The 115,343-nt window shown below is 42.1% G+C and carries 108 protein-coding genes, 1 pseudogene and 1 other annotated feature (2 of these 110 running past the window's edge); of the genes and pseudogenes, 45 read left to right on the forward strand and 64 right to left on the reverse strand.

What is annotated here, in order from left to right; genetic code table 11:
• The 4 genes in view from mukB to cmoM are tightly spaced (each overlapping or abutting the next) and all read right to left on the reverse strand, a layout consistent with a single transcriptional unit that may run on beyond the window.
• Nucleotides 1–791: the 5' end (the start) of a chromosome partition protein MukB gene (gene mukB, locus HGO23_RS12310; protein ID WP_209026789.1), read on the reverse strand. The gene continues 3,667 nt to the left of window position 1, outside the view; only the first 791 of its 4,458 coding nucleotides appear in the window; its start codon is at nucleotides 789–791; its stop codon lies beyond the left edge, outside the window.
• Entirely contained in the window at nucleotides 788–1,510 is a 723-nt protein-coding gene (gene mukE / locus HGO23_RS12315) for a chromosome partition protein MukE (protein WP_099136741.1), read from the reverse strand. The genes mukB and mukE overlap by 4 nt, the downstream gene beginning before the upstream one ends.
• Nucleotides 1,491–2,813 carry a chromosome partition protein MukF gene (gene mukF, locus HGO23_RS12320; protein ID WP_099136740.1) on the reverse strand — a complete coding sequence of 441 codons (1,323 nt, stop codon included), beginning with the start codon at nucleotides 2,811–2,813 and terminating at the stop codon, nucleotides 1,491–1,493. The genes mukE and mukF overlap by 20 nt, the downstream gene beginning before the upstream one ends.
• Nucleotides 2,810–3,595, reverse strand: a complete 786-nt coding sequence (cmoM, locus tag HGO23_RS12325; RefSeq protein WP_209026790.1) for a tRNA uridine 5-oxyacetic acid(34) methyltransferase CmoM — start codon at nucleotides 3,593–3,595, stop codon at nucleotides 2,810–2,812. The genes mukF and cmoM overlap by 4 nt, the downstream gene beginning before the upstream one ends.
• A 170-nt stretch (nucleotides 3,596–3,765) precedes the next feature.
• On the opposite strand from cmoM, the gene elyC reads away from it, so the two are divergent.
• Nucleotides 3,766–4,572, forward strand: a complete 807-nt coding sequence (elyC, locus tag HGO23_RS12330; protein ID WP_209026791.1) for an envelope biogenesis factor ElyC — start codon at nucleotides 3,766–3,768, stop codon at nucleotides 4,570–4,572.
• Between the two features lie 217 nt (nucleotides 4,573–4,789).
• Here the strand turns inward: elyC and kdsB are convergent, their stop codons facing one another.
• From kdsB to serC, 10 genes are all read right to left on the reverse strand, one after another.
• On the reverse strand, nucleotides 4,790–5,539 hold the full coding sequence (gene kdsB, locus HGO23_RS12335; RefSeq protein ID WP_099136737.1) for a 3-deoxy-manno-octulosonate cytidylyltransferase: 750 nt from the start codon (nucleotides 5,537–5,539) through the stop codon (nucleotides 4,790–4,792).
• Nucleotides 5,540–5,542: 3 nt separating this feature from the next.
• Nucleotides 5,543–5,722, reverse strand: a complete 180-nt coding sequence (locus HGO23_RS12340) for a Trm112 family protein (protein ID WP_038269284.1) — start codon at nucleotides 5,720–5,722, stop codon at nucleotides 5,543–5,545.
• A 79-nt stretch (nucleotides 5,723–5,801) separates the two neighbouring features.
• Nucleotides 5,802–6,782 carry a tetraacyldisaccharide 4'-kinase gene (lpxK, locus tag HGO23_RS12345; protein ID WP_099136736.1) on the reverse strand — a complete coding sequence of 327 codons (981 nt, stop codon included), beginning with the start codon at nucleotides 6,780–6,782 and terminating at the stop codon, nucleotides 5,802–5,804.
• Nucleotides 6,779–8,527 carry a lipid A ABC transporter ATP-binding protein/permease MsbA gene (gene msbA, locus HGO23_RS12350; RefSeq protein ID WP_209028781.1) on the reverse strand — a complete coding sequence of 583 codons (1,749 nt, stop codon included), beginning with the start codon at nucleotides 8,525–8,527 and terminating at the stop codon, nucleotides 6,779–6,781. Before msbA ends, lpxK begins: the two co-directional genes overlap by 4 nt.
• A gap of 35 nt (nucleotides 8,528–8,562) precedes the next feature.
• A complete protein-coding gene (locus tag HGO23_RS12355; protein ID WP_244967800.1) occupies nucleotides 8,563–10,905 on the reverse strand; it encodes a ComEC family protein in 2,343 nt (780 codons plus the stop codon).
• A 295-nt stretch (nucleotides 10,906–11,200) separates the two neighbouring features.
• Nucleotides 11,201–11,491 carry an integration host factor subunit beta gene (ihfB, locus tag HGO23_RS12360; protein WP_086953639.1) on the reverse strand — a complete coding sequence of 97 codons (291 nt, stop codon included), beginning with the start codon at nucleotides 11,489–11,491 and terminating at the stop codon, nucleotides 11,201–11,203.
• Between the two features lie 74 nt (nucleotides 11,492–11,565).
• Entirely contained in the window at nucleotides 11,566–13,239 is a 1,674-nt protein-coding gene (rpsA, locus tag HGO23_RS12365; RefSeq protein ID WP_099136733.1) for a 30S ribosomal protein S1, read from the reverse strand.
• A gap of 194 nt (nucleotides 13,240–13,433) precedes the next feature.
• Complete coding sequence (cmk, locus tag HGO23_RS12370) at nucleotides 13,434–14,120, reverse strand: (d)CMP kinase (RefSeq protein ID WP_209026793.1); 687 nt, start codon at nucleotides 14,118–14,120, stop codon at nucleotides 13,434–13,436.
• A 223-nt stretch (nucleotides 14,121–14,343) separates the two neighbouring features.
• Complete coding sequence (aroA, locus tag HGO23_RS12375) at nucleotides 14,344–15,627, reverse strand: 3-phosphoshikimate 1-carboxyvinyltransferase (RefSeq protein ID WP_209026794.1); 1,284 nt, start codon at nucleotides 15,625–15,627, stop codon at nucleotides 14,344–14,346.
• Between the two features lie 94 nt (nucleotides 15,628–15,721).
• Nucleotides 15,722–16,810 carry a 3-phosphoserine/phosphohydroxythreonine transaminase gene (gene serC, locus HGO23_RS12380; protein ID WP_209026795.1) on the reverse strand — a complete coding sequence of 363 codons (1,089 nt, stop codon included), beginning with the start codon at nucleotides 16,808–16,810 and terminating at the stop codon, nucleotides 15,722–15,724.
• A gap of 355 nt (nucleotides 16,811–17,165) precedes the next feature.
• Here serC and HGO23_RS19700 point away from each other — a divergent pair, with 355 nt between their 5' ends.
• On the forward strand, nucleotides 17,166–18,572 hold the full coding sequence (locus tag HGO23_RS19700; protein ID WP_244967801.1) for an amino acid adenylation domain-containing protein: 1,407 nt from the start codon (nucleotides 17,166–17,168) through the stop codon (nucleotides 18,570–18,572).
• Nucleotides 18,562–20,223, forward strand: coding sequence for an SDR family oxidoreductase (locus HGO23_RS19705; RefSeq protein WP_244967961.1), 1,662 nt, complete (start codon nucleotides 18,562–18,564; stop codon nucleotides 20,221–20,223). The genes HGO23_RS19700 and HGO23_RS19705 overlap by 11 nt, the downstream gene beginning before the upstream one ends.
• Before the next feature lie 70 nt (nucleotides 20,224–20,293).
• Here the strand turns inward: HGO23_RS19705 and ansB are convergent, their stop codons facing one another.
• Nucleotides 20,294–21,337 (reverse strand): L-asparaginase 2, encoded by a 1,044-nt coding sequence (ansB, locus tag HGO23_RS12390; protein WP_099136728.1) that lies wholly within the window; start codon nucleotides 21,335–21,337, stop codon nucleotides 20,294–20,296.
• A gap of 148 nt (nucleotides 21,338–21,485) precedes the next feature.
• Here ansB and ycaO point away from each other — a divergent pair, with 148 nt between their 5' ends.
• The 4 genes and pseudogenes from ycaO (at nucleotide 21,486) to pflA (ending at nucleotide 27,468) form a co-directional block, all read left to right on the forward strand.
• On the forward strand, nucleotides 21,486–23,255 hold the full coding sequence (gene ycaO / locus HGO23_RS12395) for a 30S ribosomal protein S12 methylthiotransferase accessory factor YcaO (protein ID WP_209026796.1): 1,770 nt from the start codon (nucleotides 21,486–21,488) through the stop codon (nucleotides 23,253–23,255).
• 327 nt (nucleotides 23,256–23,582) lie between these two features.
• Nucleotides 23,583–24,249: pseudogene (locus HGO23_RS12400) on the forward strand (formate/nitrite transporter family protein).
• A 57-nt stretch (nucleotides 24,250–24,306) separates the two neighbouring features.
• Nucleotides 24,307–26,589, forward strand: a complete 2,283-nt coding sequence (gene pflB / locus HGO23_RS12405; RefSeq protein ID WP_209026797.1) for a formate C-acetyltransferase — start codon at nucleotides 24,307–24,309, stop codon at nucleotides 26,587–26,589.
• Nucleotides 26,590–26,727: 138 nt separating this feature from the next.
• A complete protein-coding gene (gene pflA, locus HGO23_RS12410; RefSeq protein WP_209026798.1) occupies nucleotides 26,728–27,468 on the forward strand; it encodes a pyruvate formate lyase 1-activating protein in 741 nt (246 codons plus the stop codon).
• Nucleotides 27,469–28,164: 696 nt separating this feature from the next.
• Here pflA and serS read toward each other — a convergent pair.
• From serS to lrp, 5 genes are all read right to left on the reverse strand, one after another.
• Entirely contained in the window at nucleotides 28,165–29,454 is a 1,290-nt protein-coding gene (gene serS / locus HGO23_RS12415) for a serine--tRNA ligase (protein ID WP_099136724.1), read from the reverse strand.
• 162 nt (nucleotides 29,455–29,616) lie between these two features.
• Complete coding sequence (locus tag HGO23_RS12420; RefSeq protein WP_209026799.1) at nucleotides 29,617–30,960, reverse strand: replication-associated recombination protein A; 1,344 nt, start codon at nucleotides 30,958–30,960, stop codon at nucleotides 29,617–29,619.
• A gap of 7 nt (nucleotides 30,961–30,967) precedes the next feature.
• On the reverse strand, nucleotides 30,968–31,579 hold the full coding sequence (lolA, locus tag HGO23_RS12425) for an outer membrane lipoprotein periplasmic chaperone LolA (RefSeq protein WP_209026800.1): 612 nt from the start codon (nucleotides 31,577–31,579) through the stop codon (nucleotides 30,968–30,970).
• A 66-nt stretch (nucleotides 31,580–31,645) separates the two neighbouring features.
• Nucleotides 31,646–35,116 (reverse strand): DNA translocase FtsK 4TM domain-containing protein, encoded by a 3,471-nt coding sequence (locus HGO23_RS12430; RefSeq protein ID WP_209026801.1) that lies wholly within the window; start codon nucleotides 35,114–35,116, stop codon nucleotides 31,646–31,648.
• Nucleotides 35,117–35,255: 139 nt separating this feature from the next.
• Nucleotides 35,256–35,750, reverse strand: coding sequence for a leucine-responsive transcriptional regulator Lrp (gene lrp, locus HGO23_RS12435; RefSeq protein ID WP_004256338.1), 495 nt, complete (start codon nucleotides 35,748–35,750; stop codon nucleotides 35,256–35,258).
• A gap of 638 nt (nucleotides 35,751–36,388) precedes the next feature.
• Here lrp and trxB point away from each other — a divergent pair.
• The 5 genes from trxB (at nucleotide 36,389) to infA (ending at nucleotide 42,082) form a co-directional block, all read left to right on the forward strand.
• On the forward strand, nucleotides 36,389–37,348 hold the full coding sequence (trxB, locus tag HGO23_RS12440; protein WP_209026802.1) for a thioredoxin-disulfide reductase: 960 nt from the start codon (nucleotides 36,389–36,391) through the stop codon (nucleotides 37,346–37,348).
• A gap of 148 nt (nucleotides 37,349–37,496) precedes the next feature.
• Entirely contained in the window at nucleotides 37,497–39,266 is a 1,770-nt protein-coding gene (cydD, locus tag HGO23_RS12445; protein WP_209026803.1) for a heme ABC transporter permease/ATP-binding protein CydD, read from the forward strand.
• A gap of 2 nt (nucleotides 39,267–39,268) precedes the next feature.
• Nucleotides 39,269–41,005 (forward strand): heme ABC transporter ATP-binding protein/permease CydC, encoded by a 1,737-nt coding sequence (cydC, locus tag HGO23_RS12450; protein ID WP_209026810.1) that lies wholly within the window; start codon nucleotides 39,269–39,271, stop codon nucleotides 41,003–41,005.
• Between the two features lie 14 nt (nucleotides 41,006–41,019).
• Nucleotides 41,020–41,709 carry a leucyl/phenylalanyl-tRNA--protein transferase gene (gene aat / locus HGO23_RS12455; RefSeq protein ID WP_099136717.1) on the forward strand — a complete coding sequence of 230 codons (690 nt, stop codon included), beginning with the start codon at nucleotides 41,020–41,022 and terminating at the stop codon, nucleotides 41,707–41,709.
• A gap of 154 nt (nucleotides 41,710–41,863) precedes the next feature.
• Nucleotides 41,864–42,082 carry a translation initiation factor IF-1 gene (infA, locus tag HGO23_RS12460; protein WP_002211347.1) on the forward strand — a complete coding sequence of 73 codons (219 nt, stop codon included), beginning with the start codon at nucleotides 41,864–41,866 and terminating at the stop codon, nucleotides 42,080–42,082.
• 118 nt (nucleotides 42,083–42,200) lie between these two features.
• Here infA and clpA read toward each other — a convergent pair whose 3' ends face one another.
• Nucleotides 42,201–44,486, reverse strand: a complete 2,286-nt coding sequence (gene clpA, locus HGO23_RS12465) for an ATP-dependent Clp protease ATP-binding subunit ClpA (RefSeq protein ID WP_209026812.1) — start codon at nucleotides 44,484–44,486, stop codon at nucleotides 42,201–42,203.
• A gap of 31 nt (nucleotides 44,487–44,517) precedes the next feature.
• Nucleotides 44,518–44,838: an ATP-dependent Clp protease adapter ClpS gene (clpS, locus tag HGO23_RS12470; RefSeq protein WP_099136715.1), complete on the reverse strand. Its 321-nt coding sequence runs from the start codon at nucleotides 44,836–44,838 to the stop codon at nucleotides 44,518–44,520.
• Between the two features lie 324 nt (nucleotides 44,839–45,162).
• On the opposite strand from clpS, the gene cspD reads away from it, so the two are divergent.
• The 6 genes from cspD (at nucleotide 45,163) to artM (ending at nucleotide 50,093) form a co-directional block, all read left to right on the forward strand.
• Complete coding sequence (gene cspD / locus HGO23_RS12475; RefSeq protein ID WP_099136714.1) at nucleotides 45,163–45,408, forward strand: cold shock-like protein CspD; 246 nt, start codon at nucleotides 45,163–45,165, stop codon at nucleotides 45,406–45,408.
• Nucleotides 45,409–45,993: 585 nt separating this feature from the next.
• The gene (locus HGO23_RS12480; RefSeq protein WP_209026814.1) at nucleotides 45,994–46,896 is read left to right on the forward strand and encodes a LysO family transporter; all 903 of its coding nucleotides are present in this window, start codon (nucleotides 45,994–45,996) and stop codon (nucleotides 46,894–46,896) included.
• Nucleotides 46,897–47,123: 227 nt separating this feature from the next.
• A complete protein-coding gene (artP, locus tag HGO23_RS12485) occupies nucleotides 47,124–47,852 on the forward strand; it encodes an arginine ABC transporter ATP-binding protein ArtP (RefSeq protein ID WP_209026816.1) in 729 nt (242 codons plus the stop codon).
• A 105-nt stretch (nucleotides 47,853–47,957) separates the two neighbouring features.
• Nucleotides 47,958–48,695, forward strand: coding sequence for an arginine ABC transporter substrate-binding protein (artJ, locus tag HGO23_RS12490; protein WP_099136711.1), 738 nt, complete (start codon nucleotides 47,958–47,960; stop codon nucleotides 48,693–48,695).
• Between the two features lie 14 nt (nucleotides 48,696–48,709).
• Nucleotides 48,710–49,432, forward strand: coding sequence for an arginine ABC transporter permease ArtQ (artQ, locus tag HGO23_RS12495; RefSeq protein WP_209026818.1), 723 nt, complete (start codon nucleotides 48,710–48,712; stop codon nucleotides 49,430–49,432).
• Nucleotides 49,425–50,093, forward strand: coding sequence for an arginine ABC transporter permease ArtM (artM, locus tag HGO23_RS12500; protein WP_099136709.1), 669 nt, complete (start codon nucleotides 49,425–49,427; stop codon nucleotides 50,091–50,093). The genes artQ and artM overlap by 8 nt, the downstream gene beginning before the upstream one ends.
• 108 nt (nucleotides 50,094–50,201) lie before the next feature.
• Here the strand turns inward: artM and rlmC are convergent, their stop codons facing one another.
• The 3 genes from rlmC to HGO23_RS12515 form a co-directional block, all read right to left on the reverse strand.
• On the reverse strand, nucleotides 50,202–51,335 hold the full coding sequence (rlmC, locus tag HGO23_RS12505; RefSeq protein WP_209026819.1) for a 23S rRNA (uracil(747)-C(5))-methyltransferase RlmC: 1,134 nt from the start codon (nucleotides 51,333–51,335) through the stop codon (nucleotides 50,202–50,204).
• A 24-nt stretch (nucleotides 51,336–51,359) separates the two neighbouring features.
• On the reverse strand, nucleotides 51,360–51,857 hold the full coding sequence (locus HGO23_RS12510) for a type III secretion system chaperone family protein (protein WP_099136707.1): 498 nt from the start codon (nucleotides 51,855–51,857) through the stop codon (nucleotides 51,360–51,362).
• A gap of 80 nt (nucleotides 51,858–51,937) precedes the next feature.
• The gene (locus HGO23_RS12515; RefSeq protein ID WP_099136706.1) at nucleotides 51,938–52,249 is read right to left on the reverse strand and encodes a YbjC family protein; all 312 of its coding nucleotides are present in this window, start codon (nucleotides 52,247–52,249) and stop codon (nucleotides 51,938–51,940) included.
• 260 nt (nucleotides 52,250–52,509) lie between these two features.
• On the opposite strand from HGO23_RS12515, the gene HGO23_RS12520 reads away from it, so the two are divergent.
• The 3 genes from HGO23_RS12520 (at nucleotide 52,510) to HGO23_RS12530 (ending at nucleotide 56,100) form a co-directional block, all read left to right on the forward strand.
• Nucleotides 52,510–52,773: a GrxA family glutaredoxin gene (locus HGO23_RS12520; protein ID WP_099136705.1), complete on the forward strand. Its 264-nt coding sequence runs from the start codon at nucleotides 52,510–52,512 to the stop codon at nucleotides 52,771–52,773.
• 450 nt (nucleotides 52,774–53,223) lie between these two features.
• Nucleotides 53,224–53,853, forward strand: a complete 630-nt coding sequence (gene ybjG, locus HGO23_RS12525; protein WP_209026820.1) for an undecaprenyl-diphosphate phosphatase — start codon at nucleotides 53,224–53,226, stop codon at nucleotides 53,851–53,853.
• Between the two features lie 942 nt (nucleotides 53,854–54,795).
• Nucleotides 54,796–56,100, forward strand: coding sequence for an HAAAP family serine/threonine permease (locus HGO23_RS12530; RefSeq protein ID WP_209026821.1), 1,305 nt, complete (start codon nucleotides 54,796–54,798; stop codon nucleotides 56,098–56,100).
• Nucleotides 56,101–56,224: 124 nt separating this feature from the next.
• Here the strand turns inward: HGO23_RS12530 and HGO23_RS12535 are convergent, their stop codons facing one another.
• Nucleotides 56,225–57,430, reverse strand: coding sequence for a serine hydrolase (locus HGO23_RS12535; protein WP_425330516.1), 1,206 nt, complete (start codon nucleotides 57,428–57,430; stop codon nucleotides 56,225–56,227).
• A 167-nt stretch (nucleotides 57,431–57,597) separates the two neighbouring features.
• Here HGO23_RS12535 and HGO23_RS12540 point away from each other — a divergent pair, with 167 nt between their 5' ends.
• Nucleotides 57,598–58,218 (forward strand): glutathione S-transferase family protein, encoded by a 621-nt coding sequence (locus HGO23_RS12540; RefSeq protein WP_209026823.1) that lies wholly within the window; start codon nucleotides 57,598–57,600, stop codon nucleotides 58,216–58,218.
• Here the strand turns inward: HGO23_RS12540 and HGO23_RS12545 are convergent, their stop codons facing one another.
• A complete protein-coding gene (locus HGO23_RS12545) occupies nucleotides 58,219–59,070 on the reverse strand; it encodes an SDR family oxidoreductase (RefSeq protein ID WP_099136700.1) in 852 nt (283 codons plus the stop codon).
• Between the two features lie 407 nt (nucleotides 59,071–59,477).
• Nucleotides 59,478–59,600 (forward strand) — a sequence feature (His leader region).
• Between the two features lie 62 nt (nucleotides 59,601–59,662).
• On the opposite strand from HGO23_RS12545, the gene hisG reads away from it, so the two are divergent.
• The 8 genes from hisG to hisIE are packed head-to-tail and all read left to right on the forward strand — an operon-like array spanning nucleotide 59,663 to nucleotide 66,852.
• Complete coding sequence (gene hisG / locus HGO23_RS12550; RefSeq protein WP_099136699.1) at nucleotides 59,663–60,562, forward strand: ATP phosphoribosyltransferase; 900 nt, start codon at nucleotides 59,663–59,665, stop codon at nucleotides 60,560–60,562.
• A gap of 5 nt (nucleotides 60,563–60,567) precedes the next feature.
• Nucleotides 60,568–61,950 carry a histidinol dehydrogenase gene (gene hisD, locus HGO23_RS12555; protein WP_209026824.1) on the forward strand — a complete coding sequence of 461 codons (1,383 nt, stop codon included), beginning with the start codon at nucleotides 60,568–60,570 and terminating at the stop codon, nucleotides 61,948–61,950.
• Entirely contained in the window at nucleotides 61,950–63,056 is a 1,107-nt protein-coding gene (gene hisC, locus HGO23_RS12560) for a histidinol-phosphate transaminase (RefSeq protein WP_209026826.1), read from the forward strand. The genes hisD and hisC overlap by 1 nt, the downstream gene beginning before the upstream one ends.
• Nucleotides 63,053–64,120 carry a bifunctional histidinol-phosphatase/imidazoleglycerol-phosphate dehydratase HisB gene (hisB, locus tag HGO23_RS12565; protein ID WP_209026829.1) on the forward strand — a complete coding sequence of 356 codons (1,068 nt, stop codon included), beginning with the start codon at nucleotides 63,053–63,055 and terminating at the stop codon, nucleotides 64,118–64,120. Before hisC ends, hisB begins: the two co-directional genes overlap by 4 nt.
• A gap of 12 nt (nucleotides 64,121–64,132) precedes the next feature.
• Complete coding sequence (hisH, locus tag HGO23_RS12570; RefSeq protein WP_209028782.1) at nucleotides 64,133–64,723, forward strand: imidazole glycerol phosphate synthase subunit HisH; 591 nt, start codon at nucleotides 64,133–64,135, stop codon at nucleotides 64,721–64,723.
• 4 nt (nucleotides 64,724–64,727) lie between these two features.
• Nucleotides 64,728–65,465 carry a 1-(5-phosphoribosyl)-5-[(5-phosphoribosylamino)methylideneamino]imidazole-4-carboxamide isomerase gene (gene hisA / locus HGO23_RS12575; protein ID WP_209026833.1) on the forward strand — a complete coding sequence of 246 codons (738 nt, stop codon included), beginning with the start codon at nucleotides 64,728–64,730 and terminating at the stop codon, nucleotides 65,463–65,465.
• A complete protein-coding gene (hisF, locus tag HGO23_RS12580; RefSeq protein ID WP_209026837.1) occupies nucleotides 65,447–66,223 on the forward strand; it encodes an imidazole glycerol phosphate synthase subunit HisF in 777 nt (258 codons plus the stop codon). The genes hisA and hisF overlap by 19 nt, the downstream gene beginning before the upstream one ends.
• A complete protein-coding gene (gene hisIE / locus HGO23_RS12585; protein WP_209026839.1) occupies nucleotides 66,217–66,852 on the forward strand; it encodes a bifunctional phosphoribosyl-AMP cyclohydrolase/phosphoribosyl-ATP diphosphatase HisIE in 636 nt (211 codons plus the stop codon). The genes hisF and hisIE overlap by 7 nt, the downstream gene beginning before the upstream one ends.
• Nucleotides 66,853–67,015: 163 nt before the next feature.
• Here the strand turns inward: hisIE and yiaY are convergent, their stop codons facing one another.
• Nucleotides 67,016–68,167: an L-threonine dehydrogenase gene (gene yiaY / locus HGO23_RS12590; RefSeq protein WP_209026840.1), complete on the reverse strand. Its 1,152-nt coding sequence runs from the start codon at nucleotides 68,165–68,167 to the stop codon at nucleotides 67,016–67,018.
• A 337-nt stretch (nucleotides 68,168–68,504) separates the two neighbouring features.
• On the opposite strand from yiaY, the gene HGO23_RS19950 reads away from it, so the two are divergent.
• Nucleotides 68,505–68,630 carry a hypothetical protein gene (locus tag HGO23_RS19950; RefSeq protein ID WP_280176113.1) on the forward strand — a complete coding sequence of 42 codons (126 nt, stop codon included), beginning with the start codon at nucleotides 68,505–68,507 and terminating at the stop codon, nucleotides 68,628–68,630.
• A 110-nt stretch (nucleotides 68,631–68,740) separates the two neighbouring features.
• Here HGO23_RS19950 and gndA read toward each other — a convergent pair whose 3' ends face one another.
• A complete protein-coding gene (gene gndA / locus HGO23_RS12595) occupies nucleotides 68,741–70,147 on the reverse strand; it encodes an NADP-dependent phosphogluconate dehydrogenase (RefSeq protein WP_099136691.1) in 1,407 nt (468 codons plus the stop codon).
• A gap of 280 nt (nucleotides 70,148–70,427) precedes the next feature.
• Between gndA and HGO23_RS12600 the strand changes: the two genes are divergently transcribed.
• Nucleotides 70,428–72,008 carry a TerC family protein gene (locus HGO23_RS12600; RefSeq protein ID WP_099136690.1) on the forward strand — a complete coding sequence of 527 codons (1,581 nt, stop codon included), beginning with the start codon at nucleotides 70,428–70,430 and terminating at the stop codon, nucleotides 72,006–72,008.
• Between the two features lie 312 nt (nucleotides 72,009–72,320).
• Nucleotides 72,321–78,749, forward strand: coding sequence for a phage tail protein (locus HGO23_RS12605; protein ID WP_209026841.1), 6,429 nt, complete (start codon nucleotides 72,321–72,323; stop codon nucleotides 78,747–78,749).
• 148 nt (nucleotides 78,750–78,897) lie between these two features.
• On the opposite strand, the gene asmA is transcribed toward HGO23_RS12605, so the two are convergent.
• From asmA to apbC, 4 genes are all read right to left on the reverse strand, one after another.
• Nucleotides 78,898–80,760, reverse strand: coding sequence for an outer membrane assembly protein AsmA (gene asmA / locus HGO23_RS12610; protein WP_209026843.1), 1,863 nt, complete (start codon nucleotides 80,758–80,760; stop codon nucleotides 78,898–78,900).
• A 78-nt stretch (nucleotides 80,761–80,838) separates the two neighbouring features.
• On the reverse strand, nucleotides 80,839–81,420 hold the full coding sequence (gene dcd / locus HGO23_RS12615) for a dCTP deaminase (RefSeq protein WP_099134594.1): 582 nt from the start codon (nucleotides 81,418–81,420) through the stop codon (nucleotides 80,839–80,841).
• A gap of 48 nt (nucleotides 81,421–81,468) precedes the next feature.
• Nucleotides 81,469–82,110, reverse strand: coding sequence for a uridine kinase (udk, locus tag HGO23_RS12620; protein ID WP_099134593.1), 642 nt, complete (start codon nucleotides 82,108–82,110; stop codon nucleotides 81,469–81,471).
• Between the two features lie 580 nt (nucleotides 82,111–82,690).
• Nucleotides 82,691–83,803: an iron-sulfur cluster carrier protein ApbC gene (gene apbC, locus HGO23_RS12625; RefSeq protein ID WP_099134592.1), complete on the reverse strand. Its 1,113-nt coding sequence runs from the start codon at nucleotides 83,801–83,803 to the stop codon at nucleotides 82,691–82,693.
• Between the two features lie 180 nt (nucleotides 83,804–83,983).
• Here apbC and metG point away from each other — a divergent pair, with 180 nt between their 5' ends.
• From metG to sanA, 6 genes are all read left to right on the forward strand, one after another.
• Complete coding sequence (metG, locus tag HGO23_RS12630) at nucleotides 83,984–86,011, forward strand: methionine--tRNA ligase (RefSeq protein WP_209026848.1); 2,028 nt, start codon at nucleotides 83,984–83,986, stop codon at nucleotides 86,009–86,011.
• Nucleotides 86,012–86,145: 134 nt separating this feature from the next.
• On the forward strand, nucleotides 86,146–86,586 hold the full coding sequence (locus HGO23_RS12635; RefSeq protein ID WP_209026849.1) for a CidA/LrgA family protein: 441 nt from the start codon (nucleotides 86,146–86,148) through the stop codon (nucleotides 86,584–86,586).
• Between the two features lie 2 nt (nucleotides 86,587–86,588).
• On the forward strand, nucleotides 86,589–87,284 hold the full coding sequence (locus tag HGO23_RS12640) for a CidB/LrgB family autolysis modulator (RefSeq protein ID WP_099134589.1): 696 nt from the start codon (nucleotides 86,589–86,591) through the stop codon (nucleotides 87,282–87,284).
• Nucleotides 87,285–87,446: 162 nt separating this feature from the next.
• Entirely contained in the window at nucleotides 87,447–88,331 is an 885-nt protein-coding gene (gene cdd / locus HGO23_RS12645; RefSeq protein ID WP_209026851.1) for a cytidine deaminase, read from the forward strand.
• A gap of 214 nt (nucleotides 88,332–88,545) precedes the next feature.
• Nucleotides 88,546–90,243 carry an NAD-dependent malic enzyme gene (locus HGO23_RS12650; protein WP_209026852.1) on the forward strand — a complete coding sequence of 566 codons (1,698 nt, stop codon included), beginning with the start codon at nucleotides 88,546–88,548 and terminating at the stop codon, nucleotides 90,241–90,243.
• A 205-nt stretch (nucleotides 90,244–90,448) separates the two neighbouring features.
• The gene (sanA, locus tag HGO23_RS12655; protein ID WP_209026854.1) at nucleotides 90,449–91,171 is read left to right on the forward strand and encodes an outer membrane permeability protein SanA; all 723 of its coding nucleotides are present in this window, start codon (nucleotides 90,449–90,451) and stop codon (nucleotides 91,169–91,171) included.
• A 34-nt stretch (nucleotides 91,172–91,205) separates the two neighbouring features.
• Here sanA and yeiB read toward each other — a convergent pair whose 3' ends face one another.
• The 3 genes from yeiB to HGO23_RS12670 all read right to left on the reverse strand — a co-directional run bounded on the left by yeiB (nucleotide 91,206) and on the right by HGO23_RS12670 (nucleotide 94,469).
• Nucleotides 91,206–92,369, reverse strand: coding sequence for a DUF418 domain-containing protein YeiB (yeiB, locus tag HGO23_RS12660; RefSeq protein ID WP_099134585.1), 1,164 nt, complete (start codon nucleotides 92,367–92,369; stop codon nucleotides 91,206–91,208).
• A 15-nt stretch (nucleotides 92,370–92,384) separates the two neighbouring features.
• Nucleotides 92,385–93,053: a GTP cyclohydrolase I FolE gene (folE, locus tag HGO23_RS12665; RefSeq protein ID WP_038264398.1), complete on the reverse strand. Its 669-nt coding sequence runs from the start codon at nucleotides 93,051–93,053 to the stop codon at nucleotides 92,385–92,387.
• 237 nt (nucleotides 93,054–93,290) lie between these two features.
• A complete protein-coding gene (locus tag HGO23_RS12670) occupies nucleotides 93,291–94,469 on the reverse strand; it encodes a YbfB/YjiJ family MFS transporter (protein ID WP_099134584.1) in 1,179 nt (392 codons plus the stop codon).
• A 398-nt stretch (nucleotides 94,470–94,867) separates the two neighbouring features.
• Between HGO23_RS12670 and HGO23_RS12675 the strand changes: the two genes are divergently transcribed.
• The 3 genes from HGO23_RS12675 to moeB all read left to right on the forward strand — a co-directional run bounded on the left by HGO23_RS12675 (nucleotide 94,868) and on the right by moeB (nucleotide 97,422).
• Nucleotides 94,868–95,242, forward strand: a complete 375-nt coding sequence (locus HGO23_RS12675; RefSeq protein WP_099134583.1) for a type II toxin-antitoxin system PemK/MazF family toxin — start codon at nucleotides 94,868–94,870, stop codon at nucleotides 95,240–95,242.
• A gap of 152 nt (nucleotides 95,243–95,394) precedes the next feature.
• On the forward strand, nucleotides 95,395–96,636 hold the full coding sequence (moeA, locus tag HGO23_RS12680) for a molybdopterin molybdotransferase MoeA (RefSeq protein ID WP_209026855.1): 1,242 nt from the start codon (nucleotides 95,395–95,397) through the stop codon (nucleotides 96,634–96,636).
• A 30-nt stretch (nucleotides 96,637–96,666) separates the two neighbouring features.
• The gene (gene moeB, locus HGO23_RS12685) at nucleotides 96,667–97,422 is read left to right on the forward strand and encodes a molybdopterin-synthase adenylyltransferase MoeB (protein WP_099134582.1); all 756 of its coding nucleotides are present in this window, start codon (nucleotides 96,667–96,669) and stop codon (nucleotides 97,420–97,422) included.
• A 45-nt stretch (nucleotides 97,423–97,467) separates the two neighbouring features.
• On the opposite strand, the gene HGO23_RS12690 is transcribed toward moeB, so the two are convergent.
• Nucleotides 97,468–99,063: an ABC-F family ATPase gene (locus HGO23_RS12690; protein ID WP_099134581.1), complete on the reverse strand. Its 1,596-nt coding sequence runs from the start codon at nucleotides 99,061–99,063 to the stop codon at nucleotides 97,468–97,470.
• 305 nt (nucleotides 99,064–99,368) lie between these two features.
• On the opposite strand from HGO23_RS12690, the gene HGO23_RS12695 reads away from it, so the two are divergent.
• Both HGO23_RS12695 and HGO23_RS12700 read left to right on the forward strand, forming a co-directional pair.
• A complete protein-coding gene (locus tag HGO23_RS12695) occupies nucleotides 99,369–100,373 on the forward strand; it encodes a Gfo/Idh/MocA family protein (protein WP_209026857.1) in 1,005 nt (334 codons plus the stop codon).
• A 41-nt stretch (nucleotides 100,374–100,414) separates the two neighbouring features.
• Nucleotides 100,415–101,032, forward strand: coding sequence for a short chain dehydrogenase (locus HGO23_RS12700; RefSeq protein ID WP_209026859.1), 618 nt, complete (start codon nucleotides 100,415–100,417; stop codon nucleotides 101,030–101,032).
• A gap of 111 nt (nucleotides 101,033–101,143) precedes the next feature.
• On the opposite strand, the gene HGO23_RS12705 is transcribed toward HGO23_RS12700, so the two are convergent.
• From HGO23_RS12705 to HGO23_RS19715, 4 genes are all read right to left on the reverse strand, one after another.
• Complete coding sequence (locus HGO23_RS12705) at nucleotides 101,144–102,361, reverse strand: MFS transporter (RefSeq protein ID WP_099134578.1); 1,218 nt, start codon at nucleotides 102,359–102,361, stop codon at nucleotides 101,144–101,146.
• Between the two features lie 224 nt (nucleotides 102,362–102,585).
• The gene (locus HGO23_RS12710) at nucleotides 102,586–102,741 is read right to left on the reverse strand and encodes an N-acetyltransferase (protein ID WP_209026861.1); all 156 of its coding nucleotides are present in this window, start codon (nucleotides 102,739–102,741) and stop codon (nucleotides 102,586–102,588) included.
• Nucleotides 102,742–102,807: 66 nt separating this feature from the next.
• On the reverse strand, nucleotides 102,808–102,942 hold the full coding sequence (locus HGO23_RS19710) for a GNAT family protein (RefSeq protein WP_244967802.1): 135 nt from the start codon (nucleotides 102,940–102,942) through the stop codon (nucleotides 102,808–102,810).
• A gap of 5 nt (nucleotides 102,943–102,947) precedes the next feature.
• Nucleotides 102,948–103,148 (reverse strand): hypothetical protein, encoded by a 201-nt coding sequence (locus tag HGO23_RS19715; protein ID WP_244967803.1) that lies wholly within the window; start codon nucleotides 103,146–103,148, stop codon nucleotides 102,948–102,950.
• Between the two features lie 197 nt (nucleotides 103,149–103,345).
• Between HGO23_RS19715 and HGO23_RS12720 the strand changes: the two genes are divergently transcribed.
• Complete coding sequence (locus tag HGO23_RS12720) at nucleotides 103,346–104,605, forward strand: tyrosine-type recombinase/integrase (protein ID WP_099134630.1); 1,260 nt, start codon at nucleotides 103,346–103,348, stop codon at nucleotides 104,603–104,605.
• A gap of 138 nt (nucleotides 104,606–104,743) precedes the next feature.
• Here the strand turns inward: HGO23_RS12720 and HGO23_RS12725 are convergent, their stop codons facing one another.
• The 23 genes from HGO23_RS12725 to HGO23_RS12830 form a co-directional block, all read right to left on the reverse strand.
• Nucleotides 104,744–105,061 carry a hypothetical protein gene (locus HGO23_RS12725; protein ID WP_209026863.1) on the reverse strand — a complete coding sequence of 106 codons (318 nt, stop codon included), beginning with the start codon at nucleotides 105,059–105,061 and terminating at the stop codon, nucleotides 104,744–104,746.
• Nucleotides 105,051–105,341 carry a hypothetical protein gene (locus tag HGO23_RS12730; protein WP_099134627.1) on the reverse strand — a complete coding sequence of 97 codons (291 nt, stop codon included), beginning with the start codon at nucleotides 105,339–105,341 and terminating at the stop codon, nucleotides 105,051–105,053. Before HGO23_RS12730 ends, HGO23_RS12725 begins: the two co-directional genes overlap by 11 nt.
• 183 nt (nucleotides 105,342–105,524) lie before the next feature.
• Entirely contained in the window at nucleotides 105,525–105,701 is a 177-nt protein-coding gene (locus HGO23_RS12735; RefSeq protein WP_209026864.1) for a hypothetical protein, read from the reverse strand.
• Complete coding sequence (locus HGO23_RS12740) at nucleotides 105,698–106,237, reverse strand: phage N-6-adenine-methyltransferase (protein WP_209026866.1); 540 nt, start codon at nucleotides 106,235–106,237, stop codon at nucleotides 105,698–105,700. Before HGO23_RS12740 ends, HGO23_RS12735 begins: the two co-directional genes overlap by 4 nt.
• A complete protein-coding gene (locus HGO23_RS12745) occupies nucleotides 106,227–106,454 on the reverse strand; it encodes a hypothetical protein (protein ID WP_209026867.1) in 228 nt (75 codons plus the stop codon). The genes HGO23_RS12740 and HGO23_RS12745 overlap by 11 nt, the downstream gene beginning before the upstream one ends.
• A gap of 13 nt (nucleotides 106,455–106,467) precedes the next feature.
• Nucleotides 106,468–106,713 (reverse strand): hypothetical protein, encoded by a 246-nt coding sequence (locus HGO23_RS12750; protein WP_209026869.1) that lies wholly within the window; start codon nucleotides 106,711–106,713, stop codon nucleotides 106,468–106,470.
• Nucleotides 106,706–106,927, reverse strand: coding sequence for a hypothetical protein (locus tag HGO23_RS12755; RefSeq protein WP_209026870.1), 222 nt, complete (start codon nucleotides 106,925–106,927; stop codon nucleotides 106,706–106,708). The genes HGO23_RS12750 and HGO23_RS12755 overlap by 8 nt, the downstream gene beginning before the upstream one ends.
• On the reverse strand, nucleotides 106,924–107,355 hold the full coding sequence (locus HGO23_RS12760) for a zinc-finger-containing protein (RefSeq protein WP_209026871.1): 432 nt from the start codon (nucleotides 107,353–107,355) through the stop codon (nucleotides 106,924–106,926). The genes HGO23_RS12755 and HGO23_RS12760 overlap by 4 nt, the downstream gene beginning before the upstream one ends.
• 95 nt (nucleotides 107,356–107,450) lie before the next feature.
• Entirely contained in the window at nucleotides 107,451–107,627 is a 177-nt protein-coding gene (locus HGO23_RS12765; RefSeq protein ID WP_209028841.1) for a DUF7167 family protein, read from the reverse strand.
• A 9-nt stretch (nucleotides 107,628–107,636) separates the two neighbouring features.
• A complete protein-coding gene (locus tag HGO23_RS12770) occupies nucleotides 107,637–107,810 on the reverse strand; it encodes a hypothetical protein (protein WP_209026872.1) in 174 nt (57 codons plus the stop codon).
• A gap of 40 nt (nucleotides 107,811–107,850) precedes the next feature.
• Complete coding sequence (locus HGO23_RS12775) at nucleotides 107,851–108,693, reverse strand: hypothetical protein (RefSeq protein WP_209026873.1); 843 nt, start codon at nucleotides 108,691–108,693, stop codon at nucleotides 107,851–107,853.
• Nucleotides 108,686–109,504: a PD-(D/E)XK nuclease-like domain-containing protein gene (locus HGO23_RS12780; RefSeq protein WP_209026874.1), complete on the reverse strand. Its 819-nt coding sequence runs from the start codon at nucleotides 109,502–109,504 to the stop codon at nucleotides 108,686–108,688. Before HGO23_RS12780 ends, HGO23_RS12775 begins: the two co-directional genes overlap by 8 nt.
• Nucleotides 109,501–109,764 (reverse strand): hypothetical protein, encoded by a 264-nt coding sequence (locus HGO23_RS12785; RefSeq protein WP_209026875.1) that lies wholly within the window; start codon nucleotides 109,762–109,764, stop codon nucleotides 109,501–109,503. The genes HGO23_RS12780 and HGO23_RS12785 overlap by 4 nt, the downstream gene beginning before the upstream one ends.
• Complete coding sequence (locus tag HGO23_RS12790) at nucleotides 109,761–109,979, reverse strand: hypothetical protein (RefSeq protein WP_209026876.1); 219 nt, start codon at nucleotides 109,977–109,979, stop codon at nucleotides 109,761–109,763. The genes HGO23_RS12785 and HGO23_RS12790 overlap by 4 nt, the downstream gene beginning before the upstream one ends.
• A gap of 2 nt (nucleotides 109,980–109,981) precedes the next feature.
• Entirely contained in the window at nucleotides 109,982–110,104 is a 123-nt protein-coding gene (locus HGO23_RS19955) for a hypothetical protein (RefSeq protein WP_280529520.1), read from the reverse strand.
• Nucleotides 110,105–110,181: 77 nt separating this feature from the next.
• A complete protein-coding gene (locus HGO23_RS12795; protein WP_209026877.1) occupies nucleotides 110,182–110,580 on the reverse strand; it encodes a hypothetical protein in 399 nt (132 codons plus the stop codon).
• Between the two features lie 2 nt (nucleotides 110,581–110,582).
• On the reverse strand, nucleotides 110,583–110,810 hold the full coding sequence (locus HGO23_RS12800; protein ID WP_209026879.1) for a DUF551 domain-containing protein: 228 nt from the start codon (nucleotides 110,808–110,810) through the stop codon (nucleotides 110,583–110,585).
• Between the two features lie 55 nt (nucleotides 110,811–110,865).
• Entirely contained in the window at nucleotides 110,866–111,840 is a 975-nt protein-coding gene (locus HGO23_RS12805) for a hypothetical protein (protein WP_209026881.1), read from the reverse strand.
• A gap of 2 nt (nucleotides 111,841–111,842) precedes the next feature.
• Nucleotides 111,843–112,079 carry a DUF551 domain-containing protein gene (locus tag HGO23_RS12810; RefSeq protein WP_209026882.1) on the reverse strand — a complete coding sequence of 79 codons (237 nt, stop codon included), beginning with the start codon at nucleotides 112,077–112,079 and terminating at the stop codon, nucleotides 111,843–111,845.
• Nucleotides 112,080–112,343: 264 nt separating this feature from the next.
• On the reverse strand, nucleotides 112,344–113,144 hold the full coding sequence (locus HGO23_RS12815) for a sce7726 family protein (RefSeq protein WP_244967804.1): 801 nt from the start codon (nucleotides 113,142–113,144) through the stop codon (nucleotides 112,344–112,346).
• 182 nt (nucleotides 113,145–113,326) lie between these two features.
• Nucleotides 113,327–113,875 (reverse strand): hypothetical protein, encoded by a 549-nt coding sequence (locus tag HGO23_RS12820; RefSeq protein WP_209026886.1) that lies wholly within the window; start codon nucleotides 113,873–113,875, stop codon nucleotides 113,327–113,329.
• Between the two features lie 2 nt (nucleotides 113,876–113,877).
• Nucleotides 113,878–114,156: a hypothetical protein gene (locus HGO23_RS12825; RefSeq protein WP_209026887.1), complete on the reverse strand. Its 279-nt coding sequence runs from the start codon at nucleotides 114,154–114,156 to the stop codon at nucleotides 113,878–113,880.
• Nucleotides 114,157–114,848: 692 nt separating this feature from the next.
• A protein-coding gene (locus HGO23_RS12830) for an XRE family transcriptional regulator (RefSeq protein WP_342355486.1) crosses the window boundary here: on the reverse strand, nucleotides 114,849–115,343 show its 3' portion. Its footprint extends 243 nt past the window's final position; 495 of the gene's 738 nt are visible here — the last part of the coding sequence; the start codon falls outside the window, past its right edge; it ends in the stop codon at nucleotides 114,849–114,851.

A 115,343-nucleotide genomic window follows, 5' to 3' on the forward strand; every position in this document is an offset into this window, starting at 1 on the left:
GTGATAAGATGCTTAAACAAATCACGGTCAGATTGAGTGACACGAATTGCTTCCAGCGTAATACGGTTTTCACGCAGAGCGGCTTCCATATCCTGAAATGCTTTTCTGACACCACTATTTTCTGGCAATAAGTAATCACGCAATGAACGGGTAATGGCACTGGAAATCCCGCCATACAGCGATGCTTCAATCAGGCGGTAAAACTTGCTGCGATCACTGGCAGAGCGTAAACGTTTCGGGACCACACCTAAATCAAACATCAAGGCATGGTAGTCAGTGATGGAGTTGAACTGTTTGAACTGGACACCATCCATCTGATCAAGACGCTCTTTCAGTTCACTTAATGGCAGAACCCGTGCCTGACGTTCGCTGATGTTTTCGGTTAATAACTGTGTCGGCTGTATTGATGCAGGGACGCCCTGGATCATAAAGGGCTTGATATCAACTTTTCGATCTCGTCCAGCAACCTGCTGCAAACGTACACCGGCAATAATCCGTTGATGACGGGAATTAACAACATCCAGTGTAGAATAACAAACTCCTGCACGCAGTTTTCCGTGCAAACCTTTATCACGAGAACCACTGGTTGCGCCTGCCTCCGTGGTATTACGGAAATGCAGTAGCGTCAGGTCAGGGATCAGAGCCGTGACAAATGCTGCCATCGTCGTGGATTTACCCGCACCATTACCACCAGATAACGTGGTTACCAGTTCGTCAAGATCAAACGTTCTGGCAAAAAAGCCGTTCCAGTTAATAAGTGTCAGTGAGCGAAATTTACCGCGTTCAATCATAACTGCTCATCCTCCGCACCTTCTGCTAAATGCACCGATGCTTCTTCGTGTTCATTGCCTTCTCGCGATAAACTGCTTTCCACCGACATCGCTTCTCCATCACGGATCATCCGTAACTGGGCTTCACGTGGATCATCACCGCTACGCACATCTGCACCGAAACGAAATACAGTTTCGGTGATCGTAAATTTATTACTGTCATTTTGCAGGAAATAAACCATTCCCAAACGACGCAAACGGTTTAAGGAAGTACGTACTTTTTCCTGTAGTTTTTGTTTATCCAAATCAGAGCCAGTTGAACGTTGGTTAACCAATTTCATCAGTTTGTTTTCATCTGCCAATGACAACAGCTCTTCATAAAGCTCCTGATAAGTAAATATACCCTGATTGGATAAGCGCTCCGGGCTGAGATAGAGATAGCACAGGATCTTACCCACCATCATATCCAACTCAGACAAAACAGAACGGGAAATCAGCGTATTTGAACGCGGACGTAAGTAGAAAAAACCTTCTGGTGCGCGAATTAACTCGACGTTATAACGTGAGTAAAATGTTTCCAACTCCTGCTGAAAATCCATCAAAAAAGCATGATTATCAAGATTATCTATTCCAATATGACGACCCGAACGAAGCTGGCTGTCTAATTCTGGAAAAAGTGTGTTGGATAATGCCTGAGCCAGTTTAACTGGCATAAATTGTTCAATATGTGTCGATAACATGTGCCTGCACCTTGGCTCCGTAATCATTAATCGCTAACCATTCCGCTGGCAACCCAGAGAAATCCGCTTCTGCAACGCCCAACCGTACTGCCTGATCCACCAGAATACGTGCCACATCAAAATGACGCTTGCGGGGATGTTGAGCAAGGTAATCACGCAATACCGCACCTAAATCCAATGGAAGTTTAGCCTGTTGGTAAATTGCCAGTGCCTGTTCCACCATCTCCGCCAGTTGCTCGTTGATTTCACTAAACTCTTCGTATTCCATTTCTGGTGGCAATTCACCCATGACTGCTTCATTGCGCAATGTCAGCTCTTCATCACGCATGTCCAGCAAACGCTCTGCATTTGCGACAGTCAGCACCCACGGGTTATCAAAATAGTGTTGGATAGATTGGCGAAGACGCTGGGCAAAAATGCGGTTTTTATCCATATCAATGGCAGTTCGGATAAATTTGTGAACATGGCGGTCGTAACCGATCCAAAGGTCAATAGCCTGTTGCCCCCAGCTAATAATACGATCGAGTTTGTTTTGCAGATCAAAAACCAGTTTATCCACCAGTTCAGAGCCAACATTTATCATATTGGCATCCTGGATCCGCAGCAGATTAGCCTGTAGTTTATCACCAGCCGCCTCCAGTGTGTCCTGAAGTTCTCTCAAGGTTCCAGAGGTTTCAGACAGTAGCTGCTCACAGTTGGCGATAGCTACCTGCCAATCCTGATTAAGCAACGCCGCAATATCTGCTTTTACGCTGTTTTGTTGCTCATCCATGATGCGCTGTGACATATCAATACTGTCAAATATTTCAGCTACCGAATACTTAAGTGGCACAAACACATTGCGATGCCAATGAAATTCATCACCACCTTCTTCAGCAGCCTCAGCGGCACGATGCAGTTCATTGGCAACGATGGAAAGCTGCATGGAAAGACGCAACGTAGAGAATTCACGCTGACGAATATAATAATCACTAATGCCAATCCCTAATGGAGTCAGGCGATAGATCGCACTACCCTCTGCTAATTCACTGGTAAAACGGCTAAGCAGCTTTTGGCGTACCATATCGTTAATGGCGTTGTTCGCCCTAACCGCAACAGCTTCCGCAGTTTGTTCAAAACCTTTACAAACCTCCCGGAAAGCATCAACCAGCTCTCCTTCACTCATTTCGCCATCAAGACGTTCACTATTCAATACAGCAATTGCCATCAAAAAAGCCAACCGCTCTGGTGGCAACGAAATGGAAAAATCATTCTTTCTGGCCCAGGACACAAGTTCAGGAACAGTCTGGGAATATTCACTCATAATTCGCTCTTTAAGGTAGGCTTGCGTGCCATCACATGAATGTAGCGCCCAAAGCTGATATAGGGCTCTTGTCTGCAATAACGTTGTTCAAGTTCTAGCAGCGCTGGAAAATCTGTATCTTGCAATTGGCGATTTTGCAGGTAGTCGTGAAAAACCCTGACTCCTGTTTTTCCGGTTATTTCCATATTGAGTTCAACGAGCCATTGATATACCTGTTCGGGCACTAATGGATTCTGTGGCGATAGAGAACGCTTACGACGACGCTGAATATTTGGCGTTGCCAAATGAAAATTACCCAAAATGGCATTGCGCATAACTAACCCATTAGCATTATAAAACATTAACGAGAGGGCACCACCGGGCGTTATTATATCTCCCAATATTTCTATCGCATCTTTTTGATCGGTGATCCATTCCAATACCGCATGGAACAGAATTAAATCAACGGGCTGTTCAATATGTCGGTGAATTTCCTGTACCGGACTTTGGATAAATTGAATCTGATGAAGAACGCCACATTTTTCTGCATTACTTTTTGCCCGTTGGATCATTTCTTCAGATAGGTCACATAATATTACCTGATGACCTAATTCAGCTAATTGGCAAGCCATATTCCCTTCACCACCGCCTGCATCCAAAATACGCAGTGGTCGTTGAGGTAAATGCTTCAGCAATTCTTTGATATCCTGCCAGACGACGGCCTGTCTGATTTTACCTTTGGTTGTGCCGTAAATATTACGTGAAAATTTGTCTGCAATATCATCAAAATTGCGATCCCGCATGAAAAACTGCCTTACTTATCAACTAAGTCTGATGTATCTATTGAGTATTTATGTTGTCTATTGCTATTTTTTACTATTGTTATTTTGGCACAGTAATCAGTGAATTGACTACTTTTAGCCCTGAATCTACCTCTGTGCGGTAATAGTTCAATCAAACCATAGGTCAATTGATGTTATTCCTGCTTAAAAAATACGTTGGTGCGCTATTAATGCCGCTACCTTTAATCATTCTTATCTCTCTGGCTGCTTTGCTCTTGTTGTGGTTTACCCGCTGGCAAAAAACGGGGACAGTTATTCTGTCACTGAGCTGGCTTGCGCTACTTTTATTGGGCGTACAACCCGTTGCTGACAGGTTGTTACTTCCTGTTGAAGGGAAATATATCCAACGCTACGAACCTGATACCAAGCATACGCCACCGGTAAAATACATTGTTGTTCTTGGTGGTGGCTTCACTTATAACCCGGAATGGGCACCCAGTGCCAATCTTATCAGTAATAGCCTGCCCCGAGTGACCGAAGGTATTCGGCTATATCGTCTTAATCCTAACGCAAAAATGATTTTTACCGGGGGTAAGGGTGTTAATTCAATCAGCAATGCAGAAATCGCTGCTATGGTAGCACAATCTTTGGGAGTTCCTGCAGAAGACACGATAGCATTAAAAAAACCACTGGATACAGAGGAAGAAGCGACTGAGGTTGAAAAAATCGTTGAACAACAACCTTTTATTCTTGTCACTTCCGCAAACCATATGAAACGTTCGCTGAAATTCTTCGAACAGCATGGTATGCACCCCATTCCCGGACCGGCAAATCAATTGGCAGTCACAACTCCATTGTATGGTTGGGAAAAATACATTCCATCTTCCTATTATTTTTCCCATACGGAGCGTGCCTGGTATGAAACGCTGGGGAAAATTTGGCAGGCAATCAAGCCTTCCAGTACAGATAAAGAGAGCGAAAAATTAGAAAACCACTAAATATCACTATACTGCCGAATTTATCAATGACGATACAAAGCGGTAGTCACACCAGAGATGACAGTAAAGCTATCGAAGGTGCTTAGTAGCACCCCTCAGATGTGGAAATCCAATTAGGCGATTCAAAGTCGCCTAATTGTGTTTCTTGTGCTCCGAATTCCGCTGGTTTTCAAAAGATCTACTATTCAAAAACCATCACATTCAAAATTTCTTATACTCAAAGTACTACAAAAGCTTTCCTGGCTACATCCAGATCTTCCGGTGTATCTACACCAGCGCCCGGTGCTTGCAGCGCTTTCGCCACGTGAATTTTTTCCCCGTACCAAAGTACCCGTAACTGCTCGAGCATTTCGATCTTTTCCAGTGGACTTGGCACCCATTGTACATAACGACGAATAAATCCGGCTCTGTAGGCATAGATCCCGATATGGCGCAGGAAATTATCTCCGATAGTCTCTTTGGAGTGCATAAAACGATCGCGTTCCCACGGGATCGTGGCACGTGAAAAATAGAGCGCATAACCTTGCGCATCCATGACGACTTTTACCACATTAGGATTGAATGCTTCTTCTGCATCCTGGATTTGTACAGCAAGTGTTGCCATGCCAGCATCACTTCCTGCTAGGTTATCAGCAACTTGTTTGATGATTTGTTCAGGAATAAGTGGTTCATCACCCTGAACATTCACGATAATTTCATCATCGGCAAATTGGTATTTGTCGATAACTTCCGCCAAACGTTCTGTACCTGAATGATGATTTTCACTTGTCATGCAGACTTCACCACCTTCAGCAGCAACTGCATCAAAAATGGCCTGATTATCTGTGGCTACAATTACGCGATGAGCACCAGAACGGATAACTCGTTCCATAACCCGCACAATCATCGGCTTGCCATGGATATCGGCCAATGGTTTTCCGGGTAAACGAGATGAAGCAAAACGTGCTGGAATAATGACAGTAAACATGAATTATCTTTTTTCCTCTGTTGGCAGAACACGTGCTTCATGTTCCAGCAGCACAGGAATACCATCACGGAAAGGAAAAGCGAGGCGGTCAATCTTGCAAATCAGTTCAAAATTTTCTTTATCGTAACTGAGCTTACCGTGACATACTGGGCAAGCAATGATTTCGAGTAAACGGTGATCCATACATCCCCCAAATGACGGGCTTGAAGTTTAATGCGGCTCAGAATACCACAAGCGATGCCTCACCGTTAACTCTGTTGTTTTATTCAGGGATCAAGGCACAAATATCACCCAGCATTTTTTGCCTTTGTTCCTCCGGCAAATAGGCAGAAACCGGTAAATACCACCAATTAGGCTGTGCAAACTGAGAACACTTGACGGCATCTTTTTCTGTCATCAATAAATTCTGTTCATTATTGGCTAAAGCCAATAATTGCGCTTTCTCATAGAACTGATGATCAGCAAACGCATGAGTTGCTTGCAAATTTACACCCAGTTGCTGCAATGTAGCGAAAAAACGCGGTGGATGACCAATTCCTGCCATCGCCACACCATTGGGAATATCACTGACTTTTCGGGGTTCTCCCGTCAGCAAATTGACTGCAACTTCACCTTTTAATGTCATGGGCAGCTCACCTGTTTCAGACGTCCCTCCATTAACAATAATGGTATTGACAGTATTTAAGCGGCCTGAAAGCTCCCGCATCGGCCCTGCCGGCAGCCAGCAACCGTTACCAAAACGGCGAATTCCATCAATAACAACGATTTCATAATCACGCTGCAAAGCATAATGTTGGAGGCCATCGTCAGTGATAACAATATCAACGGGGAAATGCGCCAATAATTCTTTGACAGCATCGGCGCGTTTTGGAGCAACTACCACTGGCACACCGGTACGGCGCTGAATTAAAACCGACTCATCTCCCGCTTGTGCGGTAGTCACTTCATCCGTTACCAGCAACGGGTAATGTCCAGATTTTCCGCCATAACCACGAGAGACAACACCAACCCTATAACCTTTCTGTTGTAATTGCTCAACTAACCAGATAACCATAGGTGTTTTACCATTGCCTCCGACGGTTAAGTTACCTACCACAACAACAGGAACAGGGGCTTTCCAGGAACGAAGCAATCCCGATTTGTAACCTAACTTGCGCAAACCGCTTATCAGCCCATAAAGGGCTGATAGTGGCAATAATAGGATGTAAAGCCATGAACGGCCAGACCAGATGCGTTCAATCATTGACCAAATTGCATCCGATATAATTGAGCATATGCCCCCTCTTTCTCCAACAAAGCTGTATGGCTACCCCTTTCGATAATGTTACCATCCTCAATGACAATAATTTCATCAGCATTTTCAATAGTAGAAAGACGGTGAGCAATTACCAGTGACGTTCTGTTCTTCTGCAATTCATCCAGTGCAGCCTGAATCGCGCGTTCAGATTCCGTATCCAGTGCCGAAGTGGCTTCGTCCAGAATCAAAATCGGAGAATCACGCAGCAAAGCACGGGCAATGGCAATACGTTGACGTTGTCCACCAGAAAGCAAGACACCATTTTCACCAATCATGGTATCAAGGCCATTATCCAATTTCTCGATAAAGTCCATTGCATAAGCCATTTCTGCCGCACGTTCAATTTCTGCACGACTGAATTGCCCTTCACTGGCATAAGCAATATTGTTAGCCACGGTATCATTGAACAAATGGACATTTTGCGACACCAACGCTATCTGGTTACGTAAAGAAGACAGTGTGTACTCACGCAGATCATGACCATCAAGCGAAATACCACCTCCGCTTACATCATAAAAACGGGTAAAAAGATTGGCAATCGTTGATTTTCCTGAGCCGGAGCGCCCAACCAAAGCAATAGTTTTGCCTGCCGGGATTGTCATGGAAATATTTTTCAGAGCAGGATAATCTTTGGTTGGATAGCAGAAAGTAACATCACGAAATTCGATATCGCCTTTCGCTTTTTTAATTTCCAGCTTTCCTTCATCTTTTTCCTGCTCCATATCCAGAATCGCAAACAAAGTCTGACAAGCAGCCATACCACGCTGGAATTGTGCGTTAACATTGGTCAGAGATTTCAGTGGACGCATTAGAGCAATCATAGATGAGAATACCACTGTAATCTTACCCGCTGTCAGTGCGCCCATAATTTCAGGGAAGCTGGCAGCATACAGGATAAATGCCAATGCAAATGAAGCGATAAGCTGGATAATTGGATCTGAGATGGAATCAGCGGAAACCATTTTCATTCCCTGCTGACGCATATGATTACTGACTTTATTAAAACGTTCTGTTTCAACTTTCTGGCCACCGAAGATCAAAACTTCTTTGTGCCCTTTTAGCATTTGCTCCGCACTTGTTGTCACCATTCCCATACTATTTTGCATGTTTTTACTAATACGGCGAAAACGTACAGACACAAGGCGGATAACACCCGCAACAATTGGAGCAATGACAATCAGGATTAAGGACAGTTCCCAACTGTAATAGAACATCAGGACAAACAGCCCGATGATTGATGCCCCTTCCCTGACAACTGTAACTAAGGCACCGGAAGAAGAAGAAGCAACCTGTTCTGAATCATAGGTAATACGAGAAAGTAATGTCCCCGTAGATTGTTGGTCAAAAAAAGAGACTGGCATGCCCATCATATGATTGAACAAACGACGGCGCATCTGCATGACGACTTTGCCGGATACCCAAGATATACAATAACTTGATACAAACCCAGATATACCACGTAAAAGCATCAACCCAATGACCACTAATGGCATCCACTTCAATACACTCATGTCTGCCTTGCCAAACCCCTCGTCCAGCAAAGGCTTTAACAAGGAAAGCATCAATGTATCGCCGGCAGCATTTATAACTAGCGCAACTGCCGCAACTAACAACCCAACCTTAAATGGTGTGATGATCGGCCACAGGCGGCGAAAGGTCTGCCAGGTAGAAAGGTCTTTATCATTCATTATTGAGTTACCAAAACCAAAAGAAATAGCGGCTTATTCTACTCATGATCACCGCGAATACCAAACCACTGATGATACCACCGTGATATTAACTGTTGTCTATATCCCTCAAGTTTAATGTGATCGTGATAAATATAACCGGTAATCTGGCCTGAAAAATCGGTACTATACCATTGAATTTTGGCATTTTTATAACGCTGTCTGACTTTCCTTGAAGGGAGCTTCCAGGGGCTATAACGCGCAACCGAAACCAAAGCATATTCTGGCCTGACTCTGTGTATAAACGCAGTGGTAGATGAGGTATTACTCCCATGATGAGGGACCTGCAAGAATGTCGCATTAAGGTTTTCCCTTTCGAGACCCAGTAAACGATATTCTCCTTGTTTCTCTAAATCACCTGTTAACAATAAGCTATATTTACCATCATCAATACGGATGACACAAGATTGATTATTACCCACATTTTCTGCTTTTTCCAAAGGCCAGATAACCTCAAAAGTTAATTCCTGCCATATCCATTTTTCACCACGAATACAAGGTAAGTGCGTATGACCAATAGAAGAACTTCTGATTTGAATATTTGGATGTTTTTCACGCAGATATTCCACTCCTCCAGTGTGATCCAAATGATCATGGCTCAGAATAATCTGTTCAGGAGTTAACCGATGCCAACGCAAATAAGGCTGGATCACTTTTTCTGCCATACTTCCTGTTTCCCAACGGTTTCCTGTATCGAATAGAATAGCTTTTCCTCCTTTATCAATGACAACAGACAGACCATGCCCAACATCCAGCATTGAAAAACGCCATTGGAATTCATCATCATGTTTAAAATAACAGAGAGCGACTCCAACAGAAGTACATAACAACCCTGCATAGAATTTCCACCAACCAAGTCGCCAGGCAATAACGAAAAACCAACAGGCAAAGGTAATGAAAAAAGGAATGTGCCCCGTCTCAATCCATGAGTGGGTAAGAACAGGCAGAGGTATTAATGCGAATGAGATAGTGTAATCAACTAATTGCCATAAAAATGGTTGAATAAGCTGGTGCAAAGGTAATAAGGCGCTCAGCAATGCCAACATGATTAATGGAACTGTCAGAAAAGAGATTATCGGGACAGCCCATAAATTCGCAATCAATGAAGCAATATTAATTCCTTGAAATAGCAAAAGCTGCAACGGTAATAACATTAACATTATTCCCGATTGCATATGCAATCCACGTAGCCAACTCCACCGCCAACCATAACGAATTTTTTCAGGCAACGGCATCCAGTGAAACCAAAACAGCAATGCCATTACTGCAAAAAACGAAAGCCAAAAGCTATCAGAAAGGATCGCCAGTGGATCAAAAAGTAAAATCAGTGCAGCGCTCCATAAAGCCCACTGCCATGAAAAATAACAATAATTTCTGCATCGTAAATATATCCAAAGTGTCAATCCTAGCATTGCCCGAATTGCCGGGATCCCCCATCCAGAAAGCCAGCCATACAACATTGCAGTCAACCATCCCATTAGGAGCGGAAAACGGAACCCAATCCATTTTGCAGGGAAACAAAGCTGGATACCTCTGGCAAAACCCCAGCCAAATAAGCTGGCTATTGTAATATGTAGCCCTGAAATCGCCATTAAATGCGCAATTCCTGTTTGTTGTAACAACAACCGGGTTTGTTTATCTAACCATGCTCTTTCACCAAACAATAATGCCAAAGCAATACCAGCCTGTTTTAAAGATTGTATTTCAGGCGCTAGTTCATTGATTAGTTTTTGTCTGAAACTACAATTACCATTTAATAAATTCGCCTTGATGATTTTGCCATTAAGAGGCTGACGGATTGATAAGGCATATCGTTGGCTATCATAACTCCCTTGATTCAATTGGGCATGAATAGGCCTGAGTTTCATTGTGACCTGCCATTTTTGACCCGCACATAATGGTGTTGAAGAATTCCATAATACTGATGCATAAAGGCCGGGAAAAATATATTTCCCATCACTTTCAATCAATCTGATTCTATAACGTGTTTTCTCTTCTCTATCTGCTTCATTCAACGATGCACTATCAACTATAACGGTTGCTGATCGTACTGTTTCACTAAAATATATTATTTGAGCCAAGATTTTGTGGCCATGCCAGCTCCCCCAAATCAATACCCATAATATCAGTGAAATAAGACGACTTGTTTTATAGGGAATAAACCATAAAATCATCGCCACACCCGCTAAAGCTAAGAGTTCTGCCCATTGAGGTAATTCACCGAATAATAAAAGAGGAACTGTTCCCAGGATAATAACCGCAGCAACTTGGTTTAAATTGATAATCGGTAAAGGTTTTTGCCAAAAAGATTCCCGACAAAATAACTTTCGAAATATCTTCAAGAATAATTTTCGCAAAATAGTTAAAAAAGCAGTGGAGAGAAATAAAATAGTCTGCTGCATCCATTTATGCCTCTGTATTGAGATTCCATTTACACAGAGAAGACTATTTGATGACGTGTACAACCGCCAGTCAGATGAAATTTTTTCTGAAAGTGTTTCGCAAGTTAATTTCAGAAGAAGAGATAGTTAGCAACAAAATGTGAAATTCATCGCAATAAGAAATAAATTTAATCAAAAAATGGTAAAAAAGAACGGCACCCGAAGGTGCCGTAGCAATTAAGTAATAACTTCTATCTTAGCTGTCGCTATAGATATTCACGCGGTCACGTAATTCTTTACCGGGTTTAAAGTGAGGAACGTATTTACCATCCAGTTCAACTTTATCACCCGTTTTTGGATTACGACCCACACGCGGAGCTCGGTAGTGAAGAGAAAAGCTGCCGAACCCGCGAACTTCAATACGTTCACCGGAGGCCAGTGTTTCTGCCATATGATCAAGCATTTCTTTCACTGCATCTTCAACGGCTTTAGCCGGCATATGAGATTGTTGCTCAGCAAGTCTTTCAATTAACTCAGACTTGGTCATGGTACCTCCCTAAACTACCGTATTCGGGTAATATTATCGTATTCGAAAATATTACCCGCCGTTATTGACTTAGATTATTCGCCTTTAGCTGCTTTGAAAGCTTCAGCCATTGCATTGTTAGCAAAGTTCACATCTTCTTGCTTGTTCACAGAAGCGATAGCGTCTTTTTCATCAGCTTCGTCTTTCGCACGAACAGACAGGTTGATTACGCGGTTTTTGCGGTCAACACCAACATATTTGGCTTCGATTTCATCGCCAACGTTCAGAACTTGAGTTGCATCTTCAACGCGGTCACGAGAAGCTTCTGATGCACGCAGGTAACCTTCAACGCCGTTAGCTAATTCAACTGTAGCACCTTTTGCGTCAACAGCAGTTACTTTACCATTAACAATAGCACCTTTCTTGTTTACAGACAGGTAGTTATTGAATGGATCTTCTGCCAATTGCTTAATGCCCAGAGAGATACGCTCACGCTCTGCATCTACTTGCAGAACTACAGCAGCAATTTCGTCGCCTTTTTTGTATTCACGAACTGCTTCTTCGCCTGCAACGTTCCAGGAGATGTCAGACAGGTGAACCAAGCCGTCGATACCGCCGTCCAGACCGATGAAGATACCGAAGTCAGTGATTGACTTGATTTTACCTTCAACACGGTCATTTTTGTTGTGAGTTTCAGCAAATTGCTGCCAAGGGTTAGCTTTACACTGTTTCAGACCCAGAGAGATACGACGACGTTCTTCATCGATATCCAGAACCATAACTTCCACAACATCACCAACGTTAACAACTTTGGATGGGTGGATGTTTTTGTTAGTCCAATCCATTTCTGAAACGTGTACCAGACCTTCAACGCCTTCTTCGATTTCAACGAAACAGCCGTAGTCAGTCAAGTTAGTTACGCGACCAGTCAATTTAGTACTTTCTGGATAACGTTTAGCAATTGCTACCCATGGATCTTCACCCAATTGTTTCAGACCCAGAGATACGCGAGTACGCTCACGGTCGAACTTCAGTACTTTAACTGTGATTTCATCGCCCACATTGACGATTTCGCTTGGGTGTTTAACACGTTTCCAAGCCATATCAGTAATGTGCAGCAGGCCATCAACGCCGCCCAGATCAACGAATGCACCGTAGTCAGTCAGGTTCTTAACGATCCCTTTAACTTCCATGCCTTCTTGCAGGTTTTCCAGCAGCTGATCACGTTCTGCGCTGTTTTCAGATTCGATAACCGCACGACGGGAAACAACTACGTTGTTGCGTTTTTGATCCAGCTTGATGACTTTGAACTCAAGCTCTTTGCCTTCAAGGTGAGCAGTATCACGAACTGGACGAACATCAACCAGTGAACCTGGCAGGAACGCACGGATACCGTTCAGCTCTACAGTGAAGCCGCCTTTTACTTTACCGTTGATAATACCAGTAACAGTTTCAGCTTCTTCGTATGCTTTTTCCAGCATCAGCCATGCTTCGTGACGTTTCGCTTTTTCACGGGACAGGATAGTTTCACCGAAACCATCTTCTACCGCATCCAGAGCTACGTCGATTTCATCGCCAACTTGGATTTCCAGCTCGCCCTGAGCGTTTTTGAATTGCTCTACAGGAATAGCAGATTCTGATTTCAGACCAGCATCAACCAATACAACGTCTTTATCGATAGCAACGACAACACCACGTACGATTGCACCTGGACGAGTTTCGATAGTCTGTAGGGATTCTTCAAAGAGTTGAGCAAAAGATTCTGTCATTTTAATGATCTTCAAGGTTTTAAATTAACGTCCATCTAGCATCCAGCCGAATGGGGTTGTTTTACATACCCCGCAACATTCCTTGTTACAAGGTGTTTTGGTATGCGAGCATATTTCACTACCCACATACCAGAATTCTATATACATCGTCTTGATGTGCAGTTGCAATAGTATTGCATGCGAAAAGAGGCAATTTAAACAGGTAATGTTAACGTATTTTTCGCATAACTCAGTGTTTTATCGATCACTTCTTCGATAGACATGCTGGTCGAATCTAAGATCAATGCATCCTGTGCAGGCACTAATGGCGCAACTGCCCGATTGCGGTCGCGGAAATCTCGCTCTTGTATCTCGGACAAAAGGTTTTCAAAATTAACACTAAAACCTTTTTCCTGCAACTGCAACATACGCCTGCGGGCACGTTCTTCCGCACTAGCATCAAGAAAAATCTTCACTGGTGCATCAGGAAAGACGACAGTTCCCATATCACGACCATCAGCAATCAAGCCCGGAGCAACACGAAAAGCCCGTTGCCGACGTAGCAATGCTTCACGGACACGCGGGAATGTTGCCGCCTGAGAAGCAGTATTGCCCACAACTTCTGTACGGATTTCATTACTGACATCTTCACCTTCAAGAATAACTCTGAGCTTGCCATTTGCAGGGACAAAACGAACATCCAGATTTGCAGCCAGAGGAACCAGTGAGTCTTCAGACCGGATATCCACTTGATGGTGGATTGAAGCCAGTGCCAGCACACGATAAATGGCCCCTGAATCAAGCAATTGCCAATCCAATGCTTCAGCTAGTGCCTGACATACTGTTCCCTTGCCTGCACCACTTGGCCCGTCAACGGTAATTACAGGGGCTATTGCTGTCATTCATTTTCCTCCTTTTTGGCTTTGCATAGCGCTTTCAGCATTGCTTTCCGACATAACAAACGGAACAACCACGAATGCAAAAAATTGCTCAATTAGCAAGCAGTAAAATATGCCTTATTATACCTACTCGGAAGATGAGTGGAATAAATACATCATAATTAATCAACAAATTTCGCTATGAATATATACTCTTCCTTTCGGCCACCACGATACGGCTTGAAATCTATTGGGAACAGCTGATGGATTCAAGTTGTTTGAAATAATCAGGGAATGTTTTCGCTGTACAGCCAGGATCAAGGATAGTCACTGGAGTATCCGAAAAAGCAACTAATGAAAAACACATCGCAACGCGATGATCGTTATAGGTTTTAATTTCAGCAAACTTCAGTTTTTCCGGTGGAACAATGCGTATGTAATCATGCCCTTCTTCTACTTCAGCACCAACTTTACGCAGCTCAGTCGCCATGGCATTAAGGCGATCAGTTTCTTTTACCCGCCAGTTATAAATATTACGTATAGTGGTTTCACCTTTGGCAAACAGTGCAGTTGTCGCAATGGTCATAGCAGCATCAGGAATCGCATTCATGTCCATATCGATGCCAAACAATACGCCACGCTCGCATTCTACAAAATCATTCCCCCAACGTATGGTAGCGCCCATTTTCTCCAACACATTTGCGAACTTCGTATCACCCTGCAAGCTGTTTTTGCCAATACCTGTAACACGAACTGTGCCACCTTTGATCGCAGCGGCAGCAAGAAAATAAGATGCAGATGAAGCATCACCTTCAACCAGATAATGCCCCGGTGATTGGTACTGCTGTTGTCCCTTAACACGAAAAACTTGATATTGATCGTTTTCCACTGCCACACCAAAACTGTTCATCAATGCCAGTGTAATATTGATGTAAGGCTTAGAAACCAAATCTCCTTGAATATGAATTTCAGTGTCATTCAATGCCAAAGGTGCAGCCATCAATAAAGCGGTCAGAAATTGACTGGAAACACTGCCATCTACAACAACTTTTCCACCAGAAAAACTTCCTTTGATACGCAACGGAGGGTAATTTTCTTGTTCAAGATAATCTATTTGAGCCCCACCTTGACGTAAGGAATCCACTAAATGACCGATGGGACGTTCTTTCATCCGTGGTTCACCAGTCAGAATAATATCGTTATGCCCCAGACATAATGCAGCAGCCAGTGGGCGCATTGCTGTTCCTGCATTCCCCAAGAATAGCTCCAGTCCATTTTTACCGGTTATAATCCCGCCAATACCATCCACTTCACAGGCAGTTCTATCATCTGACAAACGATAGGAAATACCCAATTTTGTCAACGCATTAAGCATATAGCGAATATCATCACTATCTAATAAATTAGTCAGATAAGTTGTCCCTTTAGCTAACGCAGCAAGTAACAATGCACGGTTGGAAACACTTTTGGAGCCGGGTAAATTAATAGTTCCATTAATGCGAGATATAGGTTGTAACGTCAGGGATTGCATAAACAGCGGGATCTCCGGTTGGTGACACGTTGTATTTTTAATTGATGAGATAGGTTTATATCGGGAAGTTTTATCCCTCCCGATAATAAAATGATTATGCGTTGCGGCGCTCAAAATCAGCCATAAACTCGACCAATGCCTGAACACCTTCATAAGGCATCGCGTTATAGATTGAGGCTCTGGCTCCTCCCGCGACTTTATGCCCTTTCAAAGCATGTAATCCTTGTGCATAAGCTTCTTCCAGAAATTTGCCATCCAAAGCCGGATTTGCCAACTGGAATGGCACATTCATGATAGAGCGGTTTTGCGATGCAACACGGTTGATATACAGGTTACTATTATCGATAGCCTGATACAGGCTTTCAGCTTTTGCATAATTACGTTTTTTGATTTCCTGCAAACCACCTTGTTCTTTCAACCACTTGAACACCATACCAGAGAGATACCATGCAAATGTCGGTGGCGTATTATACATAGAGTCATAATTAGCCTGTACGGTATAGTCCAGAATGGACGGGGTGTGCTGATGCGCTTTACCCAACAAATCTTCACGGATAATCACAGCCGTAATCCCTGCCGGCCCGATGTTTTTCTGAGCGCCCGCATAAATAACACCATAACGGCTTACATCAATTGGTGCAGAAAGAATGGTTGAAGAATAATCGGCAACTACAATCTTATCATCGCCAAAATCCGGCTCTTCAAAAATTGCAATGCCATCAATAGTTTCATTTGGGCAATAATGAACATAAGCAGCATCCCTACTTAAAGCCCATTCACTCATTGGCTTCACACTTTTAATGCCATCTGTTTCGGTCAGGATGTTAATGACATTAGGTGTACAATATTTTTCTGCGTCTTTAGCCGCACTTTCAGCCCAATAACCACCAACGATATAATCTGCTGACGTTTTATTACCAAGTAAATTCAATGGCAATGCTGAAAACTGGCCTCGGGCACCACCATGACAAAATAGCACCTTATAATTATCAGGTATCGATAATAAATCCCGGAGATCTTTTTCTGCTTCAGTTGCAACAGCGATAAACTCTTTACTGCGATGACTGATCTCCATAACCGACGTTCCCAATCCATACCAGTTGCAAAGCTCTTGTTCCGCACGACGTAATACTTCTGCTGGCAACATGGCTGGGCCAGCACTGAAATTATATATCTGACTCATTAACTCACCCTATCATTATGGATACAATAAAAATCGGACGTATTGGTTTTATCATTCCCGCTCTGCCTCTGCAATGGTTATTACCAGATTATTGTTAACTTGCGGTTAGGTCATTCTGCTTGTAGTCAAAATATTAATCTGCCCAATAAAAAACTAATTATTTCAGATTAAAAATTCTGTTTTCGTTATTTGAATTCATATAATTTAATAGAGACATGAATATCAAATTATGTGTAATACCCGCCAAAGCCATTCAGCGTAAAATATTTATCGATAAGTGATACAGTAAAAAAAATAATAAACCTCTTGCTATATAAATGAAGACAATTATTAATTATTTGTGAAAGGAATAATCATGATTAACTCAATGATAAATACCACTCTCCATAATTTCAAAAGTAAATCAATACCTCCTACTGACTGTGATTTAATTAATATTCTTATACAAAAAACTTCAGAAAATCCTGACCACCATGCAATAATTACAGAAGAACGTACAATCAGTTATCGAGAATTAGTCCATCAAGCACAATCATTGGCATTGCATTTATATAATTTGGGTGTGAAATATGAAACTCCCGTCGCTATTTTACTGGAACCCGGAATCGAACAAGTCATTAGTCAAGTTGCCATTCTAATGGCAGGTGGAAGTTGTGTTCCTCTCGATCCTGCCATGCCTGATAACAGGCTATGTTTTATGTTACAAGATTTGCAAATAAATCTGACATTAACAACTCACCAATATCAAGATCGCACCTTACCAACAAATTTCGTTATTATTAATCAAAATATACTGGAAATTTCAAAGACTGAAGATCTTCCTAATATTCATAGAGGAAAAAACCATCGCTCCCATATTTTATTCACTTCTGGAACTACTGGAACCCCCAAAGCAGTTGAAATTGAAGCTCGCGGTATTCTCCGCTTCGTTATTAATCCAACTGATATCAATTTAACTGCTACGGATATAATGGCCTCTATTTGCAATCCTACATTTGATGTTTATCTGTTCGAGATCTGGATAACATTATTAAATGGAGCCTCAATAGTTGTTATTCCAAGAAAAATAATTATTGATCCTTATAGATTTAAAGCCACATTGGAAAAGTTTTCCGTGAATTGCCTGATTATGACGGCCACTTTATTCCACTTAACTGCTCAAACATGTCCTGAAGCATTTCGTCAATTACGTTATCTTCTCGTAGGTGGTGAAACACTAAATCCACATGTTTTACGCCAAGTTTTACAATTCACACCTCCCCAACATTTCATAAACTGCTATGGCCCCACTGAAAGTACCATCATGACCCTAACCTATGAAGCCACGTTAAACGAATTAACAGAAGACAGTGTACCAATAGGAAAGTCAATTGCTAATGCTGATATCTATATTTTGGACGACCAACAACAACCTGTTGTACCAAATCAAATAGGTGAGATATATCTTGCAGGCGAGGGGTTAGCCCGTGGTTATTGGAATCGTCCAGAAATTAACGCTCAACGTTTCATTATGATTGACGTTGGGAAAAATAACCAATTAAAAAGAATATACAAAACCGGTGATTTAGGCTGGCAACGTTCTGATGGTGCTTATATGTATGCAGGACGGATAGATAATCAGATAAAAATACGCGGACATCGTATCGAAATTGAAGAGATAGAAACTCAACTATTGAAAAGCCAACTACTACAATCAGCGGCTGTATGCGTAGTAAAAAAAAGAGAATACAGAACCCTACTTAATTGCTTTTATCGTTCCTAAAGAATCGGAGACTTTCTCCAAAAAAACACTCTCCCAATGGGTGAGTCATCATTTACCTGATTATATGTACCCCCGGCTTGTCGTTGTTGAACATATTCCTCTTACCCTAAATGGTAAAATGGATAGAGATTGTTTACTAGCGGAATATTCGAAGAATCAAAAACAACAATTGCTGTCTCAACTAAATACTGAAATGAGCGAAGAGAAATTGATCGTTTTGAATATTTGGAGTCAAATTTTAGATAATTACGATATTACGTTAGATAGCGATTTCTTCCAGTTAGGCGGTAGTTCATTACAAGCAGCCAGACTTATTATTGAACTCGGGAATAAGATGCAGCGAGCTTTACCCGTTCAACTCTTATATGAATCACCCACACCAAGAAAATTAGTAACAAGCCTACAACAAAACAAGAACAATCTCGCTGATTTATGCGCTATTATGCTTCAAGATGGTATACTCCCTTCAGATATTCAGCCATTATCTCAATCACCCCAACCATGGCTCAATTCAGACTCAGGACGAGTATTATTAACCGGAGCAACCGGATTTCTAGGCGCGTTTTTCTTGCGTGACCTGTTGTTACAAACAGAAATTAATAAGGTCATTTGTCTAGTACGTGCAGACAATGATGAAGCTGCCCTGATGCGAGTTAAGAAAAATCTGAATCAATATGGTCTATGGAAAGAAGAATTTCTCTCACGATTGCAAGTTATTGCAAGTGATATTGCAAAACCACAATTTGCCCTGAGCCAACAAATTTATGAAAATCTATCTACAGAATGTGATGTTATTTTCCATTTAGCCGCACATGTAAATTATATTCAGCCTTATTCTGCGCATTACTCTAGCAATATTTTGGGAACACTAAATGTATTACGCTTTGCTGTCAGTAAGAAAATAAAACCTCTACACTATGTATCCACTGTTGCTGTTTTTGGCCCCGTAGGGCTTTTCTCTCCTGTACCCAGAATATATGAAGATGACGACATAACATCTTGCTTGCCCAACTTAAAATATGATTCAGGATATACACAAAGTCAGTGGGTTGTTGAGCAGATAATATGGCAGGCCAGAGACAGAGGAATACCTCTTGCGGTATATCGCCCTGGTTTTATCATGGGAGATAGTTTGACTGGAGCAAGTAATCCCAATGATTTTGTCTCCAGATTAATCAAAGGCTGTATAAGGATAAACTCTTATCCACTACTAGCTAATCAACGAAAAGAGTTCGTTCCAGTTAATTATATCAGCCAACTCTTACTTGATATCTCTCGCAATAACCGTAATTTGGGAAAAGCCTATCACCTAGTTTCACCTGACAATAAGCAATCTGTCGATTTAAATCCATTCTTTGAATTAATTAATCAGTGTGGTTATCACCTCAAAGGCATGCATTATTCTGAGTGGCTAAAAAAATTAGAAACAGATCAAAAGCTGACAGATAACCCGCTGCTACCATTACTGCCCATGTTATCCGAAAAAGTTTACGGAGAACTCACACGATGGGAAGTTTACGAAAATATGCCAGCATATGACGCAAAAAATACAAAATCAGCACTAGAGACACCCGTTATATACACACCAATAGATAGTGATCTCCTAAGACGTTATCTTGCTTACTGGAAACAAATAGGTTTTTTGTCATAGCGTAGAGTTTATATTTTACACAATACAGAAAGACGTTTTTAACCGTCTTTCTGTATGCTTGGATCAGGAATTAATATTTAGAAAACATTGCCTGAACTTTTGCTGGATCAGAAGTTTCAGTCAGAGCCAGTTGCAGAAGAACACGTGCTTTCTGCGGGTTCAAACGTTCTGATGCTACAAAACCATATTTGCTGTCATTAACTTCAGCATTCTGAGTAGTGTAACCGAAAGGAATACGGCTGGAGCGAACAACTACAACGCCATCTTTAGCTGCTTGAACCAGTGTGTCCAAAATGGATTTATAGATATTACCGTTACCTACACCCGCACTGATAATCCCTTTATAACCATTTTCTACAAATGCTTTTGCTGGCAGATCAGAAGCATTCGAGTAGTTATAAACGATACCGACTTTTGGCAATTCGTTCAGTTTGCTGATATCAAAAACAGCTTTATCAGCTCTTACTGGTGCAACAGAGTAGTAGTTAACTTTACCGTTATGAATAAAACCCTGTGAACCCGCATTTACTGCCTGGAATGCCTGAACTTCCGTAGTGCTCAATTTGCTGATGTCACGACCATGAATAACAGAGTTATTCATAGCTAGCAAAACACCACGGTTTGAGGAATTTTTATCTGCTGCTACAACTACTGCATTATAGAGGTTCAATGGGCCATCAGCCCCCAGAGCAGTTGATGGACGCATCGCACCAACCATTACGATTGGTTTACGGCACTGAGTAGTCAAGTCAAGGAAATAAGCGGTCTCTTCCATAGTGTCAGTACCGTGAGTGATTACAAAACCGTCGGTTTTATCACAATCGGCATTGATCTTTTTCGCCAGAGTCAACCAAACCTGATCGTTCATATCCTGTGAACCAATGCTAACAACTTGCTCCCCTTTCAAATCAGCAATGTTTTTAATAGCAGGAACAGCATTCAGCAATGAATCAACACCTACTTTACCCGCAGTATAACTAGACTGAGTTGCAGATTCACCACCCCCAGCGATTGTGCCCCCCGTTGCCAACACAGTAATGTTTGGTAAAGCAAACGCAGAACCACTGACTAAAGCCAAAAAACTGGCTATTGCTGTTTTTTTGATCTTTTTCATTATTCAACCTCTTGTAAAAAAAGCTATTCTAGTATGTATAAGAGAAATAAATAAACTCCAATTAACAATAATTTTTGGAATTAAATAGAGGAGACAAAAAAAACTTCGTATGATATGCAATTCTTAACAGAAATCGAAGTGAATAACGATGACGCAAACCTATATCCCAGGCAAAGATGCCGCACTAGAAGATTCAATTAATAAATTCCAGCATAAACTGAACTCTCTTGGCTTTAATATTGAAGAAGCCTCATGGCTAAATCCTGTTCCGAATGTTTGGTCAGTGCACATCCGCGATCGCGATTGTCCATTGTGTTTTACTAACGGCAAGGGAGCCAGTAAAAAAGCAGCGTTAGCCTCTGCGTTAGGTGAATACTTTGAGCGTCTATCAACAAATTATTTTTTCGCTGATTTTTATCTTGGGAATACGATTGCCAAAAGCGAATTCGTTCATTATCCAAACGAAAAGTGGTTCCCTCTGCCAGAAGATGATTCCTTGCCAGAAGGTATTCTGGACGAACGTTTACACCGTTTTTACAATCCTGCCAACGAACTTTGTGGCAGTCAGTTGATTGATTTGCAATCCGGTAATAAAGAGCGTGGTATCTGCACACTACCATTCACTCGTCAATCCGATAATGAAACCGTTTATATTCCAATGAATATCGTTGGGAATTTGTATGTTTCAAACGGTATGTCAGCGGGTAATACTGTAAATGAAGCTCGTGTTCAGGGGCTATCCGAAGTATTCGAGCGCTATGTGAAAAACCGCATTATTGCAGAATGCATTAGTTTGCCTGAAATTCCACAAGCTGTGATGGAGCGCTACCCTGGTGTTGTTACATCAGTCAATAAATTGCAGGAAGAAGGTTTCCCACTCTATTGCTATGATGCTTCTCTGGGCGGTCAATTCCCGGTGATCTGCGTTGTACTATTCAACCCCAACAACGGCACATGTTTTGCCTCTTTCGGCGCTCACCCTGATTTCGGTGTTGCGTTAGAACGTACCGTGACAGAACTTTTACAAGGCCGCAGTCTGAAAGATCTTGATGTCTTTACACCACCAAGTTTCGATGATGAAGAGGTTTCTGAACACACAAATCTGGAAACTCACTTTATTGATTCAAGCGGCGCAATTAGTTGGGATCTGTTCAAACAAGATGCTGATTATGAATTTGCTGATTGGGATTTCAGCGGTACAACAGAAGTAGAATTCGCAACTTTGATGGGCATTTTCAATTCGCTGGATGCAGAAGTTTATATTACTGATTATGAGCATCTTGGTGTTTATGCCTGCCGTATTCTGATACCAAGTATGTCAGATATTTACCCGGTTGAAGATCTGTACATTGCCAATAATACGATGGGAACTCACCTGCGTGAAACCATTCTGGCCTTGCCGGATAGCCAGTGGCAACCGGAAGAATACCTTGCCTTCCTTGAACAAATAGACGAAGAAGGGCTGGATGACTTTACCCGCGTTCGTGAATTATTAGGAATTGCAGCGGGTAAAGATAACGGCTGGAGCAACTTGCGTATTGGTGAGCTGAAATCTATGCTGGCACTGGCAGGTAATGATCTGGAGCAGGCTCTGATATGGGTTGAATGGACACAAGATTTCAATTCTTCTGTCTTCACAGCAGAAAGAGCAAATTATTATCGCTGCCTGCATACCCTACTATTGCTTACCCAAGAAGAAGATCGTGATCCAGACCAATATCATCAGGCTTTTGTCAAAATGTACGGTCAGGAAGCGGTAGATGCTGCATCTTCAGCCATTAACGGTAAAAACTGTTTCTACGGATTATGGTCTGTCGATTCAGAATTAAAAGCATTACCAGCCCATCAGGCGTTATTAAATACTTATGAAAAATTACAAAAAGCCAAACGGGATTTTTGGATAAATAAACAGGGATAAATAATCTGTTAAATTAAAGTGATTTTTTGGCAAAAGTAAAACTCAGGTTAAATTACATTTATTTTCAAATAACAAATAAATGACAATTTAACCTGTTGTTTTACTTTTTCTATATTTTCCTTCAAATTCTTCATATAAAATATTTTTATAAACCTTAAAAAATATTTAATTTTTAAAAATCAATCAATTATCTCCAAAAAAGACTATTTTCACAGCGATAACTCACCAGGCTTTCGATTTAACATGATCCATATCAAATTCAGGTCAATGCCCGTTTGTTACTATCATCACGTGCTATAATTAACTAAGGATAAAGAGAGTGTTAGTATGAAAACTGACAACCCTTTTAATTTATATCCACCTGCTGTAATGGCACAAATCGCAGATGATAGTAGTATATATAAAATCAATAAACATTCCGCAGTGACTTATTTATCAGCAATCATGGCTGGTGTATTTATTTCCATTGCTTTCGTCTTTTATATTACGGCTATAACAGCAACTTTTTCTATTCCTTACTGTTTGGCTAAATTGACCGATGGTATCTGTTTCTCCCTGGACTTAATGTTAGTAATAATATTTGGTGTCGATCTCTTCACTTCCACAGTATTGACTATTGTTTCAAAAGCGACAGGCCAATATGCCGTCGCCAATGGTTTCTGGGGCCTGAACGTATTACAGGTCGCCGATCATAAAATGCACCATACTTTTATTGAGGCACTGTGCTTAGGCATTTTAGCTAATCTGATGGTATGCCTTGCTGTCTGGATGAGTTATGCAGGCCGCAGCCTTATTGATAAATTATTTGCATTAATTCTGCCAATTAGCATGTTCGTCGCAAGTGGCTTTGAACACAGCATTGCTAACATGTTTCTGATCTCCTTTGGGATTGTTATTAAAGAATTCGCTCCCAGTTACGATTGGTAACATCATTGGTGGTTCGATATTGGTTGCGTTAACTTATTGGTTTATTTATTTACGTGGTAACCGCTGACATTAATTTGCTTCCACACCCAATTTCCAAATTCTACTGTTAAAAGGTAAAAGTATCATGTCCGAGTTAAATGAAAAATTCTCTGTAGCGTGGCGAGGCCTTAACGGAGGTAGCTGGCAGAATGAAGTCAATGTTCGTGACTTCATTCAGAAAAACTACACTCCATATGAAGGTGATGAATCATTTCTTGCGGGCGCCACAAAAGCGACGGATATTTTGTGGGAAAAAGTCATGGAAGGTATCAAAATCGAAAACTGCACCCATGCTCCGGTTGATTTGGATACTAACGTTGCGTCTACAATTATTTCTCATGATGCTGGTTATATTGAAAAAGATCTGGAACAAATCGTTGGTCTGCAAACTGAAGCGCCACTGAAACGTGCCATTATTCCATTTGGTGGGATTAAAATGGTTGAAGGCTCTTGCAAAGCATACAACCGAGAGCTGGATCCGAAACTGAAACAAATTTTTACTGAGTATCGTAAAACCCACAATCAGGGGGTATTCGATGTTTATACTCCTGATATTCTGAAATGCCGTAAATCCGGTGTACTAACTGGTTTGCCTGATGCTTATGGTCGTGGTCGTATTATCGGTGATTATCGGCGTGTTGCACTATACGGTATTGATTTCCTACGTGATGAAAAGTATGCACAATTCACCTCATTACAGGAAAAACTGGAAAATGGCGAAAACCTTGAAGCAACTATTCGCCTGCGTGAAGAGATTTCAGAACAGCACCATGCTCTTGGTCAAATCAAAGAAATGGCTGCTAAATATGGCTACGATATTTCTGGCCCGGCAACCACAGCCAGGGAAGCTGTACAGTGGACTTATTTTGCCTATCTGGCTGCTGTGAAATCTCAAAATGGTGCTGCAATGTCCTTCGGTCGTGTATCCAGCTTTCTGGATATCTACATTGAGCGTGACCTGCAAACAAGCAAATTGACTGAACAAGAAGCGCAAGAGCTGATCGACCATCTGGTGATGAAACTGCGTATGGTTCGTTTCCTGCGTACTCCTGAATACGATGAGTTGTTCTCCGGTGACCCGATTTGGGCTACTGAATCAATAGCCGGTATGGGGCTTGATGGTCGCACCCTTGTTACCAAAAACAGTTTCCGTTTCCTGAATACGCTGTACACAATGGGACCATCTCCGGAGCCTAACATGACCATTCTGTGGTCTGAAAAACTACCAGCCAACTTTAAAAAATACGCCGCAAAAGTGTCTATCGATACTTCATCCTTGCAGTATGAAAATGATGACCTGATGCGCACTGATTTCAACAGCGATGATTACGCCATTGCATGTTGCGTCAGCCCAATGGTTGTTGGTAAACAAATGCAGTTTTTCGGGGCCCGTGCAAATCTGGCGAAAACCATGTTGTATGCGATTAATGGTGGTATAGATGAAAAATTGAAAATGCAGGTTGGCCCGAAAGAAGAACCCATGAAAGATGACATTTTGGATTATAACAAAGTCATCAAACGCATGGATCACTTTATGGACTGGCTGGCAAAACAGTACGTCACAGCGCTAAATATCATCCACTACATGCATGATAAATACAGCTATGAAGCCTCCTTAATGGCACTGCATGACAGGGATGTTCACCGCACTATGGCATGTGGTATCGCAGGTTTGTCTGTAGCGGCTGACTCTCTATCCGCGATCAAATATGCAAAAGTATCACCAATCCGTGATGAGAATGGACTGGCGATTGATTTCAAAATCGAAGGTGAATATCCACAGTTTGGTAATAATGACACTCGTGTTGATGATATTGCCTGCGATTTGGTTGAACGTTTCATGAAGAAAATTCAGAAATTGCAGACCTATCGTAATGCAGTACCAACTCAGTCTGTGTTAACCATTACCTCTAACGTTGTTTATGGTAAAAAAACCGGTAACACACCTGATGGCCGTCGTGCAGGTGCCCCATTCGGGCCGGGCGCTAACCCAATGCACGGTCGTGATCAAAAAGGTGCGGTAGCTTCACTGACCTCGGTTGCCAAACTACCATTTGCTTACGCGAAGGATGGTATCTCTTATACCTTCTCCATCGTACCTAATGCTCTGGGCAAAAATGACGAAGCACGCAAAACGAATCTAGCAGCTCTGATGGATGGCTACTTCCATCATGAAACCCATATTGAAGGTGGTCAACATCTGAACGTTAACGTAATGAATCGTGAGATGTTAATGGATGCAATGAAAAATCCTGAAAAATATCCTCAGTTGACAATCCGTGTATCTGGCTATGCGGTACGCTTCAATTCCCTGACTAAAGAACAGCAACAAGATGTCATTACCCGTACATTTACGCAAACAATGTAAATATTTATTAGTAGCATCGTGTTACCTCAAAAATGCCATAGTTTTCTAATCGAGCAAAATGGCATACACTCCAAGGCCCCTGTACAACTCGGGCCTTTACTCTCTCAGCATCCAATCTGTTTTTGGAGAAACCCTTTCATGTCCGTACTTGGCCGTATCCACTCTTTTGAATCTTGCGGAACCGTTGATGGCCCTGGTATCCGTTTTATCGCGTTTTTCCAAGGCTGCCTGATGCGTTGTCTTTATTGCCATAATCGCGATACATGGGATACGCACTGCGGCAAAACTGTAACTGTCGAAGAACTTATCAAAGAAGCAACAACTTATCGTCATTTTATGAATGCTTCAGGCGGAGGAGTTACTGCTTCAGGTGGAGAAGCAATCCTTCAGGCTGAATTTGTCCGTGATTGGTTCAGAGCTTGCCATGCAGAAGGTATTCACACTTGTTTAGATACCAATGGTTTTGTCCGTCGCTATGAACCAGTCATTGATGAACTGCTGGATGATACCGATTTAGTGATGCTGGATCTAAAACAGCTTGACGATGATATTCACCGAGAACTGGTCGGTGTTTCCAATCACCGAACGCTCGAATTTGCCCGTTATCTGGCAAAACGCAATCAAAACACATGGATCCGCTATGTAGTTGTACCCGAATGGTCAGATGATGATAAATCTGTCCACATGCTGGGAGAATTCACCAAAGATATGAAGAATATCGAGAAAATTGAATTATTGCCTTATCATGAGCTTGGAAAGCATAAGTGGATTGCCATGGGTGAAGAATACAAGCTGGAGGGGGTAAAACCACCTTCTAATGAGACTATGGAGCGAGTGCAACGAATCTTGACTAGCTACGGGCATAATGTAATTTATTGAATCCAATATTCTTCCAACCTCCTCATAAGAAATAATCACAAATAGTAACTGGTTCAATAATAAATTGCAGCCAGTTCTGCGCTAAAAAATCATTTCCTGATAATATACTATTTAAAGTACAGAGTGATTTTATTTACTTCCTATAAAAAATAAATTAATTTTAGTTAGTGCAAAAGAAAAAATTAAATATAAGCGTAATTATTTGGTAATGTAGGAAAGAAATTGTGTATTAATCTCTTAATAATACCATCGATTACCCCTTGTTGATTAGCAAACTTCCTGAAATAATCCCTTCTACTTTACCCAAAAACTCTGTTCCGAGATGGATATATTTGGTAATTACTATTCAACCAGATAAAGCGAAAAAAAATGAATAATCAAGATATTAATTTCGATTCCGGGGAAAAAGCATATCCCTAACTAAAGAAAAAGAGGTATTCATTCGTGAAGGCCAGGCTGTTGGAGCAGGAACAGAATGGATCGGTAATGCATGGCAAATATTCAAAGTAAACCCAATGCAATGGATACTAATTTTTTTATAATATAGCAATATATTATTCTCCTTTTCACAGTGTTTTTTACACACAAGAAGTTAAGGAAGATGAAATAGTTATAACAAATCGAATCACAATCTTTACTTATAAAAAAATAAAAAAGCGCCAAATAATGGCGCTTTTTTATTAAATATACAAAGGATTAACCAATATATTCCAGCCCTTTCATATAAGGACGCAATACTTCTGGAACTTCAATACGGCCATCTGCCTGCTGATAGTTTTCCATTACAGCAACCAGTGTACGCCCTACAGCCAGGCCAGAGCCATTCAGTGTATGCACTAACTGGGTTTTCTTGTCATCTTTACTACGGAAACGAGCCTGCATACGACGAGCCTGAAAATCCCACATATTAGAGCAAGATGAGATTTCACGATAAGTATTCTGCGCAGGCAACCAAACTTCCAAATCGTAGGTTTTTCTTGCACTCGCACCCATATCTCCGGTACACAGTAACATCTTGCGATAAGGCAATTTCAGTAACTGCAATACTTTTTCTGCGTGCCCTATCAGCTCTTCCAATGCTTCCATGGATTTTTCAGGATGAACAATTTGAACCAGCTCAATTTTATCAAACTGGTGCATACGGATCAGACCACGAGTATCGCGACCATAAGAACCCGCTTCTGAGCGGAAGCAAGGTGTATGCGCTGTCATTCTCAGAGGAAGGTCACTCTCATCCAGAATTTCACCACGTACTAAATTAGTTACAGGCACTTCCGCAGTTGGGATCAGTGCATAGTTACTGCCGGAATCTTCTGCCAGCGCCTTAGTATGGAACAAATCTTCACCAAATTTAGGCAACTGGCCCGTACCGTACAGCGTGTCACGGTTAACCAGATAAGGCACATAAGTTTCCAGATAACCATGTTGTTCAGTATGCAGATCCAGCATAAACTGCGCCAATGCACGATGCAGGCGGGCAATTTGCCCTTTCATCACGACAAAACGCGCACCTGTTAATTTCACTGCGGCGGCGAAATCAAGGCCATCAGTTAATTCACCCAACGATACATGATCTTTCACTTCAAAATTATACTGACGCGGTTCACCCCAACGGCTGATTTCCACATTATCACTATCATCTTTTCCGTCAGGAGAAGAATCATCAGGAATATTCGGCATGCCTAATGCGAGATCACGGATCTCAGCCTGCAATGCTTCTAATTCAGCTTTTGCTGAATCTAGCTTTTCTCCCAATTGATTGACTTCCTGGCGCAATGGTTCAATATCTTCACCACGGGCTTTAGCTGCACCAATAGTCTTCGATCGGGAATTGCGTTCTGCTTGCAGGGTTTCAGTTTCAACTTGTAAAACTTTACGGCGCTCTTCTTGTTTACGCACCGTCTCCACATCAAGGGTATAACCCCTGCGAGCCAGTTTTTCGGCAACTGCGTCTAGCTCGTTACGCAGCATATTTGGATCGAGCATGCTATTCCTGTGCTTGTTGTTGTTAAGAAACTAGTTGTTGAGAAAATAATTGTTAAGAAAATAGTATTGAGAAAAAAGTTACTAAAGTAGTAGCAAAATCAGTTTTGATTAACCAATCTGATATAAATTCTTCGCCATATGAACCTTACCGTATCAATGACATTAGAGATAGCGTTTTATTGAGCTATTTTGGTCCTGCTCCATCAACCAGTTTAATTTCTCACCAATTTTACCTTCCAACCCTCTGCTAGTCGGGTGGTAATAACGAGTATTCTGCATCTCAGGTGGAAAATAAACTTCTCCCGCCGCATACGCATTGGGCTCATCATGGGCATAACGGTATTCTTCACCAAAACCCATTTCTTTCATCAATTTGGTTGGAGCATTACGCAGATGAGCAGGAACGTCATAATCCGGCTTTTCTTGTGCATCTGCCATAGCTGCTTTAAATGCCGTGTAAACAGCATTACTTTTGGGAGCACAGGCAAGATAAACAATTGCCTGAGCAATTGCCCGTTCTCCCTCTGCTGCTCCAACACGGGTAAAACAATCCCATGCAGCAATTGCTATCTGCATTCCACGCGGATCAGCATTACCTACATCTTCAGACGCTATTGCCAGTAAGCGGCGGGCAACATAAAGCGGATCTCCACCCGCGGTAATAATTCTGGCATACCAGTAAAGTGCAGCATCTGGTGAAGAACCACGGATTGATTTATGCAAAGCCGATATTAAGTCGTAATACCTATCACCTTGATTATCAAATCGCGCACTCCGCTCTCCGCTAACCTCTTTCAGTAACTCTGGGGTCAAGATATGTTGCCCTTGTACATTGACTTCCGCCATATCCGACATCATTTCCAACAAGTTCAATGAACGACGTGCATCCCCTGCAACCAACTCAGCTACCATCTGGCGAGTGCTGTCCGGCAACACGATATTTTGTCCACCAAGGCCATGCTCTTTATCATTTATGGCCTGAATAAGCACTTGTTCTATTTCTGCTGACGAAAAAGATTTCAATAAATAGACTCGCACCCGCGACAACAAGGCTGAATTTAGTTCAAAAGAGGGGTTTTCAGTCGTGGCACCAATGAATGTGATGGTGCCATCTTCAATGTGCGGCAGAAAGGCATCTTGCTGGCTTTTGTTAAATCGGTGAACTTCATCGACAAACAAAATTGTTCTGCGTCCTGCATTGCGGTTCTGTCGTGCTTTCTCTATAGATTCACGTATCTCTTTGATACCGGATGTAACGGCAGAAATACGTTCCATATCTGCTTGCGCATAATAGCCGATAATTTCAGCCAGCGTCGTTTTCCCCGTGCCCGGCGGCCCCCATAAAATCATGGAGTGAAGATGACCGGCACGGATCGCCCTTGGCAAAGGTTTCCCCTCTGCCAATAGATGTTGCTGCCCAATATAACGATCCAGCGTAACTGGCCGCATTCTTGCTGCCAGTGGCTGAAACTCATTCTGTGAAAAATCGAGTGAAAGATTGTTCACTTAAACCTCACTGGCGTTGATCATCCAGAGTAACACCTTCTGGTAAAGTGAATTTGAACTTTGACGCATCTACGCTGATATTTTGCTGCCCTTTCAACTGATATGCGCTTTTCTGACCGTCTTGTTCAACAGCCGTAAATTTCTGAATAGTGCCATCAGGTGTTACTGTGATTGAAAAATGTTTCAGATTTCCATTGGCACTATTAGGCGTCAACTCAAAATTATTACCACTTTGTGTCACTCTGTATTGTTTCCAATCCGTGGGATCATTACGAGCAATCAACATAAACGGTGTATTGCCCGTAGCATCTTTCAGCCAATTAGCTGTTACTTGCTCGACAAAAGGATTGTAGAACCACAACGTTTTGCCATCAGAAATCAAAGTACTTTCATCAGGCGATGTCATATGCCAATTAAACAAATTGGGACGTTTAACCCAGAGTTGCCCTTCACCATTTTGGATCGTTGAACCGTCACTGCTGGTAACAGTCTGGGTAAAGTTCGCGTGAAAACTATTTACCTTACTCAATCGACCCTGCAAATCTTGCGCGGCATCAGCCCATGCAGAACTCACGCTTATTCCCATCATCAGACAACCAATCAACATCAGTTTTTTCATGTGTGAATACCTTCAATTCATATATTATCGGCATCACAATAGCCGATGCCGCATTTAAAATGATGCTCAGTGTTCATGTGGCGGAGGTGCTAAAACTTCTCGATTGCCATTATGACCAGGCGTACTGACAATTTGCTGAGCTTCCATCTGTTCTACAATTCGAGCGGCCCGGTTATAACCAATGCGGAATTGACGTTGTACCCCGGAGATAGATACCCGGCGTTTTTCAATCACAAATTCAACTGCCTGATCAAACAGAGGATCCAGCTCTCCATCACTATCCAATCCCAATCCTCCTTCGCCATCTTCACCCCCTTTAATAATATTATCAATGTATTGAGGGCGACCACGCGCTTTCCAGTCATTAACAACTTCATGGACTTCTTGGTCACGCACGAAAGCACCGTGGACACGTACAGGAATCGAAGAGTTTGGTGCTAAGTAGAGCATATCGCCCATACCAAGCAATGATTCCGCTCCTCCCTGATCAAGAATGGTACGGGAATCAATTTTACTGGAAACGGTGAATGCAATTCGCGTAGGAATATTAGCCTTAATCAACCCCGTAATAATATCAACAGAAGGACGCTGTGTAGCCAGTACCAAGTGGATACCCGCAGCTCGTGCTTTCTGTGCCAAACGCGCGATCAACTCTTCCACTTTTTTCCCGACTGTCATCATTAAATCGGCAAACTCATCGACCATAACAACAATATAGGGCTCTTTTTTCAGTACAGGATGTGTCACATCCATGCTGTCACCGGGCTTCCAGAATGGATCCGGGATCGGACGGCCCATATTTTCAGCCTGTTTGATCTTATCGTTATAGCCCGCGATATTGCGCACACCTAAAGCTGACATCAGTTTATAACGGCGTTCCATTTCATTGACGCACCAACGCAATGCATTGGCTGCATCTTTCATATCAGTGACCACTTCCGTCAACAAATGCGGAATGCCTTCGTAAACAGATAGCTCAAGCATTTTCGGGTCGATCATGATAAAACGAACATCTTCTGGTTTCGCTTTATACAAAATACTGAGGACCATGGCATTGACGCCGACTGATTTTCCCGACCCCGTCGTCCCTGCAACCAACAAATGAGGCATTTTCCCTAAATCAGCAACAACAGGCTGACCAGCGATATCTTTTCCCAAAACAATAGTTAATGGGGACGGATTATCACGGAATTTTTCACAATCCAGCACTTCCCGTAAATAAACGGTCTGGCGTTTTTTATTCGGTAATTCCAGGCCCACATAAGGTTTTCCTGGGATCACTTCGACAATACGAACTGCCACAGCCGAAAGTGAACGTGCAAGATCACGAGATAAATTAGAGATACGGGAAGCTTTAACCCCAGGCGCTAAGTCCAATTCAAAACGTGTGATTACAGGACCTGGAGAGAACCCAACAACATCCGCTTTGACACGATAATCATTCAGACGAGCTTCAATTAAACGCGAAATTTGTTCCAGTGCAAACATATCAACCGGTTCTTCTTCTGCTGGAGGTTCTGCCAGAAGATCTAAAGAAGGCATCGGTGTAGTCGGCTTAAGCAATGGTTGATCATTACGTACCAAAAATGGATGAAACAGGCTCGGTTGCTGCGGTTGCTGCGGTTGCTGCGGTTGCTGCGGTTGCTGCGGTTGCTGCGGTTGCTGCGGTTGCTGCGCAAAATTATGCAGAGTTTCTGGCTGATGAGAAGTTTTTAAAACAGAAGAATCTGCTGCAACAGGAACAATATTTTTTTCCTGTTCTGGCTGAATAACCTCTTCCGATGGTATGGACTCTGAAGGCATAAATAATGGTTCTGCCGGCTCAGAAATTTCTACACTATTATTTTGTGAAAAATAATCAAACACAGACTTTTCATACTGCGGTGAAACAGCAGGCGGGATTTGATAACGTTCACGTTGCTGCTGTTCAAATGCTTTCCGCAACGTTTCTTCCTGCTCTGCATGCTCATCAATGCTGATAGGTGCTTTATCATCACTGTTCTCAACAGATTTTTCTACTGTTGTTTTGCCATGTGCAAGCTGCTTATAAATTGGTTGGTTAAAAATAGAGGTAAAATCTTCAGCATTTTCTTCTTTTACCTCTTTTTCCAAATCATAACCATAACGCTCACGCTGTTGCGCAATAAATTGCTCACGCAGCATATCTTGCTGCTGCTCATCCATTCTCTGTTCTTCAACTTCAGCATTGAGTTCGTCCTGCCTTTCTTTTTCTTTCCGCTGTAAATGCTCAGACAAGCGGTGAGAAGGGACTTTAATCCCATACAATTCACGGCGAGTCGGTATTCGTACCGGATTCGGCCTTGGCATTTCAGGGCCTATTCCCTGTTTCATCTGAGGATTTTTCACAACAGCAACAGAGCTAGTTACCGAACTCTGCAAATAAGTACTATTATCTGTACAATCATTTACATCATCCCCCAACTGGCGCTCATCAGGCAGCTCAAATGTATATCGGACAGGCTCTTGCTCCTGGCTATTTTCAATTTGTTCTGATCCAACAATCTGTCCAGTTCTAGCCTGCCCTAATTCCATTTGTACTGATACTGTTTCTGGAGCTACGGATATTTGTGGCTTAATCAGGTGAGATTTATTGTCTTGTTCCAGAGCAGATTGCATCTGTTCAAGTGAAATACTTTCATGCTCAGGAAAAACAATTGCAGGTGGAATCTCTTCCTCTGACTGTTCCATAACCGACTGTACTGAATCGGTATTCACCAACTCTGTCACTGTTGGAGCTGCCAGCAACACATCATATTCATCATCAGCAATGGCGTTTTGAATAACATGAGTTGCCTTAACAGGAGCTGCTTTAGACTCCCCTTGTTTAGAATGGGTTATATCATCAGGAAGCTCGGGAACAACTTCTTTTTCCAACTCATCATCATAATCAATTTGAGTGCGGCTACGATTAACCACAAAACTGAGCGAATCCAGAATGCACTCCCCAATTTTTTCTGCAATGGTAAGCCAGGACCAGCCCGTAAATAATGTGAACCCGACAACCCACGTACCAAGCAGAGCTAAAGTTGCACCAAGGATATTAAACCACGGTAGGATCGCGTTACTGAACAAACTACCGATAACACCACCTGAAGCAAAATCATCGAAATCATCAATATTGAGTGCAGCCAAACCACATGAAGTTAAAATAAGAGCCAAGGAACCAATAATGCGTAATGTCAGTGTGAAGAAATCCACATACTCTTGCCTATCTTTCTGACGGAAAGCATTCCAACAACCCAAAAACATTAAGGGTGGGACTGCATAGGCAAGAATACCAAATGCTGAGAATAGTATGTCTGACAACCAGGCACCAATGCTGCCACCTAAATTATGAACAGGTTCATGCCAGGCAGTTTGTGACCAGCTAGGATCGGAAGGATGAAAACTGACAAGTGCTACCATTAAATATACGGCACATATGGCAATAACCAACAGAACGGCTTCCAGAAGCCGACGGCTACTGCTTACTCTTTTTAACCTAACACATTTGTCTTCTGTATATTCCTGGTTCAAGAAAGGCTCTCCAGGTTTTCCTGTTGATTAAACGGAACAACGCTGAGGATAGCTCAGCGTTGAAACTGTATGCATAAACAGGAGTGTACCTAAATTTTTCCTGTTTTGCATCTATACACTGTACATTGTAGACAAAAGCTTAACGAGTCTTAATTACCAAACGGTTACTCTGTTTCACTTCTTCCATTACTACATAAGTACGAGTATCGTTAACGCCCGGAAGACGTAATAAGGTCTCACCCAACAATTTACGGTACGCAGACATGTCTGGCACACGTGTTTTCAGTAAGTAGTCAAAATCCCCTGAAACCAAATGGCATTCTTGAATTTCTTCCAGTTTTTGTACGGCAGTATTGAACTGCTCAAAAACATCTGCCGCTCCACGGTTTAGGGTGATTTCAACGAACACCAGCAATGATGCATCCAGGTAATGGGGATTCAGCAAGGCGGTATAACCAGAAATAAAGCCTTGACGCTCTAAACGACGTACGCGTTCCAGACAAGGTGTAGGTGATAATCCTACCCGCTTGGATAATTCCACATTAGAAATACGGCCATCTTTCTGCAATTCGTTAAGGATATTACGGTCTATGCGATCAAGATCTTTTCCTGGACGCTTCTTATTATCTATCATCTTATTGCTCTCTCTTTATATTCCTACACCCATAACATTTTCCCTATCTCTTTTAAGCAGTTGAGCTGGAAAAGATGTCTTCAAAGGCTAAAGCTCAATCTGTAATCAAAGTTTGGGGCCTACACGTAATCTTCCAGAATACAATTTCCCAGAACTCGATTAACCAAAACACAACTTACTAGAGCACCGTCTTCCAGAATATTATCTCCCAAAACACTATGTCTCCCAGAAAGCAGCTTATCGGCAATTTTTAATATTCTATGAGAAAATCATCCACTCCAAATTGTCTATTCTATAGAAACAATTGATTAGCGAGGCAGATAATTATCTCTTACACAGATGTTTTCGCAAATGCATAGCCGATTGTCAAAGTAAATGAACAAAAATCAGAACAACCTACCAAACAAATTTTCGGTAAATCGTTTCAATAGCTCGTTTCATGTCTAAAACGAATAAATGATGTTCAATTCAAAAAGTTAAGCACTCACTCCTTACATTCCCATTACATCATAGTTACTATCTATCGGTAAAATCGTTAATAACATGAATATTTTATCTGATAATCGCTTTTTTTAACTTATTATTTCTCCTACAATCCCTGAATCTGCGATATGCAAAATAATGGAAATGAGGTATTCATGAGTACAGCCAAACACAGTAAACTCATCATTCTTGGCTCAGGTCCTGCTGGTTATACTGCTGCTGTTTATGCGGCCCGGGCTAATCTAAATCCCGTACTCATTACAGGGGTTGAGAAAGGCGGCCAATTGACCACCACGACTGAAGTTGAAAACTGGCCTGGCGACCCTGAAGGACTAACAGGCCCAGCTTTGATGGAACGTATGTTTCAGCACGCTGAAAAATTTCAGACAGAAATTATGACTGATCACATTCAGAAAGTTGATTTCTCAAAAAAACCATTCCACCTATATGGTGATGATCAGGAATATACCTGTGATGCCTTAATCATCGCAACAGGTGCTTCTGCACGTTATTTGGGGCTACCTTCCGAAGAAGAATTTAAAGGACGTGGTGTTTCTGCCTGTGCAACTTGTGATGGTTTCTTCTACCGTAAACAAAAAGTTGCTGTCGTAGGTGGCGGTAATACTGCTGTTGAAGAAGCATTATATTTAGCGAATATTGCGTCTGAAGTTCACCTGATCCACCGTCGTGATACTTTCCGTTCAGAAAAGATCTTGATTGACCGTTTGATGGATAAGGTTAAAAACGGCAATATTATTTTGCATACCGATCGCACTCTGGACGAAGTTTTGGGTGATGAAATGGGTGTAACAGGTATCCGTATTCGCGATACGAAAAGTGATAACACTAAAGAGCTGGATGTTGCAGGTGTTTTCATCGCCATCGGCCATAGCCCTAATACCGATATTTTTGCAGGACAGCTTGAACTGGAAAATGGGTACATCAAGGTTCAGTCCGGTCTGCATGGAAATGCCACCGAGACATCTGTTCCCGGTATATTTGCCGCAGGTGATGTCATGGATCATGTTTATCGACAAGCTATCACTTCAGCCGGCACGGGCTGTATGGCTGCGCTGGATGCCGAACGTTTTCTGGACGGATTGGCAACCAAATAAGATTATCTTTTTCTAAAAGCGCTATTTCGATAGCGCTTTCTAACAGGTAACATTTTTTTGTAGGCAACATAGTACGCGAAAGCTGGCAATACAATTACCAGCTTTTTTGATACGCCGTATCATCATCTGCTAATCTGAAATTTTTCTTATGGACAAAACAAGACAATCTGAACTTGTTCGATGGCTGAAGCAACAAAGCGCCTCAGCCCGTCAATGGCTTCGTCTATCCATGCTACTAGGGCTAATTAGTGGTTTACTGATTATCACTCAGGCCTGGCTTCTCGCTTCCATTCTTCAGGCGCTTATTATGGATAATGTCCCCCGTGAAAATCTCATCAACCAATTCCTGATGTTGATGGCTTCTTTCACGCTGAGAGCTATTGTCAGTGCTGTCCGAGAACGTATCGGGTTTATCTGCGGTAAAGTCGTGCGTCAACAAATTCGCAGTATGGTATTGGATAAACTGACACAATTGGGTCCTGTTTGGGTAAAAGGCAAACCTGCTGGTAGCTGGGCGACCATTATTCTGGAGCAAATTGAAGACATGCAGGATTTTTATTCCCGCTATTTACCTCAAATGACCCTTGCGGCTACTATCCCTGCCTTAATCCTGATCACTATCTTTCCCATCAATTGGGCCGCTGGCGTTATTCTATTCGTAACTGCGCCATTGATCCCTATTTTCATGGCTTTGGTCGGATTAGGGGCTGCCGATGCTAACCGGCGCAATTTTGTTGCACTTGGTCGTTTAAGTGGTAACTTCCTGGATCGTTTACGTGGTCTCGAAACTCTGCGTTTGTTCCATCGGGGAAAAGCCGAAATTAAACAAATTACCGAATCGACAGAAGATTTCCGACGCAGGACAATGGAAGTACTACGTATGGCATTTTTATCTTCTGCTGTATTAGAGTTCTTTACCGCTGTTTCCATTGCTGTTGTTGCTGTTTATTTTGGTTTTTCTTATCTGGGAGAGTTGCATTTTGGCAGTTATGGTTTTGGCGTGACATTATTTGCTGGTTTCCTCGCACTTATCCTTGCTCCTGAATTCTTCCAACCGCTACGTGATTTGGGCACTTTTTATCATGCTAAAGCCCAGGCTGTGGGCGCTGCGGAATCACTTTTCACCTTGTTAAGCAGCGATGGGGAACACACCACATACGGCGGCAGAAAAACCTTGTCAGATAAAGAAACAGTGACTATTGAAACAAGCGAATTGGAAGTTCTGTCATATGATGGGCATCGTCTGGCCGGTCCTTTAAATTTTACAATTGATAAGCATCAACGGATTGCATTAGTGGGAAAAAGCGGCGCAGGAAAAAGTACACTGATAAATGTGTTACTCGGTTTTCTTCCTTACCGGGGTTCATTGAAAATCAATGGAAACGAATTGCGTGAGCTTGATCTCGACAAATGGCGTCAACAATTAAGTTGGGTCGGGCAGAACCCCCATCTGCCGGAACAAACGATACTCGATAATATTCGTCTTGGTCAATTTGACGCGACACAAGAACAGATCCACGATGTAATGAAACGCGCTTATGTCGATGAGTTTGTCTGTGATCTCCCTGATGGCATAAACACAGTTATTGGCGATAATGCTGCTCGCCTATCTGTTGGACAAGCACAGCGTATCGCTGTAGCACGGGCATTATTAAATCCGTGCCAACTCTTGTTACTGGATGAACCCGCAGCCAGCCTTGATGCTAATAGTGAACAACGCGTAATGATGGCATTGAATCAAGCATCCAGTCAGCAAACGACATTATTGGTTACACACTTACTGGAAGAAACGCTGGAATATGACCAAATCTGGGTTATGGAGGGCGGATTAATTATCGAAAAAGGTAACTATCAAATTTTGAGCCAATCTCAAAGTGCATTTTCCCATCTGTTGTCTCATCGCAGTGTGGAGCTTTAATCATGCGTGTATTACTCCCTTTTCTCGCACTATACCGCCGCCATTGGTTTCTTATTAGCTTAGGTATGATTTTGGCAGTTGTAACCCTACTAGCCAGTATTGGCTTACTTACGCTGTCCGGTTGGTTTCTTGCCGGCACTGCTGTAGCAGGATTTGCCGGAAAATATACCTTCAATTATATGCTGCCTGCGGCAGGTGTCCGTGGGGCAGCTATTTTTCGCACTGCCGGACGTTATGGTGAGCGGTTGGTCAGCCATGATGCTACATTCCGGGTATTGGCTCATCTTCGGGTTTTTACCTTCCAGAAGATCCTGCCACTTTCTCCGGGAGGTATCACTCGTTTTCGCCAGGGAGAGTTATTGAATAGGATTGTGGCTGATGTCGAAACGTTAGATCATCTCTATCTACGCGTCATGTCTCCCGTCCTTGCTGCACTTACCGTCATTATTGTCCTGACATTTGGCTTGGGGTTCCTTGATAAGACGCTTGCCTATACTCTTGGTGGTATTCTGTTAGGGCTGCTGCTGACATTACCTTTTGTGTTTTATCATGTGGGCAAACCTTACGGCAGGAATATCACTTTATTACGCGGCCAATATCGAACATTGCTCACCAGTGCATTACAAGGCCAGGCGGAGTTGACCGTATTCGGTGCTTTCCAGCGCTTCCGCCACTCAATGTCTGAGGTTGAATCCAAGTGGTTAAAGTGTCAACAACAACAAGCTAATCTGACGGGGATTTCTCAAGCCATTATGATTTTTGCCACTGGCATCACAGTGACACTGATACTGTGGCTGGCAGCAGCAGGTATAGGCGGAAACAATCAACCCGGAGCGTTGATTGCTCTGTTTACATTCTGTGCTCTTGCTGCTTTTGAGTCCCTTGGGCCAGTCACTGTAGCTTTCCAGCACATGGGGCAAGTTATCTCCTCAGCTACACGTGTCTCTCAGTTAATCCATCAGAAAGCTGAAGTCACCTTCCCTGAGCACGGGCCAGAAAGTACAGATAATCTCAGTCTTGAGATAAAAAACATTGATTTCACTTATCCTAATCAACCTTTACCTGTATTACAGAGCATTTCTCTGTCTCTGCAAGCTGGTGAACATATTGCTTTGTTGGGCAAAACAGGCTGCGGTAAATCAACTCTTTTACAGTTATTGACCCGTGCATGGGATGTTGATCACGGAGAGATTTTAATCAACCAACAGCCTATCTCTTGTTATGATGAAGCTACACTGAGATCGATGATGTCCATCGTTCCCCAGCGAATACATGTATTCAGTCATACTCTGCGTGAAAATTTGTTATTGGCAAAACCAGATGCTACTGATGAACAATTAACAACTGTTTTAAAGCAGGTCGGATTAGGAAACTTGCTAGACAATAATGAAAAGCTAAACTGTTGGATAGGCGAAGGTGGACGCCAACTTTCTGGCGGTGAACAACGCCGATTGGGCATTGCCAGAGCATTGCTGCATAATTCTCCACTTATGCTTCTGGATGAGCCGACAGAAGGGCTTGATGCAGATACTGAACAACAAATTCTGTCGCTATTACGCGATGGTTGCCAAAATAAAACGCTTATTGTGATTACCCATCGGCTAACTGGCTTACAATACATGGATCGTATCTGTGTAATGGATGGGGGGCGTATCATTGAGCAAGGGCAACACGATGTGTTACTGTCCCAGCACGGGCGTTATTACCAATTCTATCAACGGCAATATTATCCTGAGTAGGAGTGATAACTTTTATGTTGATAGCTCAATTGGATAACTCATGTGAATTTCCTCATCCAACCAATGCATTAGCAGAGCCGAATGGTCTATTGGCATTCGGAGGAGATTTGAGTGCAGAGCGCTTAAAGGCCGCTTATAGTAAGGGAATTTTTCCATGGTTTTCGCCTGATGAGCCTCCCTTATGGTGGTCTCCGGATCCCAGGGCGGTTCTAATCCCGGGAGAATTACATACCGGACGTACTCTGCGACGTTTTATTCGCAAACATTCTTATCAAATTACGGTAAACTATGCTTTCGATCAGGTGATATACGGCTGTGCCCAGCGACAAGAAGGTACGTGGATCGGAGCTAATATTCAGCAAGGTTACCAAACCTTACATCAGGAAGGTCGGGCTCATTCGGTTGAAGTCTGGCATAAACGCCAGCTTGTTGGTGGATTATACGGTGTTAGTGTAGGAGCGCTATTTTGTGGTGAATCAATGTTCAGCAAAATAGAGAATGCATCTAAGTGCGCTTTTGTGGCATTCTATCACCATTTTTTACGTCATGGCGGTCAGCTGTTTGACTGTCAGGTGCTAAATCACCATACAGAGTCACTGGGCGCGAAAAATATTCCAAGGAGAGAATTTCTCCAGTATCTTGAGCAAGGTAAAAAACAATCATTGCAAGCAGGCTGTTGGGATACACAAGTGCTGGAATTATAATCAACACTTGGTGATTTATGCTGTTTACGGTGGGAGTGTCAATTCCATTATGAGGAAAATGATGGTTTAAAATACGACATTCCTTTACATAATGAGGGTTTTTCGGCATTATCTTGTCGGTTAAAGACTATGGTTGTTACATTTAGAGGATTAGATGGCCAAAGAAGACAATATTGAAATGCAAGGCACTGTGTTAGACACACTGCCAAACACTATGTTCCGTGTCGAACTAGAAAACGGACACGTCGTTACTGCTCATATTTCAGGCAAAATGCGTAAGAACTACATCCGCATCCTGACTGGAGACAAGGTTACAGTTGAGCTAACCCCATATGACCTGAGCAAAGGCCGTATCGTCTTCCGTAGCCGCTGATTCACAGACCTTCTTAACACCACAGGTAATGTATTTTTCAGCATTCTCCTGTGGTGTCGTTCTCAGTCATACGGCCAGTGTTTGCCGTACTTATTTATATGCAGTTATTTATATGCAGCTATAGTACGGCATCTTCTGATTTTTTCTTATTCGACTTTTGCACGCCTTTGAAATCGTATTTCAGTACCTGCTTATCTTTATCAAGAGTAATCCTGACAGATCCGCCATGCACTAAGGAACCAAACAGTAATTCATTGGCTAAAGGTTTTTTCAGGCTATCCTGGATCACGCGAGCCATAGGACGGGCTCCCATCGCTTTATCATACCCTTTATCACATAACCACTGACGGGCATCTGTATTGATTTCCAGAGAAACACCTTTCTCATCCAACTGAGCTTGTAATTCAACAATAAATTTATCAACTACTTGCTGAATAACTTCCGCAGAAAGTGCATCAAACCAAATGATACTATCAAGTCGATTACGGAATTCAGGGGTAAAGATTCGCTTAATTTCTCCCATACCATCAATGCTGTTATCCTGCTCAGTGAAACCGATGGATTTACGCTGGGTCTCACGCACCCCGGCATTGGTTGTCATGACCAAAATAACATTGCGGAAATCAGCCTTCCGGCCATTGTTATCAGTCAATGTTCCATTGTCCATGACTTGCAGCAGTAAATTGAATACATCAGGATGAGCTTTCTCAATTTCGTCAAGCAGCAATACAGAATGAGGGTGTTTGATAATAGCATCTGTCAATAAACCACCCTGATCATAGCCAACATAACCTGGCGGTGCACCAATCAGGCGGCTAACAGTATGACGTTCCATATATTCAGACATATCAAACCGCAGTAGCTTGATATTAAGTACTTTGGCTAACTGAACTGTCACTTCAGTTTTACCAACCCCTGTAGGCCCCGCAAATAGAAAAGAACCAACAGGTTTATACTCCTGCCTCAATCCAGCACGACTCATTTTAATGGCTTCTGTTAATGCTCCAATTGCTTTGTGCTGACCAAAAACCAACATTTTCAAACGATCATCCAGTGTTCTCAATACATCTTTATCACTGGCTGAAACTGTTTTCTCCGGAATACGGGCAATACGAGCCACAACAGATTCAATGTCTGAAACATTGATTGTCTTTCTGCGACGACTGACCGGGACTAACCTCGTTCGAGCCCCTGCTTCATCAATCACATCAATAGCTTTATCTGGCAAATGGCGATCAGAAATGTATTTCACAGATAACTCAACAGCAGCCCGAATAGCTTTCGATGTATAGCGGACATCATGATGCGCCTCATATTTGGCACGTAAGCCATGAATAATCTGTATTGTTTCTTCAGAAGAAGGCTCAAGAATATCAATTTTCTGGAACCGACGAGCCAAAGCGCGATCTTTCTCAAAGATATTGCTGAATTCTTGATAAGTTGTTGAACCAATTACCCGAATACGACCGCTGGATAAAAGTGGTTTAATCAGATTAGCAGCATCCACTTGCCCACCCGAAGCAGCACCAGCCCCGATAATGGTATGAATTTCGTCGATAAAGAGAATACTTTTACTATCTTGTTCTAATGTTTTTAACAAGGCTTTGAAGCGCTTCTCAAAATCGCCACGATATTTTGTTCCTGCCAGTAACGAACCAATATCCAATGAATAAATCGTGCAATCTTTCATCACTTCCGGGACATCTTTTTGCACAATACGCCATGCAAGCCCTTCCGCAATCGCTGTTTTACCAACCCCGGATTCACCCACAAACAAAGGATTGTTCTTACGCCGACGACATAACACCTGAATTGTCCTTTCCAATTCATGCTGACGTCCGACAAGTGGATCAATCTGCCCTTTCTGCGCTAACAGATTCAGGTTTGTCGTGAAATTCTCCAATCGATCTTCACCTATCACTTGTTCTTCCTGAACTGGATTAACGCTGTGATGAGGCTCATTATCGAGTTCATCTTTACGTGTTCCGTGAGATATAAAATTCACAACATCCAGTCGGCTAACATCATGCTTACGCAGTAAATAAGCCGCCTGAGATTCCTGTTCACTAAAAATAGCAACTAACACATTTGCCCCAGAAACTTCTGAGCGCCCTGAAGATTGAACATGAAATACGGCACGTTGCAAAACACGCTGAAAACTCAACGTTGGTTGTGTATCTCGATCATCATTCTCAGATAGTAAAGGGGTTGTTTGAGTTATAAAATTTTCTAATTCCTGGCGTAATATTGCCAGATCGACCTTACAAGCCTCCAGTGCTTCTCGCGCTGATGTGTTACTTAACAACGCCAGCAATAGGTGCTCTACAGTCATAAATTCATGTCTGCTATCCCTTGCTTTGGCAAAAGCAATGTTGAGACTAAGCTCCAATTCTTGATTGAGCATAAGCACCTCCTCCCAAAATCAATAAGCCAGATCAGACCTTTTCTAGCGTGCAAAGTAACGGATGCTCGTGCTCCTTCGCATACATATTCACTTGCGCAGCCTTAGTTTCTGCGATCTCTGCTGTATAAATACCGCAAATAGCCTTTCCTTGGTAATGGACATCCAGCATTAGTTGCGTTGCTCGTTCAACATCATAAGAAAAGAACTTTTGCAATACGTCAACCACAAACTCCATAGGGGTATAATCATCATTGTTCAGAATAATCTTATACATTGACGGCGGCTGTAACGCTTGCTTTTCTTTATCTTCAACAAATTCTTCAAGATTCAAGCTGTTATAAAACTGACTCATTGTCTTTCCACTGAGTATTATCTTTCTACCGGATTTTAGTATGAACTAATTCATTCTACCTCTATATATTTTATCACTGCATAAAGCACTCTGCTTATTCCCATAGACGATCAGAGCAAGTCTTCCACCTGAAAATCTGATACCGTTATCTATATCAAACTTTAGCGATTTGAGACAACCTGACGCTATTTCTATGCTTGACGATGAAATGAATTTCACTACAGTGTATTTTATGAACACCATTCCTAGCTGAACGACTGTTCATAATCCTGAAATTTTTAGTGATTCCTAAATCCGAAATCATAATACGAGGGATAGAGAAGTATGGAAACAGGTACAGTTAAATGGTTCAATAATGCAAAGGGCTTTGGATTTATTTGCCCGGCTGGCGGCGGCGATGACATATTCGCTCACTATTCAACCATTCAGATGGATGGTTATAGAACGCTGAAAGCGGGACAAAAAGTGAATTTCAGTGTTAATCAAGGCCCTAAAGGCACTCATGCCAGTCTTATTGTTCCTTTGGAAGATGGCTTAAAATCAAAAAAGAGTAATCAAATTAATTCGTAATTTCCACGCCACAGATAAACAAACGTTATTTGTGGCGTGTTATTATCCAATAGCCATATCACTTTTTCTCTGGCTAAGAATCTAAAATCAGCGATAAGCTTGGCACAACACCTCACCTCTTCTGTTCTTATCAACTCTAATATGCCAATTGTCTATCCACGATAGATATAAATGTGTCAGATGTAAATAAATTGGATATAAATGAAATAGATGTAAGAATCAGAAGAACTTTATCATTAAATACCAATGACAATTGATTGAAACCTCTAATATCATAAATTCATATACAATTCAATAGTATACCTCTCTATTCAGTATCAAAATCACTTCATTTTATTTAATGATTTCAACCTTATCATATAGTAAAAAACGCGTTGAATTTCAGTAGGTTTCCCTTTATCCTACTTGTTACTCCAGTGTAAATTTATTGTTGTTATTATTTTTTTGGTTTTTATGACCAGTTAAAGATATACCCGATAGATTATCTGCTACGGCCATAAGTGTGAATGCAGCTAATAATGAAGCTCGTAAGATAAAGGGTATAAAAACAGATAAAAAGACGTTTATTATAATAAGGATTGTGACATGTATTCAGGATTACTAATTATCCTCCTTCCATTGAGCCTGGGTTATCTGATCCGTCTAAATAATAAAACGATACTTATCAGAGTTCACCAACTGCTCAATGTCATGGTTTATCTCATCCTCATTTTCATGGGTATCAGCCTTGCTATGCTAGAAAATCTGGGTAGTAACCTACTCTCTATCTTGCTATATGCGATGACATTTTTTCTGTGCATCTTTGTAACTAATTTACTGGCACTTTTCCTGTTGGATAAAAGAAAACCGTGGATTATCGCAGAATATAAGCAAGAAAGCCCTCCTTCCCGTCTACATATGGCATTTGATTCCATTAAATTATGCGGTGCTCTAATATTGGGTTTTCTATTTGGTTTGACGGAATGGTCATGGTTTCATTTTGCCAGCAAAGCGAGTGAAATCACCTTAATTTTTTTACTTTTTCTTGTTGGAATTCAGCTACGTAATAACGGCATGACCCTGAAACAAACCCTGATCAATCGCCGTGGAACCATTGTTGCTATCGTTGTCGCTGTCAGTTCTCTTTTAGGTGGTATGCTGGCTGCTTTTCTACTGGGGCTACCGACCAAAACAGGCCTTGCCGTTGCATCTGGCTATGGCTGGTATTCTCTTTCTGGCATTTTACTCTCTGATGCCTATGGTCCAGTATTAGGCAGTACTGCTTTTTTCAATGATTTGGCTCGTGAACTGGCATCAATCATGCTCATCCCCATGCTAATCAATCGATACCGTTCTACAGCATTGGGTTTAACCGGAGCTGCATCAATAGATTTCACATTACCAATATTACAGCGCTGTGGTGGTTTGAGTATCGTACCCGCAGCTATCGTTCATGGTTTCATTTTGAGTTTAATGACACCCATATTTATTGCATTTTTTACCCAGTAGATTTAGCTCATGTTTTTAGTATAAGAAATTTGCAACATCATTTAACAGCATAATACTTAATCGAAAAAACCATATTAGAGAACAAAAAGAAACCAGATAAAATATCGACAGCCTGATTAGTTAACTTATTAAATTGACTAAAACAACAATCTTATGCAGATATTATTGCATAGTTATTCCTTTGAGATTAATATCCCATCAACCAGCTAACTATTCATATTTTTCGCATGAGAATTCAATTAAAAAACATCGATTGTTTCTATGGAACTAATCAGGCTCTGTTTGACATCAATTTCGAATGTACGTCAGGAGAAACCATAGTATTACTAGGGCCTAGTGGTGCGGGCAAAAGTTCCTTACTGCGAGTCCTGAATTTACTGGAGATGCCACGTTCTGGTCAGTTAAGTATGGCACAGCATCAATTTGACTTTAAACACCCCCCTGGCGAAAAAGAAATCCGTGCCTTACGGCAGAAAGTAGGTATGGTTTTCCAACAATACAATTTGTGGCCACATCTGACTGTAATGGATAACCTGACCGAAGCTCCCCGTCAAGTATTAGGGCTACCTAGACAACAAGCGCAGGAAAAAGCAGCAAAATTACTCTCCCGTCTTCGTCTGGAGGAATTTTCCAATCGTTTTCCATTACATTTGTCAGGCGGACAACAGCAACGTGTCGCCATTGCACGAGCGTTGATGATGGAACCTCAAGTTCTGCTGTTTGATGAACCCACCTCTGCACTTGATCCAGAAATCACATCTCAAATCGTTGACATAATAAAAGAATTGGCAGAGACCGGGATCACTCAAATTATTGTGACACATGAAGTAGAGCTTGCCCGTAAAACAGCAAGTCAGTTCATCTATATGGAGAAAGGGCGAATTATAGAAAAAGGTGATGCAAGCCATTTTTTGAAGCCTCACACAGAAGCCTTTGCTAATTATTTGTCACACTAACCCTGTCATATTAATTCAGCCAGGCAGATAACTCGTTAACAAATAAACACCAATAACTTTAATAACATTCATCAACCACATACTTATGAATTACAGGACATGGCTATGAAAAAATTATTGCTTGCAGCCTTACTAAGTTCAATAACACTATCCGCGACCGCAGCAGAGAAACAAACTCTCCGTTTTGCCACTGAAGCAACCTATCCCCCCTTTGAGTTTATTGATGCAAATAATAAAATCCAGGGATTCGATGTGGATTTAGCAAACGCTATGTGTAAAAAAATCCATGCCGAATGCACCTTCACCCACCAAGCATTCGATAGTCTCATTCCCAGCCTGAAATTCCGCCGCGTTGATGTATTGATGGCGGGTATCGATATTACACCAGACAGACAGAAACAAGTTGATTTCACTGATACTTATTATGATAATTCGGCCATATTTGTCACTGTCAAAGGGAAATATTCCCAAGTTACTGAACTTAAAGGAAAACAAGTAGGTACTCAAAACGGCACAACCCATCAAAAATACCTCATGGAACAGCATAAGGAGCTAAAAAGCGTTCCTTATGACAGCTATCAAAATGCGATCCTTGATCTGAAAAATGGGCGTATTGATGCACTATTCGGTGATACAGCCGTTGTTAATGAGTGGCTAAAAAAGAATAAAGAACTGAGTACTATTGGCGAAAAAGTTACTGACAAAAATTACTTCGGTACAGGTTTAGGCATAGCTGTTCGTAAGGGCAATACCGTCTTATTGAACAAACTGAACCAGGCTCTGGCTGAAATCAAGCAAGATGGTACTTATGGCACTATCTACAAAAAATGGTTTGAACAATAATTAGCTGAATCTCTATGAGTGAACTTCAATCTTTAATCAGTGCCGCCGGTATAACCGTCGGCCTTGCTGTTGTATCTCTTGTAACTGGTCTGATTCTGGCAATGCTTTTTGCTATCTGGGAGTCTTCCCGTTGGAAACCCTTTGCATTTCTAGGAGCCTGCTGGGTTACTTTGATCCGTGGGTTACCTGAAATTTTGGTGGTTTTCTTTATCTATTTTGGAAGTTCACAACTTCTGATCACCTTGTCAGAAGGCATTGATATCAATCTTGTGGTGTGGCAATTCAGGATACAAATGGAAATTGACAGTTTTGATGTCAGCCCTTTCCTTTGTGGTGTTATTGCCCTCTCCCTGCTTTATTCTGCATATGCCTCTCAAACACTGAGAGGGGCATTGAAAGCAATCCCGATGGGACAACGAGAAGCCGGGCAAGCATTAGGGTTAAGCCAAGGCCGTATCTTTTTTCGTTTAATTATGCCGCAAATGTGGCGTCATGCTTTGCCGGGGCTTGGTAATCAATGGTTAGTCTTACTGAAAGACACAGCATTGGTTTCACTGATAAGTGTTAATGATTTGATGTTACAAACAAAAAGTATTGCCACCCGCACACAAGAGCCATTCACTTGGTATATGATTGCCGCCATTATCTATCTACTTATTACATTGGTGAGCCAATTTATCCTTAAACGACTTGAAGTGCGTGCTACTCATTTTGAACGGAGTGCTTCCGATGTTTGAGTATATAAAGGATATTTTGCCAGGTTTACAAACCAGCCTAAGCCTGACTGTTACCGCATTGCTGGTAGCATTTATGACGTCTGTCATCTTGACTGCTATTCTGACGATGAAACTGCCGATATTATCGCAATTGGTGAAAGGCTACATCACACTGTTTACCGGAACACCCTTGCTCGTGCAATTCTTTTTGATTTACTACGGCCCAGGGCAATTTCCGTCACTGAAAGCATATCCGTGGTTATGGCAACTCATGTCCGAACCGTGGCTTTGTGCTATGGTGACATTGGCATTAAATAGTGCAGCATATTCGACTCAACTTTTTTACGGTGCAGTTAAAGCGATCCCTGCCGGACAATGGCAATCCTGCGACGCGCTTGGGATGTCAAAAGCACATTCCATGCGCATTCTATTACCTTATGCCTTCAAAAGAGCACTTTCTTCCTATTCAAATGAAGTTGTATTAATTTTCAAAAGCACTTCATTGGCTAGTACGATAACACTGCTGGATATAATGGGATACAGCCAACTCCAGTTTGGCCGCAGCTATGATGCAACAGTATTTGTTGCCGCAGGTATTATTTATCTTTGTATAAATGGCCTTTTAACACTACTCATGCGTCTGATTGAACGACGCACCTTATTATTTGAGCAACGTAATTAAAATTATCTGCATTATTGTTATTTTCGCTTCCATTGTTGATTGCTATTTGTTATCAGTAAATTATTACCAACAAATTGTTATCAACAATGGAAATATCCCTCGTTCCGGTTAATTGCCATCAATAACTAATAATGCCAGCGTTTCATAATGCTCTGTATGGGGGAACATATCGAATAATTGTACTTTCTCTATTCGGTATCGTCCGAGCATAGTGATATCTTTTGCCATAGTCTCAGCATTACAGCTTGAATAAAGAATAAATTTAGGAGCCATCCGATTAAGATATTGGCAAAGCTCCTTACCAATTCCCCTGCGTGGAGGATTAACCAACACCAACTCAGGGATCTGAGATTTATCAAGAGCAAAACGTGTAGAATCCAGTGCCTGAAACTCAACATGTTTAAGTCCAAGGCTATTAGCCGAGTTCTTGGCACAATCAATGGCTTCCTCACTGATTTCAATACCAGTCAGCCTTGTCTCTTTATCTGCACAATGCAGACCAAAACCACCTGCACCACAAAACAGATCCCACATACTGTTTATATTTAATTCCCTGACCCACTGCCCGGCAGTCGCATATAATAGTGAAGCAATATCGGGATTAGTCTGGAAAAAGCTACGGGGACGAATATACAACGGAATATTATTAAAATTTTCCTGTAACGTTTTCTTTTCAGTAAGAATTATCTCTTTTTCACTTTCCAGGATCGCCATATGGACAGACTGAATATTTGCGGAAATCACCACCAATTGTGGTAATTGTTCTTGTAACCACGGTAAAGCACGTTTTAGCTGTTCCAATTTGGTTTCTGAACGCAGCACAAACCTCAGCATCATTTCTCTGTTAGCACGACTTTCGGTCAATAAAATATATTTGAGCTCACCTCTTTTACGCGCAACGTTGTATGGAACTAATCCCGCTTTAGCAATAAATACTTTTATTACTTCGAATACTGATTGAAAGTGTTGTGGATACAAAGGACAATCGCAAAGATCGACTGCCCTGCCATCCCGATGCAACATCCCAAGTAGCGGACGTTCAACACTGCCACTCACTACCATTTTAGCTTTATTACGAAACTCAGTAAGTTGACTGGCAACAGGAGGCTGCCAGCACGTTATTGATGATTCTTGTAAAAGTTGTTGTAAATGTTCTTGTTTATCAGATAATTGTTTTAAATAGGACTTATCAAGCCACTGGCAGGAGTGACAATGCCCCGCAGTATACTGCACACATTGCATTGTAAAAAACCACATTAAAAAATATTAGTGCAAGGTAAACGTCGAAGTTTGTAATTCTTCATCTTCCACTTCCATTTCACTTTCCATATCACTATTAACATAAAGGAAATTATTACTGTGAACTTCAAAGATCACATTAGCAATTTGTTCCTCACTCTGCTTCAGAAAATGAGAAAATTGTTGGAAAGTCATACCAGCAGCGATAGGAAACGCCTGACAAACAATCAGCTTGGGTAAATTTTCATCCTGAACATCAAGAAATGCCTTAACAGTAAGGGAACTGGCATTAATCTGACTCAAATTTGCCACTAATGGAATAATCGCAGTTGGCCTGACTTCCGCCAAAGCGGAGAAAAAGACAACATCCCCTAACAGATCAAGCTTGGCATCAAACAAGCCATCAATGTTCTGCATATGAGGCAAATGTAATACTGGACTTGCTTCATTCTCAAAATAAGAGATTTTGAGTTTATCAAGCCAATTACGTAATGTTGCTAAATTTGGGATAACCATAGAATCCATTGAATCAACCTCATATGACTAAAAGTGACATATGCTACCTTCAGAAAACACGACTAGGATAGCAACATGAAATCGTTAACCTATTTTGTTTTTTCTTCATCAGAGTCAATCTGATGATTTCTACCTGCTTTCTTATGATCAATTCCTAAGAAAGAAAGATTATAGATCGCACGCCAGATAATATGGATAGCTGCGGGTATCAAACAACCAATACCCAATAAGATCATAGCAATGTGTGCTTCTGTCGTCATTAATAAAGGCGATAGAATTATACTACCAGTTATCGACAAATAGACTAAAGCCAACAACCCAATTCCCAATATTTCTAATAAAATAACCAGCTTTGGCATATCAGCCAACGAACGCATCTCTTTTGATGTACTTTTCTTCATTTGTTGACTACCTTCCAAATCTGATATGTGAGATGCTTTTTTAACCGTTTCATCAGGCTATCATACATAAATATCTGCTATATCCTTCGTCTTTCAAGTTGCCTCCTTTGTTGGCTACATTTTGAAATCCACGAGGTATAATTGGCGGGATTGATTAAAACGAAATGAAATTCCTGCTTTTTTTTACCCACGCTTACAGGCATAGTAACCCAAGATGACATATCTATGTAGTCCATGATTATTACCAATAAGGAGTTTATATGTACACAGTCATTTTTGGTCGTCCTGGTTGCCCATACTGCGTCCGCGCTAAAGAGTTAGCTGAAAAATTAAAAACAGAGCGCGAAGATTTTGACTACCGCTATGTTGATATCTGGGCAGAAGGCATCACCAAAGACGACTTATCAAAAACAGTAGGTAAACCTGTTGAGACGGTTCCTCAAATTTTCATTGATGAAAAACACATTGGCGGTTGTACAGATTTTGAAGACTACGCCAAAGAAAACCTGGAACTGTACAAATAATCATAGCATCCGCTATTTAGGTGAAAGAAAAATTCTCTTTCTGAATAGCGGTATACGCCTAAATATTCCACAAAATTCCAACCCATACAGCTCAAACTACTGCCGCATTAAAAAAATTCTGTAATTTTTTTTCGATATCGAGAACTTTCATGTTTTCACACAGTCTCAATTAGTGCCACTGCTTTTCTTTGATGTCCCCATATTGAGGAGCCCGATGGTCATCCCCTTTGGTTAAAGACTATCGGGTTTTTTGTTTATACCGGAAAGGAAAAAAGCACGCCTAAGGAGTATCCTGCCCTGCGCTTATCAATATATTATTTACTCACCTCAAATTTAATCAGTATTAAACAACATGACGAATTAAGGCGATATCTCTTTACTAAGCCACATGATAAAATTACTGTTTTGCACAATATTTGATAAAAAGCACATTATCATATTTTTACTTCAATGCGCTGTGTGAGGCTCATTTTGCTAGAACAACTGAACCACGATTTATTTACTCTTATCAATGCTACACCAGATTCATCACCAGGCATGATCATGTTTTCAATCTTTGTTGCAAAATATATGGTGTATATTTACCCCACCACCTTAGCAATTTGCTGGCTTTGGGGGAAAAAAGAAGCTATCTCACACCAGCGCATTGTTGTCAGCAAATCTTGTATTGCCTTTGCCTTTGCAATGACGGTTTCAGCAATCATTGGAATGCTGGTTCCTCATGCACGCCCTTTTGTTGAAGGTGTTGGCCATAATTTTCTTGCTCATGCGCCAACAGTTTCTTTCCCCAGTAATCACGGTACAGCTGTGTTTACTTTCGCATTAGCATTTATCTTCTGGCACCGCATCTGGTCAGGTTTTTGCCTGACGGTTATTGCCTGCGCTATTGCCTGGGCCAGAGTCTATGTCGGAGTTCACTGGCCAATTGATATGCTTGGCGCATTTTTGGTCAGCCTTATGGGATGTGCATTTTCCCAAATATTCTGGCACCTGTATGGAGCATGTTTGCAAAGCAAACTAACCTACCTTTACCAATTCTGCTGTGCCTTTTTAATCAGAAGAGGTTGGATACAAAGTTAAATCAAGCACTCAACATAGCAAGCAATAGAAAATGGATTCCCCCAGAAAATTAGAACATTGTAACTGGGGGGACTATGATTAAAAAAGTGAGTGTGGCTGAACACAATAACTTCTCATTTAACCAAGCCTCTGGGTTATCTAAAAAACAAATAAATCAGCAATCGGTATAAAACACTTACGCTATATACAACATTTCATAACCGTAATAAGATTACTCTTTCTTTACAAATCAAACCTTGTTTGATTTTTTTTCATTCAATGTTTTTTTAACATCAAGAAGATTATTAATTCATAACATTAATGAAATCAAAATCCCAATCATACAGCACACATTTTAAACCAAAATAAAAGACACTATTATTTTACTGTTATTTCATAATGATACAGTGAAATAAAGGGGAAGGAATTTATAGCTAAAGAGATAAAAGTTATATTAATCTGGGACTGGAATCCCTCATGAAAAAATAATATATTAACACTTGAATGAAAAATCAGGAATAGTAGAACAAACACAGAATGTTAAAATTCAACTGATGATATTTATTATCCACTTTTTATGGATGCATTTTATTTTAATATTTAATTAACATCATCATAAAAATTCATAACATACTAACTTTATGATATAAATCTTACAATTGCGAGAGCGATCACGGTACATTTTACTAAAAATAATTATATTTCCCCTATCAAAAGTATGTGGTTAAGCTTTTTTGATTTAAGCATCAAAAAATAGAACTAAACTGGATCTCGAATCCTCTGCTTAAGATGACCGTATTTTAGGCAATATTATTTGTATAGAAATAAAAGTGTTTAAATAAACATCAGAACAATATCTGACAATTTATTACTCATTATAACGAATCCAATTCGCGCATTTTATTAATGTGCGGGTTTAGCAGTTTTTAAATTTTACTTTACCGCGTTTTTTCGGAGATATTTATGGACACATCTCAAACAGGTTCAATCGCATCCTCTGCTTCCGGCAAAAGCGATTACTCTACCTGGCGTAAATCAGACACTGTATGGATGTTGGGATTATATGGTACAGCCATTGGCGCTGGCGTTCTGTTTCTTCCCATAAACGCCGGTATTGGCGGGTTAATACCACTGATCATCATGGCACTGCTTGCACTTCCGATGACATTCTTTGCTCACCGCGGAATGTGTCGCTTTGTCCTGTCCGGCAAAAATAGCGGCGAAGATATCACTGGCGTGGTAGAAGAGCATTTCGGTAAAGTTGCGGGCTTTTTGATCACTATTCTGTACTTCTTTGCAATTTACCCTATCCTGCTGGTTTATAGTGTTGCACTAACCAATACAGTAGATAGTTTTATTATCCACCAGCTACATATGGACGCTCCACCTCGTGCACTGCTGGCACTGTTATTAATCCTGGGCGTCATGAGCATTATTCGTTTCGGTGAACAAGCCATTGTCAAAGCAATGAGTGTCCTAGTGTTCCCATTTGTCACCGTTTTGATGCTTCTGGCTCTGTATCTAATCCCTCACTGGAACACTGCTATCTTTGATACTTTATCGCTGGAAAATGCCGTATCTTCAACCAATAGTCATGGCCTATTGTTCACCCTGTGGTTGGCAATCCCAGTAATGGTTTTCTCTTTCAACCATTCCCCGATCATCTCTGCATTTGCTGTGGCAAAACGTGAAGAGTACGGTGAAAATGCGGAGAAAAAATGTTCAAGCATTCTGGGCTATGCTCACATTATGATGGTACTGACAGTCATGTTCTTCGTCTTGAGCTGCGTACTAAGCCTATCACCTGAAAATCTGGCAGAAGCTAAAGCACAGAACATTACTATTTTGTCTTATCTCGCTAACCATTTTAATGCTCCAGTCATTGAATACATTGCACCATTCATTGCCTTTATCGCAATTACCAAGTCATTCCTTGGTCACTATCTGGGTGCCCGTGAAGGCTTTAATGGCATCGTTAACAAGGCACTGATCACGCAAGGAAAAACTATTCAGCACAAGACACTGAATCGTATCACTAATTTGTTCATGCTAATCAGTGCCTGGATTATAGCAACACTTAACCCAAGTATCCTGAACATCATTGAATCTCTGGGTGGGCCAATCATTGCCATGATCCTGTTCATCATGCCAATGTATGCTATTCATAAGGTTCCGGCTATGCGCAAATATGCAGGCAAGCCAAGCAATATCTTTGTTATTTTGACAGGGTCAATTGCTATTTCAGCAGCCGTTTACTCTGTGATGTAATGAACATATCAGGCAGCTTTCTACAGTCGCTGCCCTGAAATAAATGCCAGCCACGATAAAGGTGACTGGCATTTTTTTAACTTCTAACTATTTTCAAGTTATTATATCTTTACTTAATCGTTCACTAACTGAAAATTGAGTTAAACCAACCGCTGACGGTCAGTACAATAAAATCCCAAATGCGGCCAAAGAACCCCGCCTCCTCAACAGCTTCTTTTACTACCAGCGGGCGTTGTTCAATGACCTTACCATCCAACATAAAATTAACCGTTCCTACAACCTGATTCTTTGTCAATGGCGCTTCCAGTGGTGTCTGATTCAGTGTAAAACTTGCTTTCAAATTACCCGACTGCCCACGCAAAACCGTAACTGCCGCATCTTTTTCTACCCCTAAAGCAACTTCCGGGCGGGTTCCATACCACACTTTTTCGGTTACCAGTACATCATCGGCCTTAAGTGGGATACTGGTTTCATAAAAACGAAAACCCCATGCCAGAAGCTTTTCACTGTCCACAAAACGAATTCGATCACTTGAAGCCCCCAGAACAACTGAGATTAAACGCATTGGGCCTTCTGTTGCAGAGGCGACAAGATTATATCCTGCTCCGCTGGTATGGCCTGTCTTTATACCATCCACACTCATGTTTTGATTCCACAACAAGCGGTTGCGATTAGGCTGGCGGATTTTGTTGAAAGTGAATTCTTTTTCTTTATTCAGTGCATATTCTTCTGGAACATCACGGATCATTGCTTGCCCCAAAAGTGCCATATCACGAGCAGTGCTATACTGCCCGCTAGCATCTAAACCATGAACAGTCTTAAAATGAGTATTTGTCAAACCCAGCGATTGAGAGTATTTATTCATTAAATCAACAAAAGCATCCTGACTGCCTGCAACATAATCTGCAAGAGCAATACTGGCATCATTACCAGACTGGATCACAATACCACGATTTAAATCAATGACTTTAACTCTATCTCCGGGTTTTAAAAACATCAGGGATGACCCTTTAAGCACCGGATTACCTGTCGCCCAGGCATCTTTTCCGACAGTGACCAAATCCTCTTGGGAAATTTTGCCAGCTTTCATCGACTGCCCAATCACATAGCTGGTCATCATTTTTGTCAGACTCGCAGGATCCAAACGCTCATCAGGGTTATTTGACGCCAGAATTTTTCCACTGGCATAGTCCATCAAAATATAAGCTTTAGCATCAATCTCTGGCTCAGCTGGTTCATTTATCGCGTATAAGTTGGTACTTGCCAGCCAAAAAACACTCAGCCCCACCGTAAAAGACTTTATTATCTTTATCTGACCGCTTTTTTTCATCATCTCCCGCCTTTTTTCTCTGACAGCCAAAATACAAAACCTCTATTAATATAGGATGTTATGAGATAAGACTCCAATCCAATAACGTAAAGATTTTACTGTCATTCACATGCATTTATTGTCATATTATCAATAATTCAGAACAACCTGATATTAAGGAAAAAATGATGTTAACAGTCTGGGGCCGTAAAAATTCATCAAATGTAAAAAAGGTTCTTTGGTGTCTGGAAGAATTAAAGATCCCATATCAGCAAATTGATGTTGGTGGAAAATTTGGCAAACTTGATGAACCGAAATATTTGCACATGAATCCCAATGGTGTTATTCCATGTTTACAGGATGATGATTTTATTCTGTGGGAATCAAATGTGATTGTTCGTTACATTGCGGAAAAATTTGGCAAAGATATTCTTTATCCAACTGATATTAAAGAAAAATATAATGTCGAAAAATGGATGGATTGGATAGGCTGTAATCTCTTTCCTCCAATCAAACAGCTTATGATAAACTTTGTCAGAACTCCAGAAGCACAACGCGATCAAAAAATCATCTCTCAAGCATTTGCAGAGATAAAAAAACTGCTGAAAATTGCTGATGAAACATTAGGCAAACAAACCTATCTTTCCGGTGATAAATTTGGCATGGCCGATATCGCCCTTGCTCCCTTTGTCTACCTATGGATTAATGTCGTGACAGAGCATCCATCGCTGCCAAGCTTAGAACGCTGGTATCAATTAATGACTGAAAGACCAGCGTTCCAAAAAATCGTTATGATTGAAATAAACTAATTACAGGCTCATCGGCATTCTACCGGGGTCTGGATACTGATACTCGAACCCCAGTTCCCGGCAGATGCGGCTCCCATCAACTGTTTTACATTTCCCTGCGTGATTTTCCATTTCTTCATCTTCCGGTTGTAAAAATTCTGGCGGGGTCAAATTAAGCTGACGGCAGGCTTGCGAATAAAACTCCGATCTTCTGGGATGTTCCGGAGCACACAAGTTATAAATATTGCCTCCTTCAGAACGCTGAATAAGGAGCTTAATAGCAGAGATAGCATCATCCTGATGAACTAAATTAACTGCATTTTCTCCCCCAGCAATGGCTTTCTGCCCTGCCAGAAAACGTCCTGCATGGCGACCACTACCTACCAAACCCGCCAAACGCAGGATATCAACAGATGTATTGGGTAATTGATGCAACCAGTTTTCCAGCTCAACCAATGCCTTAGCAGATTGAGTTTCAGGAAACAATGGTGCATCTTCATTGAGATGGCCGACAGAAGAGCCGTAAACGGAAGTTGAACTGGTAAAAATAATATGAGGAACAGAATACGAGAGCGCAGTATCAACAAGTAACTGTATTGCTCTGACATACTCTGCCCCACCTCCTGCAACTCTGCTGACAGGCAATGTCAAAACCAATACATCAACTGACATAAGTTGTTCAAGCTTATCAGGTGTACAGATGATTTCAGGAGTCAAATTCAATAAATGACAGTCAACTCCACACATACAGGCTGCTTCAACACCATCCGGGGTTGTTTTGCTACCGACTACCTGTATACCACTCCTCCGCAAAGCTTGTGCCAATGGCATTCCCAGCCATCCCAGTCCAATAATTGAAACCTTTTTCACCATGATTCTCCCCAGCTCATATGATTTTGATTATTGAAGCAAATTGTGCCTGTAAAGGATATCACCCGCTCACTTACCTAAAGAGGATAAAACATAATTTTCATATAAAACAAAAGATTAATAGCTAAAAATAACTTTTTTTAAAAAAGGGTTGCTTTTCATACACAGGATCAGATAGGTTAAATGGCACGCAACCAATTTCTTATGTCTGCTAACCTATAGCAAACATATAATATATATAAAGTGAAGCATAAAGTTTTCCTGAAGTCACAAAGTAGACCAAACATAAGTAACGCTAAAATATGCTATTGCCTACAAGGCTGTGACTTGGAAGACAACAAATGTACACTCAAATTATCAATCACGTATTCGGCAGAGAACACACATATTATGAATCGTATTCAATTTAACCATCACCACCATCATCCTGATTAGTCTTTCAGGCTGTTTGTGCTGGAAGACGTTTAATAACTCTTCCGGTGGTATGAATACGATAAAAAAACCCTCGGAAGATTTTCCGGGGGTTTTTTTATGCCCAACAGATTCCGAGTTACCTAAGTTTTAAATTTATATATTGATATAGGGTAGACATAACATGTTAGATAAAACTCGATTACGGATAGCTATGCAGAAATCAGGCCGTTTGAGTGATGACTCCCAGACATTACTGGCGCGCTGTGGCATCAAAATTCATTTACAACAACAGCGCCTGATCGCATTCGCAGAAAATATGCCCATTGATATCCTACGTGTCCGCGACGATGATATTCCCGGCCTTGTAATGGATGGTGTTGTCGATTTAGGTATTGTTGGTGAAAATGTACTTGAAGAAGAACTACTTAGCCGTTGCGCACAGGGAGATAGCCCACAATATACCACACTGCGCCGCCTTGATTTTGGTAGTTGCCGCCTTTCTCTCGCCGCCCCTCTTGATTATGACTATACTGGCGTGGAATGTTTGCAAAGCTCTCGTATCGCCACCTCTTACCCACACCTATTAAAACGCTATCTGGATCAAAAAGGCATTCAATTCAAACCCTGTCTTCTCAATGGCTCTGTTGAAGTCGCGCCCCGGGCAGGATTGGCCGATGCCATCTGTGATTTGGTGTCAACTGGTGCAACATTGGAAGCAAACGGTCTGCGGGAAGTTGAAGTTATCTATCGTTCAAAAGCCTGTCTGATCCAGCGTGATGGTGAAATGCCAGAAACCAAACAACAACTCATTGATAAGTTAATGATCCGCATTCAAGGTGTCATTCAAGCTCGTGAGTCCAAATACATCATGCTACATGCCCCAAGTGACAAGTTAGAAGAAATTATTTCATTACTGCCGGGCGCAGAGCGCCCAACTATTTTGCCACTGGCCGGAGCTCAAAACCGTGTCGCCATGCACATGGTCAGCAGTGAAACTCTATTCTGGGAAACGATGGAAAAACTCAAAACACTGGGTGCCAGTTCCATTCTTGTTTTGCCCATTGAAAAGATGATGGAGTAACCTTGATGAGTGCCAATCTTAATATAACTTTGAGCAATGCCGCTGATTTTAACACCATCATTCGCTGGCAAGAGTGTACGCCAGAGCAACAGCAAATACTGCTGACCCGCCCCGCTGTTGCCGCATCTGAAGATGTTGCCCGTACGGTAAAACAGATCCTGGAAACCGTCAAAGAACGCGGAGATGAAGCATTACGGGAGCTTAGTCAACGTTTCGATAATATCGCAGTTAATACCATCCAAATTTCTGTAGATGAAATTAACACCGCAACCAAACGCCTGACATCAGAAATCAAGCAGGCCATGCAACAGGCCATGAACAATATCCGCCTGTTTCATGAAGCACAAAAACCAACAGTGGTTGAAGTAGAAACCACACCCGGTGTGTACTGCCAACAAATTACACGACCAATTGATTCAGTAGGGCTATACATCCCCGGAGGTTCCGCGCCATTACTTTCCACTGTGCTGATGCTCGGAACACCTGCCAGTATCGCAGGGTGCCGTAAGGTAATTTTATGCTCTCCACCACCGATTGCTGATGAAATACTCTATGCTGCCCAATTATGCGGTATCCGCGAAATATTTCAGATTGGTGGTGCTCAAGCCATTGCAGCAATGGCATTTGGTACAGAATCCATCCCTAAAGTGGATAAAATTTTTGGCCCAGGTAGCGCATGGGTCACCGAAGCCAAACGACAAGTAAGCCAACACCTTGATGGTGCAACCATTGATATGCCCGCTGGCCCCTCAGAGGTACTGGTAATTGCTGATAATAGCGCTAACCCCACATTTACAGCAGCAGACCTACTTTCACAAGCAGAACATGGCCCAGATTCCCAAGTCATATTGGTCACACCTGACGAAAATTATGCCAAACAGGTCACTCGTGAAATTGAGAAACAACTTCTCACACTGCCACGTCAACAAATCGCGATTCAGGCCTTACGATCCAGCCGTATCATTGTCACTGCTAATATTGACCAATGTGTGACAATCAGTAACCAATATGGCCCTGAGCATTTGATCATCCAAACACGGCAACCAGAACAGCTTGTAGATAAAATCACCAATGCTGGTTCCATTTTCCTTGGCGACTGGTCGCCTGAATCTGCGGGAGATTATGCTTCCGGTACAAATCACGTATTACCAACTTATGGTTATACCTCAACCTATTCAAGCCTCGGTTTGGCTGATTTCCTGAAAAGAATGACAGTTCAGAAACTCACGCCACAAGGTTTAAAAAACCTTGCACCAACCATAGAAACACTAGCACAGACAGAACAACTCACTGCACACAAGAATGCGGTCACATTACGCATAGCTGCTCTGAACAGTACAAATATACAGACAACGCCGACACGTAGCCCAAAGCTTAAGGAGAAATAATGAGCACTGTTCTTGATGTCAATTCACTGGCAAGAGAAAATATCCGCAAATTAGTCCCTTATATGTCAGCCCGTCGTCTGGGTGGCAATGGTGATATTTGGTTAAATGCCAACGAATATCACACCGCTCCTGATTTTCAATTCTCGGAAAAAACTCTCAACCGTTATCCTGAGTGCCAACCTGTAACGGTTATTCAGCGTTATGCAGATTACACAGACCTGCAACCAGAACAAGTGCTTGTCAGCCGTGGAGCTGATGAATCCATAGAACTGCTGATCCGCGTTTTCTGCGAACCGGGTAAAGATGCCATTCTGCTTTGCCCTCCAACATATGGTATGTACAGTGTCAGTGCTGAAACCTTCGGTGTCGAGCAGAAAAAGATCCTCAGCAGTACTGACTGGCAGCCAAATATTACAGCAATCCAAAGTAATCTGGATCGCGTCAAATTGATCTATATTTGCAACCCAAATAATCCAACAGGTAATCTGATTGACCCCGCTGCATTACGCCAGATCCTCGAACTTGCCCGCAATCATGCCATTGTTGCCATTGATGAAGCCTACATCGAATTCAGCCCGCAAAATAGTACCATTCACTGGCTGAAAGAGTATCCACACTTGGTGATTTTGCGAACCCTCTCGAAAGCTTTTGCTTTAGCAGGGCTACGTTGTGGATTTACTCTGGCTTCTGCCGATATTATCGCGCTAATGTTGAAAGTGATTGCTCCTTATCCACTTGCTACGCCTGTTGCAGACATCGCAGCACAAGCGTTAACTGCAACAGGCATTCAAGCAATGCAAAACCGGGTAGAAGAAATTATTGCTAATCGTGCTTATCTACAAGCAGCACTTGATGAACTGATATTAGTGGAAAAGGTATTCCCCAGTGGAACTAACTATATTCTGGTGAGATTCACCAATGCTGAATTAGTATTCAGAACATTATGGGATCAAGGCATTATCCTGCGCGATCAACAAAAACAACCAGGGTTAGAAAATTGCTTACGTATTACTGTTGGCAGCCGTAGTGAATGTGAGCAACTTGTCAATGCCATTGCTACTCTTTGCAAACAAACTCAACAAGTACAGGAAACAGAAAATCCATGAGCCAGAAATTGCTTTTCATTGATCGCGATGGAACATTGATTACTGAACCACCAACTGATTATCAAGTTGATCGCCTTGATAAACTGGCATTTGAGACTGGAGTGATCCCTGCTCTGCTGACCCTGCAAAAATCCGGTTACAAACTGGTTATGGTCACTAATCAGGATGGATTAGGTACAAACAGTTTTCCACTAGCTGATTTTGAACCATCTCATAATCTGATGATACAAGTTCTTACCTCACAAGGTATTCAGTTTGAAGAGGTATTAATCTGCCCTCACAAACCGGAAGATAACTGTGATTGCCGCAAACCAAGACTCGGCTTGGTCGAGAAATATCTGGCAGATGGTGTTATGGATGACAAAAACAGTTATGTGATTGGTGATCGGGAAACTGACCTGCAATTAGCCCAAAAGATGGGAATACAAGGTATTCATTATCAAGCTGATTCACAGGGCTGGTCAGCTATTTGTGAACAGTTGACCCGTAAAGATCGTTATTCCAGCGTAAATCGTAAAACGAAAGAAACTGCGATCAATATTGAAATTTGGTTGGATCGTGAAGGAGAGAGTCGCATTAATACCGGTGTCGGTTTCTTTGATCATATGCTGGATCAGATCGCCACTCATGGTGGTTTCCGCATGAACATTCAAGTTGATGGTGATCTTTATATTGATGATCATCACACTGTTGAAGACACCGGCCTTGCGTTGGGGGAAGCTCTGAAACAAGCATTAGGTGATAAACGTGGTATTGCCCGTTTCGGATTTACGCTTCCAATGGACGAATGTCTTGCCCGTTGCGCCCTGGATATTTCCGGCCGACCGCACCTCGAATATAAAGCTGAGTTTAAACACCAACGCGTCGGGGATTTAAGCACAGAGATGATCGAACACTTTTTCCGCTCCCTCTCTTATACAATGGGATGTACCTTACACCTGAAAACGAAAGGTAAGAACGATCACCATCGTGCTGAAAGTCTGTTTAAAGTCTTTGGCCGTACCCTAAGACAAGCTATCCGTATAGAAGGCAACACTTTGCCCAGCTCTAAAGGTGTCTTATAAGAGAAAATGATGATGAAAGTTGTTATTTTGGATACAGGCTGTGCCAATCTTGCTTCGGTTACCTATGCTGTTCGTCGGTTAGGCTATGAACCTGTAATCAGTCGTGATGCAGATATTGTTAAATCAGCCGAGAAACTGTTCTTACCAGGTGTAGGCACAGCTACTGCCGCAATGGATCAACTTCAACAACGAAAATTGATCTCCCTGATCGCTTCTCTCACTCAGCCAGTATTAGGGATCTGTCTGGGTATGCAACTTCTGGCTGAAATCAGCGAAGAAGGTGGCAATATCCCATTACTCAAATTAATCCATTCTTCTGTCAGAAAAATGGCAACTTCTGATTTGCCATTACCACATATGGGATGGAATCAAGTTAACGTTCTCGCCGAACATCCCTTGTTCCACAATATTAAAAATAATGCCTATTTTTATTTCGTACATAGTTATGCCCTACCTATTGGCGAATACACCATTGCTCAAACGAATTATGGCAATCCATTCAGTAGTGCAATTGCAAAAAACAATTTTTTTGGTGTGCAATTCCACCCTGAGCGCTCCGGCGCGGCAGGGGCACAGCTATTGAAAAACTTTTTGGAGATGTAATCGCATGATTATACCTGCATTAGATCTAATTGATGGCAACGTTGTGCGTTTGCATCAGGGTGATTATGACCGACGCCGGGATTATGGAAATTCTCCCTTATCCCGTTTACAGGAATATGAACAAACAGGTGCCAAGCTATTACATCTGGTGGATTTGACCGGAGCAAAAGATCCCACCAAACGCCAAATCACATTGTTACGTAAACTACTGGCGGGCGTTTCCATTCCAGTACAAGTAGGTGGAGGCATCCGCTCAGAAAACGATGTCAAAGCGCTCTTTGAAGCAGGAGCAAGTCGGATAGTTATTGGCTCAATGGCGGTCACCCAGCCAGAATTAGTTAAACAATGGTTTCAAGATTACGGAGCAGAAGCCATAGTGCTGGCACTGGATATCCGCATCAATACAGATAGTGTTAAACAAATTGCCATCAGTGGTTGGCAGGAAAACAGTAAGGTCACACTTGAACAAGTTGTTGAACAATATCTTTCTGTTGGCCTAAAGCATGTCCTATGTACCGATATTTCCCGTGATGGCACACTGAGTGGTTCTAATATTTCACTGTATAAGGAAATCAGTCAACGCTATCCACAAGTTGCATTTCAAGCATCCGGAGGAATCGGTAGTCTTACCGATATTTCTCCCCTACCTGCGTCTGGTGTTGCAGGTGTGATTGTTGGTCGTGCGTTACTTGAAGGAAAATTCACACTGAGAGAGGCTATTCAATGTTGGCAAAACGCATAATCCCTTGCCTTGATGTACACGATGGACAAGTGGTTAAAGGGGTGCAATTCCGTAATCATGAGATTATTGGGGATATCGTTCCCCTTGCACAACGCTACGCCCAGGAAGGTGCAGACGAACTGGTATTTTACGATATCACCGCCTCTTCTGCTGGCCGCATAGTCGATAAAAGCTGGGTTGCGAAAGTAGCCGAAGTGATCGATATCCCTTTTTGCGTTGCTGGTGGGATCAAAACCGTCGAAGATGCAGGGCAAATCTTATCATTCGGTGCAGATAAAATTTCTATTAATTCCCCTGCCTTGGCAGATCCTTCTTTAATTAACCGTCTGGCGGATCGCTATGGGGTTCAGTGTGTCGTGATCGGTATCGATACATGGTTTGATGAAAAGAGCAATAGCTATCAAGTGTATCAATTTACCGGAGATGAAAAACGCACCATCGCAACTTCATGGCAAACATTAGATTGGGTCAAAGAAGTACAACAACGTGGAGCAGGTGAAATTGTCCTGAACATGATGAATCAGGATGGGGTTCGTGGTGGTTATGATCTCACCCAGCTTAAACTAGTTCGAGAAGCCTGTTCTGTGCCCTTAATCGCTTCCGGTGGTGCAGGTGCTCCAATACATTTTCTGGACGCCTTCAAAATAGCTAATGTTGATGGTGCTTTAGCCGCTTCCGTTTTCCACAAACAGATCATCAACATTGGTGAACTGAAACAGTATCTGGCAGCACAAGGGGTTGAAATAAGAACATGTTAACAATACCGCCATTAACACAACAAGAAATCGAAAAATTAGATTGGGAAAAAGTCGATAACCTCATGCCCGTTATTGTGCAACATGTAGTATCTGGCACAGTGTTGATGATGGGTTACATGGATCAGGAAGCACTGAATGTGACGCTAATTTCAGGCAAAGTTACCTTTTTCTCGCGCACTAAACAACGGTTATGGACTAAAGGTGAAAGCTCCGGCAATTTTCTGGAATTAGTTGAAATTCACCCTGACTGTGATAACGATACTCTCCTTATCCTTGCCAACCCTATCGGCCCAACCTGTCATAAAGGCACTGAAAGCTGTTTTGCTTCCGCACAAACAGAATGGGGTTTTCTTTACCAACTGGAACAGTTAATAGCAAGTCGAAAAAATGCGTCCCCGGATAACTCCTATACTGCCTGTCTGTACGCCAGTGGGACAAAACGCATTGCGCAAAAAGTGGGAGAAGAAGGTGTAGAAACCGCATTAGCAGCAACCGTTAATGATAAAGAAGAGCTCATCAATGAAGCTGCGGATTTGATTTATCATCTGTTAGTGTTACTACAAGATCAAGATTTGGATCTCAGTTGTGTCATCCGCCAATTGCAAAAAAGGCATTCAATTAAGGAATAACCTTTAAAGAATAGTTTTCTGAATAGGAATCAAAGTTCGAAAATACCGCCACTTCGTTAATTTACCTTAATAAAACGAAGTGGCTTTTTACTAAATCTTACCCTTACCAGAGAAGATGGCAGAATTTATGAAAAATTTTATGAATAAAAAATGTTATGAATCACTACATTGCCTCTTCGAAAATAGCAACAATCTCTTCATGTGATGCCTGAATCGGATTGGTGAAACCACAAGCATCTTTTAAGGCATTAGCTGACAATGTTGGGATATCTTCTGCTTTAACATTCAGCTCAGCTAATCCCGCCGGGATATTGACATCTTTTGCCAGCCGACTGATCTCTTGAATACATACTTCTGCACCCTCTTGATCATCGACATTCGCAACATTGGCTCCCATCGCAGCAGCAATATCTTTCAAGCGAGATGCTGCGGCTTTGGCATTAAAGCGCTGTACATGAGGTAATAACACCGCATTACAGACACCATGTGGCAGGTCATAAAAACCACCTAACTGGTGCGCCATCGCGTGAACATAACCCAAAGAAGCATTATTGAATGCCATACCCGCTAAGAATTGGGCATAAGCCATATTTTCACGCGCTTCCACATCACTACCATCTTTAACAGCACGGCGCAAATAGCGGCTAATCATTGTTACCGCTTTTAACGCACAGGCATCAGTGATCGGGTTAGCTGCTATAGATACATAGGCTTCAATCGCGTGAGTCAATGCATCCATACCCGTCGCAGCTGTCAGCCCTTTTGGCATTCCAATCATCAATGCAGGATCATTGACTGATAAGATTGGAGTCACGTTTTTGTCCACAATTGCCATTTTAATATGGCGATCTATATCTGTGATGATACAAAAACGCGTCATTTCGGAAGCTGTCCCTGCTGTAGTATTAATTGCTATCAGCGGCAATTGGGGTTTCGCAGAGCGATCAACACCTTCATAATCACGGATATCACCACCATTTGCGGCAACCAGCGCAATACCTTTTGCACAGTCGTGTGGTGAACCACCACCCAGAGAAATTACAAAATCACAATCATGCTGACGCAGAATAGCCAGCCCTTGTTCAACATTGATCGTAGTTGGGTTCGGATTCGTTCCATCATAAACTGCACTTTTTATCCCTACATCAGTCAATAACCTCTGAACTTTCCCAACAACACCAATCTCGTTCAGCACATGGTCAGTGACAATCAAGGCCTGTTTATAGCCATAAGTTTTCACTAACTCAACGGCTTCATTCAAGCATCCCATACCGATTTTATTCACTGCTGGGATAAAGAAAGTTGATATTGCCATTAAGAACTCCTTAGATTTTACTGAGGTATCTCAAATCCTGATGTAAGAGAAGTGATTTATAATTTGTCACTTATCTGCATCAGTAATTTTGACTCACATCAATAACCTCCAGTGTAGGATTAAAAAATAAACTGAAATTCACTAAACCTAAAAAAATAAAAATTTATTTTAAAATGAGTCAAATACAGGATTAAACATTCAAAACACCACCGGAGGGCGCTCAGGTATCGCCATACCGGAGTTAGTCACATTTAGAATACTCTCCAGTTAACCAGAAAAACTTAAACAAAATTTATATTTTGCTATAATTTAACCAGACGAAATAGGTGATTATTCTATGAATAATATTTTTGTTCTGGTAATAATTGGGCTGGTGGTTATCTGCATTATTGTGATGCATCATGCTTTTGATGCAAATATGGCTCACTGGCTGGCGCAATTTGCTGAATGGTTGGTGAGATAGAGATCATTTCCTTATATGTTGTTTATTAAAAAATTCTGTTACAAAAAGGTGCTGAAAACTCAGCACCCCATCATTTTGAAAGTTGAATATTTATTATAGATATCTAACTATTATGATAACCATTCAGTGTGAAACACACCTTCTTTATCGATACGCTTATAGGTATGCGCTCCGAAATAGTCGCGCTGTGCCTGAATCAGGTTGGCAGGCAAAACGGCAGAGCGATAGCTATCGTAATAAGAGATAGCCGCAGAGAAAGTTGGTGTTGGAATACCATTCTGTACACCATAAGAAACAACATCGCGCAGAGCTTGCTGATATTCATCAGCGATTTGTTTAAAGTAAGGTGCCAGCAACAGGTTAGCAATATCCTGGTTTTCGTTGTAAGCATCCGTAATTTTTTGCAGGAATTGCGCACGAATAATACAACCAGCACGGAAGATCTTGGCAATTTCACCGTAGTTCAAATCCCAATTGTATTCATCAGAAGATGCTTTCAACTGTTGGAAACCTTGCGCATAAGAAACGATCTTGCCTAAATACAAAGCACGACGAACTTTCTCAATAAATTCTGACTTATCACCTTTAAATGGCTGGGCTTCTGGCCCTGACAGAACTTTAGATGCAGCCACTCGCTGATCTTTCATAGAAGAGATGTAACGCGCGAAGACAGATTCAGTAATCAACGTTACTGGAACACCCAGATCCAGAGAACTCTGGCTAGTCCATTTACCAGTCCCTTTATTAGCGGCTTCATCCAGGATCACATCTACCAGATATTTACCTTCTTCATCTTTCTTATTGAAGATATCAGAGGTAATTTCAATCAGATAACTACTCAACTCACCCTGATTCCAATCATTGAATACATCTGCCAGTTCCTGATTGCTCAGATTCAGTGAATGTTTCAGCAAAGAATAAGCTTCAGCAATTAGCTGCATATCACCATACTCAATACCATTATGAACCATCTTCACGTAGTGACCTGCTCCATCCGGGCCAATATAAGTCACACAAGGTTCACCATCTGCTTGAGCAGCGATCTCTTTCAAAATCGGTGCAACCAGTTCATAAGCTTCTTTCTGACCACCCGGCATAATTGAAGGGCCTTTTAATGCACCTTCTTCACCACCGGAAACCCCTGTACCAATAAAGTTAAAACCTTGAGCGGATAATTCACGATTACGGCGGATAGTATCCTGAAAATAGGTGTTGCCACCATCGATCAGAATGTCACCCTTATCCAAATGCGGCGTCAGAGATGCAATGGTTTTATCCGTAGCTTCACCTGCTTTAACCATTAACAGAATACGACGTGGCCTTTCCAGCGAATCGACAAACTCTTCAATGGAATAACTTGGAACTAATTTTTTCCCTGGATTTTCAGCGATAACTTCATCAGTTTTATCGCTGGAGCGGTTAAAAATAGATACAGAGTAACCACGGCTTTCAATATTCAACGCCAGATTGCGTCCCATAACCGCCATACCGACAACACCGATCTGTTGCTTGGACATGAATAACTCCCGTCTGATAATGACTTGCTACCTATCAAAATGTTGTACATGTAACAATATAGCGTACAACAAAATATAGTAGACAATTTGTTAATGAGATCACATGTTAACTCAGGAATGGGTATCGGGGGTAGTTATTGATGCAACCGATATTGTGATACTGTTTTTTTGCTGAAAAAATTTCCAACTGTAATAAATCACCTATTGATATTTTGGCAATCAATCCTCATTATTCAGAGGTCGGCACAAGCCGTCACACTAAAAAGGTAAAATAAACTATATGGAATGGATCGCTGATCCAACGATATGGGCAGGTCTGGCCACACTTATCGTTTTAGAAATTGTTCTCGGTATTGACAACTTAATCTTTATTGCCATTCTGGCAGATAAACTTCCTGAAAAACAGAGGGATAAAGCTCGTCTCACAGGTTTGTCCTGCGCTCTTTTGATGAGGTTGCTCTTACTATTCAGCCTCTCTTGGCTTATTTCTCTGACAACACCATTGCTAACCTTGTGGGATCACCCATTCAGTGCCCGTGATTTAATTATGCTGATAGGGGGAATGTTTCTGCTATTTAAAGCCACAATGGAATTGAATGAACGGCTGGAAGGAAAAATCCTGCATACCAATCAACAACGTAAAGGAACAAGTTTTTGGGCAGTTGTCGTACAGATTATTGTCTTAGATGCTGTTTTCTCACTGGATTCCGTTATTACCGCTGTAGGTATGGTGAATCATATTGGCATCATGGTTACTGCGGTCATCATCGCCATGATCCTGATGATATGGGCCAGTAAGCCGCTGACAAAGTTTGTTAATGCCCATCCTACCATCGTGATACTGTGTCTCAGTTTTCTACTGATGATTGGTTTCAGCCTGGTAGCCGAAGGCTTTGGCTACAAAATACCCAAAGGCTATCTTTATGCCGCTATTGGCTTCTCCATTATGATCGAAGCACTAAATCAATTCTCCCAGTTCAATCGTCGCAAATTCCTGAGTGCTTCCCGCTCACTGCGTGAGAGAACCGCAGAAGCTGTCCTCCATATTTTAAATGGCAGACGTGAAAGTGCGGATTTGGATAATCATACCTCCAGTTTGATCGCGGATCATGAAAAGCACAAAGAAGTTTTTGAACCACAAGAACGGCAAATGATTGCCCGCGTTTTTAGTCTTGCACAACGTACAGTCAGCAGTATTATGACCTCACGCCACGACGTGGTTTACCTTGATGTTCACTCACCTACTGATAAACTGGCTATATTTCTGGAGCAAAAACCACATACTCGGATTGTTGTCACGGATGAAAAAACTAGTGATGAACCGCTGGGTGTGGTTCATGTAATTGATATCCTTAATCAACAACTCACTCATAAGACATCTAATTTGCGGCAATTAGTACAACAACCTTTGATTTTCCCTGAATCTCTCTCTTTACTTCAGGCGTTAGAACAGTTCCGTCAGGCACAAACTCACTTTGCTTTTGTTGTTGATGAATTTGGCTCTGTTGAAGGTATTGTCACAGTCACAGATGTAATGGAAACCATCACAGGAAACTTGCCTGTAGGTAGTGGAGAGATTGATGCTCGCCATGATATTCAGGTCACAGAAGAAGGGCATTGGATTGCCAATGGATTTATGCCACTGGATGATCTGATACTTTATGTTCCACTGCCACTGGATGAAAAACGCGAATACCAAACACTAGCAGGCCTGTTGATGGAACATTTACAACATATTCCACAACAAGGGGAACAACTACAAATTGGCGATTATCTTTTTGAACCACTGGAAATCACTAGTCATCGCATTAACAAAGTGAAAATCACCTTGCTAAAAATAGAAGAAGAGATGAAAGAATAATCCACTCAGTGATACACATCATTTACTGACAAAAACCGACACTATGTCGGTTTTTTCGTTTCTGACAAATTTCATTATTTTGATTTAATTTGAATTTTCAGATAATTAATCCGCTTTATCTTGCAGATGCAATGTATGTCTCATATAGGCATGACCTGCCTACATTTCTCCACGAACACATGTTTACCAAAACAATGAGCTCATTAAACAGTCTGCTGTTATAGCTCAAGCAAATGCTACAGGGACTTGTGTCGTAACAGGCAGGTTTGTGAATTATTCCATTGACTTGACATTGATAAATAAGGGGATTACATGAGTACGAAATATTTTTCATTATTGACAGATTCAGGCGCCAATAAGCTGGAAGACGCTGCAACCTCAGGTAACAAGTTTGAAATTACACATATGGCAGTTGGCGACGGAAATTTGCCAACGCCTAATGCTAATCAAACTCAATTGATTAATGAAAGACATCGCGCAGAAATTGACAGATTATTCATTGATCCTAAAAATCCTAACCAAATTGTTATTGAACAGATACTCCCAGAAGATGAGGGTAGCTGGTGGATCCGTGAAATAGGCCTGTTTGATAAAAGTGGTACACTAGTTGCCATCGGAAACTGTGCTGAACTGTACAAATCACAGATGCATGAACAAACAATTCGTATGCTTTTACCTATTGATAACATAAATTTGATAGGTTCGTTTGAAGAATTATTTTCTGGCTTAGCAACTCGCAGATACGTAAGGGACAAAATCAGAGACCATGCAGAAAGCCGTAACCATCCAGATGCTACGTTGAAAAACAAAGGATTTGTTATCTTAAGTAATGCTGTAGACAGTAACAGTGAAGCCCATGCAGCAACATCAAAAGCCGTGAAATCAGCTAATGAATTAGCCCTGAAAGCCGCAGACAGTAAAGTGCCGTTAACCCGCCGTGTCAACGACAAAGAGCTGGTCAATGACATTACCCTGACTGCCGCCGATGTCGGCGCCTATACCAAGGACGAAACCGATGCGCGGATCAAAGAGGGTGATGCACAGGTCATGAAAGTGGCGGACAGCAAAGTGCCGTTAACCCGCCGTGTCAACGACAAAGAGCTGGTCAATGACATTACCCTGACTGCCGCCGATGTCGGCGCCTACAGCAAGGATGAAACCGATGCGCGGATCAAAGACGGTGATGCACAGGTCATGAAAGTGGCGGACAGCAAAGTGCCGTTAACCCGCCGTGTCAACGACAAAGAGCTGGTCAATGACATTACCCTGACTGCCGCCGATGTTGGGGCCTACAGCAAGGACGAAACCGATAGCCGGATTAAAGACGGTGATGCGCAAGTCATGCAGGAAACCCAGAAGGCTATGCATGAAGCTCAACAGGCTCTGAAAGCCGCAGACAGCAAAGTGCCTCTGACCCGCCGTGTCAACGATAAAGAGCTGGTCAATGACATTACCCTGACTGCCGCCAATGTCGGCGCCTACAGCAAGGACGAAACCGATAGCCGGATTAAAGACGGTGATGCGCAAGTCATGCAGGAAACCCAGAAGGCTATGCATGAAGCTCAACAGGCTCTGAAAGCCGCGGACGGCAAAGTGCCGTTAATCCGCCGTGTCAACGACAAAGAGCTGGTCAATGATATTACCCTGACTGCCGCCGATGTCGGCGCCTACAGTAAGGACGAAACCGATAGCCGGATTAAAGACGGCGATGCGCAAGTCATGCAGGAAACCCAGAAGGCTATGCATGAAGCCCAGCGAGCATTGAATGAAGCTCAACAGGCCCTGAAAGCCGCAGACAGCAAAGTGCCTCTGACCCGCCGTGTCAACGATAAAGAGCTGGTCAATGACATTACCCTGACTGCCGCCAATGTCGGCGCTTACAGCAAGGACGAAACCGATGCGCGGATCAAAGACGGTGATGCACAGGTCATGAAAGTGGCGGACAGCAAAGTGCCGTTAACCCGCCGTGTCAATGATAAAGAGCTGGTCAATGACATTACCCTGACCGCCGCCGATGTCGGCGCCTACAGCAAGGACGAAACCGATAGCCGGATCAAAGACGGCGATGCGCAAGTCATGCAGGAAACCCAGAAGGCTATGCATGAAGCCCAGAGAGCATTGAATGAAGCTCAACAGGCCCTGAAAGCCGCAGACAGCAAGGTGCCGTTAACCCGCCGTGTCAATGATAAAGAGCTGGTCAATGACATTACCCTGACCGCCGCCGATGTCGGCGCCTACAGCAAGGACGAAACCGATAGCCGGATCAAAGACGGCGATGCGCAAGTCATGCAGGAAACCCAGAAGGCTATGCATGAAGCCCAGCGAGCCCTGAATGAAGCTCAACAGGCCCTGAAAGCCGCGGACAGCAAAGTGCCGTTAATCCGCCGTGTCAATGATAAAGAGCTGGTCAATGACATTACCCTGACCGCCGCCGATGTCGGCGCCTACAGCAAGGACGAAACCGATAGCCGGATCAAAGACGGTGATGCCCCGATCATGCAGGCAGCTCAACAGGCCCTGAAAGCCGCGGACAGCAAAGTGCCTCTGACCCGCCGTGTCAATGATAAAGAGCTGGTCAATGACATTACCCTGACTGCCGCCGATGTCGGCGCCTACAGCAAGGACGAAACCGATAGCCGGATCAAAGACGGTGATGCCCCGATCATGCAGGCAGCTCAACAGGCCCTGAAAGCCGCGGACAGCAAAGTGCCTCTGACCCGCCGTGTCAATGATAAAGAGCTGGTCAATGACATTACCCTGACTGCCGCCGATGTCGGCGCCTACAGCAAGGAAGAAACCGATACGCAAGTCATGAAAGTGGCGGACACTAAGGTGCCGTTAACCCGCCGTATCAACGACAAAGAGCTGGTCAATGACATTACCCTGACCGCCGCCGATGTCGGCGCCTACAACAAGGACGAAACCGATAGCCGGATCAAAGACGGCGATGCGCAAGTCATGCAGGAAACCCAGAAGGCTATGCATGAAGCCCAGAGAGCATTGAATGAAGCTCAACAGGCCCTGAAAGCCGCAGACAGCAAAGTGCCTCTGACCCGCCGTGTCAACGACAAAGAGCTGGTCAATGACATTACCCTGACCGCCGCCGATGTCGGCGCCTACAGCAAGGACGAAACCGATAGCCGGATCAAAGACGGTGATGCCCCGATCATGCAGGCAGCTCAACAGGCCCTGAAAGCCGCGGACAGCAAAGTGCCTCTGACCCGCCGTGTCAATGATAAAGAGCTGGTCAATGACATTACCCTGACTGCCGCCGATGTCGGCGCCTACAGCAAGGAAGAAACCGATACGCAAGTCATGAAAGTGGCGGACACTAAGGTGCCGTTAACCCGCCGTATCAACGACAAAGAGCTGGTCAATGACATTGCCCTGACTGCCGCCGATGTCGGCGCCTACAGCAAGGACGAAACCGATAGCCGGATCAAAGACGGTGATGCCCCGATCATGCAGGCAGCTCAACAGGCCCTGAAAGCCGCGGACAGCAAAGTGCCGTTAACCCGCCGTGTCAATGATAAAGAGCTGGTCAATGACATTACCCTGACTGCCGCCGATGTCGGCGCCTACAGCAAGGATGAAACCGATAGCCGGATCAAAGACGGTGATGCCCCGATCATGCAGGCAGCTCAACAGGCCCTGAAAGCCGCGGACAGCAAAGTGCCTCTGACCCGCCGTGTCAATGATAAAGAGCTGGTCAATGACATTACCCTGACTGCCGCCGATGTCGGCGCCTACAGCAAGGACGAAACCGATAGCCGGATCAAAGACGGTGATACCCCGATCATGCAGGAAGCCCAGAAGGCTATGCAGGAAGCTCAACAGGCTCTGAAAGCCGCGGACAGCAAAGTGCCTCTGACCCGCCGTGTCAATGATAAAGAGCTGGTCAATGACATTGCCCTGACTGCCGCCGATGTCGGCGCCTACAGCAAGGAAGAAACCGATACGCAAGTCATGAAAGTGGCGGACACTAAGGTGCCGTTAACCCGCCGTGTCAATGATAAAGAGCTGGTCAATGACATTACCCTGACTGCCGCCGATGTCGGCGCCTACAGCAAGAATGAAACCGATAGCCGGATCAAAGACGGTGATGCCCCGATCATGCAGGCAGCTCAACAGGCCCTGAAAGCCGCGGACAGCAAAGTGCCGTTAACCCGCCGTGTCAATGATAAAGAGCTGGTCAATGACATTACCCTGACCGCCGCCGATGTCGGCGCCTACAGCAAGGAAGAAACCAATACGCAAGTCATGAAAGTGGCGGACACTAAGGTGCCGTTAACCCGCCGTGTCAATGATAAAGAGCTGGTCAATGACATTACCCTGACTGCCGCCGATGTCGGCGCCTACAGCAAGGATGAAACCGATAGCCGGATCAAAGACGGTGATGCCCCGATCATGCAGGCAGCTCAACAGGCCCTGAAAGCCGCGGACAGCAAAGTGCCTCTGACCCGCCGTGTCAATGATAAAGAGCTGGTCAATGACATTACCCTGACTGCCGCCGATGTCGGCGCCTACAGCAAGGACGAAACCGATAGCCGGATCAAAGACGGTGATACCCCGATCATGCAGGAAGCCCAGAAGGCTATGCAGGAAGCTCAACAGGCTCTGAAAGCCGCGGACAGCAAAGTGCCTCTGACCCGCCGTGTCAATGATAAAGAGCTGGTCAATGACATTACCCTGACCGCCGCCGATGTCGGCGCCTACAGCAAGGAAGAAACCAATACGCAAGTCATGAAAGTGGCGGACACTAAGGTGCCGTTAACCCGCCGTGTCAATGATAAAGAGCTGGTCAATGACATTGCCCTGACTGCCGCCGATGTCGGCGCCTACAGCAAGGACGAAACCGATAGCCGGATCAAAGACGGTGATGCGCAAGTCATGCAGGAAACCCAGAAGGCTATACATGAAGCCCAGCGGGCCCTGAATGAAGCCCAACAGGCCCTGAAAGCCGCGGACAGCAAAGTGCCGTTAACCCGCCGTGTCAATGATAAAGAGCTGGTCAATGACATTACCCTGACCGCCGCCGATGTCGGCGCCTACAGCAAGGAAGAAACCAATACGCAAGTCATGAAAGTAGCGGACACTAAGGTGCCGTTAACCCGCCGTGTCAACGACAAAGAGCTGGTCAATGATATTACCCTGACTGCCGCCGATGTCGGCGCCTACAGCAAGGATGAAACCGATAGCCGGATCAAAGACGGTGATGCGCAAGTCATGCAGGAAACCCAGAAGGCTATGCAGGAAGCCCAGCGGGCCCTGAAAGCCGCAGACAGCAAAGTGCCTCTGACCCGCCGTGTCAATGATAAAGAGCTGGTCAATGACATTGCCCTGACTGCCGCCGATGTCGGCGCCTACAGCAAGGACGAAACCGATAGCCGGATCAAAGACGGTGATACCCCGATCATGCAGGAAGCCCAGAAGGCTATGCAGGAAGCTCAACAGGCTCTGAAAGCCGCGGACAGCAAAGTGCCTCTGACCCGCCGTGTCAATGATAAAGAGCTGGTCAATGACATTACCCTGACTGCCGCCAATGTCGGCGCCTACAGCAAGGACGAAACCGATAGCCGGATCAAAGACGGTGATGCGCAAGTCATGCAGGAAACCCAGAAGGCTATACATGAAGCCCAGCGGGCCCTGAATGAAGCCCAACAGGCCCTGAAAGCCGCGGACAGCAAAGTGCCGTTAACCCGCCGTGTCAATGATAAAGAGCTGGTCAATGACATTAAACTGGTGGCGGCTGATGTTGGTGCCTACAGCAAGAGCGAAACCGATGCACGGATTAAAGACGGTGATGCACCGATCATGAAAGTGGCAGAAAGCAAAGTGCCGTTAACCCGCCGCATCAACAATAAAGAGTTGGTGAATGACATTAAACTGGTGGCGGCTGATGTCGATGCCTACAACAAAGAAGAAACCAGCCAGCTTATTGATAATATTCATGAGCTAGTAAACTCTGCCAATAACAATGCTGATAGCAAAGTGCCAATGACTCGTACAGTGAATCATAAAGCGCTGTTAACAGACATTACACTTACTGCATCTGATATAGATACCTATACTAGAGGAGAAATCGATCAACAAATCCATACAGTCAGGAAGTTAGCAAATGATGCCAATAATAATGTAAACGGCAAAGTTCCATTAACTCGTACAGTGAATAGTAAGGCATTGTTAACAGACATTGTACTTACTGCATCCGATGTAGGCGCCTATAGCAAAAACGAAGTAGATTCTCGTATAGCGAAAGTAAACACAAACGCCAATAGTCGGCTGGCAAAAAATGAGAACGGAGCTGATATTCCAGACAAAAATGCTTTTGTAAGAAATCTTGGTTTAGCTAATCTGGTTGGGTTAAATATTGAATCTCGTTTAATCGGACAAGAAGCCACTGTCATCAGACTTGGTGATATCATCCAGATAAACGGGGTTGCCGTAGCCAGTGACCCAATTCAAGCAGTTAATATGTCAGTTATCGGTGGAATAACGTATTACACCAATTACTACAAAGTACAACTGCCAATCAGCTTGTCAAATGGCATCATTTCATGTCATGCCAGTATTGTCGGAGATAATTTCGATGGTCAAAACCCTAGCTACCCGGCTGATGTTAAAACACAACGCAATAATCCGGATGGAATGGGAATATCGAAAGACACCTTAACTATATCGGTTATCACTCCACAATTAGGCTGGACTCCACAATTCTATTATGAAGTTATGGGGTATTAACAGAAACAGGAAATGAAAAACCCATCTGTTATTTGATCTATAAGTTGATAGTGGTGTAACACCACTATCAACTCACTATCAATTTTTTCACAAACAGGTGAACGTTAAAACGCTCACCTGTTTATTTTATCAATTATGATAAGTTCAACTATTTACTCAGCTTATTTAGCAGCTTTTTTCTTACTTCACTATTATCATTATTCTCAAGCCAGTTTTTAATGGATTTCTTGACTTTTTGCTGTAATTCATCACGCAATATCGGTTCAACATTCAAGGTATATTGCAGATTATCCCAATTACCATAAACCCGCAGTGGTACTTTTAGTTTTTCTAAACGACTAACTAATTCGTTTTCTTGCCCCCACCCACTGATTAACTGAACCGCCAACGCAACATCGACACTCTGTTTCAGTAAATTTGCCTCACCCTGCCCTTCAATTCTCGAAATACCAGATGTTGCAGAAAGGTTATTAATTTTAATATCACCTTTATTCAGTTGAGCTTTTACTGACAGATTTTGTGCATCAGTAAAGTTCTGAATATTCGTCGGCTGTTGAACCAAATCAGTCATTCTTGAAAAAGATTGCTGAATAAGCAAAGGGATATTCAACCCGTCTAAACGCGCATTTTTCACGCCAATACTCAGATCTCCCTGCCAGTAATGGGTAACTGCATATTCATCGTAGCCATCTCCCAAAAGATCTCCATCCAACGCAAATTGTCCACTAAACACCGATGGTAAAGCCAAAGCTTTCAATAGTGGTTGTAAGTCAATGTCTTGCAACAGAGGTTTCGCATGTAATTTAGCCGGATTAACTGTTGCATCAATTGTGGCAGGAAGTGCAAAACGACCACCAAATACGTTACCACTTAATCTCAAAATCTCCGTTATTCCCTCATCATTGACGGCTTTAAAGACAAAGTTATCGATATTCATACCCTGATAAATAAATTTATTCGCCATGAATAACAGATGAGCATTAAATTCTTTCAGAAAACTGAGATCATAATTTGATAAAGGAGAAACTGACTTTGCAATCACAGGTTTTGCCGAATTATTTTCAGCCCGATAATCAAGTTTTGCCTGTAAACTATACTGTGATAACTTATCCCATCCTAACAAATTATCTAAATCTAATTTTGGTGAAGACAGATTGATGGAATAGTGCGGTTTATCTTTCAGGTTAATCGCAACATTGCCTGCCAATTCACTATCATTCATCGTCAGTGCTATTTTCTGCAACGAAATAGATGAGGAGAAAGCATCATATTTTACAGCTGCACTACCCGATCCAGCTATGCCTTCAGGCGGGAGACCAACACCCTGTAACTGATATTTAAACGAACTGATATCACCAGTTAAATTATTTGGATAATCAGAAATATCGAAAGAAGCGTTAACCTCAAAGGCAAATTCTTGCTGATTCTTATTAATATTACTATTGAGTTCGAGATTAACGTGATTCTGATCCTGGCGTTTCATCAGCAAATCAATATCCCGCATATTTAGCTGCGAATGGGTATCGGTTTGCCAAATCAATAAACTATTCTCTACTTTGATTTTATCGATATCCAAATTCCAGCTATGAGCATCATCCACTACGGGATAATGAAAATCACCTTCAGGTGCAATGGGAGCTTCTGGTTTTTTTTGTGGCTGACTATCCGGTGTAAACCGCAAAACAGCCCCTTTAAGCATCACTTCTTTGACAGAAAGTTGATGAGATAACAATGGCAGCAACTCAATATCCAGGCGCATATTTTCTGCCATAACAGCAGGCATTTTCGCATTGGGAGCAGTCAGTGATACCTGTCCGGTCAAAATACTCAATTTTGGCCAGACATGCCAACGGAGGTCATCCTGCAACACAAGCTGATAGCCACTCTTTTTTTGTACTTGTTTAACTATGTAGCCACGAAAATCGTTTGGATTAATCAGCACGACTAATGCTGTTAGCCCCGTAACAACTACCACTAACAAAATAACGAGTGTCGTCAACAATCTTTTCATGACTTCCTCAGTCTCATGTCCACAAGATGACTATTTTCACCAAATGACTACTTTACCAGAAATTTTCACCAGGAAAGATTAGTCTTCGCTGATTCGACTCCCCACTGCTCCTTTCTGATTTTTATATTTAGCATCCTGACGTCGGTTATAAGGACGGTCAGCAGCGCCTGAAAGCGGCTCAAAACTCAAAGCCCCAATGACCATACCCGGACGCAAAGCTAACGGTAATTTTCCTGAATTATAGAATTCCAGAACAATTTGACCATGCCAACCTGGGTCAATCCTGTGAGCAGTGACATGGACCATCAAACCAAGACGAGCCAGAGATGAACGACCATCCAACCAACCAACAAGATTAGCAGGCAATGTGACAGATTCCAGTGTCACTGCCAGTGCCAGTTCGCCGGGATGCAGAAAAAAAGCCTCCCCATCCGGCAAACTAATTTCATCACTCATGACGCGATCAAGTGCCGCATTGACTTCAGCCTTAGGACCACTCAAGTCAATATAAGCAGCAGTATGACCACGAAAAACGCGAAACTGATTCCCAAGGCGAACATCAGCAGTTGCCCCATTAATACGTTCGACAGGAGGACGTGGGGTAATTTCCAGTTTACCTTCATCAAGCCATTTAATAATGTCACGGTCACAGAGTCGCATTACTTCCTCTCAAAATACGATGATACTTATGAATTCCTGAACATCAGGTTATTCGCAAAATTGACCAATCTTGGCTTTCAGTATGTCGATAGCCACACGGTTTTTACCGCCACGGGGAACAATAATGTCCGCATATTGTTTTGATGGCTCTATGAATTGCAGGAACATCGGACGAACTGTTTTTTTATACTGCTCTATTACAGAATCCAGTGAACGCCCACGCTCATTCACATCGCGCTTGATGCGACGCATCAGACAGATATCCAATGGTGTATCAACAAAAATAGAAAAATCCAGTTCCTGACGCAAACGCTTATCCGTTAATAATAGGATACCTTCAAGGATAATAACTCGCTTCGGTTCAAAATGAATGGATTCTGGTTTGCGGGTATGAGCAACGTAGTCATATTGGGGCAATTCAACGGACTTCCCGGCTTTCAGTGCCTGAATATGCTCGAATAGTAAATTGTGATCCATTGAACTTGGGTGGTCATAATTGACTTTATAGCGTTCTTCCAGTGGAGTATCAGTTTGGTCTTTGTAATAGCAATCTTCTGGAATAACTCCGATATTGTGATCACCAACCTGAGCGCGTAATTCTCTATAAAGTGTGCTGGCAATAAGACTTTTGCCCGAAGCAGAGGCGCCTGAAATACCTACGATTGTACACTTATGTGCTTCATCAGCCATACTAGAAATAACCTGGTTAAAAAGAAAAAATAAAGTGGGAAAATAGCATTCTGTCACGCTATGTTTGGCGGATTATAAGGAGTTAGTAGCTTCTATGCCAGCGCAAACAAGATAAGCCTCGCTTTTTTCAATACGCTTCGCAGAAAAATTCCGCAACCACAGGTCTGCAAATGGAAAAATGACTTAAAAATAATGTTCAAAAACCAGTACCAAAGCGATTCACAAAACTAATCTCAAGATTATGTCCGAAATAATTCCTTGAAAATATCCCGTTAAATTTCAGATGATAGCTATAGTAGATGAAATAGAAATCACCAAGTGTAGAACAATCGCTCTGTAACAGATGATCCTGTAACAATAGAGCCATTGTTCTACGTTTTTGATATAACAATCCCTATACCATAAACCACAACTAAATGACGACAATATCAATGGAATAATCATCAATCTAATCTATTAAATCTCTCAATAAAGCCGTTATATTCTTTTATCAGTTTACCGACAGAACCGTGTATCATCCATTCAGAACGATGTACCTCAAACAGAGTATAATTGTGCACTCTTCATTTGATCACTTAAATCAAACTTCACGGAAAGAAATTTCAGTCGGTATTTTATCTCCTCGCCAGTACATCTGGGCAGAAATATTCGCAGCAATTTCATGATAAATGTCCGCAAATTCACTATCAGGCTGGCTGGTAACCGTTGGTTCTCCGCGATCAAGGTCTTCACGCAGTGAAATATGCAGAGGGATCTTGCCCAATAATTGGCATTCGTATTTTTCCGCCAGTTTTTCTGCGCCTCCCTCACCAAAAATCGGCTCATGTTGGCCACAGTGACTACAGATATGCGTGTTCATGTTCTCAATAATCCCTAGCACTGGTACGTTGACTTTCTGGAACATGACAATACCTTTCATAGCATCAATCAGGGCAATATCCTGCGGTGTTGTAACAACCAATGCACCAGTCACCGGAATATTCTGGGATAACGTTAACTGGATATCCCCAGTTCCTGGTGGCATATCGATTACCAGATAGTCCAGATCCGGCCACAATGTATCTTGTAGCATCTGCATAAGTGCTTTACTTGCCATCGGGCCACGCCACACCATTGCGTTATCATCGGTGACAAGATAACCAATGGAATTTGTCGCCATGCCATGTACCATAATTGGGGCCATGTGCTGACCATCAGGTGAAGTCGGGCGCTCTTTGGCTGTCCCAAGCATATTAGGAACCGATGGACCGTAGATATCTGCATCCAGAATACCTACTTTTGCCCCTTCCTGAGCCAAAGCCAGTGCCAGATTCACGGCCGTGCTGGATTTACCCACGCCACCTTTTCCTGAGCTGACTGCCAGAATATTACGTACGCCATTAACACCCGGTAAGTTGTTAGCTCGGCGTAAGGTACAGATATCATGGGAAAGCCGCCATTCAACACCTTTTGCATCTGTAACAGCTTGTAAGAAATGAGTTGTTTCTTCCTTCAATGTTTCAAAAGCTCGTTTCCAAACGAAGGGCATCATTAATTCAATATGTAGTATCCCATCCAGAACAGTACAGCGATGCAATGCTTTCAGAGTCACTAAATCTTGTTCTAATGTCGGATGTTTGAATGCTGCCAATATTTTCGCAACGCTTTCTCTCAGCAGGTCAGGATTGGTCTGCTCGGGGGATCGTGAGTTCATCCCGGCTCCTTTTGATTTATCTTTTTCAAGCTAAAACTGTCCGTCCATCATAGCAGAAGCAGACAGCTTACGATAAGAACAAAACAAAAGAGATGAAGTTCTCGCATTACCCTAGCGACAATGCTCCTTATCAGGTAACATCAAAAACCCTTTTCAATTTATGGAAGTCAGATCCTAACTATGTCTCAAGTCGCGAAAAAATTACTGGTGACCTGTGCGTTACCCTATGCTAACGGTCCAATTCATCTCGGTCACATCTTAGAACACATTCAGGCTGATATTTGGGTTCGTTATCATCGAATGCGCGGCAAAGAGGTTCACTTTGTCTGTGCTGACGATGCTCACGGTACACCAATCATGCTGAAAGCCCAGCAGGCTGGGATTTCGCCAGAAGAGATGATCGACAAAGTGCACCTGGAGCATCAGCAGGATTTTGCTGGTTTTGCTATCAGTTACGATAACTACCATTCTACGCACAGCGAAGAAAACAGAGCACTTGCGTCAGAAATTTATCTGAAACTGAAAAAAAACGGTTACATCAAGAATCGAACCATTTCTCAACTGTTCGATCCAGAAAAAAGCATGTTCCTGCCTGATCGTTTCGTCAAAGGCTCCTGTCCGAAATGTAAGGCGGAAGATCAGTACGGCGATAACTGTGAAGTGTGTGGAACAACCTATTCTCCAACAGAATTGATCAACCCTCGTTCAGTTGTATCTGGCGCAACACCAGAAATGCGTAGCACAGAGCATTTCTTCTTCGACCTGCCAGTATTCAGCGATATGCTTCAACAATGGACTCGCTCTGGCACCTTGCAAGAGCAGGTAGCAAATAAAATGCAGGAGTGGTTCGAAGCAGGGCTGCAACAATGGGATATCACCCGTGATGCGCCTTATTTCGGTTTTGAGATCCCTGATGAACCAAGTAAATATTTCTATGTCTGGCTGGATGCACCAATCGGCTATATGGGTTCATTCCAGAACCTGTGTGATAAACGTGGTGACCTGAATTTCGATGAATTCTGGGCGAAAGATTCCAAAGCAGATCTTTACCACTTCATTGGTAAAGATATCGTCTATTTCCATAGCCTGTTCTGGCCAGCGATGTTAGAAGGCAGCAATTACCGCAAGCCAACCAACGTGTTTGTTCATGGTTACATTACTGTCAACGGCACTAAGATGTCTAAGTCTCGCGGAACTTTCATCAAAGCAGAGACTTATCTGAAGCATCTGGATGCAGACTGCCTGCGTTATTACTACGCAGCGAAACTCTCTTCCCGCATTGATGATATCGACCTGAATCTGGAAGACTTCGTTCAGCGCGTCAACAGTGACATCGTTAATAAAATCGTTAACCTGGCTTCACGTAACGCTGGTTTCATCAATAAGCGTTTTGCCGGTAAACTGGCAGATCAGCTCGCTGATCCCACGCTGTACCAGAAATTTGTTGATGCCGCACAGGGAATTGCAGAAGATTTCACTAATCGTGAATTTGGTAAGGCTGTTCGTGAAATCACGGCATTGGCAGATCTTGCTAACCGTTATGTTGATGAACAAGCACCGTGGGTTGTGGCGAAAGAAGAAGGCCGGGATGCAGATCTTCAAACTATCTGCTCAATGGGCATCAACCTGTTCCGCGTGCTGATGACTTACCTGAAGCCTATTCTTCCGGGTCTCGCTGTCCGTGCAGAAGCATTCCTGAATACCGAACTGACTTGGGATGGTATCCAGCAACCTCTGCTGAATCATGATGTTTCACCATTTAAGGCACTGTTTAACCGTATGGATATGGCTAAAGTTGAAGCAATGGTAGATGACTCCAAGGAGAACATTGAGCCACAAAAAACCCTGATAGGCCCTCTGGCAGATGATCCAATTCAAGACACCATCACATTTGATGATTTTGCTAAAATTGATCTACGTATTGCATTGATTAAGCAGGCTGATTTTGTTGAAGGCTCAGATAAACTGCTGAAATTGATCCTTGATCTTGGTGGTGAAACTCGTCAAGTCTTCTCCGGCATCCGCGCTGCTTATCCGGATCCAAAAGCATTAGAAAACCGCCTGACCGTTATGGTGGCTAATCTTGCTCCACGTAAAATGCGTTTTGGTATTTCAGAAGGCATGGTGATGGCAGCAGGCCCTGGAGGAAAAGAAATTTTCCTGTTAAGCCCGGACAGCGGGGCTCAGCCTGGTATGCAGGTTAAGTAATCACCTGATACTCTGAGACTGATGTTCCGAAAATAGTAAGGCGGGTTTTCTAAACCCGCTTTTTAATGTGACCTATAGCACACTAACAATATTAATCGTATGATAACCCTCTTTACATTGAGGAATTATACGTTATGTCTTTCCAAAACGTACTCATGGCAGGTTGGCAATATCTGCGTGCATTTGTGCTGCTCTACTTATGCCTCATTGTAGGGAATCTCATTTCAGCACATCTCCCCTGCTCTCTCCCCGGTAGTATTATTGGCTTGCTTCTTCTGTTCTGTTTGCTAGCGCTTCAGATTATTCCCGCTCATTGGGTAAAACCGGGCTGTAGCTTATTGATGAAAAACATGACATTGCTCTTTTTACCCATCGGGGTCGGTGTCATGGAATATTATCCACAGCTCAGCCAACAGATACTCCCGATTGCCCTTTCCTGTATCATCAGTACTGTCATCGTCATGATTACCGTTGCTTACAGCTCTCATTATGTCCACCGCGAACGCGCCATTATCGGCACCAATCACAAAAAACAATTACCAGAACAGAAATCATCACAACAGGAGAGAAAATAAAAATGCTAAACCATATCTGGTGGTCATTGCCATTAACCTTGGCTGTCTTCTATCTTGCCAAAAAACTATCTGTCCGATTCAGATTTCCTATTTTAAACCCCTTATTGATATCAATGGCAGTCATTATTCCTCTGCTGCTGCTGACTCATACCCCTTATGAACATTATTTTGCCGGTAGCCGGATATTGAATGATTTGTTACAACCTGCTGTTGTTGCTCTAGCCTTTCCGCTGTACGAACAGCTCCATCAAATCCGTGCTCAATGGAAATCTATTATCAGTATCTGCTTCATCGGCTGTGTTACTGCAATGGTAACAGGTACAGCTATTGCTTTATGGGCAGGCGCTACCCCTGAAATCGCAGCTTCTGTATTACCAAAATCAGTTACAACTCCTATCGCCATGGCAGTCGCTCATTCTATTGGGGGTATTCCAGCCATCAGTGCCGCCTGTGTCATTGCTGTTGGTATCTTAGGTGCAATTTTTGGCCATAATCTGTTTAATTTCTTAAAAATTAAAACCCAGGCCTCCAGAGGGCTAGCGATGGGTACAGCTTCTCATGCCGTAGGAACTGCACGATGTGCTGAAATAGATCATGTCGAGGGTGCATATAGTTCACTGGCACTGATGACTTGCGGCGTTATTACTTCATTGATCGCGCCTTTCTTATTTCCTGTGTTACTGCATCTTTTTGGTTAGTTACCAAAAAGTGAAAAAATCATTCAAATAGTAAAAAATTTGACGTAAGTTGTTAAAATAATATCTTTGTTACATAAATTTCATTAATTATATGGAATACATCACATTATAAACCTAACTAATCATCCTAGAATAACCTTCAATTAACTTGGAGATTATTCTATGCAAGCTCGTTTTCACGCTATCTGGTCAGAAATCACGCCTAAATTGCAAAAGGCTCTATTGCCCTACATTGGTAATGATGATTTTCCAGCTATGCTGACAGCAGAGCAGGTGGAGTCAATTAAGCAGAGCTGCGGCTTTGATGATCATGCGTTGGCACTTGCCCTGTTGCCACTCGCTGCGGCCTGTTCTATTGCTCCCATCTCGCACTTTCATGTCGGTGCTATCGCACAAGGAGACAGCGGAAACTTCTATTTTGGTGCCAACATGGAATTTGTGGGCGTTCCGTTACAGCAAACTGTCCATGCCGAACAATCAGCCATTACCCATGCTTGGTTACGTGGTGAGAAAAAACTGCTATCCGTCACTGTTAATTGTTCTCCTTGCGGCCATTGCCGCCAATTTATGAACGAATTAAACAGTGGAGCACAATTGGAAATCTGTTTACCTGATCACCCACGATTAACTCTGGCTGACTATCTACCAGAGGCATTCGGCCCACGTGATTTAGGAGATACTCCCTTGTTGCTGGATAGCATTCATCATGGCTACCAGTTGGATACCAATGACGAACTCGTACTGGCTGCACTGGATGCTGCGAATCAGAGTCATTCGCCTTATAGCCAATCCCACTCAGGTATTGCTCTGATGGATGAGCAAAATCGTATTTATACCGGCCGCTATGCAGAAAATGCTGCATTCAATCCGAGCTTACCCCCTTTACAGGCAGCTCTAATATTGATGAACATGTCAGGCAGTGATTGCCGAACCATCAAACGGGCGATATTAGTAGAAGGACAAAACAATCATCTATCACAATGGAATGCGACTGAATCTACCTTAGTTTCCCTCGGCTGTAAGCAAACGGAGTGTCATACGTTCTGACAGTTCCATTGCTAAAAAATGACCATCCTGGAAGAATTTTGGGCAAAAGCGAGAAATTAAATAACATTTAATTAGCGAATTCCGCATGTTATCTCTCATTTTTGCTCATGATAGACATATTTAAGTAACATTTACTGTACTTATTTTTTTATCTTCTTAGGATCTATAGCTGATTTACCGATTTTGTTATTGATTAGTCTAAAGAGTAAGCATCATGGAACTGGAACACGAAAGTAAACGTCCTCTCTATATTCCCTACGCTGGCCCCATCTTGTTGGAATTTCCCCTGCTGAATAAAGGCAGCGCTTTTACGGAAGAAGAACGCAGCAACTTCAATCTGCATGGCTTATTACCTCAGACCGTTGAAACAATTGAAGAACAGACCGAACGCGCTTATCGCCAATATTGCGATTTCAAAAATGACGCGGATAAACATATTTATCTGAGGAATATTCAGGACACCAACGAAACTCTTTTCTACCGGCTCCTTGACGCCCATCTCAGCGAAATGATGCCTATTATTTACACACCAACCGTCGGTGAAGCGTGTGAACATTTCTCTGACATTTACCGCCGTGCCCGTGGTTTATTCATCTCTTACCCGAACCGGGCTTATATTGATGACATGCTGCAAAACGCCACCAAACAGAATGTTAAAGTTATCGTTGTCACCGATGGTGAACGTATTCTGGGTCTTGGCGATCAGGGGATTGGTGGTATGGGGATCCCTATCGGTAAATTATCTTTATATACCTCCTGTGGTGGGATCAGCCCGGCTTACACCCTGCCTGTCGTATTGGATGTGGGGACTAATAACCCACAACGCTTGAATGATCCGCTGTACATGGGCTGGCGCCATCCTCGCATTACAGGCAAAGAATACGATGACTTCGTAGATGAATTCATTCAGGCTGTAAAACGCCGCTGGCCGAATGTACTGCTGCAATTCGAAGATTTTGCCCAGCAAAATGCGATGCCATTACTGACTCGCTATCGCAATGATCTCTGCTGCTTCAATGACGATATTCAAGGTACAGCCGCTGTTGCTCTTGGTAGCCTGATTGCCGCCAGCCGTGCCGCAGGCCGTCAATTGAAAGACCAAACGGTTACCTTCCTCGGTGCGGGCTCCGCTGGTTGTGGTATTGCTGAACAAATCATCGCCCAAATGAAATCAGAAGGTTTAAGTGATGAACAGGCCCGTGCCCGTGTATTCATGGTTGATCGCTTTGGGCTGCTCACTGACAAGCAACCAAATCTGCTGGATTTTCAAAGTGCACTGGTTCAGAAAAGTAGTACTCTGCGATCCTGGGATGTTAACAATGATAGCCTGTCACTAATGGATGTTGTCCGCAATGCCAAACCTACTGTTCTGATTGGTGTTTCTGGTCAGTCCGGTCTGTTCACGGAAGAAATTATTCGTGAAATGCATAAACATTGTGAACGTCCAATTGTAATGCCGTTGTCCAACCCGACATCACGCGTCGAAGCGCGTCCTGAAGATATTATTAACTGGACAGAAGGTAAGGCACTGGTCGCAACTGGTAGTCCATTCTCACCAGTACAATATGAAGGTCAAAAGTTCTCAATTGCACAATGTAATAACTCTTATATCTTCCCTGGTATCGGGTTAGGTGTTATTGCTGCCGGTGCCAAACGCGTGACAGATGATATGTTGATGGCTGCCAGCCGCGCATTAGCAGATTGTTCTCCACTGGCACAAACTGGTTCTGGCCCGTTATTGCCATTGATCGATGATATTCAGAACGTTTCCCGTAAGATCGCTAAAGAAGTAGCGAAAAAAGCCCAAATTCAGGGGGTAGCAATGGTTACTTCTGAAGATGCACTTGAAGAAGCTATTGAGCGTAACTTCTGGAAATCAGAATACCGCGTCTATAAACGCACATCATTCTGATATATTACCAACTGGCCTGCCGATAACATTTGACAGGCCTTTTAATAAAAGCCTTTAGTAATAAGTACAGCCAATCTCTAAATCCAATAAACATACGAACAATAAAAAGTATTCTATCTGGTATGTTCATCCAATACTTGCTTCGATATATCAAGTAAAGTAGCCTTTGCTCACTTGTTTATAATTATATAAAAGGCAAAAAACAATGTGGAAGCGCCTGATTACCAGCCTGATTCTCATAATAGCTGTTTTTATGCTATCAGCCATTATGCTCGATCGCTGGATCAGCTGGAAAACCGCTCCCTATGTTTTTGACGATCTTAGACAATTACCTGAACAGGAAGTTGGTATGGTATTAGGTACGTCCAAATATTATAAAACTGGCGCGTATAACCAATATTATTTTTATCGAATTCAAGGTGCTGTTAACGCTTATAACAGTGGGAAAGTAAAATACCTGCTGCTGAGCGGAGATAATGCCCAACACAGCTATAATGAACCAAATACAATGCGAAAAGACCTGATCAAGGCAGGGATACCAGCACCAAAAATTGTGATGGATTTTGCTGGCTTTCGTACATTAGATTCGATTGTCAGAACCCGCAAGGTATTTGATACCAATGACTTTACTATCATCACTCAGCGCTTCCATTGTGAACGCGCCCTGTTCATTGCAATGCACATGGGAATAGAAGCACAATGTTATGCGGTGTCTTCCCCCAAAAATATGATGACCATACGTATGCGGGAAGTGTTTGCCCGCCTCGGCGCTTTGGCTGACCTTTATATTTTGAAGCGTGAGCCGCGTTTTCTAGGCCCTCTGACACCAATTCCTATCCAGCAGGTCGCTCCTACCGGAATTGGGGGCTACCCTGCCGTATCACCAAAAGAGTTACAGGAACTGGAGAAAAAACAGCCCAGCAGATAAGAGCCTATTTTTCAAGCAATAGGCTCTGCACAGTTTAAAATCTTTCTACCAATTTTCCAGATAAACCCCGCCAAAGTGTTTCAACAGGCCCTTTTTGATGATATTTCAACCACCAGCAGGCGAACCCGATATTACACCCCCAGACGAAAGGAACAAATATTAACAATTCCAAACGGGTGAACTGATTAAATAGCTCCCAATGATAAAAAAGCGTGGTACAAATTAAAGTTTGCATTAAATAACAGGTTAACGGCATTCTGCCAACCTGCTGGAACCAGAAAATAACTCGACAACGGGAAATAACCGGCCAGAATCCATAAATCAAAGCCACATAAGCCAACGCCAGAAATGGTGTCGCCAATTCAGCGATAGTATGACGCACTGTCAAAGCAGTAAAATAACTGTACGGGTATAAATACTGAACTAACAGAGCAACAGAGTGGATTACCAGACCAACGACAAACAGCAACAACGCCACCCGACGATAATGGTAACTACTGTATGCTCCTTTCAACCATCCATTACGTACTAACATTGCTCCACAAAGCATTGTCCCAACCATTTGCCAGCCATACTGTACCACGGTCACTATCATTGCCCCACTGACCTGACGCATACGATGCTCTATCGCCAATAGCCCACCATGGGTTTTCCAGTAAACTTCATGAAAAATATCCTGTTCTAATGGACGCCAGAAAGTACTATTTTCTTCCACTGGGAATAATCCCAACAGATAAAACATCATCAAACCGAACAGGTAAAAAACAATCCCCTGACCAAACAGATTGTGACGGGTATTAATCAAATGCAACGCAAAAATGCCAGCCACACCATATGACAGCAAGATATCGCCATCCCACAGTAAGATCCCGTGCAATAAACCAATAACAGCCAGGATCAACAGCCTGCAAAGATTCCAGTTATGCTCCCTTTGCCTCAATAACTCAAGTGACGCACCAAACAGCAGTGTTAAAATAAACAAAAATTTTCCTTGAGTAAAAGTACTCAAGGCAGACCATGTTAATACATCAGAAAATGAGACATTCTCTTTGTAAAAGAGATTCATATAAGCAGCATATGGCAACGCAAAACTAGAGATATTCAGTAATAATATGCCCAAAATGGCGAAACCACGCACACTATCAAGAGCCACAATCCTATGGCCCGTTACTCCACTATTTAACTCACTACTTGTCATGGTAATAAAGAGGCATCACGATAAGTGTAAGTGGCGAACGGCTCGCAAAAATTCTTGTCGTGTATTCTGACTGGACTTAAATAAACCGCCAAGAGAAGTCGTTGTTGTGGTACTGGTTGCATCACGAATACCACGGGCTTTCACACAGTAATGAACAGCATCAATAGAGATGGCAACATTATTTGTCCCAAGCAAAGTTTGTAGCGCAATTAAAATTTGCTGTGTCAAACGTTCCTGTACCTGAGGGCGTTGCGCAAAAAATTGCACAATACGGTTAATTTTTGATAATCCAATAACTTTATCCTTAGGAATATAAGCTACGGTGGCCTTTCCATCAATAGTTACAAAATGGTGCTCACAGGTACTGGTCAGCGTGATATCTCTCACTGTCACCATCTCATCAACTTTCATTTTATTTTCTATCAAAGTGATTTTCGGAAAATTTCTGTAGTCCAAACCCGAAAATATTTCATCTACATACATTTTCGCAATACGACCCGGCGTATCAGCCAAACTGTCATCACTCAAATCAAGGTTTAACAGTTTCATAATTTCTGTCATGTGTTCCTCAATGCGTGCTTTACGCACTTCAGGCTCTAAAATCTGTTCACGCAGTGGGGTTTCAAGACCATGAGCAACCAGTGCCGAATGCACCAGCGCGGCTTCTGTACTTAAGGATGACATTGATTTCTCCAAGAGTAATACTTCCGTTATGTGATGGGTATCTGCTTACATGATATCTATTGATGGGACATCTGTTCACATTTTTACTGTGCATAACTGCTTCGGATATAGCTACGTCAAATATAGCTATACCCGTCACCCGTCGTCTTTCAAACCGCATTTTTGTCAGCACATATTGAAATCCATTGAGTTAGGTTCATAACTATACCGTCACTACATCAATGCACCAAATCAGGATTATTCCCGACAAATTCTGTTGCGATTAAACACCAACAATCCGGCAATAACCAAGCCAATAAATGCGATATATAAAGCAGGTTCTAGTTTACCGGTCAGCCATGTTGAAATAGCAGACAACATCGGCCCGACCAATTGCCCCACAGCATAACCTGTGGTCAATAATCCCGCCATATAATGCGTATGATTGGGTGCTAATTCACGCCCATACAGCAAAGTCAGTTGCACCACACACATAAAACCACCACCAACCAACAATGCCCCAATGACAAGGCCGCTAATCCCCGGCATTACTTCGGCTATCAATATTCCGAGAGCCTGAAGCCAGAGTGTGATCGCTAAACGAACTTGAGCTGTCGATACATGACTTAACAGAATCCCCAGTACAATACCGATGACAGAAGCGCCCCCAAATATCGGCCAGACAAATTGCGCAAACAGGCTGCCGGGAAAACGTTCAGAGGCCATTTGAGAAAGGAATGTAGCAGGCAGAATATAGCCAAATCCCGCCAGACTGTAACTCCATAGCAACCGTTTAATTTCTGGAGTCAACGTCAGTTTCTGGATCGCAGCTTGTGGGCGATGTAATTCTCCACGACGCGGCAAATGACGACTAGCATAAATACTGCACAACAAGGCCAGAATGCCATAAATAAACCATGCCTGAGCAGCATTCATTCCCCACAACTGAATCCCTACCGCCAATGCGCCACTAATCAAAATTCCAATTCCAGTGCCTGCAAAGACAGCCGCACTTAGCCCCGGACGATTCAGTTTTGCCAGTGCATCATTCGCCCATGCTGCCACCAATACTAATGTCCAACCACTCGCCCAGCCGATAAAAAATCGGGCAATACTGTGTAATATTGGGCCATCCAGCAAGGCTGACAGAAGTGTAATAATTACCGCTCCCCATAATCCGCCCCATAGACGATACTCTACAAACTGCCGTGCCCGCATTGCATCATAAGAGCCAGCAAAATAGCCAAGGTAATTAAATGCAGCAACAATTCCTGCTTCTGTCAGAGTGAATTGTGATTCTGCGATCATCAATGGAACTTGTGGAGTAAAAGTAAAACGTCCTATTCCCATTGCAACAACTAAAGCGAGAAAACCGCTCAATGCAATCTGAATAGCCTGATAGTTACGGCTGCCTGGTGCGATGATTTGATTGCTCATAGTGATTAAATATTTATTTAATTAGTTGTTTTAACTGTCATTATTTAGTTATAACAAATCATGAATATAATATACATCTTTTTTAGTCACTAATCATACCCATCATCACTGTAAACGATACTCTAGTTGAGCAGCATACCTATATTTTCAACATAATATGGAAACATACGATGTAGTTTTTATCTAACCGCAAACAACTGAAGCCATCAAACAGGGGCCCTCTGCCAGCCCTGCCAAAATATCGACACCATAAGCATCAAACCAGCGGATAGAATTGCCAGAGGCCGGAAGTCTCTTTCTGAGCTATTGCAAGGCATTGATGAAGCAGAAATACGGGCTTTCAACGAAGCAACAACCGACGATCTAAATTCTCCTCCTGTTGGTAATGAGGTGATTTAATGGTGCATAGAAGGAACGTCCCAAGCAAGGGTGAAATCTGGCACACTAGTAGCAATTCCGTTAGTGGCAGAGAGTTTAAAGGGGCGCATTACTATCTGGTTATCTCTGAATTTGCACTGAATCAAAAGTTAGGTACTGCACTTTGCGTTCCAATTACCAGTGGAGGAGGGATAGCACGTTCTGAAGCTGTCACCGTATATCTAGATGGCTCAAGTACCGATACTGGCAAAATTACCGGTGTTGTGCTTTGTTACCAGATCCGTTCACTTGATTTGAATGAACGCAAAGCTACCTATTCGGCACAGGCTGAACCTAGTGTTGTTGATGAAGTATTAGCTAAAGTAATAGATATTTTAGACCCTCAATTAAATTGATTGCGAAAGGCTCAGAAACCACTAGTAGAAATCCCCTCCTGAGTCACGAAGTACAAAGATGGGGAAAATGTCAATCTGTACCAGCCATTCCCCATTAAAAGGATATTTGCCATAATGCAGGCATGCCATTTGCCGCACATTGGGAGCTTTCCATGGATCATTGTTACACTTCAGGTTTAATTTCACTTGAACAGGCGCTGGAAAAACTACTGACACAAACCGCTCCTCTTACTGAAACAGAAGCAATTAACCTGACACAATCAGCAGGCCGTATTACTGCTACAAATATTATCTCACCAATTAACGTTCCCCCGTTTGATAACTCAGCAATGGATGGCTATGCTATTCGCCTTACTGACCTGAACGATACTCAAATTTTACCTGTAGCAGGAAAAGTACTGGCTGGTATACCATTTCAAGGGGAATGGCCTGTAGGCACTTGCATTCGTATTATGACAGGAGCCCCGATCCCCGCAGGTACTGATGCTGTCGTTATGCAAGAGCAAGCAGAAGTTACTGAATCAGGCGTTCGGTTTACGTACCCTGTCCATCAGGGACAAAACATTCGTACCATAGGCGAAGATATCGCCCAAAATACAGCAGTCCTGCCACAGGGTATTAAACTCTCTACCGCACAATTACCTCTGCTTGCTTCTTTGGGGATTGCGCAAGTGGATGTGATCCGCAAATTAAAAGTTGCAATCTTTTCTACCGGTGATGAACTACAAACAATTGGTGAACCATTGCAGGCAGGGCAAATTTATGACACCAACCGTTTTGCGGTTCGTCTGATGCTGGAAAAACTAGACTGTGACGTTATTGATCTCGGTGTCATTCCTGATGATCCTGACGCTCTGCGTCACGCTTTTGTACAAACCAATGAACTCGCAGATTTAGTTATCAGTAGTGGCGGGGTTTCCGTTGGTGAAGCTGATTACACTAAACAGATTTTGGATGAAATGGGTGAAATTAGCTTCTGGAAATTGGCGATTAAACCCGGTAAACCTTTTGCTTTTGGTAAACTGAAAAATGCGTGGTTCTGTGGTTTACCAGGTAATCCGGTATCCGCTGTGCTGACTTTCTACCAATTAGTCCAACCTTTGATTACACACTTATCGGGTTTTACCGCATGGCAACCACCAATGAGACTCAGTGCCAAAGTCATAACACCTTTGAAAAAATCCCCCGGCAGGTTGGATTTCCAGCGTGGGATCGCTGCACTCAATAAGCAAGGTGAGTTAGAAGTTCGAAGCACCGGGCATCAAGGTTCACATATTTTCAGTTCATATAGCCTCGGCAATTGCTTTATCGTACTGGAGCGGGAACGAGGTTCCGTTGTGACCGGAGAAACCGTACAGATCGAATTTTTCAACCATTTGCTGAAAAATCAATAAATAAATGAAAACCAGTGACTCACTGAAAAAATGACTATTGAACTCACAGATGAAGAGATCCTGCGTTATAACCGGCAGATTGTTCTACGTCACTTTGATTTTGACGGACAAGAAAAATTGAAATCATCCAAGGTGCTGATAGTAGGTTTGGGCGGCCTTGGTTGTGCAGCCGCCCAATATTTAACGGCAGCGGGTGTCGGAGCAATCAGTTTATTGGATTTTGATACTGTTTCCCTCTCTAATTTACAACGTCAGATCCTTCACCGTGATGAACGTATTGGTATGGCTAAAGTGCATTCAGCAGCACTAACACTATGGGAAATTAACCCTCACACTACTATCTATCCCATTGAAGGATTATTGAATGCCCCTGCCTTAGACCAGCTAATTAGTCAGCATGATATTGTGCTGGATTGCACAGATAATGTTGCAATTCGTGAGCAACTCAACCGATTATGCTACGGGCATAAAACAGCTTTGGTTTCTGGTGCAGCTATTCGCATGGAAGGGCAATTATCGGTTTTTACTTATCAAACAGGAGAACCTTGCTACCGCTGCCTGAGCCGATTATTCGGTGAAAATAACCTGACTTGTGTTGAAGCAGGTGTAATGGCACCACTCGTAGGCACTATTGGTTCGTTACAGGCAATGGAAGCAATTAAATTGCTGACTCAATACGGAGAAATTGCCAGAGGCAAAGTAATATTGTTCGATGCGATGACGATGCAGTTTCGTGAGATAAAATTGCCTAAAGATCCGCGGTGTGAGGTATGTCAGAACGGCTAATAACTGGCCCCGTTGTTAATCTACGGGGCCTGAAAAAACGGGAGGTTACTCAGCAATCCCCTGGCTTCTCAGATACTCATCATAAGTACCTTTAAAATCAATAACTTTATCAGCTTTAATTTCCAGGATACGGCTGGCCAATGAGCTGACAAATGCGCGGTCATGGGACACAAAAATCAACGTGCCTTGATAGAGTTCTAACGCAAGATTTAGTGATTCGATAGATTCCATATCCAAATGGTTGGTTGGCTCATCCATTATCAGAATATTTGGTTTATGCATCATTAGCTTGCCAAACAACATCCGGCCTTTTTCACCACCAGACAATACGCCGACTTTTTTCCTGATATCATCCTGAGTGAACAATAAACGTCCCAGCACACTTCGTACCGCCTGTTCATCATCGCCTTCACGCTTCCACTGGCTCATCCATTCAAATACAGTCAGATCACAATTAAAGTCACTGGCGTGATCCTGTGCATAATAACCAATAGTGCTATTTTCAGACCATTTAATCGTACCGCTGTTTGGTTCAGTTTCACCGATCAAAATTTTCAACAATGTTGTTTTACCGATACCGTTCTCACCAATCACCGCCATTTTTTCGCCAACTTCCAGCAGCAGATTCAGATTTTTAAACAATGGCCCATTGTCATAACCTTTAGTCAGACCTTCTAACTCCAGTGCATTACGGAACAGTTTTTTCTCCTGCTCAAAGCGGATATATGGATTCTGGCGACTGGAAGCTTTTACTTCTTCTAACTGAATTTTATCAATCTGACGGGCACGTGAAGTTGCCTGCTTAGATTTAGAAGCGTTAGCACTAAAACGACTGACAAATGCCTGTAATTCAGCAATATGGGCTTTCTTTTTGGCATTATCTGCCAGCAGACGTTCACGTGCCTGAGTTGCCGCCACCATATATTCATCGTAATTGCCGGAGAACAGACGCAATTGACCATAATCAAGATCAGCCATATGAGTACATACTGTGTTCAGGAAATGGCGGTCATGGGAAATGATAATCATCGTACTGTCGCGCTCGTTCAGTACTTGTTCCAACCAACGGATAGTATCGATATCCAGGTTGTTGGTTGGTTCATCAAGCAACAGAACATCAGGATTAGAAAATAGCGCCTGTGCCAGTAAAACACGTAATTTCCAACCCGGAGCAACTGCACTCATCAAACCATAATGCTGTTCTACCGGAATACCAACGCCAAGCAATAACTCTCCGGCGCGAGCTTCCGCACTGTAGCCATCCATTTCACCATAAGCGACTTCCAGATCAGCAACACGATAACCATCTTCTTCGCTCATTTCTGCCATGGCGTAAATACGGTCACGTTCCTGCTTCACTTGCCACAATTCCGTGTGCCCCATGATGACTGTATCCAATACAGTGTACTCTTCAAAGGCAAACTGATCCTGACGCAATTTACCTAAGCGTTCATTCGGATCAAGACTAACATTGCCGGAGGTCGGTGTTAAATCTCCCCCCAAGATTTTCATAAAAGTCGATTTACCCGCTCCGTTGGCACCAATCAGTCCATAGCGGTTACCGTTACCAAATTTGACAGAAATGTTTTCAAACAGAGGCTTACTGCCAAACTGCATAGTAATGTTGTTTGTACTTAACACAACGTTTGCTCTTATAGTGAATAAAAAAAAGAATTTAGAAAAATCGATAGTTATCTATTATGCCACAACAAGCAAAAAGTATCGCCAATATGCTTCCATAGCTACTTCAAACAGTCATTTCAAAAAGTCTATCATTTCAAATGTTATACGTCTCAAAAGTCACACCATCAATGCCCTCTCCCTGAAATCAGGAAAATAAATTTTTCTAATGTAAAACGGACGGAGAGCATAGAACAAAACAAGGAGGTATTATAGACTGGAAAGGAATTTTACGGCTTAACAATTTGATATACCGGAAAAATAAAATGCAAAAAATCAGATGGGGTATTATTGGTTGTGGTAATGTAACAGAGGTAAAAAGTGGCCCTGCTTTTTATAAATTGGAAAATTCAGAATTAATTGCCGTTATGCGACGCAATGCAGATTTAGCTAAAGATTTCGCCAAAAGACATAATGTCCCCAAATGGTATTCTGATGCCAAATTGCTGGTTAACGATCCTGATATTGATGCAGTATACATTGCAACTCCCCCTTCTACTCATAAAGAATATACTTTATTAGCTGCTGAGGCTGGCAAAATAGTTTATGTAGAAAAACCAATGGCTCTGACATTTTCAGAATGTAATAAAATGATTGCTGCCTGCCAGTCCCATAATGTTCCATTATTTGTGGCTTATTATCGCAGAGCATTGCCGAGATTTACCAAAATAAAATCGCTGATCGATTCCGGTGCGATTGGCACTCCACGTATTGTGGTCTGTCAGTTATTCAGAGAGATGGAGTCCCGTTATCTGGATCCTGATAATCTCCCCTGGTTTGTAAAACCAGAAATATCCGGTGGTGGATTATTTGTTGATTTAGCTTGCCACACACTGGATATATTGGATTTTCTTCTAGGAAGAATTATTTCAGTCAAAGGGCACTCTAATTCACAGGCAAAAGCCTATCCGGCAGAAGATTGTGTTTCAATGTCATTTATGTTTGAAAATCAGGTTCAGGGAGTGGGTATCTGGAATTTTGTTGCCAGCTCTCGTGAAGATAAAGTTGAAATCGTTGGTACAAAAGGCAAAATAACCTTTGCAACATTCGGCGATTCCCCAATTTCATATTACGATGAAAACAATACACTGCATCAGTTCCATTTTGAAAATCCCACACACATTCAAATGCCATTAATCCAGACAATTGTGCACCAATTACAGGGAAAAGATATCTGCCCTTCTAATGGCATATCCGCTTCACGAACCAGTTGGGTGATTGATGAAGTTCTGAAAGAATATAGGGCTGAGTTACGCTCTAAAACTAAATAAGCATTCATAACCTAATCTAATTAAATTACGGAGTCATCAATATGAAAATATTAGTGATAGGAGCAACAGGAAATATAGGAAAGCACATTATCAGTAATATTAAAAAATATCATCCATTGCTGATTGATAACCCTACAGATCTTGAAATTCTTCAAGCCAGCCGTAATTCATCTGAATACCCGATTGATGTTTTCGATACTCAACAATTAGATAGTTTTTTATCTAAAAATAAAATGTTTGAAGCCATTGTCTGCGCATTCGGCAAAACCAACTGGACGAAGCCAGAAAAGCTGAGTGACTATGAGGAAAGTATCAAGAATAAAGCACTGGGTCAGATCAACGTTGCACTCCGTGCCTTGCAATACGTTAAACCTGGTGGCTCAATCACTTTAACATCCGGTATTGTCGGCAAAATAATGTCGCCCAATGGTTCACAAACTGCTGTAACCAATGGCGCTATTGATGCTTTTGTCCGCTCGGCAGCAACTGAAATCACCAATATCCGAATTAACGTAGTTAGCCCAAGATTACTGGATGAATCATTTACCAGTTATGCCCGGTTCTTCCCCGGGCAGGAAACTTGCACAGGAGAACAAATAGCGAAAGGCTATATACGCAGTATTTATGGTAAGGAGACAGGAATGGTTATTGAAATTTAAACTCTCTGTCTGTGTCGTCTTTAAAATTGCAGTTTTGTTTGCTGCATCTTGAAATTCATCAGGTATATTATTAGCGGCTATACAAACCGCTAATAATTACCCTGTTTGATACTATTTAGCATCAAGCTTTTCATTTTTTCCAATTACTATCCCCAAGATCCCTTGTATCGCCAGAATAATGAAAAGCATCCACATAACGATACTCCATGAGGAAGTTAAATCATGAATATAACCAGAAACAACCGGGCCACAAAACGCAATCAAATAGCCAATTGACTGTATCATCGAGTTTGCTCTTGTAACATTGGCGGTATGATTGAAACGCAACAACGGCAGTAAAAATGCAACGCCTGTACAGATACCAGCACCGATTCCCATGATCATAACTGCAACAGGAATTAAACTCTTCTGACCATAAACGAATAGTACAATCCCCAACATACCAATAATTGGGTTAATGATGAACATAATTTCCTGTCTTTTTATCTTATAGATATAAAATGCCGTTAATGTTGCAAAAGGTATCGCAATCAGTGAGAACAAAGCCGCATAGGATGCCGCTTCAGTCTGGCCTAAACCATAAGAACTGATAATTTCGGGGAACCAGGCAGTTATGATATAAAAATTAAGTGATAAAATAGAAAAATAAACAGCCATAACCCAACATGGAATACTTACCCACGGGTTAATGACTTTATCGGGTTTATCATCATAATTACCGGGAGAATGTGGGCTACTGTCTGAGGCCCGGGATTTTTTATCAGAAAACAACAAAATCAAGAGTAACGAAAATATCGGGATCAAGATCCAAATCCAGGATACTCCGTTCCAGGAAAACCCGAAAATATGCTTAACCGGTAAAGTAAGGCCCGTTGCCATTGCTGGCCCCAAATACAGAGAAGCCGTATAACATGATGATAAAAGAGCAACCCTGCTACTCCCCAAACTTTTAAAGAATGAAGGTAATGCAATATTTCCCAGTCCGATGGCAAACCCAAACATTACTGTAGAAGTCAACAGTAATATCAGAGAGCTATTCAACCTTAAAAAATAAGCAACAATAGCAACGATAAATGTCATCAATAAGGTTTTATATAAACCTATTTTACTTTCAAAATAAGGAGTTAAGGGAGAGAATAGAAAAAAACACAAGGGTGACAGCGATGTTAACAAACCGAACGTGGAATGGCTTATTTTTAAATCGTCGATGATTTCCTGTGACATAGGTGGGATATAAGATATCGGTACTCTCAATCCCAAACCGGCAATCATAATAAACAATAGTAATTTAAGAATAAAACTATTACTAAAGTGTTTCCCTATTTTCATTATTTCACCACAGAAGTTTGGAGGTTTATCATATTTTTATTTAACGAGATTGAGGATACACCAAATAAACTTACTGCCATATTTATTTTAAATTCTGGCAGACAAATATTCTTTTAGCAAGCTCCAGAATTATTAATTTACCTATAACATCCGTTAACAACGTTAATCATATGGGAAATATTTTCTCCCTTTGATGAGTAGCTAAACTTATTTTTTACAATGAGTTACGCTAACATTTCCTCATACTCATCAAAACAACCCACTTTAGTAAAGCCAAAATGCTGGTAGAATTTACGGTGTCGCTCACTCATTTCATCATAACAAACAGATATTTTGTGGCAATCTGTTTGTTGTTTCATTTCATTCAGCAATAATTGCATAGAAAAACTACTGATTCTTATTTTGATACGATTTATCGATCATCACTTGCATCTGCTCTCCCTGAATCACAATGTAATAGCCATTAATTTGCTAATTTCTTTGTAACCTTCCCTTTCATAAAATTTCGTCGCTGCAACATTTTCTGATAAAACATTTAGTTCCAAATGGATGTAATTATTTTCCTTCGCCCACCTTTTCATTTCTGTTAATAATTGCTGACCAATACTCTGACATCCTGACTGACAACTAAATCAATAATATAGCCATAATTTCTCGGTATCAGGCAGTTAAATGGCGGTGTTTTATTTTCTCGTGCAATGCAGAAGCCTTTAATATCACCATTATCATCTTCTGAAACTAATAAATAGAATTTATCATCATTTATGCTGGGAATACATTTACTCAATCATTTTTAATCATTGATGATCAAGTATAGTCATCTATTTTAAATTAATTATTTGATTTATATCATAATTTAATTTATTTTTTGCTTTCCTTAATCATAAATAGTCACAGCGATTCATTTAGTGTCATGAAAAAAATGTACATTACGGTGTACATGAACTACATTAAAGCTATGTTATTTTTTTGAGGAAAAATGATATGGCAATTACCGACTCATGGCTCCGCTCTGCCAGTGGTAAGCCCCAAGAAAAAATCACGACTAAATCAGACAGGGATGGCTTATCTGTCCGTGTCACGCCTAAAGGAAAAATCATATTCCAATTTAGATATCGCTGGAACGGCAAGGGGGATCGGATTGACATAGGAACCTACCCGGCAACGAGCCTAAAAGATGCCCGTGACTCAGTGCTTTTCTATCGTGGGGAATTGGAACAACTCCGTAATCCTAAGATAGTTAAGCGTGTTCGTAAAGAGTCTGCCTTAAGTGCGGTTACTGTAGAGGGGCTGCTTCGTGAGTGGTGGGAAAAGACAATGCGGGGTTCAAAAGTTAAAGCGGATGAGATATTGCGATCTTTCGAAATTTACGTTTTCCCTAAAATCGGCAAGCTGCCTCATGATGAGGTGACATTGCATGTTTGGCTTTCCTTAATTGAAGACGTTACCAAACAAGCGCGCTCAATTGGTGCTCGCATCTTGATTTATTCTAAGACTGCGCATCGGTGGGCTGTCAGGCGAGGAATGACCAGTCTCACTCCATTATCTGACGTAATAACAGGTGATCTCGGAGGAAAAGACACTAAAACTGATATTGGTTTAAATGCTGATATGAGCGAAAGGGCATTAGACGAAGAAGAGCTGGTGCTTCTCTTTAATGTTATCAATGCGCCTGATTATAACCCGCGAAACGCGTTAATAATAAAACTGTGCCTTTTGTTTGGGTGCCGCATTGGTGAACTGCTAAAAGCTAAAGTTAATGATTTTGATTATGAAAAAGATATTTGGGTTGTTCCACCCTTAAATCACAAAACAGGCAGAAAATCCAAGAAGCCTATCATCAGGCCGATTATCCCGGCAGCAAAAGAATTGATTGAGCAGGCGAAAAAATTAAATCATGAGAGTGAATATCTGTTTACTGTGCGCCGAGGGGAACCTCTAACACAAGGAACACATTGCAACATGGTAGAAGCTCTTAATAAAAAAATGGCCCTTTATTCACCTGATTGTGAGCATTGGTCAATTCACGATCTGCGTAGAACTATGCGGACTGGTGTATCTGAATTAACCGCACCGCATGTGGCTGAAATTATGGTAGGACATAAATTACCCGGAGTATGGCAGGTGTACGATAAGCACACCTACCTAAGCGAACAGAGAGAGGCATACGAACTCTGGTGGGAAAAGCTGACTAAAATTGTTTCCCGTTCTCCCAGTCAAAAATATCTTGCCGAAGGAAGTTAAGCTGGTCAGATTTAAATTTGGGTTTTGGGAAGCCTTCTCGCTTTTGCTTCCCATTACCGCACCACAATCTTATCGTATGCGGCTTTACATCATATCGGTCTGCCAGTTCCTTTGTTTTGATATAAGGTGATTGACTCATTATTTATCCCCTTTCCGATACCCTTTCCCCAAAATCACCTTGGCCACTTTAGCCGGCGTTGCTTTTCCTTCCCATGTCGCATCAAAAATAATGCTGTTCAGCTCTGTAGTGAGAATATCCTCCAAATTCTTTGGTCTTTCGTTGTAGGGTATCTGATCAGGCACTCCATTCATTACGTCGATAACCAGTGCAGCAATTTCTTCTTCCTTCCGTTCTGGCTTACGGTATCCAGCCTGCCAGACTGCATGGGTGATATCAGCAGGATCGCCCCAGACCGAGGCGATGATTTGTGTCAGGTGGAATGAGTTATTGATCATTGCTCACCTCGTCATATTCAAATTTAATATATTGAAGCCCCTCCGATTGTGCTCTGCATAATTCTTCAATAAATTGCTTCTTTGAGTACCCAAGGGATTTAGCTACAATATGTAGTGCTTTTTCATTCTCGAGTAGTTCATCTATCCCCATTGTTATTTCATTTTTATTGCTCACACCTGACTCATCCGCCTTCTTCAATAACCACTCTGTCCACTCACGCCCATCATCAATGTGACCGGGCAACCCAATTTCATTCTGTGCGTTATCGATGCTGATCATTGTTTTTTTCCTCGTTTTACGCTTTTGTTATTCTTCACGGGTGTTATCTTCACGCCTGCCACTTTGGGTGCGGGTGGCAGATGAGGGCAGACGCCCTCGTGAATGTAAAAGTTTTGTCTCATGCGGTGAACGATTCGCTGTGTGTAATCCCTTGCCACCTTCCTCCTTGCGTTCTCGAATTCGTTAGTCATGGATATTGACAGTGACGTCTTCCGGTTTTATTCCCTGAAATCCCCATCGCTTCAGAATAGTTTTGATGTCACCACGGATGAGTTCTTGGTATTCAGATTCCGGGACAGGATAATCACTGTTAACATATTCGCGTACTTCCGGTTTGGTCATATCAATTGTTACTTTCACGCTATTTTCCTTATTTCGTTATTGCCTATATTGAATAGGTGTTCTTTATCGACAGTGGTTATTAATTTGCGTGGAGTAATGAACGGTCTCCAAATTAAAATCTTGGAGCCTTTTGTATTACTCTTGCCTATTATTTTCTGTTCCGCTGGAATAAATGAAATTCTCCCTCCCGTAATTAACCTGATCTCATCAACTGTCTCCAGCGCTAACTTAAACCAGCCCACAGAGAAATCAGAAGGAACTAACATCACAACTGGTTGTAATTGCTTTTGGCATTCGATAGCGGCTTTCTCTATCCACGGCCTAATATTGGAATAAGGCGGATTACACCAAATAGCACCGAGACTTATCCAGTCAGACTCCAGTGCATTATCTCGTTCCGTGAGATAATGTGCGCACAGGGTGTTTTGAGCAGATGCAGCCGCATCAAGGGTAAATCTAAATTCAAGGTCGAGTGCTTTAAATAACGGGAGGGGAGTTTGCCATAAATCTTTAAATTCGGGTGGAGTGTTACTACCTCCGAAGTCAGCTTTCATTCTCCATATCCTTGTTGCTACTTAAATTGAATGGCAATCCATCAGCCTCCATAGGTTTAATATTTGCAAAATCACATGGAATAATGCCACCACCAAACTCTTGAGCCATCATTAATGCTTGTTTGGCTTTTAGTGCAATAATATTTTTTGGTAACACTATTTGATAAGTTACTCCATCAATTAAGACTAAAGTTGTCATTGCTTGGACTTGTCTCATAGCTATATTCTCGTTATTTGTTTGGATGTGGGTATAGCCTTATTGCGAACATGCTTTCATATTCGGCAAGTTTCGATTGCAGCTTGATAATATTTTCCAGACTTTCGTTCCATCCTGCTTGGAATGCCTCATAGTAATTTTGAGCTGGAATATTCCAATATGTACCATCGTCATGTTTACCTAATGTATCAATTGTATATTTGAATTCTTCAATCATAAATTTTTCAAATTCTTCTCTACATAAATCTGAATCAGTCATTATCATCTCCTGTATGTTTAATTTTAACTGCTAATCTATCAGCTTCTTGTTCTTGATATTTAAGCTTATCCATAAATTCATCGCTGAACTCTATATGATAATCTTCTTCACGCTGCAAATATTGTTCGTTATAGATATAGGCCTCTTCCTGACAGCCGGGGCAATATTTACTGCCGCGTTTATTAGTTCCGCAATTTACACAATAATTACTCATTTAATCCCCCTGCATATATTCGCTGCCTTCTCGCACATTTCAATATCGAACCAGCCGAAGTGGCACTTGTTGAAACTGATACCCAGTTGCCATGCTAACCATCGGTACGCATCCGCGCGTTCCCAGTTTATGATTTGTCGCATTCGTTCAAATTTTTCCTTACTGTCTTTCCTTGCTATACGTGTCTGCTTATCTGCCAAATAGCCCAATGGGATATCGGTGTAAGGGTGCATACCGACTCGCGCACCGCATGAGGTACACAGATATAACCAGGGCCATTTGTTGTTATTATGGATACGCCCAAACACTTCTTCGTGATGGGCTATGGTGACCAATCCGTGACAGTAGTGACATTTAGTCGGGATTGGCAGTTGATCATTGACCCGCTGTATTGCTTTGGGGTTGGGGTTCCATGGTGTGTATTGCATGAACAGCCTCCTTTGAGTCAGGAACTATTTTTTCAGACACAATACTCCTCCCGCCACTGAGGTAGCGTTAGTTAATGGGGTGGGTTAGATGTTGGTTATTTGGCGTAGATTTTGGCGTGGATTGCGTGCGAAAGGTTTTCTATGATGACATCAGTGATGATATTTGCCTGCTCATCTTCTGACATTTGTTCCCAGTCGATCTCTGTATAACCGAGGGGTAGCTCTGTATCCGATCCTACGCGGTTGGTTCGTATGGTGATGTACATGTCCATTAGATATTCCTATTTGGATTGGTTAATAGAGGGGGACCATTCGCCTAGCCACGCATCTAATGGCGTTTTCCCTGCATCATATTCTGGTCGCCAGGCATCAATATCTGCAACGTGACCATTATTCTCAAATGCGATATCTACCAACGCCTGATACCAATCGTCAAAACTCATTTCGTTTGTCATTGTCATTTCCTGAGATTAATTTGGATTGCCTTCGAAATATTTACTCGGTGACTCGGTCTCGGTCATTGGTTGCATCTCCCATGCTGTTCAGCTTATCAACCTGATTCTGTGTAGTTTCTGGTTTTTCGAACCAATCATCTACACCTGACATGCCGTCACGCAGAGAGGCGTAAATTTTCTTCATCTGCACCATTTGAGCAGGACGCATCGCTTCAACACGGCACTGAATGCGCTTTTGGATTTGTTCACTGGTTACGCCAAATTCCGTTTTGAACACCTCAACCATTTTCTTTATGGCTTCGGGTGATGTATCGGCATTGCTTTTGAGTGTGACATCGCACTGATTTACTGCTGCTTCAATGACATCACCGGGTATAATGCTGAGAATGCACGCCCGTAATCGTCTTGAGCCTTGGTTAGCCACTAATTCATAGATATCGCGGGGATCTTCCAATTTCTTTTTGCCATTACGAGTGAAACGGATGTGAGGAACGGTGAATGTTTTAACTTGCCGAGTGTTCGTCTCAATATCCCACGCGAACGCCTCAACGGTTGACTCACCGATTTTTTGTTCCAGTTCGCGAATGCCAAACTGAATATTCCCCCAGTTTTGAGCCACCGCCTCGGCCAATCTAATACTAGGTCCTGTAACCTCTGCGCCACCACGTGAAAACGAGTACAGTGCGCTCTCCGCCAGAGTGGGCCGAGTACACGCCTGTAGTATTTTGTCCATAGCAATAATGGGGTCACGTGGAAATTTTTTGGCAATTACCATTGCGGCCTGAACTTCCTGTATTGCGCGTTGTTGTTCAACGGATACCATTCCCTGTGTGGGCTGCGCTTGCGGTGCGTTAGAACTAAATGGATTAATGACGTTACTCATCTCTTCTCCTTGCCCATTCAGGGCGTTGAATGACTTCGAAACCCAAACCAAAATTACCACTGGTTCGGCACTCGTGATATTTATTCAAATCTCGCCTAAATAGGTCAAAACCAACCTCCCTGTCGTATTGTTCCAATACAAACAAACGAACCGGATACTTGCCACAATCAATGGACTCACTGACTGCCAGAAAGCAAAATCTGGGAATGATTCCGGTGTGTTGTCGATATCCTTCGCTATACATGGCATCCTGAACGTGATAGCGAAATTCTTCTATGTGGGTAGGAAATCGGCTTATATCAGAAACTTTTTTAACATCAACAATGAGATTGTTATCAGGTATCAGCTTATCTGGTCGTATCCTGCATAATTCGCCAGTTTCAGTGTCATTCCAATAAATCGATGATTCACAAACTCCGTCACATTCCAGTACCTTTCTTCCCCCTGGATGAGCCATGACACTATCCCGCATTAGTTGTAATTTGCGGTGTTGCTCATAATCCATTACCGTTTTCCCTGTTTTTTTACACTCCCCTAGAAATTCCATTTCTGCTTTTTTCCCTGAGTTAGTGCGGCGGTTGAACTGAGGTGCTTTTATAAATCTGTTATTAAATTCATCCGGCTCTAATAACAGGCAATGAAGCGCCGTCCCCATATCCAAAGCGGACATTTTTTCCTCATCTACTGGGGCGTCCCTGTCCCAATCTAACAACGCAGCATCTTTGGCTATCGTGTCCAACTGCGACTTACTCACTCCCGCGCCCTTGTGATAGTCCTCATTGGATATGTCGTAATAGATGCCGGGCGTCATATCATTTTCTCCTCTGCGGCTCGGCACACATCAAACAACCATTCGCGATGTGCATTCATTAATTCAGACCGTTTATCGCCAGCCATTTCTAATAAAGAGTTAACCTCATCTGATAATGTGTTATCTGGTAATTTCCCTAAGCGGTCATTCGCCTGTCTATCTAACCATTCATCAATGGCATCCTTATAAGCAGCTTTTTCTTCTGCTTTTTCCCGTTTCAGTTCATCCCTGAGGTAAGGGTTGCTACCTAAATGTCTCATGCTACCCTCTGTTGTACTTTTTCCAGTTCTTCCATGAAACTATCCATTAAGTCCCGATCCATGAAATATTGAACTACCTCAGGCATTGACCATTGACTGACATCAAGTATTTTTTCGATTGGGCTATCAATACGTCTTACCCCTTCTGGAAATTCAATTTCATTTAATCCATGACAATATTGTTGAACTAAAACTTTTGAGGCTAGTAACTTCATCATTACCTCCCATAGCTGCGCTTAAGTATTTCCATAGCCAGCCACCAGACGTCTTCACAACGCAGATGACAAGCCATCCCTGCCAGTTCTTGCGCCTGACATAGAAGACGTCTGTTGATTTGCATAATTAATTATCTGGCAATAAGTAGAGTGAATATGACGGCTAGAAATAAGAGTGAGTAGTAATAGAAACTATCGGGAATCATTTTTGTTTAGTCAGAGAAATAAGCGCCTTGGCGTGGAGTTCGGCGGATTCTTTTTCTAAGTGAACCATTCCTCTATTAAGAGCAATAGAATCATAAAAATCACCTGACCATTCAAATGATACGAACAACACAGAAGGACTTAATATACTAGGACTGAAATATTTAGTATTTATTTCTGGTTCTACTCTTACTGGCTCGGGTACATCATATTCCCCGATTCTGATAGTGCGGGGTTTTAAACGGTATCCAAATACACGATCAAAACCACATTCAGATTCTAAAGTATTCCAATCTTTCCCACCATAATTAACTTCGAAATGTTCCCAAGGCTTATCGGTAATATGAGACAATCTAGCGTACTCAGTAATTAAATCTGCGTGAATGTGTTTAGCCATTGTTATTCTCCTGTCGGTGGTTGGGGTAGTGGCATCCAGAATTGGACGTCATACTCATCATCTACTTCTATTTCATCGAATTGATTAACCTTCCCCCAATACCAAAACTCACCATCATCAACCCTTCCATATAGACTGCATCTGTACGTGTTGTTATAATTTAAGAATTCATACCCTAAAACTATTTTATCTATCTCTGGCAACCTGTCAGAACATTTAATCCACTCCATAATCTTTCCTTTATTCAGGTAATAAAAAGCCCCGCATTGGCGAGGCTGGTGTTAATTATTTTTCTCGATAACCAGTTCCATTGCAATGAGAACACTGTTCAATAGGTGCATGAATAGTGCTCATCAACTCTGATAAGAAATTATCAATCATTTCTTTTAGTTCCCACTCATTATTTGCAGAGAAACCCTTGATGGCTGTGTAACCCTTGTAATTCTGTTGTTCGTGAGTCATTTCGTAAATAGATATTTCTTTTGATTTTGCTGTCTTGAAATGCAGTTTCTGTCTTTGTTTTTTAGTTCTGGCAAAAACATCGCGATAAGAGTATGTATGAGGTTCTAGTAAAGGTACTATCTTTACAACTTCAAAACAGAAATCATAATCACTAGTTATTCTAGCAAGCTTTGAATTTATATTATCCTTAACGTGTTGACGAACAAGATCATACATTTCTTTTGAAGAAATGTCACAAGGACTGTTAGCCCTCAATGGTTTTGGAAGAATAAGACAATCTATTAGGGAATGTCTGACATTCATATTTGTAATTTTATATTGTCTATCTTCATAATCCCATTTCTTAACTGCTGGATAATTGAATTCAGGAGCATCTTTGAAACTGTTGACTTCGAAAACTAAATTAAAAATTACATCAATGGGTGTTGAATAATCAGGGATTTTGTCCCAATATAAAGAGTAAAGAGAATGTAATATTTTTTCTTCAATTTCATCTTTTTGATGATAAGGTATTTCTAAAGGTAATTTTGAGCTTTGTAATTCCTTATCAATTAATTTAAAACGTCTATTTTTTATTTCACCTGTAACAATTTTTTCAACTCTTTCTGGATATGTTGGGATTTCAAACCAATTTTTATAAAATGATTTTTTAGGTTGGTGACCATCAAATAGAAGTTTATCTATTTGTGTTTTATGATATTCAAAATTATAACCACTGTTAACATTACAATCAGTAATAAAACATTTGCCAATATCAGTCTTGATAATGTTTATTTGCAACACTTCTTTATCGCTCATTGTTATTCTCCTGTCGGTGGTTGGGGTAGTGGCATCCAATAACTAATTTCCGGTTCATATAATTGCGCACCTCCACCGGGGGTTACGTACCATGTATCAATGAGCTCATCGCTATAAATACTTCTAGTAACACCACAGAATGTCACTACTGAGTGGTTGTATTCTTTTGATGAATTTCGATACAGTACCAAATATTTACCATATGGAGGCCTATTGTCGCTGAGCTTAATCCACTCCATAATCTTTCCTCTATTCAGGTAATAAAAAGCCCCGCATTGGCGAGGCTGGTGTTAATTATTTTTCTCGATTTCCCTTCGAATTACATTGATAATTTCCTCGGTCTTGTCGAGAGAAAATAATAATGATTCTTCATCGTCACATGTTAATGATGAGGTATCCCCGTGATCAATAAATTCAAATACCGTAACGTCTTCATTTGCAGTATCTCTAATAGCCAACAGTTCAAATTATTTCCCACGGAAATAAGGATAATACATAGTTTGTTACTCCCATAACAATGCCTCATTAAGAGGAACTTGCATAGTATTAATTAATCGCTCATGATCCTTAAAGCGAAGCTGAATAGAAAGTGCTGCTGGTTGCAAAGACTTTGGTAAGTTGAGAATAAGCTCTCTTAAAGAAAGTAGACTTCTGCTTTCCTTTAAAGTTTTAAGCATTAAATTGTATACAGAAAGAGGGGGTAAACCGCTAAATACTTCTTTCAGGAAACCATGCATTTGAGTATTAGGTAAGTCGGGAATTTTTATACCTAAATCAGAAGCAATAATTTTCGCCTCATTAATCCTTAATGACTCAAAGATTGTTACAGGGCATATAAAGTCTAAGACTTCTACAGCTTCTCTTATAGTAGATATTCTATTCCATCGGGTTAAACTCAATACCCCAATAGTAGATTCTGTTGTTTTCAGCACATCATCTATATGTTCTGAACCAGCTATCACATAGATTTTCCCAAATGCTTTACGGTAGTTTGTTATTTGGTTTTGTAGACGGCTTAAGGAATCTCTTTCGGATTTTATTTCGTAAACAGTTCCAGTTCTGTTCAGTATGATGAGATCAGCTTTGCAAGGACCGATTCTGAATTCATTAAGCATACAGGCAGTTCTTAATGAATGCTTTCCGAGCAAAAGATTGTGTGTGAGGGCAGAACGATAAACATACTCATTCCGCAAGCCAGTTTGTCTAAGTAAGGCAAATGCCTCATTGAAGGCCTCACCAACGGTAATCCCAAGTGTATCTTCATGGTCAAAAAGCTCGGTCTCTCGGAGAGAACGAGCAAACATAGGAGACTGCCCTCTTTTCGCTATCTCGTTGAAGACGGAAGCGGAAAAAAGTCTACTTAAAGCAGTCAATTGAAAAGAGTTAAGTTCGTTACTTCTCATCATGGTGAATCACATAGTCCATCGTTCAGGATCTTGCTTGGTTACTGCCAAAATCCTTAGCACAGCTCACTCGGAAATGAACTTTAAATACGTACCGGCATAATCATCACGCTCACTGATTCACCCGTTGAATTAGAAATATTGCATAGTGCCGCGCTGGTTGCCGTGGTGGTTTTTATTTTGATGACAGGGTTAGTAGGATTTATATATTTTGTCATCCGTTCCAATTTTAATAAATAACGAGTCGCAAACGCTATTTCGAAAACCCCGTTATTTTCTGCTGATTCTGCCTCCTGAATTACCCGGTCGATGTTTGGGTATGTGCCGTCAATCTCACTACAATGTGTTGCACCGATGAGATTATTTTGTTTATCAAACAATCTCACTATCCCCTGCCCGGTATCGAATTCGGCATACTCAAAATTCCGCGTTGGTAATTTACCGACAGATAATATTAGATCGCGATCAATTTCATTTTCATGTCTGGCATATGCCAGTATATGACCGTCAGTTGCCACTATCCGCCCATTCTGACGAAAACAAATACCACATAAATAAGGGCGCGGGTTTTTTATTGACGAACGGCATTCCAGAACCGCCAACAACGTTCCACGATTGATTTTTAATTCCATACTCACCCCCTCGCTGTAATATTCCCCGACTCCTGACGACGGCGGGATTTGGTTTTGGTTGAAACTGGTTTTTTAGATGGAGCGCTGCTAACTGTCGTAATGAAGCTGGTTAATGCGTCAACAGTGTCGCGTTCCTGTTTGGTCATGCGTTGTTTGGGTTCACGGTTAGACCAGAATGCTTCTTTTCGTTGCTTCCGCGCCTGATTAAGAACGTCATTGAGAGCATCATCAATTGCGCTTTCCAGTTTATCGAAATTCCCATATTTGTAATTTTCGTACATAAAACTCCTCCCGTTAATTGGCTTTGATGCTATGGCGATTATCACCACACCTCAAAGCCAACTGCACTTTGAACCACACTCTCGCAGTGGTCGCGCTCATGCCCTTGAGTGCATTCTTCCAGCCATAACCGATGCAAGACTGGCTTTCTTGCTGCTCTACCGGCACACCTTTTTCCTCATTAACCCTAACCAGCGTGTGTGCAGTTCGACCTGCTTCTGGCTCCCTACGTGGGGACTCGGGGCTACGTCACTACCGCAGCATTAACGCTAAACGTTCGCGGTCTATCCGCTTTGCTAAAGCATGATTTAGTTTTCCTTTTGGTTAATAACACGACATCACATCATGACAAGTACGCCTTTACGGAGCTGGTTTTGCATACCCCGATTGCCTAAGAATAATTCCCGGCGCTATTTCAGTTTGCTAGGGGCTCGTCAGTTGCCTGTCGTGGGGTTCATATTGTTAAAGAGCGGTTACTGCTTTTATCTTTCGGCTGTGTGCCTTTTGATGGGAGTAATATAGCTAAAGTTATTTTTAATGTAAATAGCTTAGGTTATAAAAAAATAGAGGAATGTATTAATTGATTGATAAGTAAAGTAAAATTTTTTTATTGGAATCTAGATATGTGATATGTGTCGGATTTTTGGGTATAAAAAAGCCCCTTTCGGGGCTACTCGGTTAATTCTGTAGGGTTCTAGCCGTGATATCTGTAATTTATTGATTGGCTTACCATTACCTTTCCTTGTATAAATAATCCTTGAGCCTCCTCTTCACTAAGATACCAAGTTTCGTATTTTTGATTATCAGATATTATTGCCAGTTTTTTATACTGGCGCTGCAATCTTTTAATAAAAAGCTCGCTCTCTAATATAAAAATATATATACCATCACCATCAAAGTAATTCTTTGTTATATCTACAAAAATTTGATCTTTTGGCTCAAATGTCCCAGACATTGAGTCTCCATTGACGGTTAGTATTCTTATCGACTCAGCGGGTATTCCACCAAATATCCTTCTAGCTTCGTCGTCGGTATACTCAATAGAGCATATAGTTTCAATAAACTCAGAATTCACCATTACACCAGGCCCCGCGCTCGCTTGAATATCCAATAAATCAACTTTATAAGAGCGCAAGGTTCTTTTGCTATTGAATTGTTTTATTACTTTATTATTTTGTGACGTGTATTC

It is taken from the genome of Xenorhabdus budapestensis, from assembly GCF_017743015.1.
Classification (GTDB): domain Bacteria; phylum Pseudomonadota; class Gammaproteobacteria; order Enterobacterales; family Enterobacteriaceae; genus Xenorhabdus; species Xenorhabdus budapestensis.

Excerpts from the sequence above, each read along its gene's own strand:
- mukE (WP_099136741.1), bottom strand. The coding sequence starts at position 1,510 with ATGTTATCGACACATATTGAACAATTTATGCCAGTTAAACTGGCTCAG.
- mukF (WP_099136740.1), bottom strand. The coding sequence starts at position 2,813 with ATGAGTGAATATTCCCAGACTGTTCCTGAACTTGTGTCCTGGGCCAGA.
- cmoM (WP_209026790.1), bottom strand. The coding sequence starts at position 3,595 with ATGCGGGATCGCAATTTTGATGATATTGCAGACAAATTTTCACGTAAT.
- elyC (WP_209026791.1), top strand. The coding sequence starts at position 3,766 with ATGTTATTCCTGCTTAAAAAATACGTTGGTGCGCTATTAATGCCGCTA.
- kdsB (WP_099136737.1), bottom strand. The coding sequence starts at position 5,539 with ATGTTTACTGTCATTATTCCAGCACGTTTTGCTTCATCTCGTTTACCC.
- HGO23_RS12340 (WP_038269284.1), bottom strand. The coding sequence starts at position 5,722 with ATGGATCACCGTTTACTCGAAATCATTGCTTGCCCAGTATGTCACGGT.
- lpxK (WP_099136736.1), bottom strand. The coding sequence starts at position 6,782 with ATGATTGAACGCATCTGGTCTGGCCGTTCATGGCTTTACATCCTATTA.
- ihfB (WP_086953639.1), bottom strand. The coding sequence starts at position 11,491 with ATGACCAAGTCTGAGTTAATTGAAAGACTTGCTGAGCAACAATCTCAT.
- rpsA (WP_099136733.1), bottom strand. The coding sequence starts at position 13,239 with ATGACAGAATCTTTTGCTCAACTCTTTGAAGAATCCCTACAGACTATC.
- cmk (WP_209026793.1), bottom strand. The coding sequence starts at position 14,120 with ATGACAGCAATAGCCCCTGTAATTACCGTTGACGGGCCAAGTGGTGCA.
- aroA (WP_209026794.1), bottom strand. The coding sequence starts at position 15,627 with ATGCAATCCCTGACGTTACAACCTATATCTCGCATTAATGGAACTATT.
- serC (WP_209026795.1), bottom strand. The coding sequence starts at position 16,810 with ATGAGTCAGATATATAATTTCAGTGCTGGCCCAGCCATGTTGCCAGCA.
- HGO23_RS19700 (WP_244967801.1), top strand. The coding sequence starts at position 17,166 with ATGATTAACTCAATGATAAATACCACTCTCCATAATTTCAAAAGTAAA.
- ansB (WP_099136728.1), bottom strand. The coding sequence starts at position 21,337 with ATGAAAAAGATCAAAAAAACAGCAATAGCCAGTTTTTTGGCTTTAGTC.
- ycaO (WP_209026796.1), top strand. The coding sequence starts at position 21,486 with ATGACGCAAACCTATATCCCAGGCAAAGATGCCGCACTAGAAGATTCA.
- pflB (WP_209026797.1), top strand. The coding sequence starts at position 24,307 with ATGTCCGAGTTAAATGAAAAATTCTCTGTAGCGTGGCGAGGCCTTAAC.
- pflA (WP_209026798.1), top strand. The coding sequence starts at position 26,728 with ATGTCCGTACTTGGCCGTATCCACTCTTTTGAATCTTGCGGAACCGTT.
- serS (WP_099136724.1), bottom strand. The coding sequence starts at position 29,454 with ATGCTCGATCCAAATATGCTGCGTAACGAGCTAGACGCAGTTGCCGAA.
- lolA (WP_209026800.1), bottom strand. The coding sequence starts at position 31,579 with ATGAAAAAACTGATGTTGATTGGTTGTCTGATGATGGGAATAAGCGTG.
- lrp (WP_004256338.1), bottom strand. The coding sequence starts at position 35,750 with ATGATAGATAATAAGAAGCGTCCAGGAAAAGATCTTGATCGCATAGAC.
- trxB (WP_209026802.1), top strand. The coding sequence starts at position 36,389 with ATGAGTACAGCCAAACACAGTAAACTCATCATTCTTGGCTCAGGTCCT.
- cydD (WP_209026803.1), top strand. The coding sequence starts at position 37,497 with ATGGACAAAACAAGACAATCTGAACTTGTTCGATGGCTGAAGCAACAA.
- cydC (WP_209026810.1), top strand. The coding sequence starts at position 39,269 with ATGCGTGTATTACTCCCTTTTCTCGCACTATACCGCCGCCATTGGTTT.
- aat (WP_099136717.1), top strand. The coding sequence starts at position 41,020 with ATGTTGATAGCTCAATTGGATAACTCATGTGAATTTCCTCATCCAACC.
- infA (WP_002211347.1), top strand. The coding sequence starts at position 41,864 with ATGGCCAAAGAAGACAATATTGAAATGCAAGGCACTGTGTTAGACACA.
- clpA (WP_209026812.1), bottom strand. The coding sequence starts at position 44,486 with ATGCTCAATCAAGAATTGGAGCTTAGTCTCAACATTGCTTTTGCCAAA.
- clpS (WP_099136715.1), bottom strand. The coding sequence starts at position 44,838 with ATGAGTCAGTTTTATAACAGCTTGAATCTTGAAGAATTTGTTGAAGAT.
- cspD (WP_099136714.1), top strand. The coding sequence starts at position 45,163 with ATGGAAACAGGTACAGTTAAATGGTTCAATAATGCAAAGGGCTTTGGA.
- HGO23_RS12480 (WP_209026814.1), top strand. The coding sequence starts at position 45,994 with ATGTATTCAGGATTACTAATTATCCTCCTTCCATTGAGCCTGGGTTAT.
- artP (WP_209026816.1), top strand. The coding sequence starts at position 47,124 with ATGAGAATTCAATTAAAAAACATCGATTGTTTCTATGGAACTAATCAG.
- artJ (WP_099136711.1), top strand. The coding sequence starts at position 47,958 with ATGAAAAAATTATTGCTTGCAGCCTTACTAAGTTCAATAACACTATCC.
- artQ (WP_209026818.1), top strand. The coding sequence starts at position 48,710 with ATGAGTGAACTTCAATCTTTAATCAGTGCCGCCGGTATAACCGTCGGC.
- artM (WP_099136709.1), top strand. The coding sequence starts at position 49,425 with ATGTTTGAGTATATAAAGGATATTTTGCCAGGTTTACAAACCAGCCTA.
- rlmC (WP_209026819.1), bottom strand. The coding sequence starts at position 51,335 with ATGCAATGTGTGCAGTATACTGCGGGGCATTGTCACTCCTGCCAGTGG.
- HGO23_RS12510 (WP_099136707.1), bottom strand. The coding sequence starts at position 51,857 with ATGGATTCTATGGTTATCCCAAATTTAGCAACATTACGTAATTGGCTT.
- HGO23_RS12515 (WP_099136706.1), bottom strand. The coding sequence starts at position 52,249 with ATGAAGAAAAGTACATCAAAAGAGATGCGTTCGTTGGCTGATATGCCA.
- HGO23_RS12520 (WP_099136705.1), top strand. The coding sequence starts at position 52,510 with ATGTACACAGTCATTTTTGGTCGTCCTGGTTGCCCATACTGCGTCCGC.
- ybjG (WP_209026820.1), top strand. The coding sequence starts at position 53,224 with ATGCGCTGTGTGAGGCTCATTTTGCTAGAACAACTGAACCACGATTTA.
- HGO23_RS12530 (WP_209026821.1), top strand. The coding sequence starts at position 54,796 with ATGGACACATCTCAAACAGGTTCAATCGCATCCTCTGCTTCCGGCAAA.
- HGO23_RS12535 (WP_425330516.1), bottom strand. The coding sequence starts at position 57,430 with ATGAAAAAAAGCGGTCAGATAAAGATAATAAAGTCTTTTACGGTGGGG.
- HGO23_RS12540 (WP_209026823.1), top strand. The coding sequence starts at position 57,598 with ATGTTAACAGTCTGGGGCCGTAAAAATTCATCAAATGTAAAAAAGGTT.
- HGO23_RS12545 (WP_099136700.1), bottom strand. The coding sequence starts at position 59,070 with ATGGTGAAAAAGGTTTCAATTATTGGACTGGGATGGCTGGGAATGCCA.
- hisG (WP_099136699.1), top strand. The coding sequence starts at position 59,663 with ATGTTAGATAAAACTCGATTACGGATAGCTATGCAGAAATCAGGCCGT.
- hisD (WP_209026824.1), top strand. The coding sequence starts at position 60,568 with ATGAGTGCCAATCTTAATATAACTTTGAGCAATGCCGCTGATTTTAAC.
- hisC (WP_209026826.1), top strand. The coding sequence starts at position 61,950 with ATGAGCACTGTTCTTGATGTCAATTCACTGGCAAGAGAAAATATCCGC.
- hisB (WP_209026829.1), top strand. The coding sequence starts at position 63,053 with ATGAGCCAGAAATTGCTTTTCATTGATCGCGATGGAACATTGATTACT.
- hisH (WP_209028782.1), top strand. The coding sequence starts at position 64,133 with ATGAAAGTTGTTATTTTGGATACAGGCTGTGCCAATCTTGCTTCGGTT.
- hisA (WP_209026833.1), top strand. The coding sequence starts at position 64,728 with ATGATTATACCTGCATTAGATCTAATTGATGGCAACGTTGTGCGTTTG.
- hisF (WP_209026837.1), top strand. The coding sequence starts at position 65,447 with ATGTTGGCAAAACGCATAATCCCTTGCCTTGATGTACACGATGGACAA.
- hisIE (WP_209026839.1), top strand. The coding sequence starts at position 66,217 with ATGTTAACAATACCGCCATTAACACAACAAGAAATCGAAAAATTAGAT.
- yiaY (WP_209026840.1), bottom strand. The coding sequence starts at position 68,167 with ATGGCAATATCAACTTTCTTTATCCCAGCAGTGAATAAAATCGGTATG.
- HGO23_RS19950 (WP_280176113.1), top strand. The coding sequence starts at position 68,505 with ATGAATAATATTTTTGTTCTGGTAATAATTGGGCTGGTGGTTATCTGC.
- gndA (WP_099136691.1), bottom strand. The coding sequence starts at position 70,147 with ATGTCCAAGCAACAGATCGGTGTTGTCGGTATGGCGGTTATGGGACGC.
- HGO23_RS12600 (WP_099136690.1), top strand. The coding sequence starts at position 70,428 with ATGGAATGGATCGCTGATCCAACGATATGGGCAGGTCTGGCCACACTT.
- HGO23_RS12605 (WP_209026841.1), top strand. The coding sequence starts at position 72,321 with ATGAGTACGAAATATTTTTCATTATTGACAGATTCAGGCGCCAATAAG.
- asmA (WP_209026843.1), bottom strand. The coding sequence starts at position 80,760 with ATGAAAAGATTGTTGACGACACTCGTTATTTTGTTAGTGGTAGTTGTT.
- dcd (WP_099134594.1), bottom strand. The coding sequence starts at position 81,420 with ATGCGACTCTGTGACCGTGACATTATTAAATGGCTTGATGAAGGTAAA.
- udk (WP_099134593.1), bottom strand. The coding sequence starts at position 82,110 with ATGGCTGATGAAGCACATAAGTGTACAATCGTAGGTATTTCAGGCGCC.
- apbC (WP_099134592.1), bottom strand. The coding sequence starts at position 83,803 with ATGAACTCACGATCCCCCGAGCAGACCAATCCTGACCTGCTGAGAGAA.
- metG (WP_209026848.1), top strand. The coding sequence starts at position 83,984 with ATGTCTCAAGTCGCGAAAAAATTACTGGTGACCTGTGCGTTACCCTAT.
- HGO23_RS12635 (WP_209026849.1), top strand. The coding sequence starts at position 86,146 with ATGTCTTTCCAAAACGTACTCATGGCAGGTTGGCAATATCTGCGTGCA.
- HGO23_RS12640 (WP_099134589.1), top strand. The coding sequence starts at position 86,589 with ATGCTAAACCATATCTGGTGGTCATTGCCATTAACCTTGGCTGTCTTC.
- cdd (WP_209026851.1), top strand. The coding sequence starts at position 87,447 with ATGCAAGCTCGTTTTCACGCTATCTGGTCAGAAATCACGCCTAAATTG.
- HGO23_RS12650 (WP_209026852.1), top strand. The coding sequence starts at position 88,546 with ATGGAACTGGAACACGAAAGTAAACGTCCTCTCTATATTCCCTACGCT.
- sanA (WP_209026854.1), top strand. The coding sequence starts at position 90,449 with ATGTGGAAGCGCCTGATTACCAGCCTGATTCTCATAATAGCTGTTTTT.
- yeiB (WP_099134585.1), bottom strand. The coding sequence starts at position 92,369 with ATGACAAGTAGTGAGTTAAATAGTGGAGTAACGGGCCATAGGATTGTG.
- folE (WP_038264398.1), bottom strand. The coding sequence starts at position 93,053 with ATGTCATCCTTAAGTACAGAAGCCGCGCTGGTGCATTCGGCACTGGTT.
- HGO23_RS12670 (WP_099134584.1), bottom strand. The coding sequence starts at position 94,469 with ATGAGCAATCAAATCATCGCACCAGGCAGCCGTAACTATCAGGCTATT.
- HGO23_RS12675 (WP_099134583.1), top strand. The coding sequence starts at position 94,868 with ATGGTGCATAGAAGGAACGTCCCAAGCAAGGGTGAAATCTGGCACACT.
- moeA (WP_209026855.1), top strand. The coding sequence starts at position 95,395 with ATGGATCATTGTTACACTTCAGGTTTAATTTCACTTGAACAGGCGCTG.
- moeB (WP_099134582.1), top strand. The coding sequence starts at position 96,667 with ATGACTATTGAACTCACAGATGAAGAGATCCTGCGTTATAACCGGCAG.
- HGO23_RS12695 (WP_209026857.1), top strand. The coding sequence starts at position 99,369 with ATGCAAAAAATCAGATGGGGTATTATTGGTTGTGGTAATGTAACAGAG.
- HGO23_RS12700 (WP_209026859.1), top strand. The coding sequence starts at position 100,415 with ATGAAAATATTAGTGATAGGAGCAACAGGAAATATAGGAAAGCACATT.
- HGO23_RS12705 (WP_099134578.1), bottom strand. The coding sequence starts at position 102,361 with ATGAAAATAGGGAAACACTTTAGTAATAGTTTTATTCTTAAATTACTA.
- HGO23_RS12710 (WP_209026861.1), bottom strand. The coding sequence starts at position 102,741 with ATGCAATTATTGCTGAATGAAATGAAACAACAAACAGATTGCCACAAA.
- HGO23_RS19710 (WP_244967802.1), bottom strand. The coding sequence starts at position 102,942 with ATGAAAAGGTGGGCGAAGGAAAATAATTACATCCATTTGGAACTAAAT.
- HGO23_RS12720 (WP_099134630.1), top strand. The coding sequence starts at position 103,346 with ATGGCAATTACCGACTCATGGCTCCGCTCTGCCAGTGGTAAGCCCCAA.
- HGO23_RS12725 (WP_209026863.1), bottom strand. The coding sequence starts at position 105,061 with ATGATCAATAACTCATTCCACCTGACACAAATCATCGCCTCGGTCTGG.
- HGO23_RS12730 (WP_099134627.1), bottom strand. The coding sequence starts at position 105,341 with ATGATCAGCATCGATAACGCACAGAATGAAATTGGGTTGCCCGGTCAC.
- HGO23_RS12740 (WP_209026866.1), bottom strand. The coding sequence starts at position 106,237 with ATGAAAGCTGACTTCGGAGGTAGTAACACTCCACCCGAATTTAAAGAT.
- HGO23_RS12745 (WP_209026867.1), bottom strand. The coding sequence starts at position 106,454 with ATGAGACAAGTCCAAGCAATGACAACTTTAGTCTTAATTGATGGAGTA.
- HGO23_RS12750 (WP_209026869.1), bottom strand. The coding sequence starts at position 106,713 with ATGACTGATTCAGATTTATGTAGAGAAGAATTTGAAAAATTTATGATT.
- HGO23_RS12755 (WP_209026870.1), bottom strand. The coding sequence starts at position 106,927 with ATGAGTAATTATTGTGTAAATTGCGGAACTAATAAACGCGGCAGTAAA.
- HGO23_RS12760 (WP_209026871.1), bottom strand. The coding sequence starts at position 107,355 with ATGCAATACACACCATGGAACCCCAACCCCAAAGCAATACAGCGGGTC.
- HGO23_RS12765 (WP_209028841.1), bottom strand. The coding sequence starts at position 107,627 with ATGGACATGTACATCACCATACGAACCAACCGCGTAGGATCGGATACA.
- HGO23_RS12770 (WP_209026872.1), bottom strand. The coding sequence starts at position 107,810 with ATGACAAACGAAATGAGTTTTGACGATTGGTATCAGGCGTTGGTAGAT.
- HGO23_RS12775 (WP_209026873.1), bottom strand. The coding sequence starts at position 108,693 with ATGAGTAACGTCATTAATCCATTTAGTTCTAACGCACCGCAAGCGCAG.
- HGO23_RS12780 (WP_209026874.1), bottom strand. The coding sequence starts at position 109,504 with ATGACGCCCGGCATCTATTACGACATATCCAATGAGGACTATCACAAG.
- HGO23_RS12785 (WP_209026875.1), bottom strand. The coding sequence starts at position 109,764 with ATGAGACATTTAGGTAGCAACCCTTACCTCAGGGATGAACTGAAACGG.
- HGO23_RS12790 (WP_209026876.1), bottom strand. The coding sequence starts at position 109,979 with ATGAAGTTACTAGCCTCAAAAGTTTTAGTTCAACAATATTGTCATGGA.
- HGO23_RS19955 (WP_280529520.1), bottom strand. The coding sequence starts at position 110,104 with ATGCAAATCAACAGACGTCTTCTATGTCAGGCGCAAGAACTGGCAGGG.
- HGO23_RS12795 (WP_209026877.1), bottom strand. The coding sequence starts at position 110,580 with ATGGCTAAACACATTCACGCAGATTTAATTACTGAGTACGCTAGATTG.
- HGO23_RS12800 (WP_209026879.1), bottom strand. The coding sequence starts at position 110,810 with ATGGAGTGGATTAAATGTTCTGACAGGTTGCCAGAGATAGATAAAATA.
- HGO23_RS12805 (WP_209026881.1), bottom strand. The coding sequence starts at position 111,840 with ATGAGCGATAAAGAAGTGTTGCAAATAAACATTATCAAGACTGATATT.
- HGO23_RS12810 (WP_209026882.1), bottom strand. The coding sequence starts at position 112,079 with ATGGAGTGGATTAAGCTCAGCGACAATAGGCCTCCATATGGTAAATAT.
- HGO23_RS12815 (WP_244967804.1), bottom strand. The coding sequence starts at position 113,144 with ATGTTTGCTCGTTCTCTCCGAGAGACCGAGCTTTTTGACCATGAAGAT.
- HGO23_RS12820 (WP_209026886.1), bottom strand. The coding sequence starts at position 113,875 with ATGGAATTAAAAATCAATCGTGGAACGTTGTTGGCGGTTCTGGAATGC.
- HGO23_RS12825 (WP_209026887.1), bottom strand. The coding sequence starts at position 114,156 with ATGTACGAAAATTACAAATATGGGAATTTCGATAAACTGGAAAGCGCA.